93 protein-coding genes and 3 pseudogenes (1 of these 96 running past the window's edge) are annotated in these 115343 nt (G+C 53.9%); 35 read left to right on the top strand and 61 right to left on the bottom strand.

The window, feature by feature from the left end; translation table 11 throughout:
* Positions 1-434, top strand: partial view of a Pls/PosA family non-ribosomal peptide synthetase gene (locus KW808_RS13945; protein ID WP_462574087.1) — the final stretch only. 3454 nt of this gene lie to the left of the window's left edge; 434 of the gene's 3888 nt are visible here — the last part of the coding sequence; the start codon falls outside the window, past its left edge; it ends in the stop codon at positions 432-434.
* 46 nt (positions 435-480) lie between these two features.
* Here the strand turns inward: KW808_RS13945 and KW808_RS13950 are convergent, their stop codons facing one another.
* From KW808_RS13950 to KW808_RS14015, 14 genes are all read right to left on the bottom strand, one after another.
* Entirely contained in the window at positions 481-2046 is a 1566-nt protein-coding gene (locus tag KW808_RS13950) for a succinic semialdehyde dehydrogenase (RefSeq protein ID WP_003862928.1), read from the bottom strand.
* A gap of 415 nt (positions 2047-2461) precedes the next feature.
* Positions 2462-3361: a polyphosphate kinase 2 gene (ppk2, locus tag KW808_RS13955; protein ID WP_003862924.1), complete on the bottom strand. Its 900-nt coding sequence runs from the start codon at positions 3359-3361 to the stop codon at positions 2462-2464.
* Between the two features lie 128 nt (positions 3362-3489).
* Positions 3490-3627, bottom strand: coding sequence for a PorA family porin (locus tag KW808_RS13960; RefSeq protein ID WP_003862922.1), 138 nt, complete (start codon positions 3625-3627; stop codon positions 3490-3492).
* 85 nt (positions 3628-3712) lie between these two features.
* Positions 3713-3886: a PorH family porin gene (locus KW808_RS13965; protein WP_003862919.1), complete on the bottom strand. Its 174-nt coding sequence runs from the start codon at positions 3884-3886 to the stop codon at positions 3713-3715.
* A gap of 558 nt (positions 3887-4444) precedes the next feature.
* The gene (gene groL / locus KW808_RS13970) at positions 4445-6091 is read right to left on the bottom strand and encodes a chaperonin GroEL (RefSeq protein WP_003862917.1); all 1647 of its coding nucleotides are present in this window, start codon (positions 6089-6091) and stop codon (positions 4445-4447) included.
* Positions 6092-6298: 207 nt separating this feature from the next.
* Positions 6299-6481 (bottom strand): hypothetical protein, encoded by a 183-nt coding sequence (locus KW808_RS13975; RefSeq protein ID WP_003862916.1) that lies wholly within the window; start codon positions 6479-6481, stop codon positions 6299-6301.
* A complete protein-coding gene (locus tag KW808_RS13980; protein WP_003862915.1) occupies positions 6478-7689 on the bottom strand; it encodes a TRAFAC clade GTPase domain-containing protein in 1212 nt (403 codons plus the stop codon). Before KW808_RS13980 ends, KW808_RS13975 begins: the two co-directional genes overlap by 4 nt.
* Complete coding sequence (locus KW808_RS13985; protein WP_003853745.1) at positions 7686-8651, bottom strand: hypothetical protein; 966 nt, start codon at positions 8649-8651, stop codon at positions 7686-7688. The genes KW808_RS13980 and KW808_RS13985 overlap by 4 nt, the downstream gene beginning before the upstream one ends.
* A complete protein-coding gene (locus KW808_RS13990; RefSeq protein ID WP_034983199.1) occupies positions 8648-10633 on the bottom strand; it encodes a GAP1-N2 domain-containing protein in 1986 nt (661 codons plus the stop codon). The genes KW808_RS13985 and KW808_RS13990 overlap by 4 nt, the downstream gene beginning before the upstream one ends.
* Positions 10620-12977 (bottom strand): SaeA-related protein, encoded by a 2358-nt coding sequence (locus tag KW808_RS13995; protein ID WP_003862913.1) that lies wholly within the window; start codon positions 12975-12977, stop codon positions 10620-10622. The genes KW808_RS13990 and KW808_RS13995 overlap by 14 nt, the downstream gene beginning before the upstream one ends.
* Complete coding sequence (locus KW808_RS14000) at positions 12977-15778, bottom strand: hypothetical protein (protein ID WP_003862912.1); 2802 nt, start codon at positions 15776-15778, stop codon at positions 12977-12979. Before KW808_RS14000 ends, KW808_RS13995 begins: the two co-directional genes overlap by 1 nt.
* Positions 15779-19372: a tubulin-like doman-containing protein gene (locus tag KW808_RS14005; RefSeq protein WP_011015333.1), complete on the bottom strand. Its 3594-nt coding sequence runs from the start codon at positions 19370-19372 to the stop codon at positions 15779-15781.
* 40 nt (positions 19373-19412) lie between these two features.
* Positions 19413-22094: a vWA domain-containing protein gene (locus KW808_RS14010; RefSeq protein ID WP_003862910.1), complete on the bottom strand. Its 2682-nt coding sequence runs from the start codon at positions 22092-22094 to the stop codon at positions 19413-19415.
* On the bottom strand, positions 22088-22702 hold the full coding sequence (locus tag KW808_RS14015; protein WP_003862909.1) for a hypothetical protein: 615 nt from the start codon (positions 22700-22702) through the stop codon (positions 22088-22090). The genes KW808_RS14010 and KW808_RS14015 overlap by 7 nt, the downstream gene beginning before the upstream one ends.
* 264 nt (positions 22703-22966) lie before the next feature.
* Between KW808_RS14015 and KW808_RS14020 the strand changes: the two genes are divergently transcribed.
* The 8 genes from KW808_RS14020 to mnhG all read left to right on the top strand — a co-directional run bounded on the left by KW808_RS14020 (position 22967) and on the right by mnhG (position 32037).
* Positions 22967-24340, top strand: a complete 1374-nt coding sequence (locus KW808_RS14020) for a dipeptidase (protein WP_003862908.1) — start codon at positions 22967-22969, stop codon at positions 24338-24340.
* A 342-nt stretch (positions 24341-24682) separates the two neighbouring features.
* Positions 24683-25243: a hypothetical protein gene (locus KW808_RS14025; RefSeq protein WP_003862907.1), complete on the top strand. Its 561-nt coding sequence runs from the start codon at positions 24683-24685 to the stop codon at positions 25241-25243.
* 380 nt (positions 25244-25623) lie between these two features.
* Entirely contained in the window at positions 25624-28683 is a 3060-nt protein-coding gene (locus tag KW808_RS14030; RefSeq protein ID WP_003862904.1) for a Na+/H+ antiporter subunit A, read from the top strand.
* Between the two features lie 3 nt (positions 28684-28686).
* Positions 28687-29178 carry a Na(+)/H(+) antiporter subunit C gene (locus KW808_RS14035; protein WP_003853720.1) on the top strand — a complete coding sequence of 164 codons (492 nt, stop codon included), beginning with the start codon at positions 28687-28689 and terminating at the stop codon, positions 29176-29178.
* Positions 29171-30871 (top strand): Na+/H+ antiporter subunit D, encoded by a 1701-nt coding sequence (locus KW808_RS14040; RefSeq protein ID WP_003862902.1) that lies wholly within the window; start codon positions 29171-29173, stop codon positions 30869-30871. The genes KW808_RS14035 and KW808_RS14040 overlap by 8 nt, the downstream gene beginning before the upstream one ends.
* Positions 30868-31377, top strand: a complete 510-nt coding sequence (locus tag KW808_RS14045) for a Na+/H+ antiporter subunit E (protein WP_003862901.1) — start codon at positions 30868-30870, stop codon at positions 31375-31377. Before KW808_RS14040 ends, KW808_RS14045 begins: the two co-directional genes overlap by 4 nt.
* A gap of 3 nt (positions 31378-31380) precedes the next feature.
* Positions 31381-31656: a monovalent cation/H+ antiporter complex subunit F gene (locus tag KW808_RS14050; protein ID WP_003862899.1), complete on the top strand. Its 276-nt coding sequence runs from the start codon at positions 31381-31383 to the stop codon at positions 31654-31656.
* Positions 31657-32037 (top strand): monovalent cation/H(+) antiporter subunit G, encoded by a 381-nt coding sequence (gene mnhG / locus KW808_RS14055; RefSeq protein ID WP_003853711.1) that lies wholly within the window; start codon positions 31657-31659, stop codon positions 32035-32037. It abuts the gene before it with no gap.
* Positions 32038-32472: 435 nt separating this feature from the next.
* Here the strand turns inward: mnhG and KW808_RS14060 are convergent, their stop codons facing one another.
* The 4 genes from KW808_RS14060 to KW808_RS14075 all read right to left on the bottom strand — a co-directional run bounded on the left by KW808_RS14060 (position 32473) and on the right by KW808_RS14075 (position 35161).
* Positions 32473-33072 (bottom strand): alpha/beta fold hydrolase, encoded by a 600-nt coding sequence (locus KW808_RS14060; RefSeq protein ID WP_003853708.1) that lies wholly within the window; start codon positions 33070-33072, stop codon positions 32473-32475.
* Between the two features lie 6 nt (positions 33073-33078).
* Complete coding sequence (locus KW808_RS14065; protein WP_003853704.1) at positions 33079-34209, bottom strand: glutamate--cysteine ligase; 1131 nt, start codon at positions 34207-34209, stop codon at positions 33079-33081.
* Between the two features lie 68 nt (positions 34210-34277).
* Positions 34278-34943, bottom strand: a complete 666-nt coding sequence (locus KW808_RS14070; RefSeq protein WP_003862897.1) for a LytR C-terminal domain-containing protein — start codon at positions 34941-34943, stop codon at positions 34278-34280.
* Positions 34944-34948: 5 nt separating this feature from the next.
* The gene (locus KW808_RS14075; protein ID WP_003853699.1) at positions 34949-35161 is read right to left on the bottom strand and encodes a DUF3263 domain-containing protein; all 213 of its coding nucleotides are present in this window, start codon (positions 35159-35161) and stop codon (positions 34949-34951) included.
* Positions 35162-35176: 15 nt separating this feature from the next.
* On the opposite strand from KW808_RS14075, the gene KW808_RS14080 reads away from it, so the two are divergent.
* From KW808_RS14080 to KW808_RS14095, 4 genes are read left to right on the top strand one after another with little or no spacing between them, the layout of a single operon-like run.
* Positions 35177-35758, top strand: a complete 582-nt coding sequence (locus tag KW808_RS14080; RefSeq protein WP_003862894.1) for a peptide deformylase — start codon at positions 35177-35179, stop codon at positions 35756-35758.
* Positions 35748-36755 carry an N-acetylglutamate synthase, CG3035 family gene (locus KW808_RS14085; RefSeq protein ID WP_003862892.1) on the top strand — a complete coding sequence of 336 codons (1008 nt, stop codon included), beginning with the start codon at positions 35748-35750 and terminating at the stop codon, positions 36753-36755. Before KW808_RS14080 ends, KW808_RS14085 begins: the two co-directional genes overlap by 11 nt.
* A gap of 26 nt (positions 36756-36781) precedes the next feature.
* Entirely contained in the window at positions 36782-37573 is a 792-nt protein-coding gene (locus tag KW808_RS14090) for an exodeoxyribonuclease III (RefSeq protein WP_003853692.1), read from the top strand.
* 6 nt (positions 37574-37579) lie between these two features.
* The gene (locus KW808_RS14095; RefSeq protein WP_003862891.1) at positions 37580-39082 is read left to right on the top strand and encodes a phospholipase D-like domain-containing protein; all 1503 of its coding nucleotides are present in this window, start codon (positions 37580-37582) and stop codon (positions 39080-39082) included.
* Between the two features lie 331 nt (positions 39083-39413).
* Here KW808_RS14095 and KW808_RS14100 read toward each other — a convergent pair whose 3' ends face one another.
* A complete protein-coding gene (locus tag KW808_RS14100) occupies positions 39414-40610 on the bottom strand; it encodes a multidrug effflux MFS transporter (protein ID WP_003862889.1) in 1197 nt (398 codons plus the stop codon).
* A gap of 420 nt (positions 40611-41030) precedes the next feature.
* Between KW808_RS14100 and KW808_RS14105 the strand changes: the two genes are divergently transcribed.
* Positions 41031-42170 carry a Na/Pi cotransporter family protein gene (locus KW808_RS14105; RefSeq protein ID WP_170844397.1) on the top strand — a complete coding sequence of 380 codons (1140 nt, stop codon included), beginning with the start codon at positions 41031-41033 and terminating at the stop codon, positions 42168-42170.
* On the opposite strand, the gene KW808_RS14110 is transcribed toward KW808_RS14105, so the two are convergent.
* Genes KW808_RS14110 through KW808_RS14125 form a run of 4 tightly spaced genes read right to left on the bottom strand, consistent with a single transcriptional unit; the run spans position 42167 to position 45210 of the window.
* Positions 42167-43009, bottom strand: a complete 843-nt coding sequence (locus KW808_RS14110) for a PhzF family phenazine biosynthesis protein (protein WP_034983209.1) — start codon at positions 43007-43009, stop codon at positions 42167-42169. The two genes, KW808_RS14105 and KW808_RS14110, sit on opposite strands and share 4 nt — an antisense overlap.
* A 1-nt stretch (position 43010) precedes the next feature.
* Positions 43011-43769, bottom strand: coding sequence for a multidrug ABC transporter permease (locus tag KW808_RS14115; RefSeq protein WP_003853677.1), 759 nt, complete (start codon positions 43767-43769; stop codon positions 43011-43013).
* The gene (locus KW808_RS14120) at positions 43762-44694 is read right to left on the bottom strand and encodes an ABC transporter ATP-binding protein (RefSeq protein WP_499652247.1); all 933 of its coding nucleotides are present in this window, start codon (positions 44692-44694) and stop codon (positions 43762-43764) included. The genes KW808_RS14115 and KW808_RS14120 overlap by 8 nt, the downstream gene beginning before the upstream one ends.
* Before the next feature lie 21 nt (positions 44695-44715).
* Positions 44716-45210 carry an NUDIX domain-containing protein gene (locus tag KW808_RS14125; protein WP_003862881.1) on the bottom strand — a complete coding sequence of 165 codons (495 nt, stop codon included), beginning with the start codon at positions 45208-45210 and terminating at the stop codon, positions 44716-44718.
* 86 nt (positions 45211-45296) lie between these two features.
* Here KW808_RS14125 and KW808_RS14130 point away from each other — a divergent pair, with 86 nt between their 5' ends.
* Genes KW808_RS14130 through KW808_RS14140 form a run of 3 tightly spaced genes read left to right on the top strand, consistent with a single transcriptional unit; the run spans position 45297 to position 50295 of the window.
* Positions 45297-46802 carry a GlnX family signal transduction membrane protein gene (locus KW808_RS14130; protein ID WP_170844379.1) on the top strand — a complete coding sequence of 502 codons (1506 nt, stop codon included), beginning with the start codon at positions 45297-45299 and terminating at the stop codon, positions 46800-46802.
* Positions 46803-47837: a glutamate ABC transporter substrate-binding protein gene (locus tag KW808_RS14135; RefSeq protein WP_003862879.1), complete on the top strand. Its 1035-nt coding sequence runs from the start codon at positions 46803-46805 to the stop codon at positions 47835-47837.
* Positions 47827-50295 carry a serine/threonine protein kinase gene (locus KW808_RS14140; protein WP_003862877.1) on the top strand — a complete coding sequence of 823 codons (2469 nt, stop codon included), beginning with the start codon at positions 47827-47829 and terminating at the stop codon, positions 50293-50295. Before KW808_RS14135 ends, KW808_RS14140 begins: the two co-directional genes overlap by 11 nt.
* A gap of 479 nt (positions 50296-50774) precedes the next feature.
* On the opposite strand, the gene KW808_RS14145 is transcribed toward KW808_RS14140, so the two are convergent.
* Positions 50775-51968, bottom strand: coding sequence for an acetate kinase (locus KW808_RS14145; protein WP_003862874.1), 1194 nt, complete (start codon positions 51966-51968; stop codon positions 50775-50777).
* Complete coding sequence (pta, locus tag KW808_RS14150) at positions 51968-53353, bottom strand: phosphate acetyltransferase (RefSeq protein WP_003862872.1); 1386 nt, start codon at positions 53351-53353, stop codon at positions 51968-51970. The genes KW808_RS14145 and pta overlap by 1 nt, the downstream gene beginning before the upstream one ends.
* 512 nt (positions 53354-53865) lie before the next feature.
* Between pta and KW808_RS14155 the strand changes: the two genes are divergently transcribed.
* Both KW808_RS14155 and KW808_RS14160 read left to right on the top strand, forming a co-directional pair.
* Positions 53866-55233, top strand: coding sequence for an FAD-dependent oxidoreductase (locus tag KW808_RS14155; protein WP_003853658.1), 1368 nt, complete (start codon positions 53866-53868; stop codon positions 55231-55233).
* Between the two features lie 136 nt (positions 55234-55369).
* Positions 55370-55918: a GNAT family N-acetyltransferase gene (locus KW808_RS14160; RefSeq protein WP_003862869.1), complete on the top strand. Its 549-nt coding sequence runs from the start codon at positions 55370-55372 to the stop codon at positions 55916-55918.
* Here the strand turns inward: KW808_RS14160 and KW808_RS14165 are convergent.
* The 5 genes from KW808_RS14165 to KW808_RS14185 all read right to left on the bottom strand — a co-directional run bounded on the left by KW808_RS14165 (position 55907) and on the right by KW808_RS14185 (position 61138).
* Positions 55907-56917, bottom strand: coding sequence for a hypothetical protein (locus tag KW808_RS14165; RefSeq protein ID WP_003862867.1), 1011 nt, complete (start codon positions 56915-56917; stop codon positions 55907-55909). The genes KW808_RS14160 and KW808_RS14165 overlap by 12 nt on opposite strands.
* 14 nt (positions 56918-56931) lie before the next feature.
* A complete protein-coding gene (locus tag KW808_RS14170; protein WP_034983301.1) occupies positions 56932-57750 on the bottom strand; it encodes a hypothetical protein in 819 nt (272 codons plus the stop codon).
* A gap of 294 nt (positions 57751-58044) precedes the next feature.
* Complete coding sequence (locus KW808_RS14175; protein WP_003862861.1) at positions 58045-58446, bottom strand: hypothetical protein; 402 nt, start codon at positions 58444-58446, stop codon at positions 58045-58047.
* Position 58447: 1 nt separating this feature from the next.
* Positions 58448-59674: a formate-dependent phosphoribosylglycinamide formyltransferase gene (gene purT / locus KW808_RS14180; RefSeq protein WP_003853648.1), complete on the bottom strand. Its 1227-nt coding sequence runs from the start codon at positions 59672-59674 to the stop codon at positions 58448-58450.
* Positions 59675-59848: 174 nt separating this feature from the next.
* The gene (locus KW808_RS14185) at positions 59849-61138 is read right to left on the bottom strand and encodes an adenylosuccinate synthase (protein ID WP_003853639.1); all 1290 of its coding nucleotides are present in this window, start codon (positions 61136-61138) and stop codon (positions 59849-59851) included.
* Between the two features lie 119 nt (positions 61139-61257).
* On the opposite strand from KW808_RS14185, the gene KW808_RS14190 reads away from it, so the two are divergent.
* The gene (locus tag KW808_RS14190; protein ID WP_003862859.1) at positions 61258-62109 is read left to right on the top strand and encodes a hypothetical protein; all 852 of its coding nucleotides are present in this window, start codon (positions 61258-61260) and stop codon (positions 62107-62109) included.
* 14 nt (positions 62110-62123) lie between these two features.
* Positions 62124-62231, top strand: a pseudogene (locus KW808_RS14195) (PLDc N-terminal domain-containing protein); the annotation flags it as partial.
* Between the two features lie 155 nt (positions 62232-62386).
* On the opposite strand, the gene KW808_RS14200 reads toward KW808_RS14195, so the two are convergent.
* The 8 genes from KW808_RS14200 to KW808_RS14235 form a co-directional block, all read right to left on the bottom strand.
* Positions 62387-63556, bottom strand: coding sequence for an FUSC family protein (locus tag KW808_RS14200; RefSeq protein ID WP_003862856.1), 1170 nt, complete (start codon positions 63554-63556; stop codon positions 62387-62389).
* Positions 63557-63652: 96 nt separating this feature from the next.
* Positions 63653-64687: a class II fructose-bisphosphate aldolase gene (fbaA, locus tag KW808_RS14205; protein WP_003862854.1), complete on the bottom strand. Its 1035-nt coding sequence runs from the start codon at positions 64685-64687 to the stop codon at positions 63653-63655.
* Positions 64688-64934: 247 nt separating this feature from the next.
* Positions 64935-66152, bottom strand: a complete 1218-nt coding sequence (locus tag KW808_RS14210) for a glycoside hydrolase family 76 protein (protein WP_003862852.1) — start codon at positions 66150-66152, stop codon at positions 64935-64937.
* An 89-nt stretch (positions 66153-66241) separates the two neighbouring features.
* Positions 66242-66910: a TrmH family RNA methyltransferase gene (locus KW808_RS14215; protein ID WP_011266007.1), complete on the bottom strand. Its 669-nt coding sequence runs from the start codon at positions 66908-66910 to the stop codon at positions 66242-66244.
* The gene (pyrE, locus tag KW808_RS14220; RefSeq protein WP_003862850.1) at positions 66897-67451 is read right to left on the bottom strand and encodes an orotate phosphoribosyltransferase; all 555 of its coding nucleotides are present in this window, start codon (positions 67449-67451) and stop codon (positions 66897-66899) included. The genes KW808_RS14215 and pyrE overlap by 14 nt, the downstream gene beginning before the upstream one ends.
* Before the next feature lie 99 nt (positions 67452-67550).
* A complete protein-coding gene (locus KW808_RS14225; RefSeq protein WP_003862844.1) occupies positions 67551-68891 on the bottom strand; it encodes a TtfA family protein in 1341 nt (446 codons plus the stop codon).
* Positions 68892-68934: 43 nt separating this feature from the next.
* Positions 68935-69759, bottom strand: a complete 825-nt coding sequence (locus tag KW808_RS14230) for a sulfurtransferase (RefSeq protein WP_003862841.1) — start codon at positions 69757-69759, stop codon at positions 68935-68937.
* A 123-nt stretch (positions 69760-69882) separates the two neighbouring features.
* Positions 69883-70605, bottom strand: a complete 723-nt coding sequence (locus KW808_RS14235) for a helix-turn-helix domain-containing protein (RefSeq protein WP_003862839.1) — start codon at positions 70603-70605, stop codon at positions 69883-69885.
* A gap of 154 nt (positions 70606-70759) precedes the next feature.
* Here KW808_RS14235 and cmr point away from each other — a divergent pair, with 154 nt between their 5' ends.
* Entirely contained in the window at positions 70760-72139 is a 1380-nt protein-coding gene (gene cmr / locus KW808_RS14240) for a multidrug efflux MFS transporter Cmr (RefSeq protein WP_003862838.1), read from the top strand.
* Positions 72140-72146: 7 nt separating this feature from the next.
* Here cmr and KW808_RS14245 read toward each other — a convergent pair whose 3' ends face one another.
* The 3 genes from KW808_RS14245 to KW808_RS14255 all read right to left on the bottom strand — a co-directional run bounded on the left by KW808_RS14245 (position 72147) and on the right by KW808_RS14255 (position 76756).
* Complete coding sequence (locus KW808_RS14245) at positions 72147-72548, bottom strand: DUF4265 domain-containing protein (RefSeq protein ID WP_003862836.1); 402 nt, start codon at positions 72546-72548, stop codon at positions 72147-72149.
* A 6-nt stretch (positions 72549-72554) separates the two neighbouring features.
* Complete coding sequence (gene clpB / locus KW808_RS14250) at positions 72555-75113, bottom strand: ATP-dependent chaperone ClpB (RefSeq protein ID WP_003862833.1); 2559 nt, start codon at positions 75111-75113, stop codon at positions 72555-72557.
* A 293-nt stretch (positions 75114-75406) separates the two neighbouring features.
* On the bottom strand, positions 75407-76756 hold the full coding sequence (locus KW808_RS14255) for a sodium/glutamate symporter (RefSeq protein WP_003862831.1): 1350 nt from the start codon (positions 76754-76756) through the stop codon (positions 75407-75409).
* A gap of 689 nt (positions 76757-77445) precedes the next feature.
* Between KW808_RS14255 and KW808_RS14260 the strand changes: the two genes are divergently transcribed.
* Genes KW808_RS14260 through KW808_RS14275 form a run of 4 tightly spaced genes read left to right on the top strand, consistent with a single transcriptional unit; the run spans position 77446 to position 81028 of the window.
* The gene (locus KW808_RS14260) at positions 77446-77817 is read left to right on the top strand and encodes an ArsR/SmtB family transcription factor (RefSeq protein WP_020948644.1); all 372 of its coding nucleotides are present in this window, start codon (positions 77446-77448) and stop codon (positions 77815-77817) included.
* Entirely contained in the window at positions 77814-78779 is a 966-nt protein-coding gene (locus KW808_RS14265; RefSeq protein ID WP_003862828.1) for a cation diffusion facilitator family transporter, read from the top strand. Before KW808_RS14260 ends, KW808_RS14265 begins: the two co-directional genes overlap by 4 nt.
* Positions 78780-78801: 22 nt before the next feature.
* Positions 78802-79974: an NAD(P)-binding domain-containing protein gene (locus tag KW808_RS14270; RefSeq protein WP_003862826.1), complete on the top strand. Its 1173-nt coding sequence runs from the start codon at positions 78802-78804 to the stop codon at positions 79972-79974.
* A 10-nt stretch (positions 79975-79984) separates the two neighbouring features.
* A complete protein-coding gene (locus KW808_RS14275; protein WP_499652255.1) occupies positions 79985-81028 on the top strand; it encodes an LLM class flavin-dependent oxidoreductase in 1044 nt (347 codons plus the stop codon).
* On the opposite strand, the pseudogene KW808_RS14280 reads toward KW808_RS14275, so the two are convergent.
* Both KW808_RS14280 and KW808_RS14285 read right to left on the bottom strand, forming a co-directional pair.
* Positions 81025-82173 (bottom strand): annotated as a pseudogene (locus KW808_RS14280) (aminotransferase class I/II-fold pyridoxal phosphate-dependent enzyme). The gene KW808_RS14275 and the pseudogene KW808_RS14280 overlap by 4 nt on opposite strands.
* Positions 82174-82194: 21 nt before the next feature.
* Positions 82195-82764: a helix-turn-helix domain-containing protein gene (locus tag KW808_RS14285; RefSeq protein WP_003862822.1), complete on the bottom strand. Its 570-nt coding sequence runs from the start codon at positions 82762-82764 to the stop codon at positions 82195-82197.
* Positions 82765-82928: 164 nt separating this feature from the next.
* On the opposite strand from KW808_RS14285, the pseudogene KW808_RS14290 reads away from it, so the two are divergent.
* The 4 genes and pseudogenes from KW808_RS14290 (at position 82929) to KW808_RS14305 (ending at position 86743) form a co-directional block, all read left to right on the top strand.
* A pseudogene (locus tag KW808_RS14290) lies at positions 82929-83373 on the top strand (NAD(+)--rifampin ADP-ribosyltransferase).
* 59 nt (positions 83374-83432) lie between these two features.
* Entirely contained in the window at positions 83433-84560 is a 1128-nt protein-coding gene (locus tag KW808_RS14295) for a type IV toxin-antitoxin system AbiEi family antitoxin (protein WP_003862818.1), read from the top strand.
* A complete protein-coding gene (locus tag KW808_RS14300; RefSeq protein ID WP_003862816.1) occupies positions 84520-85329 on the top strand; it encodes a nucleotidyl transferase AbiEii/AbiGii toxin family protein in 810 nt (269 codons plus the stop codon). The genes KW808_RS14295 and KW808_RS14300 overlap by 41 nt, the downstream gene beginning before the upstream one ends.
* A gap of 256 nt (positions 85330-85585) precedes the next feature.
* Positions 85586-86743, top strand: a complete 1158-nt coding sequence (locus tag KW808_RS14305; protein WP_003862813.1) for a hypothetical protein — start codon at positions 85586-85588, stop codon at positions 86741-86743.
* 66 nt (positions 86744-86809) lie between these two features.
* Here the strand turns inward: KW808_RS14305 and KW808_RS14310 are convergent, their stop codons facing one another.
* Positions 86810-87610 carry a carbon-nitrogen hydrolase family protein gene (locus KW808_RS14310; protein ID WP_003862811.1) on the bottom strand — a complete coding sequence of 267 codons (801 nt, stop codon included), beginning with the start codon at positions 87608-87610 and terminating at the stop codon, positions 86810-86812.
* A 92-nt stretch (positions 87611-87702) separates the two neighbouring features.
* On the opposite strand from KW808_RS14310, the gene KW808_RS14315 reads away from it, so the two are divergent.
* Together KW808_RS14315 and KW808_RS14320 are read left to right on the top strand one after the other, a co-directional pair.
* Positions 87703-87948: a hypothetical protein gene (locus KW808_RS14315; protein WP_011015384.1), complete on the top strand. Its 246-nt coding sequence runs from the start codon at positions 87703-87705 to the stop codon at positions 87946-87948.
* Positions 87948-89084 carry an alpha/beta hydrolase gene (locus KW808_RS14320; protein WP_003862805.1) on the top strand — a complete coding sequence of 379 codons (1137 nt, stop codon included), beginning with the start codon at positions 87948-87950 and terminating at the stop codon, positions 89082-89084. The genes KW808_RS14315 and KW808_RS14320 overlap by 1 nt, the downstream gene beginning before the upstream one ends.
* Positions 89085-89143: 59 nt before the next feature.
* On the opposite strand, the gene exaC is transcribed toward KW808_RS14320, so the two are convergent.
* The 5 genes from exaC to dnaK form a co-directional block, all read right to left on the bottom strand.
* Positions 89144-90664 (bottom strand): acetaldehyde dehydrogenase ExaC, encoded by a 1521-nt coding sequence (gene exaC / locus KW808_RS14325; protein ID WP_003862803.1) that lies wholly within the window; start codon positions 90662-90664, stop codon positions 89144-89146.
* A 323-nt stretch (positions 90665-90987) separates the two neighbouring features.
* Positions 90988-91428, bottom strand: coding sequence for a heat shock protein transcriptional repressor HspR (locus KW808_RS14330; protein ID WP_003862802.1), 441 nt, complete (start codon positions 91426-91428; stop codon positions 90988-90990).
* A gap of 31 nt (positions 91429-91459) precedes the next feature.
* On the bottom strand, positions 91460-92647 hold the full coding sequence (dnaJ, locus tag KW808_RS14335; protein ID WP_003862800.1) for a molecular chaperone DnaJ: 1188 nt from the start codon (positions 92645-92647) through the stop codon (positions 91460-91462).
* Positions 92648-92851: 204 nt separating this feature from the next.
* Positions 92852-93508 (bottom strand): nucleotide exchange factor GrpE, encoded by a 657-nt coding sequence (grpE, locus tag KW808_RS14340; protein WP_003862799.1) that lies wholly within the window; start codon positions 93506-93508, stop codon positions 92852-92854.
* A complete protein-coding gene (gene dnaK, locus KW808_RS14345; RefSeq protein WP_003862798.1) occupies positions 93509-95365 on the bottom strand; it encodes a molecular chaperone DnaK in 1857 nt (618 codons plus the stop codon). It lies immediately after the preceding gene.
* Between the two features lie 339 nt (positions 95366-95704).
* Here dnaK and KW808_RS14350 point away from each other — a divergent pair, with 339 nt between their 5' ends.
* Positions 95705-97135 (top strand): AI-2E family transporter, encoded by a 1431-nt coding sequence (locus tag KW808_RS14350; RefSeq protein ID WP_003862797.1) that lies wholly within the window; start codon positions 95705-95707, stop codon positions 97133-97135.
* Positions 97136-97178: 43 nt separating this feature from the next.
* On the opposite strand, the gene KW808_RS14355 is transcribed toward KW808_RS14350, so the two are convergent.
* From KW808_RS14355 to adhP, 6 genes are all read right to left on the bottom strand, one after another.
* Entirely contained in the window at positions 97179-97739 is a 561-nt protein-coding gene (locus KW808_RS14355) for a nucleosidase (RefSeq protein WP_011015392.1), read from the bottom strand.
* A gap of 71 nt (positions 97740-97810) precedes the next feature.
* Positions 97811-98917: a Wadjet anti-phage system protein JetD domain-containing protein gene (locus tag KW808_RS14360; protein WP_003862793.1), complete on the bottom strand. Its 1107-nt coding sequence runs from the start codon at positions 98915-98917 to the stop codon at positions 97811-97813.
* Position 98918: 1 nt separating this feature from the next.
* Positions 98919-102254 (bottom strand): ATP-binding protein, encoded by a 3336-nt coding sequence (locus KW808_RS14365; RefSeq protein WP_003862790.1) that lies wholly within the window; start codon positions 102252-102254, stop codon positions 98919-98921.
* Positions 102251-102889, bottom strand: a complete 639-nt coding sequence (locus KW808_RS14370) for a DUF4194 domain-containing protein (protein WP_003862788.1) — start codon at positions 102887-102889, stop codon at positions 102251-102253. The genes KW808_RS14365 and KW808_RS14370 overlap by 4 nt, the downstream gene beginning before the upstream one ends.
* Positions 102886-104373 carry a DUF3375 domain-containing protein gene (locus KW808_RS14375; RefSeq protein WP_003862786.1) on the bottom strand — a complete coding sequence of 496 codons (1488 nt, stop codon included), beginning with the start codon at positions 104371-104373 and terminating at the stop codon, positions 102886-102888. The genes KW808_RS14370 and KW808_RS14375 overlap by 4 nt, the downstream gene beginning before the upstream one ends.
* Positions 104374-104685: 312 nt before the next feature.
* Complete coding sequence (gene adhP / locus KW808_RS14380; RefSeq protein ID WP_499652261.1) at positions 104686-105723, bottom strand: alcohol dehydrogenase AdhP; 1038 nt, start codon at positions 105721-105723, stop codon at positions 104686-104688.
* A 584-nt stretch (positions 105724-106307) separates the two neighbouring features.
* On the opposite strand from adhP, the gene KW808_RS14385 reads away from it, so the two are divergent.
* Both KW808_RS14385 and KW808_RS14390 read left to right on the top strand, forming a co-directional pair.
* Complete coding sequence (locus tag KW808_RS14385) at positions 106308-106454, top strand: restriction endonuclease subunit R (protein ID WP_331428991.1); 147 nt, start codon at positions 106308-106310, stop codon at positions 106452-106454.
* Between the two features lie 116 nt (positions 106455-106570).
* Complete coding sequence (locus KW808_RS14390; RefSeq protein ID WP_003853549.1) at positions 106571-106873, top strand: monooxygenase; 303 nt, start codon at positions 106571-106573, stop codon at positions 106871-106873.
* 69 nt (positions 106874-106942) lie between these two features.
* On the opposite strand, the gene KW808_RS14395 is transcribed toward KW808_RS14390, so the two are convergent.
* The 6 genes from KW808_RS14395 to KW808_RS14420 form a co-directional block, all read right to left on the bottom strand.
* Complete coding sequence (locus KW808_RS14395) at positions 106943-109912, bottom strand: choice-of-anchor G family protein (protein WP_003862781.1); 2970 nt, start codon at positions 109910-109912, stop codon at positions 106943-106945.
* A gap of 718 nt (positions 109913-110630) precedes the next feature.
* Positions 110631-111560, bottom strand: coding sequence for a sulfite exporter TauE/SafE family protein (locus KW808_RS14400; protein WP_003862780.1), 930 nt, complete (start codon positions 111558-111560; stop codon positions 110631-110633).
* Between the two features lie 20 nt (positions 111561-111580).
* Positions 111581-112306: a sirohydrochlorin chelatase gene (locus tag KW808_RS14405; protein ID WP_003862777.1), complete on the bottom strand. Its 726-nt coding sequence runs from the start codon at positions 112304-112306 to the stop codon at positions 111581-111583.
* A gap of 38 nt (positions 112307-112344) precedes the next feature.
* A complete protein-coding gene (locus KW808_RS14410; protein WP_003862775.1) occupies positions 112345-113646 on the bottom strand; it encodes a GTP-binding protein in 1302 nt (433 codons plus the stop codon).
* Positions 113646-114560: a sulfate adenylyltransferase subunit CysD gene (gene cysD / locus KW808_RS14415; protein WP_003862773.1), complete on the bottom strand. Its 915-nt coding sequence runs from the start codon at positions 114558-114560 to the stop codon at positions 113646-113648. The genes KW808_RS14410 and cysD overlap by 1 nt, the downstream gene beginning before the upstream one ends.
* Entirely contained in the window at positions 114557-115342 is a 786-nt protein-coding gene (locus KW808_RS14420) for a phosphoadenylyl-sulfate reductase (RefSeq protein WP_003862772.1), read from the bottom strand. Before KW808_RS14420 ends, cysD begins: the two co-directional genes overlap by 4 nt.
* Position 115343: the final 1 nt, after the last annotated feature.

Here is a 115343-nt window from a genome sequence, read left to right on the forward strand (position 1 = left end):
GCCGCTTTGTGTGGCTGAATGAGCTGCAAGATGCGTTCGTGGAATCCGTGGCTGGCCCATGGTTCCTCGTGCCCAACCTGGGCACCGGCGCGCTGAACGCCGGCATGAGCGCGCTTGGCGCACACATCGGCCGTGGCGCATGGATCGAATCCTACTGGCTGCCGGAAACCGACCTCTGCTACATCGGCAAGGGCGCAACCGTGGGCCCTGGCGTGGTCGTGCAGACCCACCTCTTCCAGGACCGCGTGATGAGCCTAGATACGGTGACCGTCGCTGACGGCGCCACCCTAGCGGACCACTCCGTTGCCCTTCCTGCTTCGCTTATCGACGCCTCCGCCACCATCGGCCCAGGCTCGCTGGTGATGCGCGGCGACAAGGTACCAGCGCATACCCGCTGGCAAGGCAACCCAATTGAGCCGTGGAGCAACTCTTAAATAACAACAATCAGCCGGATCCTTAAAGCAAGGGTCCGGCTTTTTGCTACGGCAAAACTTTAAAGATTTTGCCCAGCTTTAGCGCTGTGGCCACGGTGTCTGAGTACACCTTTCGCGGCATTTTGGCCGGCCCACGCATAGACATCCAGCGCTGCTCCGCGATGTTTCGGATCTCCGCATATTTTGTAATTCCCTCCGCACCATGGCGGTGCCCCAGCCCCGACTGCTTCATGCCACCCAGAGGCGTGGACACGCTCGCCCACGTCGCGGCGTAGCCATCATTAATACCGATACCGCCAGCTTCCAGCTGGCCTGCAACAAGATTGCCGGTTTCCGACGACGCAAAGACGGACGCATTCAGGCCGTAGGGCGTGCCATTTGCCTTATCGACGGCTTCTTCCAGTGTGGCTACCTTTTCGATGAACACCACCGGCCCGAAGACTTCCTCCGTGAGCAGTGGGGTGCCCTCTGGGACATCCGCCAACACCGTGGGCTCATAGAAGAAGGGACCAATATCAGGGCGTGACTTGCCACCGCACAGCACCGTGGCGCCCGCAGCTTTAGCCTGATCAACAAAGATGCTCACCCGATCCAGCTGCGCCTGATTGATCAACGAACCCATCTCATATTTCCACTCAAATCCGGCACCAATGGACATGGCTTTCACCGCCTTGCTAAACCGTGCAACCACCTCCTCGTACACGTCTTCCTCGACATAAATACGTTCAATGGAGACACACAATTGCCCCGAGTTGGAAAAACACGCCTGCGAAAGCTCAGCTTCCACTTTGACCAGATCTGCATCCTTGGCCACAATAAGAGGGTTCTTTCCGCCTAATTCCGCAGAGAAACCCACCAAACGCTCGCCCATTGTCCGACCCAAGATCCGGCCCGTGGCCGTGGATCCAGTGAACATGAGGAAATCACACTGAGCTGCAATCGCACCGCCGACAACATCACCGGGACCGGTGACAACCTGCATCAAATCACGCGGCAGACCGGCTTCAATGAGCAGGTGCACCATGATCAAGCAGGAGAAAGGTGTCGCGAGGTCAGGTTTAGCCACCACTGCGTTTCCTGCCAGCAGCGCCGGAACAGCATCAGATACTCCCAAAGTTAAAGGGTAATTCCACGGCGTGATCTGCCCGACCACTCCCTTGGGCACATACTGTTGTGTGTTTTTCGTGATGATCGGAAGCGCGCCGGGGCGTTTCTTGTCATTTAAGAATTTACCCGCATTGTTGGCGTAGAAACGAGTCGTGATCGCAACATCCAACACCTCATCGGCAGCTGATGCGCGGTTCTTACCTGTTTCCAACTGCACGATGTCCATGAGCAGCTCACGGTTTTTTAACACCAGATCATGAAACCTCAGGAAGATCTTCTTCCGTTCCGCTGTTGTTGTGTGCACCCACTTCTTCTGGGCTGCCCTTGAAAGTGCAAAAGCATGCTCGACGTCTTGCTCATCACCATTGAACACGTATCCAATGACCTCGCCAGTAAAAGGCGCTTGTACCTCTACTTTCGCCGCTTGTTGGGTGTTTGCGGTCAAATCAAGCAGAGTCTGATGAAGTTCTTTAGGCAGCGGACCTAAAGGAAGACGTTTGATCATGGGCTTTTACCTTTGTTTCGCGTTCTGATGCTCGTGTGGTTCCCAGCTTATGCAGAATCCTTCACAGCTGATTTGAGACCCGCCAAAAAGTTGTCTACTGCCCATTTGGAGAATCCTGGTTCAATGACTTCCACCTGAGCTGGCAGTGGACGTGATGCGGCAACTAACCCAAAGTGAAAACGAATTGGACTTAGACCAGGAGCCACAAGACCATGCATTGGCTCGTCGTCGGATTAATGTGCCTTTGCCATGATGAAAAAATATGAGTTTTATCGCGATCCTCAGATCTGCCAGGAGATCGCAGCAGCATAGAACACCGAACTAGATCACAACCGATTGGGCTTACTTAAATAAAAAAACTCCCCAGCACCTTCTACTGAAAGGTACTGGGGAGTTTTTCACGCCCATCTAGCGACTAGTCACCAATCTGATCGCGCCCACGAAGCACAACCTTAGGGTCAGGCTCACCAACGAGCTCGTAATCCTTGTCGGTGTAATCAAACTTGGACAATACATAACGCATCGCGTTGATACGCGCACGCTTCTTGTCATTCGACTTGATGGTGATCCACGGGGACTCATCAGTGTCGGTGTAACGGAACTGCTCTTCCTTTGCGCGGGTGTAATCATCCCAGCGATCAAGTGAAGCCAAGTCCATTGGGGAAAGCTTCCACTGACGCACAGGATCAACCTGGCGGATAGCAAAACGGGTGCGCTGCTCTTTACGGGTCACCGAGAACCAGAACTTGGTCAAGCTGATACCAGAGCCCAGGATCATGTTTTCCAGCATTGGAACCTCACGCAGGAACTCTGCATGCTGCGATTCGGTGCAGAAACCCATAACGCGCTCCACGCCGGAACGGTTATACCAAGAGCGGTCAAAGAAAACGATCTCGCCAGCAGCTGGGAAGTGCTGAATATAGCGCTGGAAGTACCATGAGGTGGATTCACGTGGTGATGGCTTCTCCAAAGCGACGGTACGGGCACCACGAGGGTTCAGGTGTTCGTTGAAGCGCTTAATGGTGCCACCCTTACCAGCGGCGTCACGCCCTTCGAACAAAATGATGTGGCGCTGGCCAGTTTCCTTGGTCCAGTTCTGCCACTTCAGCAGCTCGATCTGGAGGGAGCGCTTGACCTTCTCATAGTCTTCGCGGGTGACGCGCTCTTCATAAGGGAAGTCTTCGCGCCAGGTTTCAATGGGGGTTCCATCTGGACGCAGAAGTACCGGATCATCTTCATCCGAGTCATCGACAACGTAGCCTTCGATTTGGGCAAGGTCGATAACTGGAAGATCATTTTCGTTGGTTTCAGCCATGATGGGAAGTTTACTCACCATTGACTAATTCGGCGTGCCAAAGGGGCGTCTTTCTGGTGGCAGATACGAAAAAACTCTGATCCATATGGATCAGAGTTTTTGAAAACTTTGCCCGTGGGCGAAGTTAATTAGCCAAGCAGACCGATGAGGTCAGCAACTGCGCCAGCCCAGTCAGCGGAGTCGCCGAGGAAGCTGAAGACGGAGCCGATGAGTCCGGTGCTGGAAAGGACGGACAGGTCGCCGAGGAACTCGAAAACGTTTTCCATTTTAAATTCTCCTATTAAGAGTTTAGATGAGGGGGAAAGGTGAGTGGCCGTGGATTTTTAACCAATCAGCCAAATCGGATTTCTCTTAGGAAGAGAAGCTATCCAGGTTATCGCCGGTGGTGTCAGCGAGAACTTCGAAGTTTTTGAAGAAGTTAAGGATGGAAGTCAGCAGGGTTGGGATGTCCTGCAGAGCGGTTCCGATGTTGCCACCGAAGGTCTCGTAGTTGCCGAGGGTTTCCTTGAGAAGGGAAAGATCCATGAGAAATCTCCTTGAGAGGACCAGCAAAGAAAGCTGGTGATGGTTGCCAGTTTGCTGACGCCCTCAGGACGTCACTCAATTATTCAATCACATTTTGACAACACGTCAAGGCGAATCAGGAAAGTTTCCCAGCGTGCTTTTCAACCAAACTCAGCAAAGAATTATTTGACGATTTTCCCGTAAATATATCTTGACCTGCAGAAATGTTAGATATTTAAGTGAACAGGGAGAAAACTTTCCAGCTAAACCCCATGAAGGTGTAACACTACTTAACAACGGCTCGATTAAAGCGAAACTTTAAAAAAGCGATTGTCATATACACCCTAATGTGGGGGTAATTTACACCATTGACTAAGTGGGGTGGTCGAAAAAATGGTGTGCAATTAGTCGTTTTTAACAAGATTTGAGATGTCTTACAGGTTAACGGAAGGTTGCCGTGCATGTCACCTTACGCCCCTCCGAAGGGGTGGGGAGACGTCGAAAAGCAATATCTTTTGACACGCAAAAGCCCTCCCGCAAAGCGTGCGGAAGGGCAATTGAGGTGCGCGAATGAGGGGCTTAGAAGCCGCCCATGCCGCCCATTTCGTCTGCGCCTGGCATGCCAGCTGCGCCTGCAGGCTGTGGCTTGTCAGCAACGACAGCCTCAGTGGTCAGGAACAGAGCTGCAATGGATGCAGCGTTCTGGAGGGCGGAGCGGGTGACCTTAACTGGGTCGTTGATGCCCGCAGCCATGAGGTCGACGTACTCGCCGTTTGCAGCGTTGAGGCCCTCGCCCTGTGGGAGCTGGGAAACCTTGTCAGCAACAACGCCTGGCTCGAGGCCAGCGTTAGCAGCGATCTGCTTCAGTGGAGCGGTCAGAGCCTCGCGGACGATGCGAACGCCGGTTGCCTCGTCGCCGGAAAGCTCAAGATCGTTGTCCAGGACGTGAGCAGCCTGCAGCAGCGCTACGCCACCGCCTGCAACGATGCCCTCTTCAACAGCTGCCTTAGCGTTGCGGACTGCGTCCTCAATGCGGTGCTTGCGCTCCTTGAGCTCAACCTCAGTTGCAGCACCAACCTTAAGAACTGCAACGCCGCCGGCAAGCTTAGCCAGACGCTCGTTGAGCTTCTCACGGTCGTAGTCGGAATCGGAGTTCTCGATCTCAACGCGGATCTGGTTAACGCGACCCTCGATCTGAGCCTCAGAACCTGCGCCGTCAACGATGGTGGTGTCATCCTTGGTGACAACAACCTTGCGTGCCTGGCCTAGAAGTGGCAGATCAGCGGTCTCGAGGGAGAGGCCAACCTCTTCAGAGATGACCTGGCCACCGGTGAGAACAGCAATGTCCTGCAGCTGAGCCTTACGGCGGTCGCCGAAGCCTGGAGCCTTAACAGCAACAGACTTGAAGGTGCCACGGATCTTGTTGACAACCAGGGTGGACAGAGCCTCGCCCTCGACGTCCTCAGAGATGATCAGCAAAGGCTTGCCGGACTGCATGACCTTCTCCAGCAGTGGGAGCAGGTCCTTGATGTTGGAGATCTTGCCGGAAACCAGCAGGATGTAAGGATCTTCCAGAACAGCCTCGAGGCGCTCCATGTCGGTTGCGAAGTAACCGGAGATGTAGCCCTTATCAAAGCGCATACCCTCAGTAACCTCGAGCTCAACACCGAAAGTGTTCGACTCTTCAACAGTGATGACGGAATCCTTGTTCAGCTTGCCACCGCCAACTGCGTACATTGCCTTAGCAATCTGTGCGCCGATAGCTGGGTCAGCTGCGGAGATACCAGCGGTAGCAGCGATCTGCTCCTCGGTCTCAACTTCCTTCGCAGCCTCGAGCAGCTTCTCAGTTACCTGAGCAACAGCCTTCTCGATGCCACGCTTGATGCCCATTGGGTTAGAGCCAGCAGCAACGTTGCGCAGGCCTTCCCGAACCAGAGCCTGTGCCAATACGGTAGCGGTGGTGGTGCCATCGCCCGCGACGTCATCAGTCTTCTTAGCGACTTCCTTGACCAGCTCTGCGCCGATCTTCTCGTAAGGATCCTCAAGCTCGATCTCACGTGCGATGGTGACACCATCGTTGGTAATGGTTGGGGCGCCCCAAGCCTTTTCCAAAACGACGTTACGGCCCTTTGGTCCCAAAGTAACCTTAACAGCGTCAGCCAGGGTGTTCAGTCCCTTTTCTAGGCCACGACGTGCTTCCTCATCAAAGGCGATGATCTTTGCCATGTGTTTGTGCTCCTGAAATATTTGTAGGACGACACTCACGTCTTCTGCCCGGTAGGCGCCCGCGACGGCACGGTTAGTGAGTGTGGACCAACCTCACCCACCAAGCAGTTGATGATCAATATTGGCACTCTGATTAGTTGAGTGCTAACTACTTTTCTAGCACTCAAGGGGTGTGAGTGCAAGATTTTATAGCTTCAAATGCCCTAATCAGATACGTGACCAGATAAAAACCATCACGAGCACAATAATTACGGCTGCCGCAATGCCAGTGCCGATCCACAACATCGCAGAACGATTCCGTGCCTTTCGCCTGGCTTGTCGCTGCGCCTCAAACTCTTCCTCAGCGCGAACCGCATCAAGCCTCACGCCTTCGGCATGCTGAAAACTCATTTAAACCACCTCAGGAATCCACGTTTTTTAGGTTCTTCAACCGGGGCCTCCTCGGCTACCGGCTGGCTGGTCGGGGCAGGTTGGGCAGGCGGGATATTGCTTTTCGACGTCTCCAGCCCCTCTAGAATCCCAATTTCCGAGAACAACTCTCTCAACGGATCCAGGCAACGAAACGGTGCGATACCGCTTCGATTAATCCGATCACCTTCAGGACTTGCACCCAGAGGAGACACCGCGAAGCACTGGAACGGATAAGCCTCTTCACCAGCTAGGGGCTGATTGAACTGGTTCAGCAAATGCGTCGCATCCAAGCACTGCAGCATGCTTCGAATTTCCAGATCCAAAATCTCGCCAGCAACGCGATCATATGCACCATCAAGCGGAGCACTGTCCCTGCGGAAAGTTGCACCAAAGTTGCTCATCACGCGCTGCCAATTCACCATGTTTGCTCCTGCATAGTGCAGGTGATCTTGGTTCACTTCAGCTAGCTGCTGCATGGTGTCGAACTTAGACATGCACAGGGAAATCTTAGGGCGATAATCCGGTCCCAACACTCGGAGCACGTTTCTTAAGACAACCATCGGCCCATCAGTGTCCACCTCATGAGTGGGGACTGAACCTTCCAACATCTGTCGGATTCGTGGAACAGACATGGGATCAAACAGAAAAAGAATACGGTCCGCGTTTTGGAAAAACGCTAGTTCGTCTTCACGAGCCGAAAAATTCTCTTCCTGCAGATCTTCGCCTGCCACATCCCTAAAGACTAAAAAGAGTCGCTGCTCTGGATGATTCGAGGTTGAAATATCAAAGATCAATGGACGCTGCTGATGTGCATCAGGAGCCGATGCTGGCGGAGTAGGCGGAAGCAATCCCATCTGTTCAAACAGTGGCTTCTCGTATTTTTCCTGGTAAATCCGGCGGGTGTGCTCATCGGCGTATAAAAATGATCCACCGTTGGCAACGACCAGTTTGCGCAGCAGCTTCACGATCACCGCAATGTACATACTCTTGCCCGATGACCTGTCACCTGCCATTGCGAAAGTCAGAGTTCCGGAATTTTGCCACCCGTCTGGCAGGGTCGCATCCTGGACCGTCGCATCAACAAAAGGTGATGAGGTCGCTTCTGGATCCGGCAGCACTTGGAAAGTGAAAGGACACCGTGTGGGGAGCAGACCAGTGGAGGGTGGGTAAACATCAGGAGCGGTCATGTCGTTGGATCCTCTCGTCGTGCAACCGAAGTCAACGCGTTAAACATTTGGTGGACAGGTCCAGCGAGAAGACGCTGATCATGATTTTTAATAGCGTTAATCAGCACTGGATCGAAATAGGTGGTGCTGGTTCCATGTTCCACCAAGGGTTTCCGAGAACTCAAAACATGCAGGTTGTTGGAGAGTTTTAAGATCTCGGCAGGAATGTCATCAGAGATCACCACCAGCGCATCGTCTGGGGAAATCTGGTGCAAATCCGAATTCCACCCCACTTCCCTCACCGGCGCGTACTTTTCCGAAAGCTTGCTGATCTCCTCCGGATTAGCGACACGCACTTTTGGATCCGTAGCGCTACTGGTCATCACATGGATGGAGCGTCCCTGGCTCACTACTGATAAAACACCAGTGGCGAAAGAACACATGAGATCAAAGGTCTCGCGGCTGGTGCTTGCTTTCATCGACGCCGTCTTATCGACCAACACGGTGACATTAGCTCGAGCAATATCAGCTGAGCCGTCCTTATCAATGGTGCGTCCCAACGCTGATCGAACTGCCGAAGCCTCAGAGTCCAAAGAACTGTCATTGCTCACATCGCCAGCCTGCATGCGAATGATGCCCTGGCTTGGGAAAACGTTAAGAATCGGGATGGAGCGTAAACCACCGATAGGATACGTTGGAAGCTGCAGCGTAGTTTCTTGGCGCCCAGCCTCCTGAATCACCACAGTTACATACAGCTTGGTTCCCGAAGGGAATTCTCCCCGATCGCCATCAGGAAACACCGTGACCTCGGTATTTCCTTGAGGATTACGAATCCACCACGTATTGCCACGTCGGTTGGTTTCTGTGGAAGGAACCTCTACCCGGAATCCTAAGTCCTCGCTGAGATCAAATTCCAGACGTGCAGAAAATCCCTCGCGTGGTACGTCATAGGTCTGGTTGGAATCCAGTCGAATCACGTTCATGACCGCATGTCCTTTCCAATATTATTCCGGCTAATTGCTCTGATGATAGCGCGCGCCATCTCAGTAAAAATCTGGTTAACATCCCTAGACCGGGACACTTTCTTATTGATGACATCTTGGTCGATATAGCCGAGATATTGCTGTACTGCTCGAGCATTGGTGAGAATCGACGGCAAATCCTCTCGGGCAATCTGCTCACCATATTTCTCGAATCGTCTAATGTCTTCCGTTCTGCCCTCTTGAAGAGTTAACTGCACGAAACTAAGAACAGAATCGACCGTGAGAGTAGTAAAAGCCCTGTAGGTATCTTCGTCGCCGATCAAAGCGACTCCAAAATACGCCCGCAAAAGATCCCACATGAAGTGGCTTCTACCAGTTTGAACAGACGCACCCGCAATGATTCCTGCAAAGATCTGCTGAGCTTCATCGCTTCTCGTCCAGTCTTCGATGTCTGGCAAAGACCGATCTCTGCTGAAGTTCGGAACGATATGGTCCAAGACGATAGCCGCAGGTGCTCTGTTCCTAGCATCGCGTTCTGCGTCCACGAGTAGTTCCCTCAAGCGAGGGTGCGCATCCTCGGTGAACTTAATGTGTCGCCAGTTGTCCATCGCTGGAAAGTCTGAAAAACTACTCCGAAAAAAGGGATCCGAAGCATTAATGCTTGTCGCAAGCTCAGTTTTCAAAAGGAAATCCAAATAGGCAACAAGATCCTGTGCCGGCGAATCATGAAGCTTCTCAATGCTGTTGATCGCCTGCTCTGACATATTGATGATCCTGCGCCGACTATCCGGCAATCGCCTCAGACTTGGCCAATCTTGTGATTCTGATGCTCTCCGAGGATTGTGAACTACCTCAGATGCACGCGCCCAAATTGCATTGGGGTTTGGTGCCGGAGCGACAGGCCCCACCTTAGGTGCTGGCTTGTCTGGCACCTTTCCAAACATATGCTGATCAGCAAGTACGCGAAGCGGGTGCGTGCCGGAAAAACGGCCATTCCGGATAAATCGCGCTAAACCGTCTCCAAATTGAGCAAGTTCCTTTTGGCTATTATCCAGGTTCTCGTTGGCACGAATCAGCCCTGCGACAAGTTCATCAGCATCAAAACCGTCGGAGAAGAGCCCTTCTGTCATTCGGGACCAGGATCCCTGCGGGCCAAAAGGTTGGCTCTGTGGAATCTCCGGATCGATAATCACAATCCCTGAATGCTCCGCCAACAATTCACGATCAATTCCTGGGACCACAAACAGAGAACGAGCCTCCATTGATTTATCTGGAGCTGGCAAGGTAGCAGCACGCTCAAAGGTTGAGAAGTGCAACAGACGCCGGGCTTCATTCGGAGTCAATGTAGAAGACAACGCTTGAAGCCAATATGCTGCCTCGTTAGTGCTGTTCAGAACCAAAACAGCAGCTTTATCTCCAGCTTGGAGAGCATCTTGAAGCTGGTAGAACTGCTGTCTGCGATCGCCAAACATGCTGTCGATCATCATCCACGACAAGGACAGATCAGTGATGGGGCCAATTCTCGGCTCGCCTGCATCCAAAGGGAGCTCGGCAGCGTTGACCGCGGCTGCACGAAAAGGGGTCAGCAAATCAGGTGAACGGTACAGGGAAATGGGATAAACAGACTCCAGTGGGCTTTCCAGATCCCCATCAAATACTGCATGGGTGAACACATTTCCTGGACGTCCAGTGGCATCTTTACCTGCAGGAACAGACTGCATGATCAACGATCGGCCTGCCAAAGGACGGTACTCAAACCTCCTCGGCAACGCATCGATATCTTCTGATGAGATGAAATCATCAAAAGGCGTCACCGTTTCAATATGAGTGGGCGCGACCTCCGCGATAAATTGGAGGTCTTCTTTAGTGGCCTGAGCAGACCAAGTTCCCACCTTCCACCCACCCCTACCTGCAGTTCCTCTAAAGGACGCGTAGGTGACATGAGTCCATCTCAAGGCCACGGGCAACTCACCTGCTTCCACCAATCCACGTTCCCAGATTCAGCAAGGAGGGAGCGGGATCGATTAGAGCTTTCACATGAACGTCATCGGACTCTTCTTGGTGGATGAATAGGCGAAGATAGCTAGTTGGTGGAAGGCTAGCAATCTTAGGATCGATCTCCCAGTATTCAACTTCCGGTTCTTGCTCAGATCGTAAAGATGAGGAACTAATGCCAGCTAGAAGATCAGCATACTGCTGCCCTCCCCCATCATTGATGATCTTTCGAGTCATCACTTCTTGACCATCTTCTGGTTCAAGCGGGAGACGGGACGGGTGAATCCTCAAAGAGAACTGGTTGAACTGATTGTTTGGTCGCTCGCTGTAAATAGAAAGGAACAAACGGTTATTCATCAAATGCAGTTTGTAACTGAATTTGTCTAGACCTCGGTACTTGAGGATCTCAGGCTGTCCCCAAATCTGGCGTCCTTCATAAACTCGGGAGGCAAACAGCGCAACATCGCCGGCACCAGGCAGTTTCACCCGCATGCCGCCTTCCTCCTCGTAGGCTTCCCTATGGATGGAGACAAGACTAGAACCTGGGGTGTCGGCAGTTGGTCCTACTGAATGACCTGAACCGGGCTCGCCAAAAACAGCAGTGACTTCGTGTGCTTCTTCAGGCCAACCAAAAGTGAGCAATTGGTTATTCACCCGCTCGTACAGCTTCGGACGGCTAATCTCTCCCACCCGAACTCGTGAATAGGTTTGTCCAACTTGAGCTTGGTTGCCCACAACATTGACTGGGGTGAGGAAGATCGAATACCAATCTTCAGGCCACACCACATTGCAGGAGGTCTTGGTGTCCTCCAGGTCATTGGCCCAATCTCTTCGCGCCAGGCCAAAGCTTTCCAGTTGGTCTGTTTCAATCGCGTTGAACTGCAGGTCGCTTTCTGGTGCTTCCTGAGTTCGGTAAATCCAGACTTCACCAGAGTGAGGAGCATCCCACGTCACGTCAAAACTCGTGCTGAATCCGTCGAAACGCTCTTCGATCGAAATTGGCACCTCGACGACCTCAGCTGGGACGTCGATGACGAACTCCTCTGACGGCGCCGAGCCGACCAGCTTTCCGTGGATTTCCGCAAAACGGCGCGCGACAAACTTGTACTCCCGGCCGCGGTGCTGCGGATGGAAACGGAATCCCTGGAAGTTGCTTTTATCAGCGGCGATCTCATTTCGAGACGCCGTGACCAGGCGTTCATTGCTCGGAGCTGCGTAGACAGCAACTCGGTGGGTGTGTTCAGCAGGAGCCCACTGCCCCTTCACCTCAGAACCTGCCACCGACAACTCAATGTTGGAAACTGGGTTGATAAACACTGATTCCCCCACCAATTGCGGTTGGGAATTCACTGCCGAGGACTCCGTAACACCCTCGTACATCCACACCTGATACATGCGATAAGCAGTGGTCAAAGGCTCCTGATCCACCCAATGGGTGCCCACGGTACTCACTCGGTGCTCCGCTAAATCAGGATCCTGCTCAAACGCCATCTCATCACTAACAATGCGGAAAACCCGAGATGCATTGATATAAGACTCCGGCGCATCCCACTCCAGATCCAACCCACCCGTGAGGTTTGCTGTAATCCGGAGGAAACCACCGTGAGCCTGCTTGACCTCTGCAAAGCCATCAAGTCGTGCGAACTCATAGTCCTGCCAATTGCGGATATCACGATCAATTGATTGAGCTTCAGCACTTGCCGAACGATGTGATCCGGTGTTTTGGCGTCGTCGACGTGGTGCAGGGGTTGGATCAGCCATAGGCTCAGGAGTCGGCTCTGGTTCCGGCGTAAATTCCGGAGTAAATTCCTGCTCAGGCACTAGCTCAGGCTCTGGATCCAGCACTGGTTCTGGCGCTACTACCTGCTCAAATACCTGCTCAGGCACCTGTGCTGGCTCTGGAACAGCATGCACAGGCTCCGATTCCAGTTCCGGTTCATACTCAGGCTCATCAATCACTTCCGCGTAGTGATAATCAGCTGGCTCATCGTCGTAGAACTCTGCGTCAACGGGTGTGTCTTCGAGCGCGTCCACGGAAGCATCTTCAGGTTCAAAGTGCTTATCAAAATCAAGGTCAGGGGTGAACATCGCTGCGTCGGTGCCCTGCTCAATGACGTGAAGGGTGCCTACTTGGACGTATCCCAGGACTCGTCGAAGGGCTGTCGCCCACACGAGAAGAGCTGGGTAGTCGCCGCCAGGTTTGAGCTGGTCAGGGTCCTTAGCGGTGGCGAGTAGTTCCTCGTCGGTGGGGAGCTGATCTTCGTTGAATTTTGTGCGGGCAATGTCACGCCAGGTTTTAAACGCACTGAGAATTTGGTATTCGCTAGCCATTAAAACTCTCCCGTACCTGGTAGTTCTGGCCGCTTGTGAGATTGGTTTCCGCGGTCAAGGAACGGCGATTCAGCGGGATTCTCTGAGCGGAAGTCTTCATTGGTGGGCATTCTGTCGAACAAGGTTGGATCAAAGGTTGTTTGTTGAGGTCGGACAAATGAGATGTCAGCGTCTTCGGCGGGTTCACTGATTTGGAGCAGCACTTCGCTGATTCCGATGGCATCTGATTCGTTTTCTTGTGGCTGGTACATGCACAGGGAAGGATCCAGGCTGAGGATGCCTTTCACGCGACCTTTTTCGCTGGCGATTTCGCCGTTGAAGAAACCAACAGTTACCAGGTCTTTTAGTGGTTGTTGGTATGGTGCGTCGACCTTTTCGCCACCGCGATAGATCTGGAGTGAATTCAAAATACCGGATCGAACTTCATGGCTTTCCTGCGAGAGTTGCAGGGTGATGTCATCCCAGATCTGCACGCTGCGATCTGTTTGGCGGAATTTTTCGCCGGTCACGAAATCCGACAATCTGGCTAGATCACCGTAGGAGCCTTCGCCGGTGCTGCCAAAAAGGGTGCGTTCATTGACGCTGTTTCCAGACTCCGCTGCCAAGGCATCTGATGCGGAGTTCAGCGCAGCCATTACCCGTTCGCTCACCCATCCCTGCTGGTATAGGTCTCGGCGGAATTGTCTGGTCAGTTTCTCCACGGCATCTGAATCAGGAATAGCCTCGGCGAAAATGACTGAATCTGGCATCGAGTTAATGGGGATCGGTGATTCCCTGCGGGCTCGTTCAATGTTGCCGAAAGGTCGTTCCAGCAGTGCACCCATAATCTTGGATACAGATAGGAACTGTTGGTAGCCCACTTGAATGCGGAGCTGTGCCTGCTGCGAAATCTTCAAGTTCTTTTTCGCAGCATCAAGCTCGGTGACTAGGTCTTTACGCAGGTGAGTAAATCGAATTTCATCGCGAGTCTCAAAAATACATTGCGCAATCCAACAAATCAGCCAGATACCAAACCAAATTCCGAAGAATTTCCACTTGAAAGCGGTGTCTGTCGCAGCGAAACTTACAGCCCAGCGACTGATGTCCATTGGAGTTTCAGCCAAGTAGTATTCTGCAGCCCACCACACGCCAAAGATGGCCGCGGACCAGAACGATACCCAACCCAACCAGCGGAAAACTCGGGATCCTAAACCTGTTCCATCGAAGGATTTTCCTTGTTGGGACAGGCGATTAATTTCTTGATTCCACCACTTTTCCTGAGATTCCATCTCCAGTTGGAGATTTTGCAGCCCAGATCCCACGAAGTAGGCAAAACTCTTCGAGTTTTGGTCTTGCCAGCGCTTGAATTCGCCAATAACCTGGCCCATTCCGCGCTGCCCGCGGTCGCTTTCTTTTGCTAATCGACGCTCAAACTCAGCGACGCCTTCCAGGTCGTACGGGGGCACTTCTTCGACATCGACAGCCACTTTGACCTCAACGGGCAGCCCATCACCATAGTTAGTTTCCGGGCCTGGGATAACGTCAGCGCTTCGTCGTGCAACAACCACTCGTTGGGATTGTCCAGTGTGAACGACCGACGGGGTTCTCATCCCGTTTTCACCGTAAGCAATTGCGCGAGGCTGAGCATCAAGAAGGCTCATTGCGGTGTTGGCATATGCTTGCCACAGTTCTTGAAGATCAGCGGCATATCTGATTTTGAGGTCCTCAGACTGCACTGCCCTCTGGTTTTTGTTTCCACTCAAAGCAGACGCAGTGACACGATCACCCACGCGAGTACCCGAACCGGAATTGCCGTAGATACTTGCTTGAAGTGCATCTTCTGCGAAGGTCTTTGATTCAGCAGAAAACTCAGCAAAGAAGCGGTTCGGTGTAGTCACCATCTTCTTGATCCAGACGCTGAAGAACTGCTTAACTACCGCACTTCCAGAAATCGTCTTCGTTTTCTCAACATGAGCTGCAGCTTCTCCACCGATCAGTGGAGTTCTGAACTCATCAAGAATTTCCTGAGCTGCTTTTTGGGCGAAGGTATCCGGATTTTCTGCGTACTGCGCAGTGCGCTCCTTACCTGGAATGTCCAAGCGAGGAAGCGGGTTTTCCGCGGTGCTGAGAATCTTCTCCTTGAGACGAGCCTGAACTGCTTGGCCGTCAATTCGCCTGTAAAAAGACCTCACCAAACGAAAGCTGGAACCTTTCGCAGGCACGAGCTGTTCGATTGGTGTGGATGTGCTGCCTTCCCACAGTCCGTACAAGCTGGCGATATTAGCCACGCAGTGCAGGGTGAAACGGTGATCGCTGAAACCATGACGGTAGGTCACTGTTGCCGTGCCTGGGCTGTGGCTATCTTCAGGTGCCAGCATCAGGTTCACATAACCACGAAGAATTGGAAGTTCCTCATCAAGTGGGGCAGCCACCGCACCGATCATCACGTTGGATCGGTGAATTTGGTGGTGTGAACAGACACTGTCGATGATCCCAACCAATGGGTTAAGTTCTTCTGCATGAAGCATGCCTTCGCTGCCATCAATGACGTTGATGACACCGATGTGAAGCTTGGTGGTTCGTGACCGGGACACCAACTCATTGAAAGGTCGTCGCTGAAGCTCCGGAAGACCGTCTTGGTTGGTTGCCAAGTGGGTGACTTCAGATGAAGACTCGTGGAAACTATCGGCATCAATCCACACCAGGTTGCGGACTAGGCCGGTTTCTGCGAAGTCTTCTAGGGTCTGTCGGATCCCTTCAGCGGTCAGACCCCTCCCCAGAAACACCGTCAAAATGGTGTCCTGCGAATAGGCGGCGGACATTTAGAACTCACCCTCACCAGGTAGAGAAGGTCCTGAAGAAACGTCGCGGCGAGCTACGTTCATGTCAAAGACCTGTGCTGATGGTGGACCTGCAGCCAAGCACTTTTCCAGGATGTCGATGATTTCTTGGGTGCCATCAAAAACATCGGCTGCAAGGTCAGCAAACACTGGAATCTGTGCTGCTAGTTCACGATCCTTGACGTCGCCAAATGGACGATCAGCGGTGGTGAACAGACGGCCTTGGCGAAGCTTGTCGCTTGGGACGTAATTTTGCGAGATCTCGTTTTGGCGCTGCAGGAAGTTCTTCGCAGCCTCAAAACGTGCAGCTGGGGTGACACCAGCTTCGGTTCCTGGGATCTGGAGGACGTTTCCAGCCATGCGGTTGCCGTCGAAAAGCCAATCGTGCAGCAGCTTCTCACCGCGGGTGGTGCGTCCTGGCAAGGATGGGCTCGCAGCATCATCCCACAGTTGGCGGAGCTGAATGTAAGGCTCGACGGATTCAAAGACAGGACGCTCGCCTGCCCGTGCCCATGCCAATGATGCTGATTCCAGAAGGTTTGGCAGCCAATCGAGGCTTCCACGGAAACGGGACACTGGGGTGAGCATTGGGGTGGAGAAGTTGATCCACGAATCAGACTTCTCATCGTAGATCTGCACTGGAGTGGTATCCGCAGTGTCCAGAGTTGCGGGGAAGAATACTCGTCCGACCAGACGACCGATGTACCAACCCTTGACCATGGCGTTGCGCTCTAGGTCTGTCATTGGAAGTGCAGCAGTCAAAGGACGAGTACGGCGGCCATGCCAGAATTCCGTGCGATCGCCGGTGATCTGACGCCACTGCTTCTCGATTGGAGGCAGCAGGGAGTCAAACACGATCGGCGCGTAGTTGGGGTAAGAGCCGAAGATATCAATAGAACGCTCTTCACCTTGGGAGACCAAAGCCTTGCCCAGTGGCTTGGAAATATCTGCTGGTCGGTGGTTCGGGTAATCACGAACTGCCTGTTCCAGGCTGGATCCAAGCTCATCGCCGGCAAATGGGATGCGAGAGAAGTTGAAGTTGTAGCGGACTTCATCGCCGTAAAGCGCACGAACCAGTTGAGGGTTGATCTGCGCCAATGGAAGCGCGTAGGTCATTGCCTCACTGAACTTGCTCAGCACCTGCTGACGGCGCGCGCGACGCTCGTGGTCTGCCAAGCCCGGCGCGGTGATGAATTCACGCAGTGAGCTGGCGATGAACTGCTGGAAGGAGAAACCGGGGCGGCGGATGTACTGGCGGGAGCGCTCGAGTACTTCGCCGGTATCAATCTTCAGCTCAAAGCGTGCTTGCTTAGGGTCGCGGAGGCTTCCCGAACCGGACGGATCCCTGGTCAGGTCACGGGCAACCCATACGTCGATGAGGCGGATGAGATCGCGTGGTGCTTTTTCAGAGCCGGACTTGGATTCCCACACACCGCTGACTACTCGAGTTGAGGCCTCTTGCAGGGCGCTCGAGTAATCGTTTTGTTCGTTGATGTCATCGGTGGACGAGCGGACGTGTGCTTGGAACTGCTCCGGGAAGGAGGCGACATCGGTCAGGAAGACTTCGTTGGCTGCCTGACTGAAACGTGACGGGACGGTGGTTTGAGATTCATCTGGCCACAGTGCTGGAACGTTGGTTTTCAGCTGGGAGATGCCCAGGTTCACATCGTTGGTGAGCTGGTAGTCCTTTTCTAGGGAGTGGTGCTCACGTTGGATGGTGCGCTGAAGTGGGTAGATGAAGTTTTTGAGGAAATCGTCCAGAACCGAAGCCATGTGGTCCGCAATGTATTGCACTGCGCGGGTGTGTAGTTGACCAGTGGATCGTGACACGATTTCCTGGATGTAGCTGTCAGAATCGTCGATCCTGCCCTTGCTGTTGTCCAGTTCACTGCGGCTGACATCGTCTAGTTGAACAGCCTCAGGTGCACGGTTGTTTGCCAGATCAGAAAGCTGTCCGATGAGTTGGTTTTGGATTGTGGCGCTGAGAGATTCGATCACGCTGACGCCGTAAGGAACGCCCAGTTTTGCGATCTCATCACGAAGCAATTCGACTACTCGGCGCTGCAACACATCAGCACTGGCCCAGTCGGCGACACCCATGTAGAGCTCATGGCGGGAGTCGTTATCAATCATCTGGCTGGATGATTGGAAAGCACGCTGGACATCCCCGAGCCATTCACTTCCGCGCTGGCCGTTAGCTGCAGGAATTTGGCTCTTGATGATTGCTTTCATACGCTGGGTCCAGTTTTCAATCATCTGGTTGAAACTGTGGAAAATCCAGTCCCCTGCCGGCGCGTTGACGGGCAAAACGTCGCTGAGGTTGCCCATCAGCGATGGACGGTTGTTCTCGAGTCGCTTTTGAAGCTGCTGGTCAGAGGCCGCATCATTGCTTGGATCAAAGTGTCCCTTGAGCAGACGATCCACGGCAGAGCGTGCCAGTCGCTGGGCGGCGTATTCTGCGTAGCGATCACGACCCATGGATAGTTGTGAGTAGCCGTAGCTGCCCCACGGAATGTTCTTAGCTTCCTGTGCACCCCATGCGTACTTGCTCTGATCGGCACTTCCGCCACCACGGTTGCCGAGGGTGAATTGCTCGAAGTTGTCCATGGACACTTCATCAGCCATCAGAGCTGCAAGGCCACGGCCGAGTGCGCGGTAGACGGTATCTGGCTTGCCATCACCAAGCAGAGCACCGTTTTCACCGGAGCGAATACCCACTGGGAAGATACGTCCAACTGGGATGGAGTCATCGCCAACAGAAACACCCAAAGCGTTAAACAGTCGGGCATCTTCTTCGGAAGCTGCACCCATCTGTGCTGCTGCGAGCTCGGCAAACATGGCCAGCGCGTTTGGGTTAGTTCCGGCAACCTGGTCTGGGGAAAGCTGGGAGAAGATATCCGGGGTCACCATAAACAGTGAGCTCAGACCCACTGCGTTGCCTTCAAGACCGGTGAGCAGGCGGCAGATATCTAGAGCCATCGAAGCACCGGCGCCACCAGCCATGGAGGAGACAACGAAGATAATTGGCTGCTCTTTAGAGGTTTCACCACTGGAAACAGACGTGCCATACAGTGCAGAACGAAGGTCAGCGAGCTCACGCTCAGTCTCACCGCTGAACAACACATCCCATGATTTACGTAATTCAGCCTGAATTTCCTGAAGTCGGCTCAGGATCAACATACGGCCAATGGAGCGGTACTGGCCCGCACCTTTACTAATTGGGGTGGTTTCAGAATCAGGGTTTCGAAGCGCCCATGAAGAAACGCCACCCAACGCGCCCCTGGAGGAGAGCTGGTTGGACACCGCAGTATCAACGGTGGCATAGCGATCCGAGGAACCACAGGAAATATAACGTCCACCGGCTTCTGGAACATTCGGAAGGTTCGGGCCGGGGCTTTCTGGGGAGGTCGGAACATCCACCGACACGAACTGCCACGCACCAGGAAGTTTTGCTTCCTTTGGATTTGGGTAACGCTCGGGAAGACTATCCGCCAGGGTGGTCTTGAGCTGGTCCATCATATAAGCGAGCGTTTTGGCACCTGAACCACCACAGCCGACAACGAGAACTTTCTTCATGTGTAAATCCTTAAGTTAGTTTTTAATCGCAAGTTACAGGTTATCGCGCGCCGAAGCCGCCGCTGGAACCAAATCCACCATTTGTGTCGTTGGATCCGCTACCGGAGCCAAAGCCTCCACCATTGCTGGAGCCGAAACCACCACCGGAACCACTGCCAAAACTAGGAGCTTGCTTTTCGACGTGGCCCTGCGCGGCTGGGGCGCGCGGTGGAACCTTTGCGGGCTGGGAGGTCGCGGCGTCGTCAAGCAATTTTTGTAGTTCGCGTGCCCTATCAGGGGCTTTGCTGGTGATATCTGCGATCATGCGGTCGATTTGGCCCTGCTCGAGCGGCAGGTTTGTCAGTGCGATGAGTTCCATCTTGGAAGGGTCAGCGCCGCTTGCAGTGAGGAACCAATTGCCTTGGACCGCCAGCGGGAGTTTAGCTTGTGTGCCCTTTTGTTTGCCGTCGAAGCTGATCGACGGGTCGGTCTGCACGATCACTGCAGGAGACGCAATCGGGTTCAGCTGGAAGCGCTGGACTTTAAGTTTGTGGCCTTCCACATTGAAGGTGTCTCCATGAACAACGACCTGCTTGGTGGCGGTGGTTTGCGATGCGAGATCAGGCATAGTGCTGCCCGCATAGCGCAGAGCTTCACCGGAGAATTCCACTGGAATGCGCACGCCACTCATCGCAGAGGACGGAACCTTTGCGGAGAGGAAACGCACAATATACAAAATGAGCAGCGGAATCAGGAGGGAAAGCAAAAGGGCCAAAATGAATGCCAATGCGAAAGTGGAGGCGTTAATGGGAACGCTCAACGTGCCTTCTGTCGGCAGATCCACGCTGGTTTCATTGGCGCCCTCAGCGTTGGAGATCTGGAGTGGAATCGAGCCGTTGACCAGTCCGTCACGAAGATCGCTCACGGTTAGTTCAACAGGAATCGTGCCCTGCTCATCCAGTCCGAGCACCAAAGCATTATCTGGGCTGTCGAAAGTACTTGATGCTGCAATGCCGTCCACGCCGTCTGGAAGCACTCCGCTGAGCTGGGTTCCCGGTGCAATCCATACCTTGCCGGGGCCGGTGATGGGGATGTCTACGGTAACAACGTCCTCATCCGCTGTGAAGCGAACCGACGCTGGCAGCTGAGGCATATCGCGCTGAGTGATGGTGATGCGCGTGGTGTTGAGAATTGGGCTCAACGTGGTGCCGGGGAGATCATCGACGCCTGCGGTGGTGATCGTGGTGCGGGCTTCCACCGTGCCGATGGCTGGGAGCTGCGAAATCGTATCCAGCGGGAAGCTTAATTCGCCACCAGAAATATCAATTCCTTGAGCCAAAGGGGTGAACTCGCCGGTGTCTGCGCGGGTGAAACCAAGATCGACCAGCGCGGACCCCTCAAGGATGCGTGGCTGACCATCACGGCCCACCAGCTGCATATTCAGCTGCTGATCATCGCGAAGGTTAAGTGCACCTGACGTCGAATCACCGCCACTGAACACAAGCTGGAGGTCAGGCTGGATTTCCACTGAGTTGAATACGCGTCCATCAACCGCTGCAGGATCAATTCCTTGGAACTGAATCTGCCAGACACCCTTCCAATCCCCACCTTGCTGCAGGTTGAGGGAACCATCAGCCATTTTTACTGGACTGCTTTCGGCTTCCCAACTCACGTCAGTGCTGTTGGCGACGCTGCTTCCAGAATCTTTGAGCTCAACCGTTTCGCCGTTGGGCGCGGTGAGCACCAAGTGGGCGTTCGGGCCGAGATCATCCTTGGCGATCGCAGTGAAACGCACAGAGTTCACCGAGTTGTCCAGGGTGAAGCTGAAAGGATCACCAGCTCGGGTTTCACCAATTGTTTCACCACCAATCGCAAGGGCTTCACGGAATGCTGCGAAAAGTCCGCCCACGTTATCTGCTGGGAAGAATGCACCGTTAGCTGGTTCGACACCACATGTTCCGCCACCTGCGGTGGTTCCGCGCAGCAGGCTGAAATCAGATGGGTTGGTAGGTGCCGATAAACCGATGCCGATGTGGGTGATGCCAGCACTGCGCAGTCGATCGGTGACGCCACCTGGCGCGCACAGTGCTGCTTCTGCAACATCGGCGCCTTCTTGAGCGGTCAGTGCTCCGTCGGTGAAGGTCACCAGCATGCGGCAGGCGTCCTCAGAGCCGGACCTAGTGAAGTCCTGGTAAGCGCCCTCAATCGCGGAGGCGTAGTTGGTGTACTGCTCCTGGGTGCGGTCAGCGAAGCGGGAGATTTCATCTTGTACTCCGCCAACGGTGGAGGCATTTAGTTGCGTCCATGCTCCGTAATTGTCTGGATCAGTGGCACCAGATTTGTACGTCTGGCCGAAACCAGCAACACGGATGCGGGTGTTCAGATCGCCATCGCTTTGCTTGGCTAGAAGCTCATCCACAAAGCTCTGTGCTGCAGGAACACGGTGGTGCTGTGCATCCGCGCCTGGTTCATTGGCATTGACCACGCCGTCACGAGCTTCATGGATCAAGGATTCTGTCTCATCGATCATGATGATGACATCAAGAGCGCCTTTATCAGCGATGCAGGCACCCAGGTTGCTCAAAGAACCTGACGCTCCGGCCTCAACTGCAGGTGGTTCCTGCGCCAACGCACTAGGCGCGAGGCTTACCAAAGCGCCAAAAAATAGCGCTGTGGCTGCAGCAACAACGCCTCTGGCAAAACGGGGTACATTCACGGTTTTAGAGTTCAACGTGTTCACCATGACTGCTTTCCTACCCACAGGGCAATATCCAAGGCCGACCACACAACAGCAAACACCAATAGGACGGCTGTCGCAGTAAAGAGCGCTTTCTTCCACGGCACTTCTGTATAAAAGCCTGTCGACTTTCGCTCATTTACTGCTGACATGTACTTGCCGATGGACAGCACGCTCAAAATTCCTGCCAACACCCACGCAATTCCAGCAACGATGAGAAAAAGATTATCGGTGGCCACTGGCGCACCGAAGGTAATCCACGCATTGAGTCCCAGGCTAATCAGTCCTAAAACTAGGCCCGGAAGAATCCATTCAGTGGGTGCCGATTGAAGGCGCCCACCAGCTCTTTTTCGCCCCGATGAGCGCCCCGGCGCTGGGCTTTCTGCAGCCTTTGGCGTCGAAAAGCCCGATGGGTTTGACGTTGATCCGGCCGGGGTAAACCCGCCAGTTGAACCGCCGAACGAGCCATTCGATGAACCCCCAGAGAAACCGCCTGAAGAGCCACCAAAACCACTGTTTTGGGAGCCTCCACCGAAACCTGATTGCCCGCCTGAAAATCCGCCAGAGGAAGAACCAAACGTTCCCCCGGGTGGTTGGGTAAATCCTTGTGACATCAGCTACTCCGCACGTGAATAATTGATCGAAACTCTAAAGCTGCCAAGTTTCCATGAGATATGCCTTCTTCTCTGACATTTTCCTGTTTGATTAATATAACGCACGGGGTGGACACCGCTCTCGTCCTAATCCATAAACGAAGTAGAGTTTTCGAACACTTCAACGCTGCCCCTCTATGCTGCTCCTAGTTACACCTGCACAAATAGCGGTTTTTCTCACGCATTCTGCATCGAGTCGGGTCGACGTATATAAGGTGGAAAGGCATGACCCAATTCGAAAACGCGCAAGTACTTAAAGAGAACATCGAAAACCAACGCGAGCAGATCTTTACCCAGTTGAAAGAAATTGTGTCTTTCAACTCCGTGCACAGCGATCCAAACCTACTGGAGGACTACGCCGGCGCGAAAGAATGGGTAAAAGAAACATTGACCAACGCAGGGCTTACCGTCAGCGAATTCGCTGCCGAAGATGGAACCACCAACTTCATCGGCACACGCAAGGGCTCCGAAGGTGCACCAAAGGTACTGCTGTACAGCCACTTCGACGTTGTCCCATCCGGCCCTTTGGATCTCTGGGACACCAATCCTTTTGAACTCACCGAGCGCGACGCTGGCCACGGCACCCGCTGGTACGGCCGCGGCGCCGCTGACTGCAAGGGCAACCTGGTCATGCACCTCGCAGCACTGCGCGCCGTCGAAGCCAGCGGCGACACCACACTCAACCTCACCTACGTGGTCGAGGGCTCCGAGGAAATGGGAGGCGGAGCGCTCAGCGCGCTCATCAAGGACAAGCCTGAGCTTTTCGACGCAGATGTCATCTTGATTGCAGACAGCGGAAACGCTTCCGTGGGCACCCCAACCTTGACCACTACCCTGCGCGGTGGCGGACAGGTCACCGTCACCGTGGACACCCTTGAAGGCGCTGTTCACTCCGGCCAGTACGGTGGCGCTGCCCCAGATGCTGTTGCTGCTCTCGTGCGCGTTCTGGATACTTTGCGCGATGAACACGGACGCACCGTCATCGACGGGGTCAACACCACCGCAAACTGGGAGGGCGAGCCTTATGATCCAGAGACTTTCCGCAGCGATGCCGGCATCCTCGACGGTGTAGACATCATGGGCGACGGCGACAACCCAGCAAGCATGCTGTGGTCCAGGCCTGCAATCTCCATCACCGGATTCACTTCCACCCCAGTGACAGAAGCACTCAACGCAGTGCCCGCAACGGCGTCCGCCAAGCTAAACCTTCGCGTGCCAGCAGGCCTGGAAGCAAACGATGTGGCCGAGAAGCTGAAGCAGCACCTGATCAACCACACCCCTTGGGGCGCAAAGATCACGGTGGTGATCGATGACATCAACCAGCCGTTCTCCACTGATATCACCGGCCCTGCAATGTCCACCCTGGCGTCCTGCCTGAGCGCTGCGTACGAGGGCAAGGATCTTGTCACCGAAGGCAGCGGCGGATCCATTCCACTGTGCACCGAACTGATTGAGGTCAACCCAGAAGCAGAATTGGCACTCTACGGTGTGGAAGAACCCCTCACCGTTATCCACTCCGCTAATGAATCTGTTGACCCCAATGAGATTCGCGATATCGCCACCGCAGAAGCATTGTTCCTGCTCAACTACACCAAGTAGACCCAAAAGCAGGCATTAACACTGCCACCTTTGCAAAATTAACCACCCCCTGATGGGGTGGTTTTTTCATGAGCTGATAAAAGTGTCTTGATTCACTTTGTGATAACGGTTACCATAGCCATCGTGACTAAAAACATTGACCTTAAGCGAGTAGCCAAGGCTACGTACCCTACTGCGGGATAGATGGACTGGCTCCCCGCACTAGGGAAGTAGTCGTTAATCAACACCAAGAAGCTTAAGAGTCGGTCCTCCACCTAACAGGATCCTTCACACCCCTCTTTTCAATATCTAGAAAAGACCGATCCGCCCAACATCTTTTTCATGACCCAAAGGACCGTGTCAATGTCTCTCTACACCCGTACTCAAAACACCCGTCACTCCACCATCATCGAGTTCCGCCGCGAGCAGACTCGTAATCACACGATGGAGCCAATCCAGTCCGAGCCACGGATCTACGCTGACGATCCTTTCCGTGCACGCTTCGGACACCAACTCCCCCGCGGACTTCGCGAAGAAGCACGCGGCATGGAATGGCGCACCTTCACCAACACCTACGCACCAACCGGCAACCTGCGCATCAGCAACCTCGAGTCCGAGGCACGCCGCGGAGGAATGTTCCACTTCAACGCAACCCTGATCAACAACTGCCAGGGCGAGCGCACCACCACCGACGCTCACATCATGGCAACCGGCCCAGTTTCCGCATGCACCAACTTGCTTGCCGACGCCGGCCGTCGCGTTGAAATCCTCGAATTCCACCAATTCGACATCTTTGAAGCAACCGTCACCTTCATCTACACCTGCAACAACGTTTCCCGCACCTGGGCAATGGGCTTCGGCGGTACCCCTGAGCAGTCCGCTGCTTCCGCAATGAGCTCCGCAGCTCACTTGCTCTACGGATAGGTTGCAATAACATTCATTCCCCGGGAGCCTTGAGGGCATCCGGGGAATTTACTATTTTCCATAAATCTTTCACCTACCTGCTACAACCTGTTGAGCTGCAGCAACACTTGGCAAGCGTGCGCAATAGCCCCCAATATATACAGTGCAATTCGGATTTCCGTTGGGATCTCAGTCAAGACACAGGTAGACTGCCCCTGTATTGGTCGCGCCCTGTGCGACGCCGACTGAGCTTTAAAAGTGTTTCTCAGTTGACAGACTTGGTTTCTTAATTACTAAAAAATCGATGTGTGTTGCTAACTGGGGGTGGCACGCACGTTGGCGTTGTTGTTTGGTGTGGCTCCAGAGTAATCCACAACGCGCAAAGGGGAACTGGAGAACACGTGCTCATTCTTTTTCTCGCGCTCACTGCAGCCGCAGTAGTCGCCCCCATCCTGATCCGAACTCTCGGTCGACCAGCTTTTGGTCTACTGGCGCTTGTACCTGGCATTGGTTTTTTCTGGGTGCTTTCGGAGTTCATCAAAGGCACTTTCAAGGATGGAGGTGAACTTCTCCTCCATTATGCCTGGATGCCTTCGGCTCACCTCAATATCGATTTCCGCATGGATTCCCTCGCGGCACTGTTCTCACTCATCATCTTAGGAGTGGGCGCCCTAGTGCTGCTGTACTGCTGGGGATATTTTGATTCCAACGCGGGTCGCCTCAGTGCCTTTGGTGCTGAACTGGTGGCCTTCGCCATGGCGATGTTTGGTCTTGTCATTTCAGACAACATCCTACTGATGTACGTCTTCTGGGAAATCACCTCCGTTTTATCCTTCCTCCTGGTTGGTTATTACGGCGAACGCGCATCTTCACGTCGCTCTGCAGGTCAAGCCTTGATGGTGACCACCCTGGGTGGATTGGCCATGCTGGTGGGCATCATTTTGATGGGTACCCAAACTGGCGTGTGGCGATTCTCTGAGATCCCTGCCTACTCAAGCTCCTGGGCAGATGTGCCGTATATTTCCGCTGCTGCTGCCCTTATCTTGGCTGGCGCACTATCCAAATCAGCTATCGCGCCAACCCACTTCTGGCTTCCCGGCGCGATGGCCGCACCAACGCCGGTGTCTGCTTACCTGCACTCTGCAGCGATGGTGAAGGCGGGTATTTACCTTGTGGCTCGCCTCTCTCCAGACCTCAACGTAGTTGGTTCGTGGTACCTGATCATCATCCCGTTGGGCATGTTGACCATGCTCATGGGTGGTTGGATGGCGCTGCGCCAAAAGGATCTCAAGCTGATCCTGGCGTACGGCACGGTATCCCAGTTGGGCTTCATTATTTCCGTGGTAGGCATTGGTACCCGCGAAGCTTTGCTGGCAGGTCTTGCACTGACCGTTGCGCACTCCCTGTTTAAGGCAACACTGTTCATGACAGTTGGCGCCATTGACCACACCACCGGAACTCGTGATATTCGTAAACTCTCCGGTCTGTGGCGTAAACAACCGATCCTGTTCGCCGTTGCTGCTGTTTCGGCGGCGTCCATGGCTGGTATTCCGCCACTGTTTGGTTTTATCGCCAAGGAAACAGCGCTGGATACCGTGTTGAATGAGCAGATGTTGCATGGCATGCCAGGTCGATTGATGCTGGCTGGCATCGTTTTGGGTTCCATCTTCACCATGGCATATTCCTGCTACTTCCTGTACGAAGCCTTTGCCACGAAGCACTCCAAATTCCCAGAGGCCAACGGTGTCTCACCTGCAGTGGAGGCAATGCATCCGGTGAAGTTTAAGCTGTGGATCGCACCTGTCATCCTGGCTATTTTGACGATTGCGTTTGGCGTTTTCCCCAAGCCAGTATCAGAAGCAATTGTCACGCACCTTGATAACGTCACGCCATCGCTTGATGATGCCCACACCAAACTGGCCTTGTGGCATGGTCTGAATCTACCGCTGCTGCTGTCTGTGGTGATCATCATTTCCGGATTCATCATCTTCTGGGAGCGAGACACCGTCGAACGTTTGCGCCCTAACACCGCAGCGTTTGGCAGTGCCGATACCGCCTACGACGCCATTCTTGATGCACTGCGTGTGCTCTCCCACCGCCTGACTGCATCCACCCAGCGTGGTTCTTTGACCCTGAACGTCGGTGTGATCTTCTTCGTCCTCACGATTGTTCCGCTGATCGCTTTGATCACTGGCGAACAAAGCGATGTCCGCATGGAGCTGTGGGATAGCCCTGTTCAGGGCTTCATCGCGGCCATCATTATCGTCGTTGCGATTGTGGCAACCACCATGGATAACCGTTTGTCTGCGCTGATTTTGGTGGGTGTGACAGGTTATGGCATTGCCGTTATCTTCGCGCTACATGGCGCACCGGACTTGGCGCTAACCCAGGTGCTGGTGGAGACCATCGTCATGGTGGTGTTCATGCTGGTCCTACGTAAAATGCCGACAGAAGTTGCCTGGAAGGCAGAACCTAAACAGTCTCGCGTGCGAGCGTGGCTTGCTGGTGCCACCGGATTGTCCGTTGTTATTGTCACCATTTTTGCCATGAATGCTCGCACCACTGAACCGATCTCTGTATACATGCAGGATCTGGCCTATGAGATCGGACATGGCGCAAACACCGTCAACGTACTGCTCGTAGACCTGCGTGGTTTTGATACCTTCGGTGAAATTTCCGTCCTTGTGATCGCGGCAACCGGTATCGCCTCCCTGGTCTACCGAAACCGCAGCTTCCGCAAGGATTCTCGCAGACCAACCCTGGCCACCACTGGTCGCCGTTGGTTGGCTGCTGCTGTTGATACCGAAAGGGCGCAGAACCGCTCGCTGATGGTTGATGTGGCAACACGTATCCTCTTCCCCGCCATGATCATGTTGTCTGTGTACTTCTTCTTCGTTGGACACAATGCCCCTGGTGGCGGATTCGCTGGTGGACTTGTTGCCTCCTTGGCGTTCGCCTTGCGCTACCTTGCCGGTGGACGTGAAGAACTTGAAGAAGCGTTGCCTATCGACGCCGGCCGTATCTTGGGAACTGGACTATTTGTTTCTGCAACTGCAGTGCTGTGGCCAATGGTTCTTCTTGGTGAACCACCGCTGACCTCCCATATTTGGGATCTCACACTGCCACTTATCGGTGAGATTCACATTGCATCCGCGCTGCTCTTTGACCTTGGTGTCTACCTGATCGTCATCGGTTTGACCATGCACATTCTCAACAGTTTGGGCGGCCAGCTCGACCGCGATGAGGAAATGCGTAAGCAGCGTGCGCGCGACCGAGCTCGACGCTTGGCGCGCAACCAGCGTCGAGAAGCAGCAACCGTCGGCGCACGCAGGTCGAACGAGAAATCGACACGCCAAATGCCGACGATTCGGCCTCCAGGGGCAGACACAGAATCGGTGGAGCAGAACGGTGAGAACCAGACGTCGATAAGCACAAAGCGTTTAAAGCAGGAAGGAAAATAACACATGGTAGCCAACCTTTTTCTGCTCCTAGCTGCTGGAACTCTCATTTCTGCGGGTGTGTATCTGCTGCTTGATCGCGCGATGACCAAAATGATCATGGGTCTCATGCTGATCGGCAACGGAGCCAACCTGCTGATTTTGGTCGCTGGAGGTTCCGCTGGATCGCCACCGATTCTGGGTCGTGAAAGCGAAATCTACGGCGACAAAACCGCTGATCCGCTTGCCCAAGCCATGATCCTGACCGCCATCGTGATCTCGATGGCGCTGACCGCGTTCATGCTGTCGCTTGCCTACCGTCAATACCGTTACCGCACCGAGGACTTCATTGAAGATGACACCGAGGACGTTGCAATCACCGTCCGCCCCAGTTTTGCGTCTGCTGCACCTGACCACGATGCATCTGACGACCCAGAAACTGGTCGCATGACCTCAGACGGCGATGATTTTGGACCCGAGTCCTTCGAGGCACCACTGAAGGGAGATAAGGATGACTAGTTTGTACGAAACTCTCGTCCCGTTGATCCCTTATATGGTCCCGCTGCCCATCATTTTGCCTGCGGTTGCGGCGGCGCTGGCATTGATTTTGTCGAAATATCTGACAGCGCAGCGCACCATTACTTTGTCTGTTTTGGCGTTCCTCATTGGTCTTAACGCCACCATGCTGTACGTGGTGGATCGCGAAGGCATTCAGACTTTGCAGTTGGGTGGCTGGGATGCCCCGATCGGAATCACCCTGGTGGCCGACCGACTGTCTGTTTCCATGCTGACGGTTAGTTCCATCGTGCTGTTTTCTGTCATGTGGTACGCGATCAGCCAGGGTATTCGCGACGGCGGCAAGGACGAACCTGTTGCGGTGTTCCTGCCTACTTACCTGCTGCTCTCGATGGGCGTGAACCTGGCGTTCCTCGCTGGCGACCTGTTTAACCTCTACGTTGGTTTCGAAGTGCTGCTGGTGGCGTCATACGTGCTGCTCACCTTGGGTGCTTCGCCGGCACGTGTACGTTCCGGCGTGGGTTATGTGATGGTGTCCATGGCGTCGTCGATGGTGTTCCTGTTTGGACTCGCCATGGTTTACGCCTCAGTGGGCACGTTGAACATGGCTCACGTTGGCCTACGCATGGAAGATGTTCCGTCTGGAACTCGCTCCGCGATCTTCGCAGTGTTGCTCGTGGCATTCGGTATTAAAGCTGCCGTGTTCCCCCTAGATTCCTGGCTGCCGGACTCCTACCCCACCGCGCCATCGCTGGTCACCGCGGTGTTCGCAGGTCTGTTGACCAAGGTGGGTGTGTATTCCATCATTCGAGCACGCTCGATTATTTTCACCGATGGATCGCTAGACACCATGCTGATGTGGGTGGCACTCGCAACCATGCTCATTGGTATTTTGGGCGCGATGGCGCAGAACGATATCAAACGTTTGTTGTCATTTACTCTGGTCAGCCACATCGGCTACATGATTTTCGGCGTGGCCCTTGGATCTGCACAGGGTTTGTCTGGTGCGATCTTCTACGCAATCCACCACATTCTGGTTCAAACTTCCCTGTTCCTGGTGGTCGGTCTGGTGGAACGCCAAGCCGGATCCTCCTCGCTGCGACGCCTTGGATCCCTGGCATATATCTCCCCACTTCTTGCGATTTTGTACTTCATCCCCGCTATCAACCTGGGTGGTATCCCGCCGTTCTCCGGCTTCCTGGGCAAGATCATGCTCATCGAAGCCGGCGCCGAAGATGGCAGTTGGCTGTCATGGGTCCTTATCGCAGGCGCCGTTGTCACCTCACTGCTCACCTTGTACACCATGGTTCTGGTCTGGTCCAAGGCCTTCTGGCGCGACCGTAAAGACGCCCCCGATGGAGCAACCGCACTTGCGCGACCCGCACCTTTGGTAGATGTCCAAGACGAAGTCGCCGTTAAAGACCGCAACGATGTCGGACGGATGCCTTGGGGCATGGTCTTCTCCACTGCTCTCCTGGTTTCAGCATCTCTTGCTGTATCCGTGCTCGCAGGACCACTGTCATCTATTACTGGACGCGCCGCCGAATCCGCACAAGATGTCAACATCTACCGCACCGCAGTACTCGGCCCCAACTACCTCGACCCATCACGCACACTCGAGATGGAGCGTTACGACGCCAACCGCGATGACATCAACCACCGCGTCGACACCAACGGAACGGAGGAACAATCATGATCAGTGGATTCAAACGACGCTTCCGCCCCGTCTTCATCATCGGCCTCACCCTCATGTGGGTCATGCTCATGGCAGAATTCACCTGGGCAAACTTCGTCGGCGGTTTCCTCGTAGCTAGCGCAATCGTGCTGTTCCTCCCACTTCCAGCCATGCCGATTGAGAACATCTCCATCCGCTGGGGATCATTCATCCTTCTGATCCTCAACTGGTTCAAAGGCCTCGCTGGGGCATCAGTCAAAGTTGCATGGCTCGCACTACGCCCAGCCGACCCACCGCGCACCGCCATTCTGCAAGTACCTATGCGCGTTCAAAACGACCTAGTTTTGTCATTCGCCACAATGCTCTACAACTTGCAGCCCGGCGGAACCGTCACAGACATCGACATCGCCAACAGAATGTGGACCATCCACGTACTCGACGCCGACGACGAAGAAGACCTCCGCCGCGAAATCCAAAACGTCGCAGACCTAGAAGCCACCCTGATCCACACCTTTGAAAGGAGCTAAGCGATGGACAACACCCTCTACACAGCAGGCCTCACAATCGCAGCTGCCTTTTTCATGCTGTCGTTCATCTTCACCATCTACCGCATCATCGTCGGACCCAACTCCATCGATCGCCTACTCGGCCTCGACGGAACCGTCTCCATGATTCAATGCTCCATGGCGACCTACATCTGCTGGACACTCGACACCACCGTCACCAACTTCATGATGGTCATCGCACTCCTGGGATTCATCAGCTCCGTATCAGTAGCCCGCTTCCGCAAGAGGGATGGTGCCTAAATGACCCTGCAACTATTCACCGACATCGTGTCTCTGGTGTTCATTCTCAGCGGCGCATTCTTGTCATTCTCCGCATCCATCGGCCTCATACGATTCAAAGACACCATGTCCAGAGTCCACGCCATGACCAAACCCCAAACAACCGGCCTTATCCTCACCGTTGTAGGCGCAATCATCCGCATCTTAGGCCACGAACACTTCGATCAATCACAACGCAGTGACCTCGGAGTCCTTGTTCTCCTCGTACTGTTTGCACTGCTCACCAGCCCAGTGACCGCGCAGCGTGTCGGCCGTGTGTCCAGGCGTGAAGGACTCTACGGTGCAAAGGACGATATGTCGGATAACCAGGCTCCTGCGGAGTTGAAGCCGAAGAAGTCTTGAGTTTTCTGAAGGCTTTCTGGAGGTTTTAGAAAGAATCAGCGCCCGGGAGCTGTTTGGGACTCTCCTGGGCGCTGATTTTTGTTATTTCAGGGTGGTTTTCGGGTTTATTGTGGTCTGGGTATGCCCCGAGTAGGCCGATGTGCAAGGGCGACTCCGCAGAACCGGACAGGCGTGCCAAAATGTCGAGTTTTCAGCACATCTTGGCACATGTGTCTGGTTTCAAGCTCTCATAACCGGACACACGTGCCAAAACCTACGGATTTCCAGGATTTTTGGCACGCCTGTCTGGTTTTCCAAAAGTTAGCCAGAATTCCAGCTTAAAGCCCAAAAATTACACCATCCCAGAATGCGATTTGAAGGACTTTTACACCCGCATCCATACAAACACCCATTCGAGAATATCAGGGCCTTAAATTGGCGTTTAGGCGTGCCCTTCTATTGGGCGAGGAATTCCGCAATCGCAGCACCAGTTTGGCGTCCATGCGTTGTGTAAGTCAGCCAATTGGCACCAATAATGGTGGTAGCCCGAGCGCTCGGGATTTGTTTTTCCAAGTCAGAATCAATTCCAGCCTTCGCAGCGGAGCCTCGGATGATTAACGTCGGCATGGTAATCTCGGAAAATCCCATCGGAACTGCAGTACGGGCTTCTTCTACCTGCTGCAGGAGGTCTTTCTTGTTCTTCTTTCGGAAGAAGAATCCTGGCATCATTTTCAGTGCGGTGCTCATGCCTTTGAGTTGTTTCTCATCAAAGGTCACCAACGGTGAATCCAGCACGAGGCGTTCCACGCGGCGGGGTTGGTTCTTGGCGATTTCCAACGCCACTCCAGCTCCGGTTCCAGCGCCGACCAGGATGACGCGTCGGATTTCTTCACGATCGAGGATGGATTCCACAGCCTGCACACCTGCGGAAACACTACCGCTCCACGGTACGATCCGTGGTTTGATTCCGGCGGGAATCTCGTTGACTACCTCGGTAAACTCGTCGGGTGTTTGTTGGGATTCCGGGATGAAAATGATGTGTTGGGATTCCACCATAGCTGTTTAGTCCAATGCTTTGAGGTCGTTGAGTTCGTCGCAGGCTAAATCAACTGCAGCTTTCCAACTGCCAGTTTCCTTAAACACTCTGCGTTGGCGTTCGTATCCACCACCACGTTCCAGGATTTCCAACACAAGTTCAAGCTCACGAGCGCAGCCGAGTTCGTTGGCTAGAGGCATCAATTGCGCAACTAGTCGGCGGAGTTCGTCTTGAACCATCGCTTCATCGGTGTCTCTGGAAATGATGATTTCGGCATCCAGACCATACCTAGCCGCGCGCCATTTATTTTCCGAAACGTGCCATTGTTGCAGGGAGGGAAGCTCTTCGCCAGCGTCGATCATGCGGTCGTAGTGCACCACGAGACAGTGGGTCAACGCCACGATGGCAGACAGTTCCCGCAGGTTGGAGGTAGAATCGGCCACGCGGACTTCGATGGTTCCCCATTTGGATGCGGGGCGGATATCAAAGTGCATGGATCCTGTGTGGTTGATGACACCGGATTTATCTTGATCCGCCATGTAACTGCACCATTCATCCCAGCTTTGGAATTGGTATGGCAGTCCGGCTGTAGGCAGCTGTTGGTAGAGCATCGTCCGGTTGGAGGCATAACCGGTATCAAGTCCGTCCCATGCTGGAGAGCTTGCAGAAAGTGCCAACAGATGTGGGTAATTTGTCAGCAGCGCATTGATGATCGGCCACACGCGATCTTCATGGCTGATGCCCACGTGGACGTGAATGCCCCAAATCAACATCTGGTTTCCCCAGTATTGGGTGCGCGCGATGATCTCGTCGTAGGAGCCTTTTTCAGATACTGGGTTTTCGCGGAAATCCGAAAATGGGTGGGATCCAGAGGTCCACAACCGAAGCCCGAGAGAATCCGCTGCTTCTTTCAGCGCATCTAGATCGTGGGAAAGCTCTGCCACTGCTTCGGGGACGGTGTCGCACACTCCGGTGACAAGCTCCACGGTGTTTTGGAGGAATTCGCGCTCGAGGTGCACCTCAGGGTGGTTCTTGGCCACAATCTCTAGTATTTCTGCAGCGCGCGGGGCTAGATCACGTGTTTCTGGATCAACAAGTGCAATTTCCCACTCAACGCCCAGGGTGGGTCGCGGTGAACGCTTAAACTCAATGCCCATGGCGTGAGCCTCCTTAAAATCCGACTAAGTCCGACTAATTACGACTAGCTCCAACAAATCCGAGAAAACTACAGCGCTACGTCTTGGACCAGCACCAAAACGAGGGCATCTTTGCCTTCAGTTTCGGTTGGCAGTGCATCGCTGCGTTCCATTGCTACGCCACTGACGCGGTCAGCGAGTTCACGTGCAGCCTTTTCAGCTTCGGTGTTTCCAGCGGTGAAGTACACAGTGTTCTGCGGAATGATGGTGTCTGGAAGGTTTCCGGACTCTACCTTTTGGTAGTCACCGCTTAGGCTGTCTGCCACTCGTGCTGCAAGTTGTGGGACGGTGGAGTTGTTGAGCACGTACAGGGTGTTCACTGGGGTGGAGTTGCCGTTAGCCGAACTAGCGCCACCAGAAGCAGCGGTCCCAGCAGCATTAGCGGCTTCGCCATCTGCAGCTGGCTGCTCAGCAGAGGTTTCTTCGGAGGTTCCAGGTTCTGCTGATGCCTGCTCGGAATCCGAAGAGCCAGAAGATTCAGCAATCGTTCCCGCGTTGGTTTCCGTGGACTGGGTTTGTCCGGCGCTGGTGGTGGAGGTGTCGTCTTTGCCCTGCATTGACCACAGTGCCCACGCTGCGAGCAATACGGCCACGGCGATCAAAATCATGGCCAAACCGCGCATGGGCAGTCCGCCTTGTTTTTCTTCTGAAGGCGTGGCCGAGTGCTGTGGAGAATTCTGCATGTCCGAAGTCATGTGGCTTAGTCTATCTTTCCGGCGCGACGTCGTAACCTGGACACCAAAGTTGGATTCACTTTCATGGCTTCGGGGGTATCGATGATCACGTTGAGGCGTTGGTAATAACGCACCGGTGAGATACCAAAAGTGGCGCGAATGGCTTCCTCTTTAGCCCCGATTGCGTGGGGTGCGTGGGCCTCAAACTCGAGGAGGGTTAAATCATCTGCGGAAAGCATGCTTAGAATGTTGCCATGACTGTCCGACCAATCGTTATTCACGGAGATCCTGTTCTCCACAACCCTACCCAGCTTGTTACTGAGGATGTCTCTGAACTGCAGGAACTAATTGCAGATATGTACGAGACGATGGATGTCGCCAATGGTGTGGGTCTTGCGGCCAACCAGATTGGTGTGTCCAAGCGCATTTTTGTTTATGACTGTCCTGATGATGAGGGCGTGATGCACAAGGGTTGTTTCATCAATCCTGTGTTGGAAACCTCTGAAATCCCAGAGACCATGCCTGCCGATGATGGCTCCGACGAGGAAGGCTGCCTGTCTGTTCCTGGCGAGGGCTTCCCCACTGGCCGTGCTCATTGGGCGAAGGTTACTGGACTGAATGAAAAGGGCGAGGAAGTTTCTGTTGAGGCTGAGGGTTTCTTGGCTCGTTGCTTCCAGCATGAGGTTGGCCACCTTGATGGTTTCTTGTACACCGATGTGTTGATTGGTCGGTGGAAGCGAATGGCTAAGAAAGCTATTAAGGCCAATGGGTGGACTGAGCCTGGTTTGACCTGGATGCCGGGTGAAGATGAGGATCCTTTCGGGCATGACGCCTAGTCTTCCCCGTTTCCGCAGCCAGAAACCTGCCGTCGGCGATCGTGTTGTTGCACGTCGTCGGATTCCTGGTGCCAATGTGCATTGGACAGATGTCATTGGCCATGTGATTGGGGTGGATCCGTTGGTGGTTCGCCCGCAGTCGGTTGGTGGGATGCCGTCGGATGCGGAAGAAATTGTCATTCCTGATGATCAGCTTGAGGTGATTAAGATTTTGTCGCCGCGCACCATTAGGAATTCGGATATTCGTGCGGTGGAGGTTGCCACGGCGAAGGCCTTTCCGGGGCTGGTCAATGAGTGGCATGATGGTTGGCTGCTGCGTGCCGGTGATGGCATTGCGGAGCGTTCTAATTCTGCGTCGCCACTCGGCCCAAGTGTTGGTTTTGAGCCGGTACCGATGGAGGATATTTCGCGGTTTTATGCACGTCACGATCTCCCCGTGAAGCTGCACATTCCGGAGCGGATTGGTCGGCCTGCGCAAAAAATGGTGGGCGCCGATCCGAAGCAGTGGGTGCTGGGCCCGGAGATTTTGGTGATGACGAAATCTTTGGACCATGTGGAGTCGCACGAATTGCCCGGTGGCCTAGAATTTAGCGTCGATAAGCAGCCTGACCAGGAGTGGCTGGGCATGTATCATTTCCGCGGACAGGCGTTGCCCGCTCACGCCCTTGAGCTTTTGCGCACGCAAATCGAGGGCCGCATGGGGTTCGGGCGCCTGACCACGCCGGCGGGGCAAACCGTCGCGATCACGCGCGCCACCATCACAGCTGCGGAGGAGCGCATATTTTTGGGCTATTCAGCGGTCGAGGTGGATCCTGCTTTTCGACGTCAGGGGCTGGGCACCGCGCTCGGCTCGCGCATCCAGGAGTGGGGCGCCGAGCAACACGCACAAGAGGCATATCTCCAGGTTGTCGCCCATAATGAAGCAGGTATCGGCCTGTATCAAAAGCTCGGGTTCAGTGAACACCACCGACACCGGTACGCCGAACGGAAATTCTAAAACCCAAAACAGCTAGGGTATAAGTCATGCGCATCGTTAATTGGAACGTCAACTCTGCTCGCACTCGTGTGGACCGGATGGTCGATTTTTTGCTTCGCCATGATGTTGATGTATTAGCGGTGCAGGAAACCAAGTGTAAAGATGAGCAATTTCCCACCGAGCGTTTCACCGAAATCGGCTATGAGGTAGCCCATTTCGGCCTTAACCAGTGGAATGGTGTCGCCATTATTTCCCGCGTTGGCATTGAAAATGTGGAAACCCACTTCCCTGCTCAACCGGGATTCAACAAAGACATCACCAAGGAACAATCCATCGAAGCCCGTGCCATCGGCGCCCGCTGCGGTGGCGTCCAGGTGTGGAGCCTCTATGTTCCCAACGGCCGCGAAATCGCCGACCCTCACTACGACTACAAACTGCGCTGGCTATTCTCCCTGCGCAACTACGTGATCGACACCTTGGAATACCGCCCCGAGGAAAAACTGGTGTTGCTCGGCGACTTCAACATCGCGCCCACAGACATCGACGTCTGGGACATCGCAGCCTTCGAAGGAAAAACCCACGTCACCGAACCAGAACGTGCAGCTTTCGACGGCCTCATCGAAGCCGGACTCAAAGAAACCACCCCCGGACCTGGTACCTACACCTACTGGGATTACAAAGGCGCACGCTTCCTCAAAGGCGAAGGCATGCGCATCGATTTCCAGCTCGCATCCCCGGCCCTTGCTGCAACCGCGGGTGAAACCTTTGTGGACGTTGAAGAACGCAGCGGAACCGGCGCCTCTGACCACGCACCAGTCATCGTTGATTACAAGGTGTAACTGCGTATGATCTTTCAGATCAACCTCGAATCTTGGCAAACCGTTGGTTTGATCATCGACTACACCATCAAAATCATCGCCATTGGCTACGTACCCGAAGGACGCCGACCCAGCTCCTCCACCGCGTGGCTCCTGGCAATTTTGCTGCTCCCCTACGTCGGACTCCCACTGTTCCTGCTTATGGGATCGCCATACATCAACCGGCGACGCCACCGCATCCAACAAGAAATCAACGACCTCATCGAAGACGTCCACGACGACGTCCCCGACATCCCCACCGGAATGGATGTCTCCACGGAAGTTGAATCTGTCATCAAACTCAACCGCCGCCTCACCCGCATGCCAGCAGTGACCGGCGGAAACAACGGCTTCTACTCCGACTACCGTGAATCCCTCAAACGGATGACCGCCGCAATCGACGAAGCCGAAGAATACATCTACGTCGAGATCTACATCATGGCCTGGGATTCCTGCACCCAACCATTCTTCGCAGCACTCGAACGAGCCCACAACCGCGGCGTCCAAGTCCGACTCCTTTTCGACCACGTCGGCAGCTGGAAATACCCCGGCTACCATCGCCTCAAAAAAGAACTCAACCGCATGGGCTTCGCCTGGTACCTCATGCTCCCCCTCCAACCCTGGCGACGCCGCTTCCGCCGACCCGACCTGCGCAACCACCGCAAAATGCTCATCATCGACGGCCACACCGCATTCATGGGCTCCCAAAATCTCATCGCCCCGAGTTACCTACAAAAGAAAAACATCAAACTCGGCCGCGAATGGAAAGACCTCATGGTCGAACTCACCGGCCCCATCGTCTCCTCCATGGAAATGATCTTCGCCGGCGACTGGTACGTCGAATCCAACGAAGCCCTCGACATCCGCGACCACGCAGAAGCCCACGGCTACATCGGCAACACTCAAAAAGACTCCGCCACCAACCTCGTGCAGCTCATCCCCTCCGGCCCTGGTTACACCACAGAACCCAACCTGCGCATGTTCAACTCCATCGTTCACCACGCCAAAGAACGACTCATCTTGTGCAGCCCCTACTTCATCCCCGACGAATCCCTCCTCGAAGCCGTCACCTCAGCCTGCTACCGCGGAGTAACCGTCGAACTATTCGTCTCTGAACAAGCCGACCAATTCGCCATCGACCACGCCCAATCCTCCTACTACCAGGCACTCCTTGAAGCCGGCGTGAAAATCTACCAATTCCCCAAACCCGACGTCCTCCACACCAAGTACATGATCGCCGACCCCGACGACACCACCGGCAACGAAGCCCTCGGAGTCCTCGGATCCTCCAACCTCGACATCCGCAGCTTTGGCCTCAACTACGAAATCTCCCTGATGATCGCCAAAGGCAACCTCATCCACGAACTCAACGCCCTCACCGATCGTTACCGCACAGTAAGTCTCAAGCTCACCTTGGATAAGTGGAACCAGCGCAGTTGGCGGCGCCGCTACGTGGACAATGTCATGCGTTTGACCTCGGCGCTGCAGTAGTTTGACGCGTTTGGAGTGCGTTTGAGGTGGCTTTTAGAGGGCCCGACTGTACCCATCGCCATTATGCAAATATCCGTTCGAAACTTTGGTCGGGCCACGCGTTTGTGGTGGATTTTTGCACCTTGCAGCCAGTTTGATGCGAAAATTCGTTCGATTTAATGGTCGGGCCACAGGATTGTGGTGGAAATTTGATCAGGGAACTGACAGGATCCCCAATGGTCCCATCAGCCCCAAAAGTCACACCCCTAGATTGCCGTTTAAGGGCCTCGAATCACCATTTCCACCCATGTATCCATCTGGCACCTCAAAGCCCTTAAAACGCCACCTAGAGCTACTTCATTTCTGGAATACCTTTTCGACCTGCCAGGTACGCACACCCACACGCCAGCAGTGCACAAGCAGTCATTGCGATTCCCATAGTCAAAGCCTTATCAGAGCCTAATCCGACCAGTGAACTCACCAAAGCACCCATCGTGAATTGCACGAAACCCAAAATTGCAGAACCCGATCCCGCCCTGCTTCGCACCACTTCAGTTCCCAGAGCTGTCGCGTTAGCCATAACCATCGGAATATGGGAAACGATAAGAAACAGCAGCAACAGGAACAGCGGTATCCAATTAATAAACAGCACTTCAATCAGCAAAAGCGCACACAGCACAGTAAAACTGGCCAGCACAGTTTGCATGATGCGGTGTGGATGAATCCGCTGCAGAAGTCGCCTATTGACCATTCCGCCCACAATCAAACCAAAAGCATTCACTCCGAAAATAATGGAATACAGCAGTACCGGAATGCCCATTTGATTCTGCAGCACGAACGGCGACGCCGAAATGTAGGAGAACATCGCCCCAAAAGACAGCCCCAATGTGAATACATATGCCAAAAATTGAGGATTCTTCAGCACAAAGACATAGTTGGACAGCATTCCGCCAAGTCCTGCTGCGGTACGCTCTTCAACTGGCTTCGACTCCTTAATCTGCAGCAAAGCAACAAGCAGCTGCGCAAAATTCACCAGTGCAAGTGCCCAGAAAATTCCCCGCCAGCCGAAAGGCCCGACCAGCACACCACCAATGAGCGGAGCTACCACGGGAGCAATTCCCTGAATAATCATCAGCAGTGCAAAGGCGTGCGCAGCCTTTTGTCCGCGTTCAAGGTCTGGCACGATCGCGCGCGCAATCACCACGCACGCACCGCCGCCAAGCCCCTGCACCAGGCGTGCGATCACTAATACGCTTATCGACGGCGCCAGCGCGCACACCACACTAGCGACCAGCGCGGCCACCGCACCTGCAACGAGCAGGCCTTTCCTTCCCAATTGATCCGACAAAGGACCAATGATCAATTGGCCAATCGCCATTCCAGCCATAAAGGAAGAAAGAGTTAACTGCACCATCGGTGCAGTTGTCCCCAAATCTTCCGCAATACCAGGCATTGCCGGCAAATACATATCGGTCGCTAGCGCGGAGCTGGCTGACAATAATGCCAATCCCATAATCAGGGCGGTGCTCAGCTGTTGTTTTTTCTGCATCACTGTCTCGTGTATCTATATCGAAGATTTGGGGGTATTTTTAATTAGAAATTTTCATTCAGGTACCATCAGCACCGGAAGATAGCACCAATACTTAAAACTTTTAAGACTAACGGATTTAAATCGGGCACGTGAACAAATCGGGAATTTTGTTATTGGTTTGTTCACTCCCATGCAATGTACGATCGGTTCTAACGTCTACGGCAATTGACACGTCAATTTAATTCAGGAAAGGGGTGGGGAGAATTTATGTCTAGTGGTTTTGAATATGTTCAACATCCTCGACGAGCCCTCCCTCCGCCTATACCTGAACGGAAAGGTCCTGCCGCAGCATTCCTGCCGGGAACTTTCCATCCCATTAATCCAAAGAATATTGCAGCGAGCCACGATCAGGTGCTTCTATCTGGTTGGGGCAAATTTGTGCGTTGGCTCTTGGTGTTGTTGTCCATTTTGGTCATCATCATTGGCATCAACCTCATCTTGGACGGTGTCTACGGATTTGGTACTTTTTCAACCACCCAGATGTACCAAGTTGCGAAAGATCCACTCATTGGTGTGCTGATCGGTATCTTGGCTACGGCCTTGGTGCAATCATCAACCACCACCACAACGTTGACGGTGACTGCAGTTGGTACGGGCATTGTGTCGGTGCCTGTGGCGATTCCGATCATTCTTGGCGCAAATATCGGTACGACGATCACCGCGATGCTCGTTGCGTTTTCTTATGTGGGTGAACGCAGGGAGTTTAAGCGAGCGTTTACGGTTGCCGCCATGCATGTGTGGTTTAACGTGCTCGTCATTCTTGTTCTATTTGTTGTGGAATTGCTCTTTCATCCATTCCGCACAATTAGTGGTGCGATCGCAACGGAGATCACACTGACAACTGGTGGCTCTTTGCCTACCAGTGATGTGATGACCAAGATTTTTGATCCCCCAACCCAACTTCTGGGTATGAATGGTCTTATCGGTTCGATCGGCAATCCAAGTATTTCGGCGATTGTATGTCTTGTGGTGGGCACCATTCTTATTCTGATTTCGGTGCGTGCCATGAGTTCTCAGATCCGAACCATTACGGCAGCGACCGTAACCTCAATTATGGACAAGGTGATCAATCCAGAGAACAGCCCCAAGGCGACGATTCTTTCCAATTTCTGGAGCTTCATTCTTGGAGTTTTGTTCACGCTCATGGTCACTGCCTCGTCAGTGACCGTGGCTTCCATGCAGCCAGTGGCTGCCTCTGGTGTCGTTAAGCAAAAGCCATTGCTGGGCGTCATTTTGGGTGCCAACGTGGGCACCACGGTGACCGCAATGTTTGCTACTTTCGCGATTGTCAGCGATCAGGGTGAGTTCGCTATTCAGGCTGCGTTGATCCACCTCATTGTGAACTTCACCGGCGCATTACTAGTGCTGTGTATTCCGCAGCTTGCCAATGTGATTATTCACTTGGCCGAGAAAACTGCGAACCTCACTGCCCGCAGTTACTCCATCACCCTGGCCACAATTGCAACGGCCTATGTCTTGGTTCCTTCAGCTGTGTTGATGATTTACTTCTTCATTTAAAACTCTGCTGTTCCTTGAAAGATCGTGGTCACAGAGCCGCCCACCCAAATCACATGAGATTCAATACTGATGTGGATTTCCCCGGCGCGACCGATGGCGGTTCCTTGGGATGCCAAGTAACCTTCGCCGGCGCGACCATCTCGGTGTAGCCACTGCGCAATGGATGCATTGAGGCTTCCTGTTACTGGGTCTTCACCGATTCCTGGAGCGAATGCCCGTACTTCAAAAGCGTGGGGAGCCCCTTCGGGATAGGCCCCAATCACTCCGAGTTTCAATGTTGGATGTGCACTGAAATCGGGTTCCAGATCCAATACGTGTTGGGCGCTCGGTAGCTCCACTACTGCCCAGCCGGGGCCGTTGTCTACCCATTGGTGGGCTCGAATGAAGTCGGGGCTGATTCCTAAAGCCTCACAAGCTGCGTCTAGGTCGGAAGCATCCAATGGCCCGTCTTTGAGTGTGGGTGGAGCCTGAAAAGCCAATCCACTTGCTGGCCCGTCAATAGCGCGCACAGCAACTAAACCGGCGACACATTCCTGAACCAACTGGGTTCCCTGTTCACCGTGCAGTTCCCTAAACACGTGGGCGGTTCCGAGTGTTGGGTGTCCAGCGAAGGGGAGCTCACCGGTTGGGGTGAAAATGCGCACTCGGTAGTCAGCACCTTCTTGGGTTGGCTTTAAAAGAAATGTGGTTTCTGAGAGGTTTGTCCACCTAGCGATTCGGGCCATTTGTTCGGCACTTAAGTCATCAGCATCGGCGATGACAGCAAGCGGGTTTCCCATGAACGGCTCGGAGCTGAATACATCTACTTGGTAATAGGGCCGCGATATTTTAGAGGGCATTTTAGGCGTCTTTCTTTTCTAGGACGACGATTCCGAGTGCGAACAGCACGAATGCCCACGCTCCGAAGTACACCGCTCCCATGGTGGTGGACCATCCTGGATCAATTGATTGATAGTCGGTGATAAATGCGTAGAGGTTGGTGAAGGGACCATACTTGCCGACGTATTCGCCGATGCGTGGCAGGAAAGACAGGAGGTTTTCGATAGCAAAGTGCCACATAAGCACCAGTGCCACTGCTCCTGCAGTTTGACGCAGCAGGAGCGCAATTCCGGAACAGAAAGTTACCAATAGTGCTGCTGCCAGTGGGTATTGCCACATGATTCGTCGTGCTTGCGTATCTTCCCACACCACCAGGGTGGAGCTTGCAGTGTCTGATGCCAGGGCTTTGGCTAGATAGAAGCACAGAATCACGGTGATGAAGGTCAACACTACGGCGAACACGAGGTACAGCAACCATTTGGAAACGGCGACAACCCAGCGTTTTGGTGTGGCGAGGAAGGTTTGGGTTTGGTAGCCGAATCGAAACTCGGTGGTGAACATCATGATGGATTGGATCATGATCACCACGAAACCAAGGAGGTAAAGGCCGGTGACTGTGCTGCCTGCGAGAAGGAACAGTGATGCAAAGCTTTCGCCGGTGGCGAGTGATCCGGTGAGCGCTGCGTATCCCAGGCTGAAGACCAGAATTAGTGCGGTTGTCCACCAGAAGGATTTGGTGGTGACAAGTTTGGTCCATTCGGAGCGGATGGTATTAATCATTGTTGTCCACACTTCCAGCCTGGTACTGCACTGCTTCGCCGGTGGTTTCGAGGAATGCTTCTTCCAGGGATGCTCGGGTTTCGGACAGTTCTAACAAGGCAATTCCTCGTTCGAATGCCAAACGGCCGATGTCATCGGTGGTGGAGCCATCGATGCGATAGGTCATGCGTCCGCTTTCATCTGGTGCTGTGTTGAATGCGACTCTGGCTTCTTTCAACGCGTTTTCCAAAGCGCCGGGTACTGCTGCGCGCACCACAACTGTGGAAGCGGAATGGGAGCGCACAAACTCATGCATGGGCATATCGGCGACCAGCTTGCCACGCCCAATCACGATCAAATGTTCCGCAGTTTGCGCCATCTCGGACAGCAGGTGGGAACTCACGAGCACGGTTCTGCCCTGCTTGGCGATGTTTTGCAACAAGGTGCGCACCCAGTGAATGCCTTCTGGGTCAAGGCCGTTGACGGGTTCGTCGAGAATTAAGTATTCCGGATCGCCGAGCAATGCTGCAGCAAGTCCTAGACGTTGGCCCATGCCTAGTGAAAACCCACCGGTCTTCTTTGACGCAACACCAGTCAGTCCCACGAGGGTGAGAACTTCATCGACTCTTTTGGTGGACAGCCCATTAGCGCGGGCGATCCACTTGAGATGGTTTTCTGCTGTTCTATTTGGGTGTGTTGCTTTGGCATCAAGCAGTGCTCCCACTTTGGTCAGGGGATTTTTGAGCGATCGGTAGGGTTGTCCTTCGATCGTGGCATGCCCTGCAGTTGGATTATCTAAGCCAAGGATCAGCCGCATGGTGGTGGATTTTCCGGCGCCGTTGGGGCCGAGAAATCCGGTGACTATTCTGGGTTTTACTTCGAAGCTCAGATCATCGACTGCACGGACCTGACCATATTGTTTGGTGAGGCCTTCAACGTTGATCATGCGCACCAGTGTCGCATAAACCTACTCTGTTGTGTTCAGTAGCTTTCTTAAAGAGGGCCACGCTTTGGCGAATGCTGGCATCAAAGCCAAAGAGTCAACCGCTGCGATATCTACCCACCGTAGTTCGAGGGATTCTTCATTAGCGGTGGTCTCTAGGGTTTCGCCGGTTTTAGTTCGTGCGATGACCGTGGTGTAGGTCCAGTTGCCGGCAAGTTCTGGGCGTTCTGGATCGGCGGGAAAAGGGCCTGCGGTGACTATTGAATCTAAAACTTCCACGTCGTCGGGCAGGATTCCAGTTTCTTCAAATGCTTCACGCAGGGCTGATTCCGCTGCGGTTTCATGTGAGTCTCGTGCGCCTCCAGGGAGTGCCCAGGTGTCGCCGTTGTTGGTCCATGCGGCTCGGTGCTGCATGAGCATTTGTTTATCTGCTACCAACAACAATCCTGCTGCTCCGTTTTTGCCCCATACTGCCCCGCCATTGGGTGCTGCTGCCCATCCATCGCCGTCGCCTTTCATGGTGTCCACATTAGGCTAAACGCTGGGGGTATTCATCAAGGTAGCCAATACTTTCAACATGTCATGAGTCACGCTATTCTGAAACAATGATCCGGGATGGAAATGGGGAGCATCCAGAGGCGCCTGATCCTCTGGATGATTCTGCGGTGCAAAATTCAGCCCCACATTCAGCCCCACATTCAGCTCAGACCCGGTTGGAGTCTTTGGATACCGATGACTCGCCTGATCATTGGCTTGATCCGTTAACGGAGAAGGATACTTCTAAGCGCACTCTCGTTAATTCGATTGTTCAGGAAACTTTCGGCCAGCCTATTTTTGTTGCCCGCAAGATTTGGGCTTTCGTCAATACGTCGCCGGGCCGGATGACGTTGATGACGATTATCATTTCGATCGCCATTTTTGCTGCTGGTTACGCCATGTCGGTGTCTTCGGATACTAGGCAGTCCAATTTGGATGATTTGATCACTAATGCGGAGCCTGTTTCCTATAACGCGCATGTGCTTTATACATCATTGTCGGTTGCTGATACCACTGCTACCACTGGTTTTGTTCAGGCTGGTGTGGAAGGCCCGGTGAATCGGGTGAAGTATCACACTGCCATTGATCGTGCGGCGGTTGCGGCTACTCATACTGCGGCATCTGCGGATAGTAGTAATGAGCATTTGATGGAGTTGGTGCTGGAGATTCAGCGTCAGTTGCCGGTGTATACGGGGTTGGTGGAAACTGCTCGGACTAATAACCGTGCGGGTAATCCCGTGGGTGTGGCCTATATGTCTGAGGCCAGCGCGATGATGCGTAATGAAATTTTGCCGATGGCGTCTGAGCTTTACAACCTGACGAGTCGTGCGGTGTCTGATCAGCAGCGTTCGGTGACGGGTCCGCAGTGGTTTCCGCTGTCTGGATTGCTTGCGGCTCTTGCCATGTTGATTGTTGCGCAGTGGTGGTTGATGCGGATTACGCGCAGGCGCATCAACAAGGGGTTTGCCCTGGCCACGGTGATGATGATGACGGCAACGTTATGGGTGTCAGCTGCAAACTGGGCGACGTGGCAGGCTGGCACGAAGGGTTTTGAGGAAGCGTCGGGGCCGTTGAATTCCATGACTACGGCTCGTATTTATGCGCAGCAGACCCGCACGACAGAGACGTTGTCGTTGGTGCGTAGGCAGTCGATTCAGGGCAGTGGCACTGGTTTTACCGCAACGATTAATCAGATTAAGCGTGCGCTGGATGAGTATGAAACCACTGCGCAGTCACAGACTCCGGAGCATCAGCAGTTGATTACGGCGATTCGTAATGCGATTGCTGCATGGACTGCTGATCACGATGAGTTCACGGTGTTGTTGGCGTCTGGTGAGTACAACGGCGCGGTCAGTGCGGTGCTCAACAAAGATGAGGAAGGCCAGACCAGCTTTGATGAGCTCGATACTGCGCTGGCTGAGTTGATCGCGGATTCTCGCAGCTCCATGCGTTCCTACATCCAGTCGGGCCTGCAGGCCACGGAGTTGGTGTCCGTCATGGTGATGCTGCTGTCTGTCGTTTCTGTGTTGGCTTTGTGGGTCGGCATCCGCCCCCGTTTGCAGGAGTACTTATAAATGCACGCTTTTCGACGCCCCCCTCCACTCACCACGCGAGTCGGCGCTGCATTGCTGGCCGCAACGCTGCTTGCTTCCTGCACTCCAACACCTGTGGAACCGGCAGAAACCTTGACTGCTTTGGATCCCGATGCCGGTCCACCACTGCCACCGGATTCTTCGATTGAAGCTCCCGGTGAAAAAGAGCCCATAGTGGAAGCAATAGAGAATTGGCCAGGTTCTTTACGCCCGGATGATCTGACCCCTGAGGAGCGGGTACCTGGCATCGTCAACCGGGGTCGCATCATTGTGGGTGTGGATCAATCGCAAAACTTGCTCAGTTTCCGTGATCCGGTGACTGGTGAGCTGCGCGGTTTTGAAGTGGAATTAGCGAGGGAAATTTCCCGTGACATTTTCGGTGACCCCAATAAGGTGGATTTCCGATTCGTCGGCTCGTCCGACCGTCTGCGTTCCCTTGACCAAGGTGATGTAGATATTGTGATTCGTTCCGTCACGATCACCGACGAACGCGCCAAATTGGTGGAATTTTCCACACCGTACCTGCGCACCCAAACCCGCATGTTGACCATGGAATCTTCAGGAATCACGTCCATCGCAGATCTACCCGGCCACACCATTTGTGTCACCGATGGCTCCACTTCATTGCAGCGAGCCCGCACCATTGCGCCGGAGGCCTCAATCTTAAAAACTCGCAATTGGTCCGATTGTCTCATGGCGTTGCAGCAGCATCAGGCTCAGGTCATTTTGGGCGATGATGTCATTTTATCCGGCATCGCAGCACAGGATCCCTACACCAAGATTCTTGATACCTCCCTCGATTCCCATTCCTATGGAGTGGCAGCGGCATCGACCACTGCTGAAACAGACTCTTCGGGGTTGATTCGGCAGGTAAACTACACAATTGAACGGATCCGCACAGACCGCATGTGGTGGACAATGTTCGACGATTGGTTCGGACCTTATCTCTGGTCCTACGGTCCACCACAGCTGCAGTACATGCCAGAGGAAGAAGGGACAGAAAACGATGAAGGATAATGAAGATTTCGATCCAGATTCACCAGCAACCGAAGCTGTTGCCTTCAACCCTTTCGACGATGACGATGAGGATGATTCCCCCGCTACCTCAGCCGTTGCCTTTAACCCTTTTGAAGATGACGATGACGACGATGAGTTCCAAGGCGAAGGCCTAGAATTCCTGCTGCGCGACCTCGACAATCTGCGAGCCACCCAAGGTCAAATGGTGGTGGAACAACCAGCAGTTGAAGACAGCCTTGGGTCGGCATCCGCGCACACTGAAACAACTGCGGCCTCGCTGCGTCCCCGCCCAGAGGTGGATCCAAGTGAGAGGAGTCGTCGACAAGCAATTTCGCTGTTCCGCGAACGGCGCCGCGTAAGGCGCCAATCCCGCCCAGTTGCTGATGGCATGGTGGAATTGCCGTTCATCACCCCCAAACCGGAAGATGAGCTGCTCATCGACCCGGAAAAGAAGCGCAAACCTGGTGTGGCAGCGCCGCAACTTGTCGCGGGCGATATCGTCGCAGAGCAATATGAAGTCCTCGGCGTCATCGCGCACGGCGGCATGGGTTGGATTTACCTCGCCAACGACCGCAATGTGTCCGGCCGCATCGTGGTGCTCAAAGGCATGATGGCGCAATCTTCCGTTCAAGACCAAGGCACCGCTGAAGCCGAACGCGAATTCCTCGCCGACATCACCCACCCCGGCATCGTGAAGGCCTACAACTTCATCGACGACCCCCGCGTCCCCGGCGGATTCATCGTCATGGAATACGTCAACGGCCCCTCCCTGAAAGACCGCTGCAAAGCCCAACCCGACGGCGTCCTCCGCGTCGACCTCGCCATCGGCTACATCCTCGAACTCCTCCCCGCCATGGACTACCTGCACCAACGCGGCGTAGTGTACAACGACCTCAAACCCGAAAACGTCATCGCCACCGAAGACCAAGTTAAACTCATCGACCTCGGCGCGGTTACCGGCATCGGCGCATTCGGCTACATTTACGGCACCAAAGGATTCCAAGCACCCGAAGTAGCCACCGATGGCCCCTCAATCTCCTCCGATATTTTCACCATCGGACGCACCCTCGCAGCACTCACCATGCCCCTCCCCGTTGAAGACGGTGTCCTCGCGCCGGGCATCCCCTCGCCCAAAAATTCACCTCTTCTGCGCAGGCATTTGTCGTTCTACCGCCTCCTGCAACGCGCCACCGCCGACGACCCCCAACACCGATTCCACAACGTCAGCGAACTACGCACCCAACTCTACGGCGTACTGCGTGAAATTTTGGCAGTCCGCGACGGCAAACAATACCCGCCACAGCACTCACTATTCTCCCCACAGCGAAGCACCTTTGGCACCAAACACCTCGTGTTCCGCACCGACCGCATCATCGACGGCATCGAACGACAAGCACGCATCACAGCACCAGAAATTGTCTCCGCGCTGCCTGTCCCACTCATCGACCGCACCGACCCCGGCGCCCGTATGCTCTCCGGATCCTCCTATGCAGAACCCTCCGAAACCCTGGAAACTCTGCGCAACTCCATGGAAGACGAGCAATACCGCCAATCAATCGAGATCCCCCTCGGTGTCGTCCGAGCCCTCCTTGACCTAGGCTTTACCACCGAAGCACGCCAATGGCTCGAAACCCTAGAGGGACGCATCGGCGACGACTGGCGACACAAATGGTTCTCCGGAATCACCTACCTACTCCTCGACGACTACGCCACCGCCCAAGTATTCTTCAACCACGTCCTGACCATCCTGCCCGGCGAAGCCGCACCAAAACTAGCCCTCGCAGCTGTTGACGAACTCATCCTCCAACAAATCGGCGCCGAATCCACCGCCTATCTCACCCCAGACATCGTCTCTGCAACCGCGACCCTCAGCAAAGATTTCGAAGACCTCGACGCCTCCGCCTTCGAATCACTCAGCGACACCTGGTCCCACATCTCCAGCGACCCACACGTAGTCCGCTTCCATTCACTGCGCCTCTACGCACTTGTCTGGGCAACCAACCCCACCACCGTGTCCTCCGCGTTCGGGCTCGCCCGCCAACTCATGGCCGAAAACCAAATCGAACTCGCAGTCCAAGCCCTAGACAAACTCCCCCAATCATCCACCCACTACCGAATGGCCACCCTCACCACCATCTTGTTGCTGGTCAGCTCCAATTTGAGTGAATCCCGCATCCGACGGGCTGCCCGCCGACTCACCGAAATCCCCACAAACGAGCCCCGCTTCAACCAGATCAAAATTGCCATCATGTCGGCAGGCCTCAGCTGGCTTCGAGAACGAAAGCTCAAAGCCTCCGCCTCCGCGAACCCACTATTTGAATACCCGTTCTCCCAAAAAGGCCTGCGCACCGGTATCTCCGAAGCACTCCGCATTCAGGCGCGTTCTGCACCGTTCCCACACCACCGTTACGCACTTGTGGATATGGCGAATGCCGTGCGGCCACTGAGTTGGTTCTAGCTGTTTTGACTTGGGGCTATTTGGTAGGTGGCGATTTAAGGGCCTTTAGGGGTGCGATGTCCCCTAGTTTGGCTTTGGGCGAGTTAGGCCCTTAGAAGCGATTCTGGGGGCGTTACTTTTGGGACAATTGGGACTGTTGGGATTTCTGGAGGGTTGCTGCAGGTTTACTGTTCAACTTCTCGTTACAGATTGCCGGGATTTGCTTAAATCGAACGAAGATTTGCATAATAGCAAGGTGTTAGAGCAAATTTTCGACCAAAACCGGCCTTTTAATGTTCGGTGGGGACGAAAATTCGCAACCCCAAGAGGTCTAGGGGCCAACAAGCGATTCCTGTGAAGTTCCAGGGCAAGGATCCACCACGTTCCAAAGGAAAACTGGGATCTGTGGTGGATCCGTGCAGTTTCACCCCTTAAAAACGCAAAAATCCACCACAAAACCGCTGATCAGAGCGATTTGTGGTGGATCCTAACCAGGAGAGCTAAGCGAACTTCACCGCGTACCTAGCGATAGCTAATTCTTCATTAGTTGGGATGACAAACACCTTCACCTTGGAGGCATCAGTGGAAATCAATCGAGGACCATCGTTTGGCAGTGCGTTGCGCTCCGGATCGATTTCGATGCCGTACATTTCCAAACCTGCCAAGGCATCCTCACGGACAAACTGGGCATTTTCACCGACACCGGCGGTGAACACGATGGTGTCTACCCGTCCCAGTGCCACCATGTAGGAACCGAGGTAGCGGCGGAGTTGGTGTATGTAAATGTTGTACGCGGACCAGGCATCTTGATCATTGTTGTCGATCATTTCCCGCAGTTCACGGAAATCATTGACTCCGGAAAGACCTTTAACGCCCGACTTCTTGTTCAGTAGGTTATCGATCTCATCGATGCTCATGCCAGCGGTGCGTGAGAGATGGAAAACGATACCTGGATCAATGTCACCGCTTCGGGTACCCATGACAAGTCCCGCGAGAGGTGTCATACCCATGGAAGTATCTACCGCACGGCCGCCTTGAACAGCAGCCATGGATGCGCCGTTGCCCAGGTGGAAGGTGATGGTGTTGATGTCTTCGGTGGGCTTTTCCAGAATTTCCACCACGCGCTTGGACACAAATTCATGAGAGGTGCCGTGGAAACCATAGCGCCTGATTCCGTGTTCAGCGGCAACATCTTTATTGATGGCATACAGCGCAGCTGCTGGTGGAAGTGAGTGGAAGAAACCGGTGTCAAAGACAGCTACGTGTGGGACATCGGGGAGAATTTTTCGAGCAACATCAATGCCGTCAACGTTTGCAGGGTTGTGCAGTGGTGCGAGTGGAATGAGATCGCGGATCATTTCAACGATTTCATCAGTGATAAGTTCCGGTGCAGAGAACAAGATTCCACCGTGGACCACGCGGTGTCCAACTGCGGTGATTTCCAGTTGGGAAGGACCACAGTTGTGCTGGTCCATGAGATCGAACGCCAGGTTTAGGCCTTCGGAGTGATCTGCGATGGGTGTCTCTAGGGTGTATTTTTCACCCTCTATTTTGAGTACGATGCGGCCGTTTGGCTCACCAATCTGCTCCACAAGACCAGAAACATATGGCTCGTCGATGGCAGAGTTTTCGGGGTTGACCAGCTGGAATTTGATGGAAGATGAACCGGAGTTCAAAACAAGTGCCAATGCCATTAGCTGCGTCCTCCTGCCTGAATTGCGGTGATGGCTACTGTGTTGACGATGTCAGGGACTGTTGCGCCACGGGAAAGGTCGTTGACTGGTTTGTTCAGGCCCTGCAGAATCGGACCAACTGCCAGGGCGTGACCGGTGCGTTGTGCAGTTTTGTAGCCGATGTTTCCGGCTTCCAGGTCAGGGAAGATAAACACATTTGCCTGGCCAGCGACGTCAGAGTCTGGCATCTTCTTGCGCGCCACACCCGGGTCGACGGCGGCGTCGAACTGAAGTGGTCCATCGACGCATAGTTCTGGGTTGAGTCGGCGTGCTTCTGCAAGAGCGTCGATGGCGCGATCCACATCTGAGCCTCCGCCGGAGTTGCCAGTGGAGTAGGACAAGATGGCTACGCGAGGATCAATGCCAAATTGTGCTGCAGTTTTTGCTGACACAACGGCGATTTCACCAAGCTGTTCAGCAGTTGGGTTCGGGTTAACAGCACAGTCGCCGAATGCCCACAGTCGCCCGCGCAGCACCATGAGGAAGATGGAAGAAACGACGGATGCTTCTGGAACAGTTTTGATGATCTGGAAGCTTGGCTTAATGGTGTGTGCGGTGGTGTTTGCTGCACCGGATACCATTCCGTCGGCGTCGCCGTTGTGGACCATCATGGTGCCGAAGTAGGAAATATCCTTCATGATTTCGCGGGCTTCATCGATAGTGACGCTCTTTGACTTGCGCAGCTCCGCGAATTGTTCGGCGAATTCCTCCAGGCGAGGATCTGTCAGCGGATTGACCAGGTATGCAGTGTTAAGGTGCAGGCCAAGTTCGGTAGCGCGCTCCTTGATCTTTACTGGATCGCCAAGGATCGTGATGTCACAGATGTCTTGGTCAAGCAGCTGGTGGGCAGCCATCAAGATGCGGTCGTCGTCACCTTCTGGCAGCACAATGTGGGAGTGCTCTGCGCGTGCGCGCTTGAGCAGCCAGTTTTCAAAGAGTTCGGCGCTCATGACTGGTTCGAGGTTGCTGTGGTTGCGCACAGCCTTGCGCAGCTTATCCGGCATTGGCTCTTGTTCAGCGGTAAATGCTGCTGCAACAACTGCGCCGGCATTGTTTACCTGGGTGCGAGCAAGAGCAACGTGCTTGCCTTGCTTGTCTACCAGCAGTAGCACTGGGACGCCGAGGGCAGCGGCGACCTGGGCGTCGAAAAACGTGTTTCCTACACCGATGATGAGAGCTGGCCCCTCAGCGAGGAGGTCCGCCGCGAGAACTTTGGATACTTCTAGTTCTTCGTCGGGCAGGTTGGTGAGCCGAACTCCAAGGTCTGCTGCTACTTCTTCCAAATCGAATCCATCGAAGCTGCGGTTGACCGTGGTGATCAGAGCTGAGGTCGGTGTGTCAGACATACATCGCCTTTCTAGTTTCAGCCTGAACCTTCTCATTGATGACACTTCAGGCTTGTGCCTCCTGGCACTACTGAGGGGAAGTTGTGATTTCTTACATAGTTTAGCGTTCGTCCGCCTTGCGTACAGCCCGGTTTGCAAAGTTTTATTTTGTAATTTTCAAACCGATCTCAATTCCACGCTTTGAGCAGCACAAATGCTTATTGCCGTAGAAAACAATACGGAGCGGTTACAAGTTGCGAAGCACCCTTTGCAAAGTTTTTAGCGGTACTTTACAGCTCTTCACCCCACATTAATGGGGTCTATGAAAGCGCACAGCGTGACAAATCTGCCCCCAGCAAAGCCCCCAATACTCCCCGACTGGCCTTTATTAGTCTGCACTTACCACGTATCATGGAGGGTTGATAGCAGGGCACCATTAGCAGTCGCACCCCGATAGGAGTCGAATCTACAAGTGGAACCCCCGCTCACATACTCCACATTTTTTAAAACCCCTTTAAGGAATCGAACTTTATATGTCTCGCCCTTTGCGTGTTGCCGTTGTCGGTGCAGGTCCAGCAGGAATCTACGCGTCTGATTTGTTGATGAAATCCGACACGGACGTGCAGATTGATCTTTTTGAACGCATGCCAGCGCCTTTCGGTTTGATCCGTTATGGTGTTGCGCCTGATCACCCTCGCATCAAGGGCATCGTGAAGTCCCTGCACAATGTGATGGACAAGGAGCAGCTGCGTTTCTTGGGCAACATTGAGGTCGGCAAGGACATCACTGTTGAGGAGTTGCGTGAGTTTTATGACGCGATCGTGTTCTCCACTGGCGCTACTGGTGACCAGGATCTTCGGGTTCCAGGTTCTGATTTGGAAGGTTCTTGGGGCGCTGGCGAGTTCGTTGGTTTCTATGATGGCAACCCGAACTTTGAACGCAACTGGGATCTTTCTGCTGAGAAGGTAGCGGTTGTTGGTGTCGGTAACGTGGCGTTGGACGTTGCTCGTATTTTGGCGAAGACTGGCGATGAGCTGCTAGTTACTGAAATCCCTGACAATGTCTATGAGAGCTTGGCTAAGAATCAGGCTAAGGAAGTGCACGTTTTTGGTCGTCGTGGACCTGCTCAGGCGAAGTTCACTCCGTTGGAGCTGAAGGAACTTGATCATTCCGACACCATCGAGGTGATCGTGAACCCTGAGGACATTGATTACGATGCAGCTTCGGAGCAGGCTCGTCGTGATTCCAAGTCTCAGGACCTCGTGTGCCAGACTTTGGAAAGCTACGCGATGCGCGATCCTAAGGGCGCTCCTCACAAGCTGTTCATTCACTTCTTTGAGTCCCCAGTGGAGATCCTCGGTGAAGACGGCAAGGTTGTTGGCCTCAAGACTGAGCGCACTCAGCTGGATGGTAACGGTGGCGTGACTGGTACCGGCGAGTTCAAGACCTGGGATGTGCAGTCAGTTTACCGCGCGGTGGGTTACCGTTCTGATGCGATCGAGGGTGTTCCTTTTGATGATGAGCGCGCGGTTGTCCCCAACGACGGCGGCCACATCATCGATCCTGAGGTCGGCTCCCCCATCACTGGCCTGTACGCCACTGGCTGGATCAAGCGTGGCCCAATTGGACTGATCGGCAACACCAAGTCCGACGCCAAGGAAACCACTGAGATGCTGCTTGCTGATCACGCTGCTGGTTCTTTGCCTGCGCCTGCAAAGCCTGAGTTGGAGTCCATCATTGAGTTCCTCGATGAGCGCAAGGTTGCGTTCACCACGTGGGATGGCTGGCACCTGCTGGATGCTGCGGAGCGCGCGCTGGGTGAGCCTGAGGGCCGCGAGCGCAAGAAGATCGTTGAGTGGAATGACATGGTGCGCCATGCTCGTCCAGAATACGACATCTAAAGTCGCTTAAAGCCTCAAAAAAGGGCGCTGTTGGAGGTTAATCCACAGCGCCCTGTGTGCACTCTACTAGTGAATATCCGGTGAATGCTCGTCCCTCGACTGTCTACTTAGTAGGTTTGCAGGCTAGTCTTTTGTCATGACCCGATACTTTGCAGTTTCCAATCTTCAGGAGCTTGGCTCCCTCGAAGTACACAAATTGTACAAACTTCGTGTAGATATTTTCGTCCACGAGCAGCAGACTCCGTACGCGGAGATCGATGACACCGATGCTGCCCCAACCACCAATCACATCCTGGCTTGGGAGCGCACCGACGCCACCCCAACCAACCTCATCGGCTGCGCACGCCTCGCGCCCATCACCGCCGCCGAGCTTAAGGCGTACACCGGCAAGGGCATTTCGCTTGACGACGCCACCCCGCTCTCACAACTCGGCCGCGTAGCGGTGGCACCGGAAGAGCGGGGCTCGGGGCTCTCAGGTGAGCTCATGCACAACGCGCTGCGTCTTGCATATGAGCAGTACCCCGACCGCGATGTTGTCCTGACCGCGCAGAAGCCTTTGGCAGATTTCTACGCAGAATACGGCTTTGAGGTCTTGGGCGAGGAGTACCTTGACTCTGGTGTTCCTCACTTGCCGATGTTGCTCAAGGCTGATGAGCTTGAAAGGTTCTCAGACCTAGACGCCTAATCCGTAGTCACTGGAACTCACCCACATCTCCTCGCCGGTCGCGGTGCGGAAACGCACCCGATCGCCGTCGAGTGTTACGGAGAGGGAGGCGTCGAGAAGCGAATTTGGCGCCTCAATGAGCTGGCGGCCGCGGAAATAGTCGAGGCCGGGGTTGCCCACTTGGGTGCCCATCAGGCTGAGTTTTCCGCCGGTGACCGTCAAATGAATAAGGTTGTTGCCGTCGTCCCAGCCGGGGGTGCTGAGTGTTTGGCACCAGAAATCTTGCGATCCCGGCGCGTCAAAGAAACATGACATGGCGTTGCCGTCACTGAACCGTAATTCCGCGATGTTGGAAAATGCCTGGTACAAGCCACCTTGTGTGGTTAGTTCCGCGTCGTGCTGGGCATTTGAGAGCATCTCAAAACCCTGCGCGCTGATGCGGAATGTTTCATTGGTCGCGTACTTAATGCAGGAAATTTCATCGGCAGACTCGGTGAAACAAGCCATGGTGTGTAAATCGATGTAGGTTCCCGGCGGCAACGTGGTGTAATTTTCCGGCATGACATGAGAAATCGCCGTGGCGTACTCAGCAAAACCTGGTCTGTTTTCCACATTTGTATCCGCCACTACGTAACCATCGTCGAATTGGCACGCACCCTGTGCGAAACTCAGCCGCCAATCGGTGGAGGGCTCCCGGTTGATAGGTGCGTCCTGTTCCATGGGGCGAAACTCACATTTAATGGTTCCATCAGCTGAGGAAAAACTCACCTGTCCAGGCTGATAACCACTAGAAAAATGCCCCACATTTTGGCGAGTGTAGCGAGGCATCAAGTTGATACCTTCTGCCTGCTGCGTGGTCGTTTCCGCAGGTGTCGTGGGTTGTGGTGGCTGCGCTGCCGTTTCAGAAGTAGGTTGCGGGGCGGTTTCTGTCACTGTTTCTGTAACCGGCGGCTGCGTATCAGAGCATGCAACCACCGCAAGCGCCACGAATGGAATGATCGCTAACCACTTGGTTTTCATCAGTGCTCCTAAAATTAGTGTGTGCCGGCTCCAAAATCGTGTGTGTTTGCCCAATACTGATTCCCCTGAGGCGTGGTCAGCGTGAGGGTGGTTCCATCAAATTCTGCACTCACACCGTTCGCGAGGAGATACGATCCCGGACCGAATATTTGTTGAGATTTATAAACGCTTTGCGTTGGATTCGTGGGGCGAGCACCCTCAAACTCGGAGTCGGCCTGGTTCAGATTCCACCACAGGGTGTTGGCAGGGCCAGCTGAAGTTGACCAGCCTCCAGGACCACTGTTGTGGCACAAGAACTCTTCCGCCTGCAACTCACTGACACAGGTGATGCTGGTGCCATCGGTGAACTGGAAATTCGTCATTTTCGATAACGTTTGAACCTGGCCACTCGAATTAGTTAGCTGCTCAGTGGCTTTTGCAGGATCAAGCTCATGGAAGCCCTGTTCATTGATTGTAAATGCCTGGTTGGAGGCGAAATCGAGACAACTAAACTCCGATACACTCGGCGCCCAACAACCCATGTGACCAAGATGCACCATCTCACCAACATCGAGAGTCGCTTGCGCTTCTGGTAATTCTTCTTCGGTTTCACTCAATTCGGCAAAGCGTTCCCGGACATTTTCATCCGTGGTGACGCTGATGTGTTGATCACCAAAAGCGCACGTTCCCGCAGTTTCGTCGAAATCAAATTCCTTGATCTGATAGCTGGTCTCTCCCGGTGTCGCTTCAAAGAAACAGTGTGCGGTGATCCCATCGCCAGTGGTAAATACGGCAGTTTCTTGGTCTTGGACACCGATGTCATACGTTGCTGGATCGATGTGGAGATAATCCAACTCGGTGGCTGCTATGGGAGTAGATGCGGAGCTTGCTGTGGAGGTTGTTGAGGCTTGAGGGGTCTCGGGAGCCTGCGAAGTTAAGGTGGGCGCTGGGGTTTGTTCCTGTTCGGAGCAGGCCTGGAGCACTAAAAGCCCGACTGAACTAAGCGCCATGAGAACTGCGTGCGCTGTTGTCGTTCTAGCCATGATGAACCTGCCATCTCACGAGGTGTGCTGGAGTCCACTTGTTTCTAAAACGTTAGTCTCCCGAAACCTTGATTAATACCCTCACGGCTAATTGTTATAACCTCGTTAAATTTTTATGTCTACTCTGCTGTCTCTCCTGAAAGCGCAAAAAATCGTGATCCCCAACCACAACACTGCACACCCAAAGTTAATGAGCGCAGGGTGGAAGATCACCGGGTCACTCACTGGTGTAGTCCACACGAGGTAACTGATGAAAAACAGGGCAGCAATTGCCACTGAAGCCAGCACCTCAGAGGTGGTGGTGTGCCTGAGAGAAATCCCGATGATGTACAAATAAGGCGATACCACGGCAAACACTGCCCCAATACCTAAAGCCCACCAGCCGGAAGCTCCGCCGGAGTCAAGCTGCGGGCCAACAGCTACCGCCGCGTATCCGATCAAGATGACACCGATGGCAAGCAGGATCGTAGAAACCCACGAAATGCTGCCCCGATGCGTTCCCAGCATGTTAAGCCTCTGCGGAATTTCCTGGATGAACCTTGATCGCCGCGGCAGCCAAAGTGGCGCGGTCCCGGGCTGCAGCCACATCCTCAGCGGTGGACACTGCAACACCCATGCGACGCTTGGTGAAGGCCTCTGGCTTGGCAAAGATACGAAGATCAGTTTCAGCCACTGCCAGCGCTTCAGCCAACCCGGTGTAGCTCACGCCTTCAGATTCGATGCCACCGTAGATGACAGCGGAGGCACCTGGAGAAATCAGAGTGACATCAACAGGCAATCCCAGAATTGCCTTGGCGTGGAGTTCAAATTCAGAGAAACGCTGGGTGGCAAGGGTGACAAGGCCGGTGTCGTGTGGGCGTGGGGAGACTTCAGAGAAGTACACGTCATCGCCGGAGACAAAGAGCTCCACACCAAATACGCCGCGTCCGCCCAATGCGTTGGTGATGCGTGCGGCTACTGAGCGTGCGTTTTCCAGCGCGCGAGGAGTCATCTCCATTGGCTGCCAGGATTCCACGTAGTCGCCGTCTTCTTGGCGGTGTCCAATGGGCTCACAGAACCAGGTCGCAGGCTTAGAGGTGGTGGGATCGATGGACCTTACTGTCAACAGGGTGATCTCGTAATCGAATTCCACGAAAGCTTCCACAATGACGCGGGAGTTGGCCACGCGTGCACCGCTCATCGCATAATCCCATGCTGCCTGCAGATCGTCTGAACTACGCAAAACAGATTGGCCCTTGCCGGAAGAACTCATCACTGGTTTCACCACGTTCGGGTAACCAAGCTTTTCAGCAGCTGCGGAGAATTCCTCGAAAGTGGAGCAGAACTCATAGTTGGAGGTCGGGAGACCCAGTTCCTCTGCTGCCAGCTTGCGGATGCCTTCGCGGTTCATGGTCAGCTTGGCTGCACGTGCAGTGGGCACGATGGTGGCCAGGCCTTCTTCTTCGATCTTTACCAGTTCATCGGTTGCCAGTGCTTCGATTTCAGGAATGACAAAATCTGGGCGCACACGCTCCACCAATTCCCGCACCTGGGCTGCATCTGTCATGTCGATGACATAGGAGAAGTGAGCGACCTGGTGGGCTGGGGCATGTTCGTAGCGATCAACAGCATGGACTTCCAGGCCGAGACGCTGGAAAGCAATGGCTACTTCTTTGCCTAATTCTCCTGATCCCAGCAGCATCACTTTCGTGGCATTGGGGGTCAAAGGGGTGCCGATCGACTCTGGGATGTACATGCCTTTTAGCCTCCGTTGGAAGATGTCAGAAATATTGGTGTTCACTCTATCTGACATGCCGAAGGCTTAAACCCTAATGCCTTAAATTAGGGGCATCCCACTGACAGAAAAAATCCCCGCAACATCAATCTGTTGCAGGGATTTTTCTCATTAACTGGCTTAAACGGAGGTGTTTTAGCCTTCCAAAACGTCATGCAGGACGATGGTCTGATCGCGACCAGGTCCAACACCGATGTAGGAGAAGCGAGCACCAGAGAGTTCTTCCAGGCGTCGGACGTAGTCCTGGGCCTTTTGTGGAAGATCCTCGAAGGTCTTGCAGTCGGTGATGTCTTCGTCCCATGCAGGCATGGTTTCAAAGATTGGGGTTGCGTGGTGGAACTCTGACTGGGTCAGTGGCATTTCATCGTGGCGAACACCATCAACGTCGTAAGCTACGCAGATTGGGATTTCACCGATGCCGGTGAGCACGTCTAGCTTGGTCAGGAAGTAGTCTGTGAATCCGTTGACGCGGGATGCGTAACGAGCAATCACGGAGTCGTACCAGCCACAGCGACGCTTACGGCCGGTGTTCACGCCGACCTCGCCACCGACGGTCTGCAGGTACTCGCCCCACTTATCAAACAGCTCAGTTGGGAATGGGCCGGCACCAACACGAGTGGTGTAGGCCTTGATGATGCCCAAGGAGCTGGTGATCTTGGTTGGGCCGATACCTGAACCAACGCTTGCGCCACCGGCGGTTGGGTTGGAGGAGGTGACGAATGGGTAGGTGCCGTGGTCCACGTCGAGCATGGTTGCCTGGCCACCTTCCATAAGAACGTGCTTGCCCTGATCAAGTGCCTCGTTGAGCACCAAGGTGGCATCGATGACCATGGGGCGCAGGCGATCAGCGTAGGAGAGGAAGTACTGCACGATTTCCTCAGCGACGATGGCCTTGCGGTTGTACATCTTCACCAGCACCTGGTTTTTGTAATCCAGGGCGGATTCGACTTTTTGACGCAGAATGGATTCGTCGAAAATGTCTTGAACACGGATTCCCACGCGGGACACCTTGTCCGCGTAGGTAGGGCCGATGCCACGGCCGGTGGTGCCGATTGCGCGCTTGCCCAGGAAGCGTTCCTGAACCCGGTCCATCACCTGGTGGTATGGAGCAACCAGGTGAGCGTTTGCAGAGATGCGCAGGCGGGATGCATCCGCACCGCGAGCCTCAAGGCCGTCGATTTCTTCGAACAGTGCCTCAAGGTTGATCACAACGCCGTTGCCCAAAATTGGGGTGGCCGTTTCGGAGAGGACGCCGGCAGGAAGGAGCTTTAGCTCGTACTTCTCGCCGCCGACCACAACAGTGTGTCCAGCGTTGTTACCGCCATTGGGCTTAACCACGTAATCGACGAGTCCGCCGAGAATATCCGTGGCCTTACCTTTGCCTTCATCGCCCCATTGAGCGCCGACAATAACGATTGCAGCCATTGGTTTACGTCACATCCGATCCATGAAGTTGGAGTATGCACGCGTGTGCGCACACAGACGTTATTTCATCTTACTATCCCATGTGAGGTTTTTAATCATCGCGATACTAAGCTTGCGGTATGCGTCTTCTGGTTTTGCGGTGCGATGCCCCACACATCAACGAATTCCCTGCCCTTTCCACCTCTGCGGAGATCCACGATTTGCCTGCGGTGCCCACCCGAAAAGACCTCAAAATTCTTGATGATGCGGCCTTTGATGTGCTCCCTCAGGATCCCACTCCGTCTCTCGATGAGATCGCCAAGCAGCCTGATGTCGAGCATTTGAACAGCCCTAAGTTTGCGCCACAACAGCCTGAAACCCGTTTGCGCATCGTGGTGATCGGTTCGGATGCAGCACTGTCTGCGGTGCTGACTCGTCTCATGCGCGCGGATAATTTGTGGGCGGAGATTGGGTTTGTGCCCGTCGGCCCTTCAACGGCTGCGAAGAACTGGGGTCTGCCCACCGATGAGGCTGCCGCGCTTGAGCTCGCACTGACCGGATTGGTCAATCCTGCCCCGCTCATCCGCGATGACGCCGCGGTCGCCGTCGCAGGTTCAGCCACTATCACCAACTGGGAGCCGGGTGAGATCACCGGCGAAGTCATCGTCGATGATCATGTTCTCATCCGCCACGAGGCTGCGTCGAAGGCCCCACGCCGTGGCGTCTACGGTGCCCGCTTGGTGCCGATGCTTGACGCCCCAGGCATCGCTGCGGTCGTCATGGACACTCCCCTGCCCGGCGAAGTGCCCTCCCGCAGCCTGTTCCCTCGCCCCTCGGGCTCGGTTATTCCAGAGAGCTTTTCGACGGGTCGTGCCATGCAAGCCGGCGGCCCCTCGCTACAAATCCGGGTTGACGGAATTTCCCGCAAACGTAAAGTGGAGCGCGTTACCTTCTATCGACATTTGCGCGATCTCCAAATCGTGCGGCCGTAAAACAAGGAGCCCGCATGGCACCAGCGACATCTCTCCCGCTTGAATCAGGAAATAATATTCTCTTCCCGCCAATGTATGACCTTGTCTGGTCTGTGATTCCCTTCGTCATTCTCTTGGTTGTGGCCATCACCGTCGCAACTGTGGAATACACGAGAAAACGGGATGTAGTGGCTTCATTGGGATGGGGAGCTCTCGTGTTGTTCCTCCCCATCATCGGATTTGTCATTTGGGCAGTAGCAGCGCTTATTCGCCGTGAAAACCGAACCGCGATAAAAGGCTAGTCTTCGTCATCCCACAGCTCCGGAGGGTAAGCCGGACTCTCTGAGGTCGGAACCAACACTGCCACTGCAGATTCCCTGGACATGCCGCAGATCTGCAACAGGTCCACAATGATGGATCGCGATTGCGCCAAAATTACTTGTGCGGATAGCACTCGATCTTCGGCGATGTCCTCGCCCACTTCACTGCCCAGTTGACGTAGACGGTTTACCAATTCAGGAATTTCCAGTGCTTCACTGATTTCTTTGTGGTGCTCATAAAGGTCTGACAGTCGCAGTGCAATGTCTGCGATTTCCTCAATCACGTGGATTTGTTGATCGCTGACGGTGTCATTGTCTTCGGTCAGCACCACTGCCCGTCGCGCAAGGACTCGAGCATTTCGGATGACGTTGTCCACTGGCGCCAGAATGCGATACAGCGATCTCACGCGGGACCTATCTCCCCACAAAAATGGCGATACGGTGGTTGCTTCCTTGCCTGAAGATGCCGCAGTTTCCAGCTTGTTCACCGACGCCTGCGACCTTCTCAATGCTTCCAAAGCATTGTTGAGTTTGGCTGCATCCTTGGCTTTTAGGGAAGCTGCCACGTCTTCCAGCACACTAGCTGCGATCCCCAAAACGTTGGCCACTTGATGCCGGCCGGCGTCAAGAGGAGATGAGGGAAGAAGTGCGATGACCAAAATTCCCACGCCACCACCAATGAAGGCGTCGATCATACGGTCAATGCTTCCACCATCACCTGGCGGGAACATCGTGGCAATCAAAATGCCACCAATGGCCATCTGATTACTCACCAACGGTGCCGGTGAAACAAACGAGGCCACCAGCAGCGCTAATCCAACCACCACAAATATCTGCCAATAGCCCGTGCCGATTTGCATGATCAGTAAATCACCCAAACCAACGCCTAAAGCACAGCCCAGGGTGAGTTCCGTGGCTCTTTTGATGCGGTCTCCTCCGGAGAGACCCAAAATAATCACCGCGGACATCGGTGCGAAAAACGGTTGTCCGTGTTTGATCACTTCCACGGCAATCCAATACGCCACACCCGCACCAATTGCGGAATGAACAATAAACAGCAGTCGGGAACGAACCCGCAGCAATCTATTGCGCAGGGACTTATCCAGTTCAGACAGTCTGGCGACAGTCCCCAGTTTCTTCTTTGCCATGGCCTCAAGATTAGCTATGCATATTCACAAGAGCATGAGAAGACACGAAAAAGGGCAGTCCCCTTGATGCGGAACTGCCCTTTTTAACTGCTGAGATTACTTAGCGGTGGTCTTTCCAACAGACTTGAGGTCCTGGCAAGACTCGATGATGCGCTCAGACATGCTCTGCTCAGCCTTCTTCATGTAAGAGCGTGGGTCGTAAGCCTTCTTGTTTCCGACCTCGCCGTCGATCTTGAGAACGCCGTTGTAGTTCTCAAACATGTGGGAGACGATTGGGCGGGTGAATGCGTACTGGGTGTCAGTATCAACGTTCATCTTGATGACGCCGTAGGTCAGCGCCTCTTCGATCTTTGCCTTCTCGGAGCCTGAGCCACCGTGGAAGACGAAGTCGAATGGAAGTGCGTCGTCTGCAAGTCCAAGCTTCTTGCGTGCAACCTGCTGGCCCTCAAGGAGGACCTCTGGGCGCAGCTTGACGTTGCCTGGCTTGTAAACGCCGTGGACGTTACCGAAGGTAGCTGCTAGTAGGTAGCGGCCCTTCTCACCGGTGCCGATTGCATCGATGGTCTTCTCGAAGTCTTCTGGGGAGGTGTAGAGGTTTGCGCCAGCCTTAGCCTCAACGCCGTCTTCTTCGCCACCGACAACACCGATCTCAACTTCCAAGATGATGTTCGCTGCCTTAGCCTTAGCCAGCAGCTCCTGTGCGATTTCGAGGTTCTCGTCGATTGGGACAGCGGAACCATCCCACATGTGGGACTGGAACAGTGGAAGCTCGCCGCGGTCGACGCGCTCCTGGGAGATAGCCAGCAGTGGGCGGACGTACTCGTCCAGGACTTCCTTCTGGCAGTGGTCAGTGTGCAGAGCAACGTTGATGCCGTAGCTCTTTGCTGCCTCGTGGGCGAAGGCTGCAAGCGCAACTGCGCCCTTGACCTTGTTCTTTACTGCCAGGCCGGAACCGAACTCTGCACCACCGGTGGAGAACTGGATGATTCCGTCAGATTCAGCCTCTGCGAAGCCCTTGAGAGCTGCGTTGATGGTTTCCGAGGAGGTGCAGTTGATGGCTGGGAAGGCGAATCCGCCTTCCTTAGCACGATCGAGCATCTCGTTATAGACCTCGGGAGTTGCGATAGGCATAAGGTGTCTCCTCCAAAAGGTGACTGTCACTGAACTATGTATGTAATTTCATCATGCAGAAACATGGTGAAGCGCGAACCGATAATCCCACATTCACAATGTCTGATTCTGTTTGATCAAACATTGGTTGTGGCATCTTCAGTTGCCTATAGCCAATTATGCCTGCATCACTCAACTTTTGTCGTGTGATATTCCCTTCAACCTAAGGAAAATGCATAAACGCAGGTCAGCGCATACACTATCGGGGCTATCGGGAGCGACCGGTGTAACTATTGCCGTTGTTTTCCAGTTCTTCGGCCACTTTCGCTGCTGCTTCCATGAGCATCCAACCGGACAATTGCACGGACAGATCACGTTCATCCACGCGCACAACACTCACCAGATCGCTCAAACTAGAGGAACTCAAACCAAAGTTTTGTGGCAGGCGTGCATCCGTTGTCCAGTCTGTGGCGAATACCGGAAGGCCATCAACTTCCAATCGGTGGTTCCATACGCTTTCCGCCGATTCCAGTACCAGGCGTGCTGCAATCTTTTTGGTTTCCCGGTTGGTTGGGGAATCGTCAGGCAGGCGGATGGCCACATCAGCTAAATAGCGGACCAAAATGCCCTTGAACAAACCGCCGTCGCCGTCACCGGTGTCCCAATCAATAACGCCCTGGAAGTTGGTCATCTTCCGCGACACAGCCTGAACCACAGCGTGGATGTGTGCGAAGTATTTGAGGGAGTCTTCTGCCTTATCGGCATCCGACCAGTGATCCACCACAGTAGTGGTCAAGCCTGCGCGCTCACGCAGTTTGAGAGCAATTTCCAAACACGCACCAATGGCGACACCTTGACAATACGGGTGGATGGAACGGACAAGCTCAGGTCCGTGCATGCGCATGCGCAATCCGTCCATCACAAGGCCGTCGTCATCGATCAGGTTGTCAAAAATCCAATCGGTGATTTTCATGGCCTCGTCCAAACGGTCGGTGCGAGCCATCATGATGGCAGCGGGACCGTTGGAGGGAACATTGTAGAAGGTTTCACCGGAACGCCACGGCAGCACACCAGTAAGGGAATCAATGCCATCGACGATGTTTTGTTCCAACGAGGGCAATGATTTTGGTGTGCGCACCTTTCGCACTTTTCCGGCACGCCCAAGAGCAAGGGCCAGCCAAGCTTTGTCGTCGTAATAACGATTCGAGGTCAGCTTGCCCACATTGCGCACCGAAATGCCGCGGATGGTGTCCCTGATGCGGTCACGGCGGGCCTTTGTGGTGCGCCGACGAGCTGCATCCACCAGGCAGTCTAGATAATGCGCTTGCCACCAGTAGTGCCAGTGGATAAACAGTTTTTCTTTGGCGTTGGATGGCCATGCCACAAACCCAAGATTTGTTCGAGGCAGACCCCAAACCCTCGCGGAATGCCTTTCGTTGATGGCGGATTCCGCTAGGTCAGCTCTGTTTACCCATTTGTCTAACACTGAGTGTTTCTTCGCTCCAATGCAGGTGTTGTACAATTAAATACGACACCCAAAAGTATAACGAAAGTCTAACGATCTAGGGTATAAAATTACCAGGCTTGCGATAAGTCGGCATGTTGACGAATCCATGCATGCATTGCAATACCAGCAGCTACACCCGCGTTGATGGATCGAGTGGAACCAAATTGGGCAATCGAACAGGTCATTAACGCACCTGCACGCGCAGCTTCGGTGACACCTGGGCCTTCCTGACCAAACAGCAACAGGCAGTTCTTCGGCAACTCAGCGGTTTCCAAAGGCACGGAACCTGGGGTGTTATCGATCGCGACGATGGTAAGCCGCTCCGCGATTGCCCATGCAAGCAGCGAATCAACGTCTTCGTGGTGCATGAGGTGCTGGTAACGGTCAGTCACCATGGCTCCCCTGCGGTTCCACCGACGTCTACCCACAATGTGGACTGTGTTCACGGCAAAGGCGTTGGCGGTGCGCACGACGGTGCCGATGTTGGCGTCGTTTTCAAAGTTTTCGATCGCTACGTGGAGGCTGTGGCGGCGGGTGTCGATATCTTCAACAATCGCCTCACGGGTCCAATAACGATAGGCGTCAACAACGTTGCGGCGATCGCCCTCGTTGAGGAGGGTGACGTCGAAAAGCGGGCTTGTAGGCCGAGGTACGCCGGGGTTTTCCTCTTCCCATGGACCTTTGCCCACGCGGGACTCGCCCCACTCCGTGGGGCCGGGGGTGTTAGTTGAGTCCAAGATCAGAAAGTCCCAGCAAGCTGCGGTAAGGAAGGCCTTCCGCTGCGATAACCTCATCTGCACCGGTTGCGCGATCGACCACGGTGGCAACGCCCACAACCTCAATGCCAGCTTCACGCAACGCGGCGACAGCTGTCAGAGGGGAGTTTCCGGTGGTGGTGGTATCTTCCACCACGAGCACCTTCTTGCCCGTCAGGTCAGGGCCCTCAATGCGACGCTGCATGCCGTGCTTCTTGGCTTCCTTGCGCACCACAAACGCGTTGATATCGCGGCCGTCGGCGTGCATGATGGCGGTGGCAACCGGGTCAGCGCCCAAGGTCAGGCCGCCAACTGCGTCATAGTCCCAGTCAGCGGTGGCTTCGCGCAGCAGCTGACCGATCAGGCGAGATGCGCGCGCGTGCAACGTAGCACGACGGACATCGATGTAGTAATCAGCCTTCTTGCCCGAAGACAAGGTGACTTCACCGTGGACGACAGCCAACTCTTTGATCAGTTCAGCAAGCTCAGCGCGCGCTTCTGCGTTAATGGAATTAGATGACATGGATTTCCCAGCCCTTCCCTAATTTGATGATTGAGGTTTAAACCCGCGTTTGTTACAGCATAGAACCTGGGGTGGACACGGCCGAAAAACACCAGTTGTCTACCACTGTTTTGGTGGCTCATCCGCGTCGGTGGAATCTTGGAAAATACTGGACTGACCATTGAGATCACGCAGCACACGCGTGCCATAAAGATCGCTCGGACGCTCTGGATCACCCTCTGCAATCGACTCCACATCATCTGCACCCAATGACCGTGGTTCGACCACTCCGCGGCTTTCCTGCACACCGCGAACCGGCATCTGCAACGGCTCCTCGGGGCGGATCACCAACGGCTGCGACAAATCTTCTTCCGAAGCATTAGGAGTAAACGCTGGCTTTTCTGGCTGCTCCGGCTTCAGACGACTTGGCTCCAAATGCTTCAAATCCAAGGTCTGCGCACGCGTGGAACGAGGTGGCAACGTGAAAGACGCGTCCGTGAGCAGCGCCAACGGCCGTAAAATCTCTTCCCAATCGGACGGCGTGGAACCCTTGATGGTTTCCGCCAGCACCCAATCAGATTCCATCCACACAGCAGTCACAGCTTCTGGCATGGAATCCAAACCGACGTGAATGCGCTCGTCGACAAAGCGCTGCGCAACCCCCGCCACGTTACTGAGCAGGCGGAATCCGGAGACCGTATCAATCTCGACTAAATCATCAGATTCTTCACGCTCTGGATCGGCTGGCTGCTCACCGCGGCGCGCATCAATGACCACGTCAGAGGTAATTCCACGGCGCATCGCCATCACGGGCACGCCCGCCAAATCCACCAGATGCGTTTCATATCCTTCAGCCATGCCACTGACCACATCACGTGCAACGGCACCAGTCGATGCCGCACCCCTTGACCATTCATCGGTCAAAAAGGCATCTTCCTTGATGAAATCGAAGTGGTGCTTCGCAGCCCAGTTTCGGCGCTCCCGGCGCTGCGAACCAGGCAAAGAGCTCAAAAACGAATGCTTATCGACGCCCCGTTGCTCCTCGTCCGCAGCTACCTCCGCCGTGGCAGGGGCTTGAGGTTGCTCGGATTGCGCTGGTTGAGCTGGCTCTTCCGGGTAGTCCTCTACCTCAGCAAGCTCTGCCAAGGCATTTTCAACATCAGCATCCAGCTCAGGGGAATCATCAAAATAAATGTCCTCAGCCTGGTCCGGCTCAAGATCTTGCACTGGTTCTGGCGCAAATCTAGGCGCAACTTCCAGCTCTGGCTCCAGCTCTGATTCAGGGTCCAGTTCTGGCTCAAACTCAGGGTCCGGCTCTTCTTCAACCAGCACGGGTGCAGGTGCGACTGAGCCCACAGGTGCTTCAGCCTTTTTAGCTGCCTGTTTAGACGAGTCCGCGCGCCACAGTACGATGCCTGCCACCAAGATCAGTGCGGCGATGATCAAGACACTTATTTCCATCACATCACACACCTTACTGGCAGTGCGTCCTCAAGCCACGATTTTAGGCCTCGATAGGATTCTCGGGGTTAGCGCTCCACTGTGACCAACCAGCAAAATAGTGGCTCGCACCGGTCAGCCCCGCGTGCTCCATGCCAGCCAGCAACTGGGACGAGTGGTTACCGGAACCGGAATAAACGATGACGTTCTCTCCGCTGGTTACCCCCTTGTCCGCAAAAATCTGGCGGATTTCTTCTGGCGATTTGAAGGTGAAATCATCTTCCAGCAAAGTTTTCGCATTGATGTTGATTGCGCCTGGAATGTGTCCGGCTTTCAGATCGAGCTTTTCACTGCGACCTGCAAATCGTTGTTCATCGCGAGCATCAATCAAAATGCCCTGATGTGCCTTGACATCTTCGATGGTCGCTACTGGCAGCTGACCTGGGTTGGGACGCACATTGCAAAAGTGCGGGAAGTTTCCAGGCCCGCCAGCGTGACCCAATTTGTGGTTTTCCCACTTCTGGAAACCACCGTCAAGGATGCGAACGTTGGGCATGCCCGCCCATCGCAGGATCCACCAGGCGCGTGCAGCAAAAAGGCCACGTCCCTGATCGTAAAACACGATTTCACGATCGGTATTCAAACCCCAGGTCCTGAAAGAACGTGCCAACACATTCAGCGGTGGCAGTGGGTTGCGGCCATCTTCAGAGGAAGGAACTCCGGAAAGCTCAAGGGCAGGGTCGCAGAAAATGGAAGTTGGGATGTGCTCAGAGCAGAAAACTGTGCGGCCTGCTCCTTCAATTGGAGCCCAGAAAGCAGCGAGAACAGTTTGTTTCTTACCAGCGTGGATTGATTCAGCAAGGGTGGACGGAGAAATCAACACGGTCATAGCCCCGAGCCTAGGCGTAAATGTGACCAAGCGCAGCGCGGACATAACCTAACCAGCATAAGACATCGAAACTTCCCCTACCATTCACATTGGTAACCCGTTGGGGTGCGTACGCTAAGTATTTTAACGCCAACCGCTCGTGAGGTAATCGGCTTCCTCAAACATGTGGAGGCTGTGTAGATCAATAACTAATTGCACGGGTGCCACAAAATTCAACCTGTCCTGGGTGTAACTTCCCACCAATTCCGTGGCCGTTGCGGGCAGGAGAATGAGATCGGCATCTTCTGCCACATCAACAATGGTGCCCAGCGCTGAGACATCAAGATCGTGGGCAGGTTCGTGCCACACAATCGAATTCCCCAGCACAATTTGCCCCATGATCACCGTGGCAGCCGCAGCGCCCGACAGCGCCCATTTGGTTTTGTGCTGTTGGAAAAGCTCCGGTAGCTCAGCGATGCCGCGTGGATTGAGTTTCACAAACTGCGCATCCTGGCGATGTGTGATGCCCTGAAGCGTTCCGGCTTCAGAGACAAGGGTGAGCGGATCGTTGATATTCCACCGCTCAAAACGGTGCAACCAAGCGAGAATGTCCTGGTTGTGGGGATTTTCGGGGACGGAGGCGTCGATAAGCGTGCGCGCTGCAGCGGCCGCAAAGGGATCGCAGGCGTGGTGCGCGGCGACCTTAATATCAAGCCCGAGCGCCAACGCGACCTCACGCAGCGTCGACAGGGTGGGCTCACTGGTGCCATCGCCGACCCGCTTCAGGGTCGAGCGTGAGACACCGGAACGCCTGGAGATGCGAGTGGGTTGCTCCGCGGCGAGAGCAATCAATTCATCGATCTTCACAACAAACCATGCTAATCATCACGGTTTTTCGCTCAGGCACCGGCCAACGCTTTTCGACGCGCCCCTCCACCTTTTCAGTAGCGTCACGGGCGCCAATCCTGTATTTTTAGCAGCAGTTTGAGGGTTTTTGCTCCCCATCTTTAGGAGACACCCCGTGTCCACGTTTCATAAAGTTCTGATCAACACCATGATCTCCAACGTCACCACTGGATTTCTGTTCTTTGCCGTGGTGTTTTGGATGTATCTTTCCACCGGCAACGTCGCACTGACCGGCATCGTCAGTGGAATTTACATGGGTTTGATCGCCGTTTGTTCCATCTTTTTCGGAACCGTTGTTGATCACAACCGCAAGAAATCCGTCATGCTGTTTTCCAGCGTCACCACACTCGTGTTTTATTGCCTCAGCGCACTGGTGTGGGTGTTTTGGCTGGAGGAAGACGGCCTGAGCATCGGAAATACCGCACTGTGGGTGTTCGTTTCTTTCATCCTCATCGGGTCAATCGTGGAACACATGCGCAACATCGCGCTGTCCACAGTGGTCACTTTGCTGGTTCCTGAAGCTGAACGTGACAAAGCAAACGGCCTGGTAGGAGCCGTGCAAGGTGTTGGATTTTTAGTCACCAGTGTCATTGCTGGTTCCGCGATCGGGTTCTTGGGCATGGAAATCACCCTGTGGATCTGCCTTGGGCTCTCACTTGTCGCGCTGCTGCATCTGCTGCCGATTCGCATCGACGAACCGGAAATCATCACCCAAGAAGACGCACAGCCTACTGTTTCTGACGATTCAGTTCCCACACCTACCTCCGATTTGGCAATCGTGTCCAAAGGCATTGACCTTAAAGGATCAATGAAAATCATCCTGAGTGTTCCGGGACTGCTCGCGCTTGTGTTGTTTGCGTCCTTCAACAACCTCATCGGCGGCGTGTACTCCGCACTCATGGACCCTTACGGCCTGGAACTTTTCAGCCCACAGCTGTGGGGGCTACTGCTTGGACTCACCAGCCTCGGCTTCATCGTTGGTGGTGCTGTGATCTCCAAAACTGGCTTGGGCAAAAACCCTGTGCGCACCTTGTTGCTGGTTAATGTTGGCGTGGCTTTTGTTGGCATGTTATTTGCCATCCGCGAATGGTGGTGGCTCTACATCCTGGGAATTTTCATCTTCATGGCTATCACCCCAGCTGCCGAAGCCGCAGAACAAACCATCCTTCAACGAGTCGTCCCATTCCGCCAACAAGGACGCGTATTTGGATTAGCCATGGCGGTAGAAATGGCAGCCAACCCGCTGTCCACAGTGATCGTGGCGATTTTGGCCGAAGCCTACCTCATCCCGTGGATGGCAGGCCCCGGCGCGGACACCATCTGGGGCGTCATTCTCGGCGATGGTAAAGCTCGCGGCATGGCACTGATGTTCCTCGCATCAGGTGCCATCATGTTGGTTGTCGTGCTGTTGGCATTCATGTCGAGGTCCTACCGGAAACTCAGCCAGTACTACGCCACCACCAGCCAAGACATTGCGGGAGCTGCTGAGAAATAAGTTCCTGTTAGAGCGCCCTGAAAATTACCCCTTGAGCGTGCAGATCATCGAGCAAGATCTCCAAACCATGCGACGGTGAATCGGGGGCAATATTGACAGTTAGCATTTCTGACATGGGGGCTTCCACGTATAGCCCCAGTGTTTCTAGTTGGGCTCGCACCTGATCAGCAGCGATGGCATCAACAAGCACCCGGAGGGTTTTGTTTCCGCCAGCAACTGCTACTTCTTGAAATTCCAGAACCTCATCAACATGGTGTGCCCGCACGACGTCGCCCAGGGCACAATCCTGGGCGACAGCCGGCAAGGAGGATACGAGGTAGTAGCCCTCGGCAAGCAGTTCCACGCCTACCTCTTCTGATTCCACTCCCGGAATATCGAGAGGAATGCGCAGCTTTTCCTGCTTGCCCACGAGCCGTTAGACCGCCCTGGAAACGTCGAGCTTCTGGCCGCCGTCGGCGACGTCGACAAGCACACCATCGCCATCACGGACGTTGCCTGCCAGCAGTTCCTTAGCCAAAGTATCACCGATGGCCTGCTGGATCAGCCTGCGCAACGGACGAGCACCATAAGCAGGGTCGTAGCCACGCTCCGCCAGCCAAGCCTTCGCGCTGTCGCTGACTCGAAGGTTAAGCCTGCGGCCAGCCAAACGGTCAGTCAGCTGCTTGATCTGGATATCAACGATGCTGGTCAGCTGCTCAGGGGACAAACGATCGAAGATCACAACATCATCGAGACGGTTCACGAACTCAGGCTTGAATGCCATCTTCACAGCATCCATCATTTGTTCGCGAGTACCGCCTGCGCCCAGGTTAGAGGTGAGGATCAAGATGGTGTTGCGGAAATCCACGGTCCGGCCTTGGCCGTCGGTGAGGCGACCCTCGTCGAGAACCTGCAGGAGGATATCGAAGACATCAGGGTGAGCCTTCTCCACCTCGTCGAAAAGCACGACGGTGTACGGACGACGGCGCACTGCCTCAGTGAGCTGACCGCCCTGGTCATAGCCGACGTATCCCGGAGGGGCACCGACCAGACGAGCAACCGAGTGCTTCTCACCGTATTCGGACATATCGATGCGGATCATGGCGCGATCATCATCGAAGAGGAACTCCGCGACAGCCTTGGCCAGCTCAGTCTTACCGACGCCGGTAGGTCCAAGGAACAGGAAGGAACCAGTTGGACGGTTTGGATCGGCAACACCCGCGCGTGAACGACGCACCGCGTCAGACACTGCAGTTACTGCTTCCAGCTGACCGACCACACGGTTGCCCAAGACGCTCTCCATGTTGAGCAGCTTCTCGGTCTCACCCTGCATCATCTTGCCTGCAGGAATGCCCGTCCATGCGGAAACCACATCGGCGATCGTGTCTGGCGTGACCTCCTCAGTGAGCATGGCATTTTCATTGACCTCGACCTTGGATTCTGCATCCTCGATCTGCTTTTCCAGCTCAGGGATTCGGCCGTAGCGCAGCTCTGCGACACGACCATAATTGCCGTCACGTTCTGCAATATCCGACTCAGAACGCAGCGCTTCCAGCTCTTCTTTCATCTCACGGACATCGTCAATAGCAGTTTTCTCATTCTGCCAACGAGCCTTCAACTCAGAGAGCTTTTCGCGTTCATCAGCAAGTTCCGAGCGCAGCTTTTCTAGACGTTCCTTGGAAGCTGCATCGGATTCCTTGGACAGCGCCATCTCTTCGATCTCGAGGCGGCGGACGATACGCTCCAGCTCATCGATTTCCTGAGGTGAAGAATCAATCTCCATGCGCAGGCGTGATGCTGCCTCATCAACTAAGTCAATAGCCTTATCAGGAAGGAAACGGCTGGTGATATAGCGGTTTGAGAGTTCAGCTGCGGCGACCAGTGCGGAGTCCTGGATGCGGACACCGTGATGGACCTCGTAGCGTTCCTTCAATCCACGAAGAATACCGATGGCATCTTCTACCGTTGGCTCACCGACATAAACCTGCTGGAACCTACGCTCCAGGGCAGCGTCCTTTTCGATGTACTTGCGGTACTCATTCAGCGTGGTGGCACCAACCAAGCGCAGCTCACCGCGGGCAAGCAGTGGCTTAATCATGTTTCCGGCATCCATGGCGGATTCACCCGAAGCACCAGCGCCGACGATGGTGTGCAGCTCATCGATGAAGGTAACGACTTCGCCGTTAGCTCCCTTGATCTCATCCAGAACAGCCTTCAGGCGCTCCTCGAATTCACCGCGATACTTAGCACCGGCAACCATGGAACCAAGATCAAGACTGATCAGAGTTTTGCCCTTGAGGGATTCTGGAACGTCACCAGCAACGATGCGGCGTGCAAGGCCTTCCACGATGGCGGTTTTACCGACACCTGGCTCACCGATCAGAACAGGATTGTTCTTGGTACGACGGCTAAGCACCTGAACGACGCGACGAATTTCATGGTCACGGCCAATAACAGGATCAATCTTGCCTTCACGAGCAAGCTTGGTCAGGTCAGTGGAGTACTTTTCCAAAGCCTGGAACTGTCCCTCTGGATCCTGAGTGGTGACACGCTGAGATCCACGAACCGAAGGGAAGGCCTCCTTGATGGCGTCATAGGTTGCACCCTTGTTGGTCAACAGATCCGCAGCATCAGACTTTCCGCGAGCGATACCGGCAAGCAGTACTTCGGTTGACACGTACTCATCGCCCAACTCACCGGCAAGCTCCTGAGCTGCAGTGAACGCATTGAGGGCATCCCGGTTGAAGTTTGGATTAGCCATATTGGCGCCAGAAGCCTTGGGGTAAGAAGCAACCAACTTCTTGGCCTCTGCGAGGATCTCCTTAGGATCCACACCAGTAGCCGTGAGGACTGGCGCTGCTACGCCATCAGTTTGCTCCAAGATGGCAGCCAACAGGTGAGCTGGACGAATATCAGGGTTGCCAGCCGAGGATGCCTGCTGAAGAGCAGCCTGCATGGCTTCATTGGTTTTGGTAGTTGGATTGAATGAACTCATCTTTCAACGCCCTTTCTTTGTTGGGCGCCAACCTACACAATCAGTGTTGATCTCAATTTCCTGCAGGTCAAGCGCCATTATTTAACTCTCTAATATCTATAACGCACAAAGAGTTGAGTATGTTCCACTCAAGTTCAAAAAATTTGAAAATAAATTGAGTGGACCGCAGTCAAGTTTAAGCACTGACTACCACTTAAGCATCAGGGAAAACCCGTAACTTTAATGTTACGTGGAGGGAGGCGTCGAAAAGCGTACGAAAAAAGCGCCGGACCTAGACCCGGCGCTTCCAACCTTTATTGCGGCTTACCCTCGCCGCGGACATGTCCGCGCTCCGGCAACCACTTCAGACCCCACGCGAGGCCAAAAATCACGATCGCAACAATCAACGACGCCCAACCCAACCCCATAGTAAAGCCTGCGAGCACCGCGATCGGCGCGATGATGGTCATGCCGATTTCAAACGGAGCGAAACCGATATAAGCCACGCCGTACTCATTAAGCGTTCCCGACTTCAACTTCGGATCCACGATCTTCAACAACGCGATACCGGTAGCAACCGCGGCAGTAGCCCAACCCCAACCGAAGATCGCACGCTCCAGCCACTTCTCGCCAAAGAAACGAGGCGCAACCCAGAAAAAGAAGAAACAACAGTAGATGGTGCCCAAAACAAACAGCACCACAAGAGGAACCCAGTAATCAGCAATCGCAGCAGGAGCAATCGAGGCAATACCAAACGCAATGAGGTAATCCGTCGCCGCGCCCGACACGGAATTCACGGTGTCGCGATCCAAATACTCAGGCTTCTTCAACAAACGCATAATTCCCATGCCCACAATGCCGACCACAAATGACATCGCAAACAACGGAATCTGCACGGTTGGGAACATACCGATCAGCCACTGATTAATGGAATACGCAGCCGCAACAGTCAACAAAATAATGCCAGTATGCAGCGCCAAAGGCTCAATCGCAGACGGATTCGTACTCGCCTTACCAATCGACGGACGATCACTCAGCTTATCGATATAACCCGAACGCAAATCCCACGGCAACTGCGCAGGCATTGCCGCAGTCTTACCCTTCTTAATACCCCACGTTGTGAAAATAATTCCACCAACAATCGCAGCAAAAGTACCCACCGTCGCAGAGGTAAAGCCCAAAGACATCGCAGCCTCCGCACCCGAAGACTCCAATGCAGTACCCACCGCAGCAGCAGTACCAAAACCACCAACAAAACCAACCGGCAACATCATGCCGAACCACTCATCAGTACCCCACACCGGCTGGAACAAAAACAGACCCAGCAAAATGAACAGACCCCACTGCCCCACAAACATCGCAGTCGAATACGCCCACATCGTCTTCATGCCAGTACGCACGCCACGGTCAAACTTCATCGAATACGGCATCGAAGCAAACACAATCGCAATGAGCACCGTGGTGTAAGTGGAAAGATGATCCGACCAACCAATCAGACCCAACACCTTAGGCCCCAAAATCATGCCGATGATGCCAGCAGTAATAGAGGAAGGAATGAGCAAAGTCTGGAAAAACGGAATCTTCCGGCGCATGATATTGCCGATGATCATCAACCCCGAGATCCACCCCACATCGAGAATCAGACTAAATGGTGTGTACTCCATACCTAAAGCACTTCCTTCCACTTCTTCATAGAAATCTTTTTTGAGATTCAGTTACATTCGGCCGGGTTCAGCCTTACTGGTTTTTGTTTTGCGTTCTAGTGCGCGGGTTTTGGGGCGCAATTGTTGAACAAAACACAACAACCCTAATCGAGTGGCGCGGATCTTCCACATTTCCTATACGGATCGACAAAATCTGCAGGGAATAGGCTCGGGTTGGTGGCATTGCCGGGTGCTGTTGGGGCTTTATTGGTGCATTCTCGGAACTTTCTCAGGGTATGAAAGGTGCGCATGCCTCAGTGGTGATTTAAGAGGCCGAGTTTTTGGAATGAACATAGATGTGGTCGCGACACTTTCAGGCCCTTAGAAGCGATTCTGTGAGGTTAACTTTTCTGGGATCTTGGCCGTGAAATCACTCTCTTCGAGCCAGACCAGACAGGCGTGACAAAAGCGGCGGAAAAGTCGAATCTTTGTCACGTGTGTCCGGCTTCCCACGAGTTAAACCAGACAGGCGTGACAAAGCCAAGTGAATTTCCAGATTCCTGTCACCCCAGTCCGGTTTTCCAAAACTCCACCCCTCGATGCCCTAATTAACGCCTCAATTACTGCCAGACCTTGCCGACCGCAGACCAAACTTCACCATTTCAAGCCATCCCTAGCCACAACAACGGCAGTTGTGCGATAATCTGCGCATGAATGCAGATAAGAAAATGTGCGGAATGAACCCGGATAGCCAATACGTCGAACTTGCCGTCGAAGTTTTCGGACTCCTCGCGGACGCCACTCGAGTTCGCATCATCTTGGCACTTCGAAACAGTGGTGAACTTTCCGTAAACCACCTCGCGGACATCGTCGATAAATCCCCCGCAGCAGTTTCCCAACACCTCGCCCGGCTGCGCATGGCCCGAATCGTGTCCACCCGCCAAGAAGGTCAACGAGTTTTCTACAAACTCACCAATGAACACGCATCACAGCTAGTCTCCGACGCTATTTTTCAGGCGGAACACACCATTGCGGACGGCCAGACTCCCCCACACCACCACCGAGAACGAGAACAATCATGACCACCCACAGTCACCAAGAACATAGCCACTCCACGCACAACCACGAGGGTCACGACCACCATCACCCCACCGGATTCAAAGGATTTTTGTACGGGATTTTCGTTCCACACTCCCATGACACCGCCGACTCGATTGATGATGCTATGGAGGCGAACTCGGAGGGCATTCGAGCGCTGAAGTTTAGCCTTGTATTGATGCTGCTCACGACGGTTTTGCAGGCTATCATTGTGTCTTTTTCTGGATCTGTTGCACTGTTGGCGGATACGGTTCACAACCTTTCCGACGCATTGACTGCGATTCCTCTTTGGATTGCTTTCATACTTTCCCGGCGCGCAGCGACTCAAAAATATACGTATGGATTCAATCGCGCGGAGGATTTAGCGGGGTTGTTTATTGTCGCGATGATTGCTCTTTCGGCGATTGTTGCTGCATGGCAGGCGATCGACCGGATGATTGATCCTCGCCCAATGGAGAATATTGAATGGGTGATTGCGGCAGGTGTTATTGGTTTCTTAGGAAATGAGGCTGTGGCAATGTATCGCATTCGTGTTGGTAAGAGGATTGGTTCGGCTGCTTTGGTTGCAGTTGTCGCAGGTGGTGTTGGAGTTTTTCTGGGATTCCCCCTGGCTGACCCAATTATCGGATTGATCATTTCCGCGATGATTGCCACCCTTCTTGTTGGTACGATCCGTTCGGTTGGCAGACGCCTCATGGATGGCATCGAGCCGGAGTTGGTAGATAAGGCAACGCACGCGATCTGGCACGTGAAGGAAATTGAGTCGATTGATCGACTGAGGTTGAGGTGGGTTGGACACCGTCTTCACGGCGATGCCACGGTCAGCACTTCTACATCATCGCTATCGGAAGCCACCGCAATCGCCCTTGAGGCTGAGCTTTCCGTCAAACAACATCTTCCCAATGTGGATGAAATGACTGTAACCATCACCCCTTCCAAACCTTGAATCCCGTGATACAATTGTTGATATGTCAACAAATTATGAAGCAATCATCATTGGAGCAGGTCAGGCTGGACTCGCGGCGGCGCATGAACTTTCCCGCCGCGGTTTCACTCCCGGAAAAGATTTTCTCGTCCTCGATTCCAACGACGGACCCGGTGGCGCCTGGCGGCATAGGTGGGATTCACTCACATTAGGTAAAGCCCACGGAATCGCCGATCTCCCAGGGCTTCCCATGAATCGCCCCGATCCGAAAACTCCGGCTTCCACATTGGTTGCTGATTATTACGGCGCTTACGAGAACGAGTTCTCCTTCGCAGTTGTGCGCCCAGTCAAAGTCTCACGAGTTGAGCCCACTTCCGAGGATCCTTCGAGCCCATTGCGCGTGAGCAGCGACGATGGTCGAGAGTGGATTACCCGCATGGTTCTTAATGCAACAGGTACGTGGACAAACCCTTATGTTCCGTACATTCCTGGCATCGATAAATTCCAGGGCAAGCAGCTCCACACCGTTAATTACCGCAAGGCCGAGGATTTCAAAGGTAAGAAAGTCCTGGTCGTCGGCGGTGGTTTGAGTGCTGTGCAATTTCTGCTGGAGTTGGAAGGCTTGGCGGAAACCACCTGGGCGACGCGTCGTCCGCCGAACTTCACGCAGCGCGAGTTCGACGCCGGCTGGGGCATTGCGGTTGAGCGCGCCGTCCGCGAACGCACGTTCAACGGTAAAGCTCCTGCTAGCGTCGTGCGCACCACGGGAATTCCGCAGATTCCTGATTATCTCGCTGGCGTGGATCGTGGACTCATTGTCAGCCGCGGCATGTTCGAGGAAATCACGCCCACCGGTGTGGTTTTCGGTGAGCCTCCCGCCGAGAGATCTGAAGGTTTAGGCCCTTCAGCAGGCACGACGCTGGCGGTTCCGGAAAGCTGGAAGCCATATCCTGCAGGCACGCACCTGGATGTGGACGTCATTTTCTGGAATACCGGCTTCCGCGCCGCACTGCGTCATCTCGCGCCAATGAAACTCCGCGGGCAAGGTCGCGGTATCGAGCTGATCGACGAGGTCAGCCCCGCCTCCGACGCGCGTGTCCTCCTCGTCGGCTACGGCTCCACCGCATCCACGGTCGGCGCCACCCGCGCGGGCAGGGTCGCCGGCCGGGTTGCTGCTAAAAGATTGCTTGTCGACGTCTCCCCTCACGTAAATTAAGGTAAAGAAAATGAAAGCATTCGGTTTTTTAAGCTTCGGGCACTATCAAATCGGCCACGAACGTTCCATGCTGAAACAAGCACTGGAATTAGCAAAAGAAGCAGATGCCATTGGAGTAAATGGCGCATACTTCCGCGTTCACCACTTCGCTCCCCAAGGTGCATCCCCGATGCCACTTCTTGGAGCCATCATCGGTGCCACCAAACACATTGAAGTGGGCACTGGAGTAGTGGATATGCGTTATGAAAATCCCTTGTATATGGCCGAGGAAGCAGCCGCCCTCAATCTGCTTGCCGACGGCCGACTAGCCCTCGGAGTTTCCAGGGGATCACCCGAACCAGCCGAGAAGGGTTGGGAAGCTTTCGGCTACGACGGCGGTGATGATCCTAAAGCTGCAGGCATGGCACGGGAGAAATTCCTTCGCTTCTTCGATGCCATCGATGGTCGCCCCATGTCCATCGCTTCCGAGAATCAATACCCACGCCTCTACCATCCGGGCACTCCCCTGCCGATCTTCCCGCATGATCCTGACCTGCGTAAATCCATTTGGTGGGGCGCCGGTTCCCACAACACCGCCGAACAAGCAGCACGCGATGGCGTTAACTTGATGAGCTCCACCCTCGTCGCCGAAGCCACCGGCCAATCCTTCGGGGATCTGCAAGCCGATCAAATCGCGTTCTACCGCCAAGCTTGGAAAGAAGCCGGACACGATTGGACCCCACGTGTGTCTGTCTCCAGGTCCATCTTCCCGATCGTCACCGACCGCGACCGTGAGCTTTTCGGACTTCAGGGACAAGGCGGTGACCAAGTAGGAATCCTGGACGATACCCGATCCACGTTCGGTCGCAGCTACGCCGGAAGTCCCGATGAACTCATCGACCAGCTCAAGGAAGACAAAGCTGTGATGGAAGCCGACACCTTGATGCTCACCGTCCCCAATCAAATGGGTGTTGAGATCAACGCGTCGATCCTGAAGAACTTCGCCGAACATGTAGCTCCAGCACTTGAATGGCAACCAAACACAGAAGGCCTGGTCACCGGTTACGAGTTCTAACCCAGAACTTTGTCGATTGAGGCGTTGAGGTCTTCCCATAGATCTTCAACGTCTTCAATTCCTACGGAAACGCGGCAAAGAGTCATCGGTACTCCTGCCACCACTTCAGCATCCCGCCTGGTGCGACGTTCAATGGCTGTTTCCACACCTCCCCAACTGGTCGCGTGGGTTAAAAGTGACAGGCTTTCGAGAATCTCATCAGTTCATTCAGGTGTTGCATCAAGCTCAAATGACAACATGTTTCCACATCCAGAGGGTAGGACTCGCACGGCTTTTTCATGTTGGGGATCATCAGGAAGTCCTGGATAATTGACGCGGGTAACCGAAGGATGCGCGTTAAGTCGCCGCGAAAGTTCTGCTGCGTTGGATTCTGCTCGATCAAGACGCACCGCCAAGGAATGCAATCCACGGAGAGCAAGAAACGCTTCAAGACCTCCCGGCACTGAACCATGATCATGACGGTGAGTGGCAAGAAACTGCGCATGGTGCTCAGACTTGCACACTGCGACTCCAAGAAGAAGATCAGAGTGTCCACCGATAAGTTTGGTTGCCGAGTAAAGCACAATATCAGCACCAAGTTCCAATGGACGTTGACGAAGTGGCGTTGCGAAAGTCGCGTCAACGACAGTCAAAACTCCAAGCCCACGCACACCGTCGACTATTGCAGGGATATCAGCTACCACCATCGTCGGATTAGCGATCGATTCCACCCACACCACATCTGCACCTTGAGCAGCAGCAATCACTTCTTCGGTATTGTCTGCATCAACAGTTCGAACCTTCAGCCTTCCGCGGGCTTCCATCCTGGCGAAAATATTGGTCACGCCATAATAGGCAGCTTTAGGTAAAACAACTGTGCCACCAGTAGGAACCAAATCAGCAATCGACGTTGCCACTGCCAAACCTGAAGAATAAGATACCGCGAACCCACCATCTAGAGTTCCCATGGCAGCCTCAAATGCACCCCATCCATCATTGCCATCGCGCCCATAAGCTTTTTCTGAATCATGAACATAAGTGCTGGACAACGTGATAGGTGGGTTCATCGGCGCACCAGGAGTTCTGGCTGGCCGTCCCGCTTGCACAGTTACTGTGGGTGGACGCCACGCAGGGTTAATAGGTACAGATGGTGGGTAAAAATTCATCAGGCTTCCTTACTTGTTATATCAAGCACGAGGTACACGCTTGTCCAAGGCAACTAAATACCTAGTGGCTACGGTGGTGGGATTAGCAAAGTCGGTGTCTCGCGGAGGCCCAAACCGTAGACAATCCCCCGTTGAAAGTTCGTGGACCTCTTCACCTTCAGTAATACGAACGGCCCCTTCGAGTACCCAGACCACCTGATCCATGAAACGATAAGCATCAGCTGGGTAGCCAACTTCCGCCCCAGGAGGCAGCATTACTTCCACTAGTTCTAGTGGGGATTCTGACGGCTGTGACACTGCACGCCGTGTGTAACCGGTAGCTGGATCTGTCCATACAGACTGCTTTGACCGCCGAGCGCCCCGGTCATAGCCGCCTTCAGCCTGTGCAATGAGCTCCGAAAGCGTCATACCCAATGCACCGGAAAGGCGTCCAAGTAATGCAGCGCTTGGTTGCGCCTCTGCGTTTTCCACGCGGGAAATCATTGCTCGTGACACACCGGAGGATTCAGCTAACGCCGAGATAGAGAGCCTGCGTTGGGTTCGCGCGTCGAAAAGCGCTTTGACGAGAGCAGGACTGAGATCGTCTTCCATGCAGACAATAATGTCGCTTTAAGAACAATTTTATCTACTATGAGAACATTTTTAGAGAAAGTAGCCCGCTCTGTGGGAGTAGCATTGGATTGCACAAAACGGATCGGGTCACGGGGCTCGGAAGACTACGATGATTCACCCACCTACCGAAAGCGCTTACTGCGATGAATAATCAGCTAGATCAGGGCCCCTTTTTCCACGGAACAATAGCGCGGCTTCAACCTGGTGACCTCCTTAAACCTGGTCATAAGTCTAATTACCGTCCTGACATAATCATGAACCATGTTTATTTCACCGCTCTGATTAATGGCGCTGGGCTTGCTGCCGAAATCGCTGCTGAATTAGACGCTGGCCTATCGGACGATGTTTCAGTTCCCCGGAAAACTCCGCGAGTTTATGAAGTGAAACCACTGGGGAGTTTTGACAACGATCCCAACGTGACCGACAAGAAGTTTCCAGGCAATCCAACGAGGTCTTATCGCAGTGACGAACTGCTGCAGATTATTCGAGAGATCACCGATTGGACGCGGTTAACTCCTGAGGCACTAGCGAAGTGGAGGGAAAGGTTACGCAATTACCTCCGATAAGAGCGTAGAAATCATTAACTAGCTGCATCGTTCAATATTAGTGAACGTTCAATATTGATGAACACACGCTACACTTAGATTATGCCAATGGTAACTTTTGAGGACTGGAATGAATCGTTCTTTCAGACGGGACTTCCCTTTGAACTCCTTGGACAGGTTCAAGGCAAGACTTTAGAAGACGAACCCTTCGCCGATATGGGCGAAGCCAAGTTAAGGATTAAAAATTTTGAATCGGTGAATGCGTCAAAAATAGTGCATGCGCTATATTTCCCCAACTTGAAATATCTCCGATTTACACTGCCACAGTCTGTGGACAAGTTCTTTATCTTATCCCCAAGTATTCCCCCTCGAGTTGCTGAACTTTTGCGCGAACAAGGGTTTATGTTCGCCGACCAACGAGGCAATGGTTTCGCATCATGGCCTGGGGTCCATATCGATGTCCGCGGTAAAACAAGCACCGATTCATCGAAGAAAATCAAAAGACGAACACCAGATCGTCGAACTGCATCACTTTTCACTCCTCGCAGAGCTCAAGTATCCGGAGCATTGCTTGCACAACCAGCCATATTAAGGTCACCAATCCGCGAGATTGCAGACTCAGCGTCTGTCTCTGTTGGCACCGCGATCCAAACTCTTGAATTACTCACCGAAGCTGGCTACTTGCGCAAAATAGAAAGCGGATACCGACTCATGAAAGGCGATGCACTGCTTGATTCATGGGCGCATGCCTATCCGACTGGGCTCGGTGTAAGCCAACAAACTTTCAGAGGCAATGGAGACCTTAATCGCTTTAAAAACATTGAACCTCTTGGGTGGATCAGTGGCGAACAAGCTGTCCCAAAACTTATCAGTGGCGGAAATACTGCACATATTTATGTCAACGATGACAGCGACGACAAGGCCACTAACAAAATCATTCAACAAGGACGACTTCGGAGAGATGATACCGAGGGCCAGGTATTAGTTCGACGAGCATTTTGGCGCCAATCAAAAAAGCATAATGAAAGCTACCATAAAAGAAATCTATCGCTAGCTTTTCCAACCCCATTTAACATGTGGCCGATCGCTCCATTACCAGTAATCTATGCAGATTTACTGTCCGTTGGGGATCCGCGCCTATCGGAAGTTGCCTACATTATAAAAACTCAGATTCAGGAATACACAGACCATGATGAATTCACCGAACGCGGACATTATTTTAGTAGTTAACAAGCTGTCCAAGTTTATTGATATCGAAAATATTATGCTCGTTGGAGCACGATGTAGAGACATTCACCAGCAAAAATATCGCGATCAAACAGCGGGTAGAAGAACTAAGGATGTTGACTTCGCTTTAGCTTTAGAAAGCTGGGACGACTTCAATCTATTAAAGCAACAATTCTCACCGACTGGTAACGCATGGCAAGGAATCACCATTGGAAACATTCCAGTAGATCTCGTGCCATTCGGAAATATTGAAAACCCACCCGGTGAAGTCTTGTCCAGAAAAGGTCATCTACTTAATGTCTCTGGGTTCAAGGAAGTATTCGAGCAAGCTGAGCTATATCCCCTAAATGATGCGATAGACATTAAGTTGCCTACAGTTCCCGGACTTACTGCGCTAAAGCTACATGCATGGCTCGACCGTAAAGAAAATAACATCAAAGATGCAAGCGATCTAGCATTAATCTTGTCGTGGTACGAAGAGGATGTAGAAACTTTATGGAATCGCTATTTTGCCCTGGAAAATCAAGGATACATAGGTGAACCAGAGGCAATGGCAGCTGAATTACTAGGACTTGACACTGGAAGAATACTCGGCCACAAGGAAACTCAAGCCCTCCTTGATCGATTTAATGAACAGTCTCCTCCTGAGCTAAACCAATTTGCTGAATCACTTGAAGCCCCTCCTGAACACAGTCACCCATTAGAACGGCGTCGTATCCAGGTCGAGGCACTGTTAGGTGGACTTAGAGATTCCCTCGGTTACGATGAATAGTTTCCAATCCCGCATTGTTCAATATTACTGAACGTTCAACATTAATGAACACGGCTGTTTAATTTTCTTTTATCCATCAGTCATTTTAAGCTTCCGTCCCTCGGCAAGGTGACGAAAATTTTGTTATTCTCGACGGTTTGAGGGCTTCTCGCGGGAAGGATTGGGTGAGGAGGGAGGCGTCGAAAAGCAAGAAACGCCTGACACGCGTAGCCGTGGCTGCGCACCTTTTACCTTGATTAGGTGCACAATAGGGAGTGTGACACCTCGCCCTGTTTCTTCTGTTGCGCGACTCGTTGAGGATAACGCGCAAGATTTTCTTCGCGCCGTTCAGGCGAAACTTTTAACGCTCGCGCCACAGGCTCGTGGGCATTTTCCCACTGCGGATGATGCGACTCATATCAGCATCGCCGAAATGGTGAGTGCGCTGTTGGAAGGCACTGGTGAGGAAGGGAAAGTAGACGACAAAACACTGGAGTTTTTTAAAGAAGCGGCGTTAGATGCGCGTCGATTTGGCCTGACCCCAGAAATGCACAGCGCTTTGGGTGAGGCCGTGCGCAGCGAACTATTGTCATTATGCGAGGATCTTCCCTTTGAAAATGTGCTGTTTGCCGAGCGTGCGATTGCTGCAACCACGGCTGTTTCCGTCGAGGCGGTTCGTGAAGCTGATGAGGCACACATTCCTGCCTCATATCAGGCAGAAATTGTAGAAGTTGAAAAGCGCAGCCGTAGGTTCACCGTCGTGCGCATGCAAGCTGAAACGCAACTGCCCTACCTACCGGGACAATATCTTGCAGCAACTGCGGATTTTCTGCCCAACACATGGCGCTACCTGTGCCCTTCGATCCCCACTAACGAATGGGGGCAGGTGGAGTTTCACATCCAATCAGACGCAGATGATATCGCTGGACTTTTAGCCACCACACGCCCTGGCGATAAATGGCGACTTGGCCCCGGTCGTGGAGATTTCGGACAAAGCAAAATTAGTTCCGGCAATGATTTGTTATTTATTGCACATGGAACGGGCCTAGCTCCTCTTCGCTCTTACATGTTTGAGCTGATGAACCAAGCGGCACCTCCACGTTTGCACTTTTTCGTCGGTGCCGACTACCCCGGTGAGCTGTATGAACTCACCGGCATGTGGAATTTTGCTGCAGCCAGCCCATGGCTTTCTGTCGTACCGGTGTCAACGCATGACAAGGATGCGTGGTGGGTTCAAGCCACCGAAGCATCGCAGCCACCGAGGGGTTTGCATTTGCATCAAACGGGTTCGATGGCGAAGATCGTCACCGAAGCAGGTGCTTGGGCCGACCGCGACGTGTTAATTGCTGGCCCTGAATCGTGGGCTCGGGATGTTCGGCGCGCGATGATTAGGCGTGGAACTCCGGCCCAGCAGATTGAGATTTTAGGGTTCTAGGTTGCCTCACCGGGCTGACCAATCAGAAGCGCCGACGTGCCCAACGAGTGATTCCTTAGAGAGTGGTTAAAGAACAGGCAATGCCTCCCGAATTTTGGCCAAACCGCTGACATCAATATCCGCGATCAACATTTCTGGCTCATAACCCGCGCTAGCAATTACTTCACCGTGTGGGTTTGTCACCATGGAATGACCAATCCCCGTAGGGCCTTTTCGTTCATCGCGTAATTCTTCTGGAAGTCGCGCTTGCCCACACGCTACGAGCCAGCAGGTGGAATCCAGTGCACGCGCGCGAGGGAGGACTTCCCATTGTTCTAATTTTCCAGGACCGTCTTGCCACGACGTGGGAACCACAATTATCTGTGCACCTTTGCGGGCAAGGTCTTTGAATTGTTCGGGGAATCGAATGTCATAGCACGTAGCCACACCAAAACTAATCCCGTCGATCTCGAATACCACCAGTTCATCGCCCGGTTTCACGGTATCCGATTCTCTATAACCAAACGCGTCATAGGTGTGAATTTTGCGGTACCCCTGATGCAATCCAGCACCACTAATAAGCACAGTGTTGTGTACTCGCGAAATGGTTTTGTCATCGCGCTGCACGGTATCAGCTGGGGTAAACATGCCCGCAACGATGACAACGTCCAGCTCATCGGCTAATTTTCGTACCGCGGTGGAGAATTCACCATCTAATTCCTCTGCCTGAGTATCAAGGCGCCCAGTGCCGAAACTTTGCGAAGTCGCCTCCGGAAACACCAGCACTCTAGCCCCTTGTTCCGCGGCTTTTACAGCGGCATCGCGCAGGAGGGCGAAATTGTCCATCTTATCGGAATTCGTTGAGATCTGAAGCAAGGCAATACGCATAATCCACAGCCTAGGCGCTTTGAGGCAAGTTATACACAGGTTCGCGTGATCACTTCTTGCCCAGCATCGCAAAAACCACTTGAATCAGCAGCATGTACCTACAAACCGACCTCCCCAATCACCTCATCCACCGCGACATCACCTATCCCAGCCCCACACTTAACTGCACGCCCAGCCACACGGCCACCGCACTGAGCAGCGCGAATCAACACTGGCGTCTATTGCTTTTCGACGCCAACCTCCATCTCAACAATCATCTTTCCGATATGCGCACTGTCAGCGAGCAGATGCTCAACATAGACGTCGATCTTGGCCACACACTGAATAAGTTGCACTGATGCTCGCCCTCAAAAGTTCAGAATTAGAAGGCATAGCCACATCACTCACCGCCGTCGCAGGTGCGCTCCACGAATCAAACACTGACCGGTTGCAGTCCTGGCAGCAGCTCGAAACGATGACCTCTGCCAGCTCCCTTATCCAGGGCTTTATCAAGCTTGTCGATTACAACCGACCCACAGTGAACATCGTGGAACAAATGCACAAAACCGCATCCACGCTTTTCAACACCGCTGATTTCCTACGCACTTTGGAAGGCTATGTTGATGTACTGGAAAAACAAGCCGATAAATCTATAACGCTCACCGTCATGCTTCGATATATTGCCAGCTTGAGTAGCCTTTTAGACCTCATGTGTGCACGCGAGATCAACGCGTTGTGCACAGCGATTGCTCCAGAACCATTGAAGCATCTGGGCGATTTTGGCACTCTTCCAGCCTCAGCAATCCACGAATTTCATCTGGTGAATGCCCCACCAGAAATCCGTGCCTTAGCCGAAGCCCATCCCGATATGCAGATCTTAGAAGCCGGCGACGGCTCGCTCGTGGCGTCGTTTGGAGACATTGATAAGGCTGCGGCCGTGACCACCATCGTGGCAGGTGTGGGTTCCTCCAACCCAGAAGGGTGGAATACATATGTTGACCGTGCCCGCACAGTATCTGCTTCCACCGGTTCCGCAACGGTGTTGTGGCTGGGATATCAAGCACCCGCTTCGATTCCTGCTGCGGTATCCGGCGCGGCAGCGAATCGCGCTGCCTCGGATCTCCAGAGGTTTCAAGCGGCACTACAGTCCCGCAATCCCCACCAAAGAAAAGTAGTGATGGGCTACAGCTACGGTTCCACAGTGGTGGGAAAAGCTGCGTCTTCCGGCGAGCTCAGTGCCGATGCGTTGGTATTGGTTGGCAGTCCCGGCGCGGGTGTCTCGCACTCTTCCCAGCTTGGTGCACCTGTGTATGCGGTAACAGGGTCTGCTGATCCCATCGGTTTTGCCGGCACCCAATATGACGGCATCCACGGCACTGATCCCACCGCTGCCCTATTCGGTGCAACAGTGTGGGATTCGCCCTCAACGCATTCCGGTTATTGGAATGACCAGGAGTTCCTGGGCAATGTGGCGGAGGTGGTTCGCGGCAAATAGAAAAGCCGCCGCACACTGGAGGATGTGTGAGGCAGCTTTTCTAGGACTTAACGCTTAGATCAGAACAGTCCGGTTGGGTTTGGATCGTAGGAGACCAACAGGTTCTTGGTCTGCTGGTAGTGGTTCAGCATCATGAGGTGGTTCTCACGGCCGATACCGGACTCCTTGTACCCACCGAAAGCGGAGTGAGCTGGGTAGTTGTGGTACTGGTTGACCCAAACTCGACCAGCCTGGATTGCGCGACCTGCACGATAAATGGTGTTTTGGTCACGGCTCCAGACACCAGCGCCGAGGCCGAAGTTGGTGTCGTTTGCAATACGGATGGCCTCATCGAAGTCGCTGAAGGTAGCAACAGAGAGGACCGGTCCGAAGATTTCCTCGCGGAAGATCCTCATGTCATTGGTGCCGCGGAAAACGGTGGGCTCAATGTAGTAACCGTTCTCCATGCCATCAACCTTGTTGACCTTGCCACCAGTGAGGGTTTCAGCGCCTTCTTCTGGGCCGATCTTCAGGTAGGAGGAGATCTTGTTCATCTGCTCCTGGGACGCCTGAGCACCCATCATGGTTTCAGTATCAAGTGGGTTACCCAGCTTGATGTTCTGAACTCGCTTCACGCCAAGCTCGAGGAATTCATCAGCGATGGACTCATGAACAAGTGCACGGGAAGGACAGGTACAAACTTCACCCTGGTTGAGGGCGAACATCGCGAAGCCTTCGACTGCCTTCTCTGCGAAGGCGTCATCCTGTGACAGAACATCGGAGAAGAAGATGGATGGGGACTTACCGCCGAGCTCCAGGGTGACAGGAATGATCTTGTCGGATGCAGCGCGGTTGATCAGCTTGCCGACCTCGGTGGAACCGGTGAAAGCAATCTTGCCAATCCGATTAGAGCCGGACAGTGCAGCTCCTGCTTCACCGCCGAGTCCGTTGACGATGTTGAGGACGCCCTCTGGGATGAGATCGCCGATGATGTTAATCAGGTACAAAATGGATGCTGGGGTCTGCTCAGCTGGCTTCATGACGATCGCGTTACCTGCAGCAAGTGCCGGTGCGAGCTTCCAGGTAGCCATGAGGATTGGGAAGTTCCAAGGAATGATCTGACCAACAACACCGATTGGCTCGTTGAAGTGGTAAGCAACAGTGTTGTGGTCGATCTGTGAGGAACGATCTTCCTGAGCACGGATCGCGCCAGCAAAGTAGCGGAAGTGGTCGATTGCCAGTGGGATATCTGCAGCAAGAGTCTCACGGACTGCCTTGCCGTTCTCCCAGGTTTCTGCAACTGCGATTTCTTCCAGGTGCTCTTCCATGCGGTCCGCAATGCGGTGCAGGATCAGAGCACGTTCAGCGACAGAAGTCTTGCCCCACGCATCAGCGGCTGCATGTGCAGCATCCAGTGCAAGCTCCACGTCCGCTGCGGTGCCACGTGCGACCTCACAGAAAACTTCACCAGTGACAGGTGAAATGTTCTCAAGGTACTGGCCCTCTACCGGTGGAACCCACTTGCCACCAATGTAGTTCTCGTAGCGCTTTTCATAGTTAACGATCGAGCCTTCGGTTCCTGGATTTGCGTAGACAGTCATTGGGTCTCCTTTGGGCCACCTCCACCTGAGCACTACCTGTGCGTCAGGTGACACTTGGTCAACGATTGTGATAACGCGCACATTCGCACGCTTAGCAGCCACCATATTCACGAAAATCAATCCGCGCTAGAACCCCTGTTAAATTCACCCCCTTTTTCTCAAAATTCTCGCAGCTCAACGCCGAAAGCCTTTCAAAAGTTATTACCCCCTGTTCGGGTGGTTATCCATGTATCTAATTGGCGAAAGCACGAAACGGGCACCTCCAAAAGATAAATGGAGGTGCCCGCTTAATTTGCTAGAAAGTGGCGTCGACAAGCATGTTTTTACTTGGAACGCCCCTTGCGGCGTTCCCACATGACCACCGCGGTGGAGCGGGGCACGTGCACCAGCTCGCCACGCGGACGCCCGCTGCGTAATTGATCTTTGAGCTGCTCATTCTCAGCTGTGACCTTACGCAGGGATTCTTTGAGGTTTCGGTTTTCTTCGCCGAGTTCGATGATCGCCTTGATTCCGGCGAGGTTTACGCCTTCCTCCTGGCTGAGATGCTGAATTTCTCGGAGTAATTCCACGTCAGCGCGGGAGTAACGGCGACCGCCTCCGCGAGTGCGTATCGGGGTGACCAAACCCATGCGATCGTAGGTTCGCAAAGTTTGGGCATGCATGCCGGCAAGCTCGGCTGCGACAGAGATAACGAAGACTTCCCCTTGAAAATCGACACGGTCAAACTGACCTTCATCGTTGGATTCTTTCGGTGTGGATGCCATGTTTCGTCACCTCCTTTCTCAAAGAGAACGTCTAGCGGTTCTGGCCCGCCCAGTTAGCGCGGGGATCAAAACCTGAATTAGTTTCTGCTTCAGCATATGCGCGGAGAGCTTCCGCAGCGTTGTCATCCAGATTCTTCGGGACAGAAACCTGGACTGTAACAAGCAGATCACCAGTGGAATCACGTGCTTCGATACCGCGACCGCGTACACGCAAAGTACGACCATCTGGCGTTCCCGCAGGTAGCTTGAGTTTTACAGGCTTGTTGAGCGTTGGCACAGAAATAGCACCACCCAAAGCCAGCTCGCTGAAGCTCACGGGAATGGTGATCAAAATGTTGCTGCCGTCGCGTGTGAACACATCGTCCTTTTTCACGTGGACTTTCACAAAGAGATCGCCCGCTGGTTTGCCATTTGGTCCTGCTTCGCCTTGGCCTGCAAGACGAACTTTCTGTCCATCTTCCACACCAGTTGGGATACGCACGGTGATGGAACGAGACTTCCGGACGGTGCCTCGGCCGTGGCAGTTATCGCAAGGATCAATGATTACTTCACCAGCGCCACCACAGGTTGCACATGGAGCGGAGAATCCGAAAGCACCCTTGTTCTCAGAGGTGAATCCGGTTCCATCACAGGCTCCACATTTTGCGGGGTGGCCTGATTTGGAGCCCGATCCGTGGCAGGTGTTGCAGGGCGCATCGCCGGTAAGTTCCACTGGGATGGTCGTGCCTTTCGCTGCCTCAACAAACGAGAGAGTTATTTCGGTTTCTACATCCGCCCCCCGCGTCGGCCTAGCTGACTGGTGAGAACCAGCGCCGCGGTTGAAAAGGCCACCGAAGATATCGCCCAAACCGCCGTCCGTAGAAAACCCTCCACCTTGTCCTCCTCCGAAGAGGTCTGAGGTGTCGAATCCTCCCGTCGACGTGCGAAACCCGCCGGGGAATCCCGCACCTCCGCTTCCGAATCCTCCGCGGATTCCACCAGAAGCTAGAAGTGCTTTGAGCTCGTCGTATTCTTTTCGTTTCTTGTCATCACCAAGTACGTCATATGCCTCGGCCGCTTTTTTGAATCGATCTTCAGCGGCCTTGTCACCTGGATTTTTATCTGGGTGATTTTCCCTGGCGAGCTTGCGGTAAGCCTTTTTGATCTCATCTTCTGAAGCGGACGAGGAGACCCCCAGGTCTGCGTAATAGTTCTTATTTGCCCATTCGCTGTTGTTCACTGGGCATCCCCTCCTTCCATGAGTCTTATATGCGGTGAATTGTATGTAATTTCTTAAGTTATCTTGTGTTGCAAGTTTTGTTGTCCGGACACCGGCGGATACCTTTGAGTATTTATTACTTCAAGGATATCCGCCGGTGTTGTTCAAGGAGTTCCATCTGTGGACCGTGGACAACGGCGGAAACCACTAAGAGACTTAGTCTCTCTAGCTCTCCTCTGGATCCCCAATGAGGACCATTGCGGTGCGGATGACGCGGTCGCCGAGGCGGTATCCCTTGCGGAGTACCGTTCCCAGAACCTTGACATCACCCTGTGAGAGATCCTGTACTGCTTCGTGGATCTCTGGATCGAATGCTTCGCCGATCTCGCCGAAGGATTCCACCTTCAATCCACCCAGGATGTTGATCAGCTTGTCAGACAGTGACTTCAGTGGACCTTCGTTGAGGTCACCGTGCTGTTCGGCAAGATCCAGATCATCGAGCAGTGGCAGCAGCTGAGTAACAACGCTGGCACGTGCGGTGTCGATGATGCCCTGGCGTTCACGCTCGGTACGTCGACGGTAGTTGGCGTACTCTGCGGTGACTCGCTGCAGATCCTCAGTGCGTTCGGCAAGCTGTGTTTCTACAGCGGACACTTCACCATCGCCATCCAAATCTGGATCAACATCTGATAGAAGATCATTGATCTCTGCTTCGAGCTCTGGAGAAATTTCTTCCTCTGAGGCCTGTCCAAATGGAGATTCCTCCGCTTGGCGGGCAGCTGCTTCTTCAGCTGCCTGCTCAGCACGATCAGCAGAGGTTGCCTCTGGATCGGTATTTTCAGGATCCCCAGGATTGTCGGGCATTCCGTTAGGGGTAGTCATTTACTTCTTGTCCTCACCATTGTCAGCTGCGTCGTCTTCGACAACTTCAGCGTCAACAACATCGTCATCTGCAGCGCCTTCTGCACCTGCGTCAGCCTGGGTTGCACCAGCAGCAGCGTCAGCCTCGTAGATAGCCTTACCCATTTCCTGGGACTCGGTGTTCAGCTTCTCAACTGCAGCCTTGATTGCCTCGAGGTCCTCGCCCTTGAGTGCTTCTTCAACGCCCTTGGCTGCCTCTTCGACCTTTGCCTTGAGGTCTTCGGAGACCTTCTCGGAGTTCTCTTCAACGAACTTGCGGGTCTGGTAAACCAGGGACTCAGCGTTGTTGCGGACTTCCTGCTCCTCGCGGCGCTTCTTGTCCTCATCAGCGTGAGCTTCAGCATCCTTGATCATGCGATCAATTTCATCCTGGGAGAGACCGGAGCCGTCCTGAATGGTGATGGTGTTTTCCTTGCCAGTACCCTTGTCCTTTGCGGTGACGTGGACGATGCCGTTGGCGTCGATGTCGAAAGTGACCTCGATCTGTGGGACGCCACGTGGTGCAGGTGCGATGCCGCCGAGCTCGAAGGATCCGAGCAGCTTGTTGGCGGTTGCGATTTCACGCTCGCCCTGGAAGACCTGGATCTGAACAGAAGGCTGGTTGTCCTCTGCGGTGGTGAAGGTCTCGGAACGCTTGGTAGGGATGGTGGTGTTGCGCTCGATGAGCTTGGTCATCACGCCACCCTTGGTCTCAATGCCGAGGGACAGTGGGGTGACGTCAAGAAGAAGAACATCCTTGACCTCGCCGCGGAGAACACCGGCCTGAAGTGCTGCACCAACTGCAACAACCTCATCTGGGTTAACACCCTTGTTTGGCTCACGTCCACCGGTCAGTTCCTTTACCAGTTCGGTAACAGCAGGCATACGGGTGGAACCACCGACGAGAACAACGTGGTCGATCTCCGAGACGGACACGCCAGCGTCCTTAACAACCTGGTTGAAAGGAGTCTTGGTGCGGGCCAGGAGGTCCTGAGTGATGCGCTGGAACTCTGCACGGGAAAGGGTCTCATCCAAGAACAGTGGGTTCTTGTCTGCATCAACGGTGATGTAAGGAAGGTTGATGTTTGCACTCTGGGAAGAGGACAGCTCGATCTTTGCCTTCTCAGCTGCCTCACGCAGACGCTGCAGGGCCATCTTGTCCTTGGTCAGGTCGATGCCGTTGGAGGACTGGAACTTCTCTACCAGCCAGTCAACGATACGCTGATCCCAGTCGTCGCCACCGAGCTCGTTATCGCCGGAGGTTGCGCGAACCTCAACAACACCGTCGCCGATCTCTAGGAGGGAGACGTCGAAGGTGCCGCCACCGAGGTCGAATACCAGAATGGTCTGCTCCTGCTCGCCCTTCTCAAGGCCGTATGCAAGTGCAGCCGCGGTTGGCTCGTTAACAATACGCAGAACGTTAAGGCCTGCGATCTGGCCAGCTTCCTTGGTTGCCTGGCGCTGTGAGTCCTCGAAGTATGCAGGAACGGTAATAACAGCATCAGTGACGTCCTCGCCCAAGTATGCTTCAGCGTCGCGCTTCAGCTTCATCAGGGTACGAGCCGAGATTTCCTGTGAGGTGTAGTTCTTGTCATCGATAGCAACGGACCAGTCGGTGCCGATGTGGCGCTTGACGGAGCGAATGGTGCGGTCAACGTTAGTGACTGCCTGGTTCTTAGCGGACTGGCCGACTAGAACTTCACCGTTCTTTGCGAATGCAACGACGGAAGGGGTGGTGCGTGAGCCTTCTGCGTTTGCGATAACTACTGGCTCGCCGCCTTCAAGTACGGAAACCACAGAGTTGGTGGTTCCAAGGTCAATTCCTACTGCACGTCCCATAATGGTGCCTCCTGTTTTAGGTGATTTTAGTATTGTCCACGGCTTGAGCTTTGACTTGCTTCCCACCGACTTTCGCCGGTAAGAAAAACTCCTCATTGAGCCTGCCTGACTCAAGCTTACATATATAGCAACGGTAAATGCCACAAAGTTGTTCCCACTAGACTCAACTTTCTTAATTTACACAGGTCAAAGTGCTTCACTTGAGAAAAAATCCGGGTTTACCCCTAATTTTCAACCACCCAATCAGGGAAGATAAGAGCTGTTTTCAACAGGTCCCACTCAACTTTGACACCAAGTCTCACGCAAAATTAACAGCCATAAACTTTAGAGGGACACCCCGTGTCCCACACCTGTGGCATAGTGATTTTTGTGAGCACAGAATCAGGAAACACCCCAAAAAGGGATGATGCAAAAAGCACCATCCCTCCGAAAGATTTGCCTGACACCGTCCTAGACGCGATTGAAGGCAATTTTGAGCCACCGCTAAATACCCAGAAGTCGGCGGTTCCCCCTAATGCCGAAGCAACTGTCGAGGCTGATTCTGAAGGAACTACCGACCGCTCTGTCATTTTGGGCAGGGACGGCCGCTGGCTGTCCGGATGGGCATTGCGCTTCATCGTGCTGGTTATCGCCGGCGTCATTGCACTTCGTATGCTGGGCTTCATCTGGGTTGGCATCCTCCCAGTCGTCCTCGCACTTCTAGTCTGCACCGTGCTATGGCCACCAGTGAAATGGCTGCGCGAGCATAAGATTCCCGCGGCGCTCGCCGTTGTCATCACAATTTTGGGTTTCTTCGCCCTCATCGGCGGAGTTTTTGCAGCCATCGCGCCAAGCGTGTCTTCCCAGACAAAGCAAGTGGTAGACCAAGCAACTGTTGGTATCGAAGATCTAATGGATTGGGTTCAGGGCCCACCTTTTAACTTTGATATCTCACAGTTTGAAGGCGCGCTCAATGACCTAACATCCATGCTGCAATCACAGTCTTCCACCATTGCTTCTGGTGTGTTCTCTGGACTGTCAACTGCATCATCCATCGTTGTCACGCTAGCAGTGATGCTGGTGTTGACCTTCTTCTTCCTCAAAGACGGTCCTCGTTTCCTGCCATGGATGCGCGGCTTCACTGGTGAAAACGCAGGTTGGCACCTCACAGAAGTCCTGACCCGTACCTGGAATACCTTGGCCGGATTCATCCGTGCTCAGGCATTGGTGTCCATGGTTGACGCAATATTCATTGGTATCGGATTGCTGCTTCTTGGCGTCCCAATGGCCCTCGCGCTCGCGGTCATCACATTCTTCGCGGGCTTCATCCCCATCGTCGGTGCGGTGTCTGCAGGCGCCCTGGCTGTCATCATCGCGCTAGTTACCAACGGCGTGACCAATGCGCTTTTGGTACTTGTATTGATCCTGGCGGTTCAGCAGATCGAGGGCAATATCTTGTCCCCATTCCTGCAGTCCAAGGCCATGAACCTGCACGCAGCGGTTGTTTTGCTATCCGTCACCGTCGGCTCCACCATGTTCGGCATCATCGGCGCATTCTTGGCTGTTCCAGTAGCCGCGACGTTGGCTGTCTGGGTGCGCTACCACTCTGAAATGGTTGCTTTGCGCGCCGGTGAGATCACCAGTGATGACATTGAGATCGCCACGGCGAAAGGTTCCCCAACCAGCCTCAATGGCCAAGAAACCCTTGCTGCCATTCGAAGCAGATTCGCCATCCTTGGCCGCAAGAAGCCGACATCTGCCACTGCAGAAAAAGCAGACTCAGAAAGCTAGCCAATAATGCTCACTCCCGATGCCGCCAGGCATCGGGTTTTTGTTATTTAAACTCCTTCACAGCCTCCGCCAACTGTCGTGCGCCCGCATCGACCGCATCAAACCACGACCCCGAAGCCTCCTCATCCGCGCTGTCGCTAACCTGCTTCAGCAGCGTAATCGGAACACCAAAATGCTTTGCGACGCCCACCAGCGCCGCGCCCTCCATATCGCAGAGGGAGGCCCGGGTGGCCAGGTGGTTGCGGGTTTCTGAATCTGCAATAAATGAGTTTCCTGTTGCCAAACTCGCTACTGGGAAGTGCCCACTCGTGGCCAAAGTTGAACCATTTGAGCATGGCTTTCCTGTCATTTCAGCGATTAACTCGCTACTGAAATCATGCTGCAGAACGTATTCGATCTCGTATACGCCAGCCAATCCATCCACCAAAGCTCCCGCCGTACCAATATTGACAATTCGGGCAGGAAGCACCTCCCGAGTAGCCAACTCCTTAGTCAAAATCATCGTTGCTGCGGTCGTTCCGATGCCAGTCACCAGCAAGTCGATTCCATCTGGAAGATACACCGCTTCCTCAGTTGTGGCGGATACAAAAAGAGTCTCAGTCATGGTGACCAAGCATAGAACGACCAAGAGGTTACAGGCTGAGTTGTTTAATAAAAAACAACTCTGAAACAACTTCACCCACGAATTACTTTCTCGATTTCTTCAACAGCAACATCGAGGCGGATGCGTTCTTGTTCAATGCGGAGCTCACCGTCTGTAATGAGTAGGTCAAGTGCGTCAGATTCAAAATCGTGAAGGTTGTCAAAGCTTTCTGCCTTGAATTCTCGGTCGGCAACGCCAAGGTATCGCCACCGGGAGACGGTTTCAGGGTTCATCAGCACGGATTCGGTGTGGGGAACGTGGCTGCGGACGCCGTCGAGAATTTTGAAACCGTCCAGGTCAAGGTCACCCCAGTACAGCAACCGACCATTAGAAAAGTAGGGTCCTCGAACAATGTCTACTGCACGGTAGCCCGCACCCCAAGCAATTGTTACGCCCGGCCAAGTGAGTAAAGCGAGAAATGAATCGAGGTTTTCCACCATCAGAATTACTTGCGGTTCTTGTAATTCGCACAGGTTGGAAAGCGGTACTTCAATGTCTGTGAGCCCAGCGGGAGCATCTACGGAATGGAAGCGGAGCCGGACGCGAGCTTCGGCGTCACCAAGTCCAAGATCGGCACGACCAGGTTCACCACGTTTGTCGGCCACTAACGTTTCAATGAGTACGCGGTGGTTTTCAAGCCATTTAGTGTGCACGCCTTCAACCGCGACTGCGCGTTTCAGCAGGCCAGAGTTGGGGTTCTCCAAAAACCATTCCACAACTAACACCGCCTTGGAGAGATCCTCGTTAGACAGCGAACGCCACAGCGACACATGTTTCGCCACCACCTCCGCTGTAAAACCAGACAGCTGTGAAAACCTCTCGTGAAGTGAAGACCATTCATCCTCTACCTGCGCAAACACAACTAATTCCTCAATCGTGTTCAACGTCAGCCTAACGGGTACTTCAGTTTTACCTAAGCCCACAGGAGACCAGTTTCGCACGGCATATTCCACGTCATCGCGTCCCTCCCATTGGCGGATAAATTCCCTCGTGGCATCAATATCGGCGGCGGCTTTAGCTGCCGTCGGTGGGTGCAGGGGCAGGCTGAGGCCTGCAAATTCGCCGAGGAGCAGCTCGCTTAAGTGCGCGTGGAAGTATTTTTTGCTGCGGTGGAGGGCGTCGTCGATAAGCAATGGCATGTTATTTCTCGATCCTAGAGAAACTGGAATTGCCCTGGATTGCGCCCTGGGCGTTTGGTTTTTCGGTGTAGCTGACCACGATGGTGGAGCCGACATAATCGCCGAGGGTTTGGATGAGTTTCAGCGGGGTGGCGAGCACCATGTGGAAGCCGAAGCTGTGGAAAACGTTCATGGTTTGGCGGGTGAAGGCGGGGTCGGCGCGGTCGAAGGCTTCGTCCAGAATGACGGTGGCATAGGTGGGATAGTGGGCGCCGGGTTCGGCTAGCTGGTAGCGCAAGGCAGCGGCGAGGCAGAAAAACACCAGCTTCTGGGCTTGTCCGCCTGAAAGTGAAGCGGAGTCGACGTAAGTGTTGACGGTTGCGCCGTCGGAATCGCGCTCGAGGCCGATGAAGCGAACGTGGCGGCGGGTGTCTAGAACGGTGTTGCGCCAGCGGGCGTCAGCGGAGTCGTGGGAGGCGAGTTTGGAAATGATTTCAGCGATCAGCGCATAACGGGCGAAGGCTTGTTTCTCGGTACTGGTTCCCAGGTCACCGCTGGTAGCGGCATCAAGTTTCTGCTGGAATTCCCTCACAATCGGACCACTTTGATCACGGATGTCGATGTGCAGGAAGCGACCTTCGTTGAATTCCGACTGCGCCAAGGAGGCGTTGATCGGCTCGATGCGCTCCTCGATTTCCCGGCGCGCATCACGTAGACGCCGCGAGATTTGGCCGAGGTTTCGGGTAGACATCTCGTTCATGAGCCCTAGGAATTTAGCCGTGAATTCTGCCAAACGATCGCTGCGAAGCTCGCCGAGGCGGTTGATGGCCTCACCAACAAACTCAGGTTCGGCTTGTAAGTCAGCGCGGTTCGCAGGCCACGTTTCAATATAGCTGCGCAAAATGCCAACAATTTGGTTTTCACAACGTCGAAGTTCTGCCTCATTGGCATCGATTTGTTTGTCCAGATCCTCGCGCAGCGCAATGGTCTGCTCATCCACGTTGGCGGCGTGAACCCGGCGGGTGTTGGCAAGAAATAGTTTCTCCACTTCCCGCGCGATTTCTTCAGAAACCTCCGTAACCGGCAGGCTTTCGAGCCGTTTCAATTCAGTTTCGGCGCGTTTCAGGTTCATCGACGCCACGGTTTCCTCACTCTGAGCTGCGACAAGCAAGTCAGAAACCCTCGCAAGCGTCTGCTTTGCTGCCTCATGGCGCGCGGAAAGCTCAGTGGCCTCTGGAGTGTTGTTCAGCTCTTCCAGCAATCGGTCCAGCTCAGCAATCGCCGCGTCGGCTGATTCCACATCAATCTGAGCCCACGACACCTTCAAGATTTCTTGCGAAGCCTGATACTGCCGTTCAAGTTCCCGCAGCTCAGCGCGGTTTGCAGCAATGCGATTATCAGCTGCCTGCACAACTGCTTTGCCAGCTTTCACGGTTTCCCGAAGCGTTTCCACCTTGGCATCATTGGTGGAACCCAAACGGTATGTGGACCGATCCCCCAGCTTTCGGCGATCATCTTTTTCCCAACGCGTCGTCGGATCGCCTGTCTGCTGCGCTAATTTTCGCACACCCAAAATAGTCACGCCCTGATCGCGTGGCCCCAGCGCCGACAATTCCTCAGGAGTGCGCACGCACCGAATATTAAAACGCTTGCCTAATTCTTGATTTACCCAATCTCGAAACGGCGACTCCACAACATCAACTTTTCGGATCAGGGAATCCGCCGGAAAACGCGAGGTTTTGTACTCCCCCGTTGTCACCACGCCGTTGAATTTCAGCAGCGCTGCCAAATGTTTGGCATTTACCCAATCCCGAACCCGTGGCAACAACCCATGAGGAACCAACATTTCCGCAGCAAAACCACCCAAAATGCGCTGCACAACGGGTTCCCATTCCGCATTATTCGGATCAATCAGCTCACCGGCAAAGGGCATATCCCGCGGGCTCACGCCCAAATCCTGACACAAATTTTCCCGCACCTGCAGCAAACGGTACTCAATATTACTGCTGCCTTTACTCAAAGAAGACAGCTCTTGATCCGCCGCTTTGAACTCATCAACCGCACGGGTTCGGTCCTCTACATTCCTCTGACCTGCAGATTCAAGCGCTTCCCTCGCCGCCGGATACTCATCCACGGTCAGCCGCGCAGCGTTGTTGAGCTCCAAAAGCTCCTCCGCCGATTCCGGCGCCGTACCGCCCAGCCCCTTAACCAATGCGTCCAGGCCAGCACGCGCAGCGCTAATTGTTCTTAGCTTATCGACGGCTCCCTCCCTCTTCGCACTCAAAATTCCATGCTGCGCCCCCACAATTTGTTTGACGTTGTCGTGCGCGAGGGTTTCCATTTCGCGGGCACGATCTGTCTCAATTTTGGCGGACTCCACCTTCGACTTCGCCTGCGTTTGCTCGACAGTAAATTGTCGAACCAGCGTTTCTTGCTCTTCCTTCTTAATGCGATTCCCGACGGTCGGCAGCGCCTTCTTCAGTGCATTGGCATGATCTTTGGACTGTTGCGCTTTCTCTCGCCGATTCTTCAGCTGCACCAAAGGATCCAGGGTGTGGATCTGCCGTTTAATATCTTCGACCTGCTCATAAGCACCTTCAAGGTCTTGGAATTGTTCCACGGCAGTTTTGGCAATGCTGAACGTATCCGGTTCCACCAGCATGTAATCCCGAAATAGATCATCCAAGCTTTGAAGATCTTTCGCCGACTGCGCGCGGTGCAACAACAGCAAAGCTTCCTCACTGGAGATCCCCAAACGGCTTCTAAACCTGCCGGAGAATACAGAATGCTGCTCACTAAAGGTGGCGTCCTTGAAAGCGGCTCTGATCTGGCGTTTATCGATGCCCTCTTTCAAGAAATCCAGCAGCGCATTGATGTCTTGATCAACGGGAAACACACCATAATATGAAGAGATATCGGAGGTTAAATTGTGTCCCGATTTCAGATAGAAAATAGCCACCAAGGTGTGCTCGACGCCTTCACCGTTGGAATAAGTCAATCCAACCAGTGAATAAGTAGCACGAGGGCGAAGGTAGGTAGAAACAATCTGATCCTGCAGCGGATCCTCCTGCGCACGCCAAGCGCCACGGATATAGGTAACCAAACTGCGTCCCTTATTCCGCGGAGTATTAGCTTGTGCGGCAGAGTTAAACCTCAGCTTTCCTTGCGGAAGCAATACCGCCGTGATCGCATCAATCAGCGTGGATTTTCCTGATCCCGAACCACCGGTAACTAAGATTCCTTCCCTGGTCACAGGAATGTCCACCGTTCCGTGGAAGGTTCCCCAGTTGATCAACTGAATCCGAGAAAGACGGAACTGACCTGGGTGGATAGGATCTAAAGCTTGTTCGCTGGTCACTTCTTTTCCTCTTCATTTCCGTCATGGGCTGCTTCGTTAAATTTTTCGTACTCAGCGCGCACACCTGCCACGGTGTCGGCATCAAAAATCTGGCGCAGTGCTGGTGAGACCTCAAAACGTTCAGGTGTCTCTGTCTTTTTAGCCAATGAATAATCCACGATGCGCCTAAACGCAGCGTCGAATCGTTTGGCTAATTTGGCTTCATCTCGTTCTTCATCAACGCGGTAGAGCAACACTTGTTCGCGGATTTCTTCACGATCCACAATGACTCGTTCCCCCGGAGGTGCCATGGTGAGTTCTTGGCGCAGAATCAAAATGATCAACGTATCAAAATGCGACAGCGTCTCCGTGCGCAGCACTTTGGGCATCGCTTCAGTTTTGTTATTTCCAACCAATACGTCTTGTCCACCATTGGCAGGCCGAGTAAATGCAACACCCGCATCCTCATCAAGAACCAACTCGAGGAACAGATTGTTAAGGACAGCATTGAGCGCATCTTGATCTGTGGTGATGGCCCGCCACACTTCAACGTGCTGCAAAGCATTAACCATGGGACCTTTAAGTAATTGCACCAGCGCTTTCCTGGACCCAAAAGTCAGCGTTCCCGTGTCGCCTTCCCACAGCTGATCATTCATTTATTCATCTCGCTTTCTGCCAAATCTTCACTGTTTAAACCCCTGATAAATTGCCATCCCGTAATCCGTCGCCGATGCAGGACAGATTCACTTTCCCACTCCACTACTTGCGCGTGACCTGTGGAAACACCATCACGCATCGCTAGGTACAACAAGCCAACAATGCTGGCGAGGCCTTGAGTTGCTGGGAAATGTTCCAGTACCTCGGTGATCGTGGCATGCGATTGCTCAGCAAGAACTAAACCAACTGCTTCTTCCAATTCTTCAAAGTCAATCTCGCTTGCTCGAATCTGTTCCAGCAAGACTTCCGTGTCTAGTTCTTGCTCTTCAACTGGCTCCGGCAGATCCTCGACGCGTTCTTCACCTGGATTTTTCAACTTCAATCCAGCAATGGAGCGCACATCCATACCGATGCGCACGAGTGGAGTGTCCATATGATTGAGCGAGGTCACTTCACCAGCCTCGGCAGCCTTAGCTGCGGCACTGCGGGTATCGCGAAGCAACTGAATCATGCGTCGGCTCTCTGCGAACTCCTCGGTAGTGACATAGTGACGCAAACTTCGAGCCAGTCCTGTCATTTCCCCGTTGACCTCGAAGCTGGCATCCTCCATATCCCGGAAAATTCGGTACAGCCCTGTCCGTAATTTTGCATCCAGATCAATAGCCTCATCGCGTCCTAGAACTTCTCTGATCCATCGATCAATCAGACTTGAACGCTCGCGATCCAACAAAACATCAAAGAAACTATTGAAGCTGCGCCCCGCATCGGAATCCCCAATCAGATCAACTCCCCTGAAGATCTCTTCTAGAACATCACCACGGGAGTCTTCAGGATCAAGCAACTGCCTGCGCAGCTTCCGATTCAAATCGCTCAGCTCATGCCGAACCCTGGCAAAATCTGCGGGAATAGAAGCCGCCAGATCCAAGATATCCGCTACCCGATCACCTATCTGCACAGTGGTAAGGACCTCAAATTCACCAGCGTGAACCGCTTCAATCTGGCGTTCGATCCTGTCGCGTTCACGCTCTAACTCAGCCAAACGTTTCGCCGTGCTGGGATCTGATTCCAACGCCAAAGTCTGAAGCGCTTGCGTCAACGATTCAATTCGAGACGCCGAAATGCTTCGATGCGGGTTATCCCACCGCTGTACCGAATCCAGCACTGCCAACAGCTCTTCACTCGGCTCTACGGTTTCACCAGTCTGCGAACTACCAGGACGACGCACAAACCACCGGGACTTCACCCAATCGCTGACATAATCCGACGGGCTTTTCGGCAGCTCAAATCCTTCTTCCCGCAGCACTCGAAAATCATCGCTGAGCAGCTGATACAGCTCTGAGGCTGGCTTAGCGATAGCCCCCTGCGGAAAATACTGCGCCACCACGGCAAGCACCACCGGAAAGTTGTCACTGCGCAACAAAGACAGCTCTAGGGATTCCTGCCTAAATCGCTTAAACCCAAGCGCGTGCGATACAACGGTCATGCCAATTGACTATTCCAGAAGGGGTGGACACGTGTCGTACATTCCTGTTCGAATCCGGTCACACTCCCCCATCACCGCACCAACTTCAAACAAAGGTTCATGCCTTAAGCAGCAAAAAGCCACGCCCCTCCTTTAACTGGCTATGAACCAGCTATATATAAGGAGAAGCGTGACTTTTCAATGATGAGAACGATGAGAATGTCGAGAACTACAAAAGCGACGAAAGCTCAGCCAAAGTTCATCACATTTTCAGCCAAACCGCTCTGAAGCAACCGCCTCAAAGTAGCTTCAGAGCAGTTTCAACACAATCCGTTAGAAACGAATCGCCACACGACCATCGATCTTGCCGTTTCGCATGCGGTCAAGCACACCATTGACCTCATCGAGGGAGCACTCACTCACGGTTGGCTTGATTAGTCCGCGCGCAAAGAAATCGAGCGCTTCGGCCAAGTCTTGGCGGGTTCCCACGAGGGATCCACGGATGGTCAGGCCCTTGAATACGATGTTGAACACGGATGCTGGGAACTCTCCCGGTGGCAGACCGTTGAACACAATTGTTCCTGCACGTCGAGCCATATCCAGTGCCTGGCCGAATGCTGCCTCGTGAACTGCAGTCACAAGCACGCCGTGTGCGCCACCGTTGGTGTACTTCTGTACAGCTTCGCCTGGATCTTCATTACACGCATTCACGGTAAATTCCGCACCGTGCTTACGGGCAAGTTCCAGCTTGTCATCGGCAATATCTACCGCAATGACACGCATGCCCATCGCCGCTGCGTATTGGATTGCGATGTGGCCAAGTCCGCCGACACCGGAGATCACCATGAATTGGCCCGGGCGGGTTTCAGAGACTTTGAGTGCCTTGTAGACAGTCACGCCTGCACACAGAATTGGCGCTGCTTCGAGGTAGTCCACGCCGTCTGGGATGCGAGCGGCGTATCGGGTATCCACCAGCATGTACTGGCCGAAGGATCCATTTTGGGTGTAGCCACCATACTCAGCTTCGTTGCACTGAGTTTCCCTGCCGGTGATGCAGTATTCGCAGGTGCCACACGCTGACCAGAGCCATGCATTGCCGACAATATCGCCGACCTTCACATCGTGTTCACCTGGTCCGAGCTCAACAACTTCACCTACACCTTCGTGTCCTGGTACGAATGGTGGTTCCGGCTTTACTGGCCAATCGCCCTCCAAGGCGTGGAGGTCGGTGTGGCAGATGCCGGAGGTGAGTACCTTCACCAATGCCTGGTGTGGCCCTGGCTTTGGAAGGTCAATATCCTTCACGGTCACGTCATGACCGAATTTTTCAACAACAGCAGCGGTAAATTCTTGGGGTGCAGCAGTGGTCATAAAACTCACTCCTTCTCGCTTGGATTACTTGGCAAATTGCTCTTCTGGCACATGTAATTTCACACCGACATAGATGTGCCTTAAATTACAATCCTTGCAATTGTGTGATTTACAACATTCAATTGCTGCCATCGTCCACCCTAGCAAAATCCCAATAAGGTGAAAATAGAAAGTTGAGTTATTACCCCCGAACATTTCAACAACCGTGAATGAACTGGCAATTGTAAAAAAACAAACCACCCCCGCACGCTGAAATTTCGAAAAATAGATTCACAAAACTCCAGCAAATCACCCACTAATGGGAATGTTTTTCAATTAGCTTTCCAAGATTCACACAATTCCCTTTAAAAGCATCAAAGATGCTTTTCGACGCCCCCAGCCACCCATTCCCCACCACCCCAGCGGGCAATTAAGGCACGCGCGCCGCACCTACTAGATAGGCTCAACGGGCATGCAGCACGCAATGACATTCCCAGGGTTGCTCTAATGCTGTTTTAGAAAGCAGCAACCCACACCCAAATCCTTTGCGTGGCGATCGCATTCTAGCCTTCATCCGTCATCTAGTTGGTTTAGATGAAAGTGCCGTGCGCGAAGAGTTCGCAGATCTAATTAGGGGATCAACTCTTAGCACCAACCAGAACAGTTTTATCAAGAAAATCGAAAAGGGTCTGATCAAAGGAGGTTATCTCGAGTTCTCTGATCTTTTCCAAGAGTCATTTACTACATATTGAAATGTAATCACCTCATCAAACAGCAACCAATCAGTAGTTTACGACCTGAAAACACGCATCGATCGGATTAACAGCACCACCGGGGCTTCTGGATAAAATTACTGTACCCTGGGACAATGTCAGAACTACTCGTATTTGAATTCCCTTCCACCGGCCCGTTCGGTGCCGATGCTGAAACCGCCTACGCCGACCTTGCTGCCGATATCGCCGAGCAGCCAGGATTGATTTGGAAAGTGTGGACCGAAGACCCTGAACGCCAAATTGCCGGTGGCGTTTACCTTTTCACCGATGTCGCCAGCGCTGAAGCTTATGTAACTAAGCACACCGCACGTCTCAACAGTTTCGGAATTACCGAAATCACCGCAACCTCCTACGAGGTTAACGAGGGACTCTCCCGTATCGACCACGCAAAACTCTAACCCACTTCTAAAAACACAAAATCCCCGGTTCAACCAAGAAAGCTGAACCGGGGATTTTTGGGTTAAGAACTAGCTGGAGCTAGAGCTTGAGTTGTCCATTCCACAAAGAACTGGAGTGGAGATCAAAGCCAGAGCTGCGGTTGCGAACAGCGCTTGGGAAACCATGCGGTGATCGACTGCGTTTGCAGCATCGTTCAGACCACGGTTGATGTTGCGAACCCACTCAGGCTGGTTTGCGCCACTTGAAGCGTTGGTCAGGTTACGAAGCGCGCGGTCAAGCTCAGCACCGATGGACTTCATCAGTGGCTCAAGAGCTGGGCCAGCGATAGCACCGACGGTTCCGAGTGCAACCAGGAGACCTGCGACGCCAGCAGCTGGGGAGTCGAGGCACTGCTGCAAGAAGTCAGAAGAACCGTTGGAGGTTCCATCGGAGCTTCCGGAAGATCCATTGTCAGAGCTGCCGTTATCGCCGTTACCATTGTCGCCGCCACCGTTGTTATCCTTCTTAACAACAAAGATGAAGGTTTCAGTTGCGTCTCCGCCGTCGTTGGTAGCGGTCACGGTGACAGGGTAGCTACCCTCGGTACCCTTTTCTGGGGTACCAGAGATCTCGCCGTTCTCTGGATCGTATTTAACACCCTTTGGAAGACCATCGACCTTAACTTCAACATCTTCACCAGTGACTTCAACCTCAATTGGGTCGATTTTCTTTTCCTCAGTGCCTTCGGCATCAGCGATAGGCGCGATGGTAGGTGCATCAACATCGCTGTCAGGATCAGTAACTGTGATCTTGAAGCTGGTGCTAGCGGTTAGACCCTCATTTGTAGCAGTGACCGTGACATTGAAGTTTCCAGGCCTAGTTGGGGTTCCGGAGATAACGCCATCAACGATGGTCACACCGGCAGGCTGGCCAGTGATGGATACTTCTGCACCCTCTGGAGTGACCTCTGGAGTTACCTCTGCAATTGAATCGCCAAGGTCAATGGTCTGGCCAGAGATAGGTGCAATGGTCGGCGCCTCCGCTGGAGTGGACTTATCGGTGACAGTGATGTTGAAGGTGGTCTTAGCGGTGCGGCCTTCGGTGTCAGTTGCGATCACGGTGATCTCGTAATCGCCAGCCTTCTCTGGCTTTCCGGAGATCACACCGTCCTCAAGCTTGAGACCATCAGGAAGCAGCTCACTCGTAGTGATCTTAGCGTCAGCTGGAGTGACCTTTGGAGTAACTGATGTAATTGACTCTCCAAGGTCGATGGACTGATCAGAGATAGGAGCAATGGTCGGACCGTTTGGATCAGGGTTCTGCCAAGTATCAGCCGCAGAAACTGAAGCTGAGGCAAGTGGCAAGTGAACCGCACCATCTAAGACATTGACGTCAAGTGCAGTGACGCTGTAAACATCGCCGACTTTTTCTTGCTCGTTGATGGTGATAGCAGCAACGCCACCCAGGATTCCGTCTTTCCCTCCGAGGGCATCGCCCAATGGATCAACGATTCCGCTAACGAGGTTTGGTAGGCCCGCAGTCAGTGTAGCCAGCACGCCATCTTCGTCGAAGAGGATCTTATCTAGAGCTCCGCCGACGTATCCCAACAGTCCCTTGACGATGCTAAGGACGCTCGCAACAGTGCCACCGACGACCCCCTCTCCGGCAATCAAGACGTACTCATTAGGATTAGCTGCGTAGACTGCAGGATCAGCTGTTGCCTGAATATCGTCGTTAAGCAAGCCACCCACAGTGGTCTTGAGCGTGAATCCGCCGATGAGGACATCAAACAGATTACCCAAGCCAACTACACTGAGGATAGTCCGCAAAACGCCAATCAAACCTGTGTCGCCGAGACTTACTCCCAGATTCACTGTGGTGCCATAGAGTCCACCAGTGTGAGACTCGGAATCACCTGTTACAAGGCTGTTCACCTTTCCAATGAGACCGTTCGAGTTGGTTGGATCAGTTAGCAGATTAGTAATTGTTTCGACGATGCTGTTGATTGCAGCCTCGCTCAACAATGGGGTGCCGGGATCAAGATTGTTGATGCCCTTATCATGCACCTTGTCCAAGTCAACTTCGATGGTTCCATCAGCAAGGTTGATCGAAACCAAGCCGTCATCATCCTTAAGTGGCTCGCGAAGCAGCGTCTGAAGTGCACTGTTCAAATCAACATTGACACCGAGATCAAGGTTCAAGCCCACTGCTCCACTTGCGATGGTCGCAAGGACTCCGCTAAGACCTTTTTCCTTTAGGACCTCTTCAGTTGGAAGCAGCCCGTTAACAGTGTCGCCAACTTTACCGAGAGTGTCGTCGAGACCAGTTACGACGTCACCAAGCACTGGAGCATCGAGAGTCAGTTTTGCATCTGCAAGAACATAGTCACGCGTAACAGTGGTGCCATTTTTCTCAGCAGAAGCGCCAATAGCACCAAGGCTCAAGGAAAGCTCATCAACGAGGTTTGGTGGCAGTTCTACACCCAAAACGTTCGTGAGATCTAGCTCAAGCGCTGCATCCTTGTCTGCGCCTGCGTTATTCAAAGAAAGTGCGCCATCTGCACCGATAGTTCCCGCAGAAGCCTTGGAGTGGGTTGCACTTTCGGCATGTGCATAAGCGCTAAGAAGTCCAGCCTGTCCCTTCAGCAGTGAATCACCGGTTTCGGAAATCAGTGGGACTGTTACGTCACCAAGCTTGACCTTCAGCAAACCAAGCAGCTGAACATTAAGCTGAGCTACGTCTGCGTCCTGACCGTTGTCGCCGGTGTTAGCCCAGTTCTGCTCTGCCTCGATCGCTTCGATAATGCCGTCGACACCACGAGAGTCATCAGTGGAGAGAAGGTTTCCAAGGTTTAGAACCTTCAGATTAATAAGCTGTGCATGTGCAGTAGCAACCGCTTCCTGCTCATTTTCCTGCGCCTGCGCAACCGCAGTGGTTGGCAAGAGTGGGTGGGCTGGAACTGCTACCAGGACGCCGCCAAGCATTGCGGTGCTGGTGATAGTGGCGATACCGATGCGCATGCTGCGGCTGAGCGCAGATGCTGACTTCTTGATTTTCACTAGTCCTCCGTTGGAATTCGTTTAACAGTCGCTACCGTTACCTGGGCGTTTCACCCTGTGGTCCTGGTGCACAATTTTCGGTGCATGTGATCCAAGCATTAGGCTAGCTGAAGCTGGGAGAATTTCTATAGAAACTTTATTCGCATAGTACATTAGGCATGGATAACATCTCGGCAACTATTACAGTTTCATTACAAAACATGCAGCTCAACACATGGATTTTCCTAGGAAAAACTTTGACTAAATCTGAAAATTAGCTTGAGGATTTCCTGAAAAATATTGTCCATTTTACCCCCAAAACCTTACCCCCACCCCCGTGATACACATTCCAAGATGTCGGTTTTCCTATGCAATTCACACGTCTTCCATATGTAAACATTTCCGCATGGCGGGCCGACCTAGATGAAAAGCCCACGTCGCACAATATTTATGCCCACAAATATTCAATACCTGCAAAGCCAACTCTCAGATACCCAATCTGACCCACTTTCTATTCCTCTCAAAACTTCACAGCCTTTTTCTATGTGAACACTTAGCAAGATCTCTAACATTTAAATCCAATTCACTTCAGCCTCATCCGTAACAATAGTTTTTAGAAATGGAAACGTTATCTAGGAGTTTTTGCTAAAATAGACTATATGTTCTATTGGAATTTTCGGTGTTCAGCGCACAAAAACGCCCACCCGCGGTGGTGCGGGTGGGCGTCGAAAAGCGTGTTTTAAGTGCTTTTAATCTTTTGGCCCTTTGGTTCGGAGACAACTTCGCTGGAGATGGTTTCGTTGAGGAGGTTTTTGCGGTAGCGGCGGAAGCCGAGGTACGTCAGCGGCAGGCCGATAAGTAGGACGGTGACCTGGACGAGGCCGGTGGGGATGAAATCAAGGCCAACCACGTTGAGCACCTTTGGCAGGTTCAGTGTGACAATCAGGGTGCCCACGAAGCCACCGAGGACGGTTGCATTAACGCGAGAGATCATCCAGGCGCCGATTGGTGCTGCGATTGCGCCGCCGATGAGCAACGCGAGAACTGCAGAGAGGTTAGCTACTAGGTCATCCCACAGTCCCACGACGAAGCCCAATGTTGCGGCTAGGGAGACTAAGAACTCTGCGGTGTTGACGGTGCCGACTACTTTGCGGGGTTCGGTGCGCCCCAAAGACAGCAGCGTAGAGGTGGTCACTGGACCCCATCCGCCGCCACCGGACGCGTCAACGAAGCCACCGACAATACCGAGTCCACCGAGGAATCCCCTGCTGTGCGGGCGATCGGAATAGTCGCGGCGGATGCGTCCCTTGCTGAATCGCCAGACTAGGTTCATGCCGATCAGGGCAAGAATCAGGGAGGTGATCGGTGCTGCTGCTTCGGTGGAAATATTGGACAAGAAGGTAGCGCCAGCAAATGCGCCGATAGCGCCGGGGATACCGAGCCGGACAACTACTTTCCAATCCACGTTGCCAAATTTCCAGTGGCTTAAACCAGAAACTAAGGTGGTTCCAACCTCTGCGGTGTGCACGACGGCGGATGCCTGCGCAGGGCCCAGACCTGCGAGCATGATGAGGATGGTGGTGGAAGTGACGCCGAACCCCATGCCGAGGCCGCCGTCGACAAGCTGTGCTGCGACGCCTGCAATGGCGATAAAGATTAATGTCTGCATAGCTGATTTCCTTAGCGGTCTTAGATATGTGCCAGCAGTGCGCTCAATGCAGCGTGGTAACGAGCTGCAACAAGTGGTGCGAGGTCAGTGGTTAGGGGTTCGGAATAGGTGAAGTTTGTGCCGGTGGCAGCTGCGATGTTGGCGGATTGATCAATAACCCGATCCAGCAGCAAACCTTCCGTAACAAACAGCGGCAGGATGTGGACGGCCTTGTGTTTCGAGGCCACCTCTATTACTCCGGCGCCGCCGGCACCTGGCCCACCGGTAGCGGGCACCACCTCAACCGAAAAGCCAGTGAGGAGAGCAATGGTGTGGGCAAGATCGATGACTGATTCATTGGCGGACACGTGTGAGCTGCCAACGGAATACAAAATCACATGGGCATCTGTGGGGGCGTCCGCACGCAACCGCTGCGCAAGCACGCTGGCTACATCGGAGCCAGTGCCCAAATGCGGACCCACGAGAAGTTCCACACCATACTTTCCTGAAGCATCTTTTACTGCCTCAGGAACGTCAATCTTTGCGTGATACGCATTGCTAAACAGCAAAGGAACCAACGCTGCCCTGGTTACGCCTTCTGCGCTGAGCTGTGCCACAACCTGATCAAGGGAAGGTTCAGCAAGCTCTAAATGCGCTTCCACGGCTGGTGTTTCCAGCATTCGTCCGGCCTCATGAGTCAGCGCAGTAATGCCTGCAGCTGCGGACTTTTTGCGGGAACCGTGGGAAAGCGTAATCAGGGGAATCATGAGGTGTCCTAAAAGGGGGTCTTGCCTAAGACACTGGTTTAGATCGACCAGTTATTGCGTAGGCGGTGGCCAACCAAGCCAGCAGCGAGGGTATCGCCGGAGGATTGGTCGATGAGGAGGAAGGATCCGATGGCGCCGCGGGCAGCGTAATCTTCAACTTCGAGTTCGCCTGCAACGTCGATGCGCACGTGTGCGATGTCGTTGAGGCCGTAGGTTTCTGGTGCTTCGTTGTCGTTGACGCCGTCGATGTCGAGGACTCGTTCGATGGCTGCGACGCGTCCGCGGACCAGCTCGGTGCCGTAGCGAACCTTGACTGCTGCACCTGGTTTGATGGTGCGATCGGCCAAGCCAACAACAGTGGCGTTGAAGGAGCGAACGGATTCTGGGCGGTCTTCGCCAGCGATGAGTTCGCCGCGGATGAGGTCGATTTCCTGGGCTAGGCGCAAGACAACGGCTTCTCCAACTGATGCGGTCTGGAGGGATCCGTCAGCGGAATCGATGTGGGTGACCTGGGTCGTGCGGCCTTCAGGTAGGTACACGGTATCGCCCACGGAGACGGAACCAGCGTTGATGGTGCCGGCGTAGCCACGGTAATCGGTGGCGTGCTCGCGGATGACGTACTGGATTGGGAAGCGGAAGCCCAGGTCGTGTGCACGGCCGTGGGAAACTTCTACGTTTTCCAGGATTTCCAGCACGGTTGGTCCGGTGTACCAATCCATGTGGGTGGAAGGTTCTGCAACGTTGTCGCCCTTGAGCGCAGAGATTGGAACGACGTGGGTGTCAGTGACATCGAGCGCAGATGCCAATCCGACGAATTCCTTTTCAATGTTGCGGAAGACTTCTTCGCTGTAATCAACAAGGTCAATTTTGTTGACTGCGAGGATCACCGTGCGCACGCCCAGCAGGGCCGATACGGACAGGTGGCGGCGGGTCTGCTCGACGACGCCGTGGCGGGCGTCGACAAGCAAAACTACAACCTGGGAGGTGGAGACGCCGGTGACGGTGTTGCGGGTGTACTGCACGTGGCCTGGGGTATCAGCCAGGATGAAGGTGCGCTTGTCGGTGGCGAAGTAGCGGTAGGCAACGTCGATGGTGATGCCCTGCTCACGCTCGGCGCGCAGGCCGTCGACGAGGAGGGACAGGTCGAGGCCTTCGAAGCCGCGGTCGGCGGAGGTGCGCTCTACGGAAGCCAGCTGATCAGCAAGAACAGACTTGGTGTCGTGCAGGAGGCGGCCGACGAAGGTGGACTTGCCATCATCTACGGAACCTGCGGTGCACAGACGAAGGGTCTCGCGTGATGCAATCTTTTCAGATGCTTTATTCAAGGTTGGAGCAGTCATCAGAAGTAGCCTTCCTTCTTGCGGTCTTCCATTGCGGATTCGCTGAGGCGGTCATCGGCGCGGGTTGCGCCACGTTCGGTAAGGGTGGAGGTGGCGATCTCTTCGATCACATCGTCAATGGTGCGGGCTTCGGAGAGCACAGCACCGGTGCAGGACATATCGCCGACGGTGCGGTAGCGGACAGTCTTGGTGACGATCTCCTCGCCCTTCTTTGGTCCACCCCACTCGCCTGCGGTCAGCCACATGCCGTCGCGCTCGAAAACTTCGCGCTCGTGGGAGAAGTAGATCGGTGGAAGTTCGATGCCACGGGCGCCGATGTACTCCCAGATGTCAGCTTCAGTCCAGTTGGAGATTGGGAAAACACGGATGTTTTCGCCTGGCAGGTGGCCACCGTTGTAGAGGGTCCACAGCTCTGGGCGCTGACGGCGTGGATCCCAACCACCGAAGGAGTCACGCACAGAGAACACACGCTCCTTGGCGCGGGCACGCTCCTCATCGCGGCGAGCGCCACCAAGCACGGCGTCGTAGCCCTGCTCAGCGATGGTCTCCACCAAAGGGACAGTCTGCAGTGGGTTGCGGGTGCCGTCTGGGCGTTCCTGCAGGTCACCGCGATCGATCCAGTCCTGGACTTTAGCTACGCGCAGGCGGGCGCCGGTGCGCTCCACCAGGTTGTCGCGGAATTCCAAAACCTCTGGGAAGTTATGGCCGGTGTCCACGTGCAGCAATTCAAAAGGCACGTTAGCTGGAGCGAAAGCGCGGCGCGCAAGCTCATACACCACGACGGAATCCTTACCGCCGGAAAACAGCAGGCCGACCTTATCAAACTGGCCAGCTACCTCGCGGAGGATGTGGATGGATTCATTTTCAAGATCTTTAAGGTGTGGGGAAAGTTCTGATGCAACGGTTGTGGTCATGAGTGAAGTCCGCATTCTGTCTTGGCGTTTCCAGCCCAACGGCCGGCCCTAGGGTCTTGTCCTTCAGCAACAGGAAGGGTGCAGGTTTCGCATCCAATTGATGGATAACCCTGATGGGTAAGTGGGTGATCGATGAGGTTGTTGTCCGCAATGAACTCGTTGGTTTCCTCCAATGACCAGGTGATAATTGGAGAAATCTTGAGCCTGCCGGTGGCATCCAAGCTCAGCGCAGGGGCTTGAGCACGGGTTGGGCCATCAGCGCGGCGCAGGCCGGTGATCCAGCCAGCGTATGGGCTTAACGACGCCGCCAGCGGTTCAACTTTGCGCATTCGGCAGCACGCCGCTGGGTTGCTGTGGTACAGGTTGAGACCATAAATGGAATCCTGCTCCGTGCGCTTGAGGATCGGCAGCGCGGTGACAAGCTTCTGGGAATAGCGCTCATCTACCTGACGGGCAACTTCAAGAGTTTCCTTGAAGTGGTAACCGGTGTCCAAAAAGAGGAAATCAGCTTCCGGCAGGTGCCGCGCAGCCAGCTCCGCCAGCACGGTGTTTTCCATGCTCAAGGTCACTGCAATAGCGCCCGGCGCGTGCTCGGCTGTCCATTCCAGGATCTCTTGCGCGCTGGCGTCATACAACGCAGCAGCATGCTTTTCGACGAGTTCCTCGTTGTGTTTTGCTACCTCTGGTGACAACGGTGTGGTCGTGCGAGGTCCTTCGGGTGAGATCTCGGGATCTTTTACCGAACCAGTATTTTTCAGGGCGTTAACTAGTTGAAAGCTCATT

The sequence above is a fragment of the [Brevibacterium] flavum genome (assembly GCF_019317305.1).
Lineage (GTDB): Bacteria > Actinomycetota > Actinomycetes > Mycobacteriales > Mycobacteriaceae > Corynebacterium > Corynebacterium glutamicum.

Excerpts from the sequence above, each read along its gene's own strand:
- KW808_RS13950 (WP_003862928.1), bottom strand. The coding sequence starts at position 2,046 with ATGATCAAACGTCTTCCTTTAGGTCCGCTGCCTAAAGAACTTCATCAG.
- ppk2 (WP_003862924.1), bottom strand. The coding sequence starts at position 3,361 with ATGGCTGAAACCAACGAAAATGATCTTCCAGTTATCGACCTTGCCCAA.
- KW808_RS13960 (WP_003862922.1), bottom strand. The coding sequence starts at position 3,627 with ATGGAAAACGTTTTCGAGTTCCTCGGCGACCTGTCCGTCCTTTCCAGC.
- KW808_RS13965 (WP_003862919.1), bottom strand. The coding sequence starts at position 3,886 with ATGGATCTTTCCCTTCTCAAGGAAACCCTCGGCAACTACGAGACCTTC.
- groL (WP_003862917.1), bottom strand. The coding sequence starts at position 6,091 with ATGGCAAAGATCATCGCCTTTGATGAGGAAGCACGTCGTGGCCTAGAA.
- KW808_RS13975 (WP_003862916.1), bottom strand. The coding sequence starts at position 6,481 with ATGAGTTTTCAGCATGCCGAAGGCGTGAGGCTTGATGCGGTTCGCGCT.
- KW808_RS13980 (WP_003862915.1), bottom strand. The coding sequence starts at position 7,689 with ATGACCGCTCCTGATGTTTACCCACCCTCCACTGGTCTGCTCCCCACA.
- KW808_RS13985 (WP_003853745.1), bottom strand. The coding sequence starts at position 8,651 with ATGAACGTGATTCGACTGGATTCCAACCAGACCTATGACGTACCACGC.
- KW808_RS13995 (WP_003862913.1), bottom strand. The coding sequence starts at position 12,977 with ATGGCTAGCGAATACCAAATTCTCAGTGCGTTTAAAACCTGGCGTGAC.
- KW808_RS14000 (WP_003862912.1), bottom strand. The coding sequence starts at position 15,778 with ATGTCCGCCGCCTATTCGCAGGACACCATTTTGACGGTGTTTCTGGGG.
- KW808_RS14005 (WP_011015333.1), bottom strand. The coding sequence starts at position 19,372 with ATGAAGAAAGTTCTCGTTGTCGGCTGTGGTGGTTCAGGTGCCAAAACG.
- KW808_RS14010 (WP_003862910.1), bottom strand. The coding sequence starts at position 22,094 with ATGGTGAACACGTTGAACTCTAAAACCGTGAATGTACCCCGTTTTGCC.
- KW808_RS14015 (WP_003862909.1), bottom strand. The coding sequence starts at position 22,702 with ATGTCACAAGGATTTACCCAACCACCCGGGGGAACGTTTGGTTCTTCC.
- KW808_RS14020 (WP_003862908.1), top strand. The coding sequence starts at position 22,967 with ATGACCCAATTCGAAAACGCGCAAGTACTTAAAGAGAACATCGAAAAC.
- KW808_RS14025 (WP_003862907.1), top strand. The coding sequence starts at position 24,683 with ATGTCTCTCTACACCCGTACTCAAAACACCCGTCACTCCACCATCATC.
- KW808_RS14035 (WP_003853720.1), top strand. The coding sequence starts at position 28,687 with ATGGTAGCCAACCTTTTTCTGCTCCTAGCTGCTGGAACTCTCATTTCT.
- KW808_RS14040 (WP_003862902.1), top strand. The coding sequence starts at position 29,171 with ATGACTAGTTTGTACGAAACTCTCGTCCCGTTGATCCCTTATATGGTC.
- KW808_RS14045 (WP_003862901.1), top strand. The coding sequence starts at position 30,868 with ATGATCAGTGGATTCAAACGACGCTTCCGCCCCGTCTTCATCATCGGC.
- KW808_RS14050 (WP_003862899.1), top strand. The coding sequence starts at position 31,381 with ATGGACAACACCCTCTACACAGCAGGCCTCACAATCGCAGCTGCCTTT.
- mnhG (WP_003853711.1), top strand. The coding sequence starts at position 31,657 with ATGACCCTGCAACTATTCACCGACATCGTGTCTCTGGTGTTCATTCTC.
- KW808_RS14060 (WP_003853708.1), bottom strand. The coding sequence starts at position 33,072 with ATGGTGGAATCCCAACACATCATTTTCATCCCGGAATCCCAACAAACA.
- KW808_RS14065 (WP_003853704.1), bottom strand. The coding sequence starts at position 34,209 with ATGGGCATTGAGTTTAAGCGTTCACCGCGACCCACCCTGGGCGTTGAG.
- KW808_RS14070 (WP_003862897.1), bottom strand. The coding sequence starts at position 34,943 with ATGACTTCGGACATGCAGAATTCTCCACAGCACTCGGCCACGCCTTCA.
- KW808_RS14075 (WP_003853699.1), bottom strand. The coding sequence starts at position 35,161 with ATGCTTTCCGCAGATGATTTAACCCTCCTCGAGTTTGAGGCCCACGCA.
- KW808_RS14080 (WP_003862894.1), top strand. The coding sequence starts at position 35,177 with ATGACTGTCCGACCAATCGTTATTCACGGAGATCCTGTTCTCCACAAC.
- KW808_RS14085 (WP_003862892.1), top strand. The coding sequence starts at position 35,748 with ATGACGCCTAGTCTTCCCCGTTTCCGCAGCCAGAAACCTGCCGTCGGC.
- KW808_RS14090 (WP_003853692.1), top strand. The coding sequence starts at position 36,782 with ATGCGCATCGTTAATTGGAACGTCAACTCTGCTCGCACTCGTGTGGAC.
- KW808_RS14095 (WP_003862891.1), top strand. The coding sequence starts at position 37,580 with ATGATCTTTCAGATCAACCTCGAATCTTGGCAAACCGTTGGTTTGATC.
- KW808_RS14100 (WP_003862889.1), bottom strand. The coding sequence starts at position 40,610 with ATGCAGAAAAAACAACAGCTGAGCACCGCCCTGATTATGGGATTGGCA.
- KW808_RS14110 (WP_034983209.1), bottom strand. The coding sequence starts at position 43,009 with ATGCCCTCTAAAATATCGCGGCCCTATTACCAAGTAGATGTATTCAGC.
- KW808_RS14115 (WP_003853677.1), bottom strand. The coding sequence starts at position 43,769 with ATGATTAATACCATCCGCTCCGAATGGACCAAACTTGTCACCACCAAA.
- KW808_RS14120 (WP_499652247.1), bottom strand. The coding sequence starts at position 44,694 with ATGATCAACGTTGAAGGCCTCACCAAACAATATGGTCAGGTCCGTGCA.
- KW808_RS14125 (WP_003862881.1), bottom strand. The coding sequence starts at position 45,210 with ATGAAAGGCGACGGCGATGGATGGGCAGCAGCACCCAATGGCGGGGCA.
- KW808_RS14130 (WP_170844379.1), top strand. The coding sequence starts at position 45,297 with ATGATCCGGGATGGAAATGGGGAGCATCCAGAGGCGCCTGATCCTCTG.
- KW808_RS14135 (WP_003862879.1), top strand. The coding sequence starts at position 46,803 with ATGCACGCTTTTCGACGCCCCCCTCCACTCACCACGCGAGTCGGCGCT.
- KW808_RS14140 (WP_003862877.1), top strand. The coding sequence starts at position 47,827 with ATGAAGGATAATGAAGATTTCGATCCAGATTCACCAGCAACCGAAGCT.
- KW808_RS14145 (WP_003862874.1), bottom strand. The coding sequence starts at position 51,968 with ATGGCATTGGCACTTGTTTTGAACTCCGGTTCATCTTCCATCAAATTC.
- pta (WP_003862872.1), bottom strand. The coding sequence starts at position 53,353 with ATGTCTGACACACCGACCTCAGCTCTGATCACCACGGTCAACCGCAGC.
- KW808_RS14155 (WP_003853658.1), top strand. The coding sequence starts at position 53,866 with ATGTCTCGCCCTTTGCGTGTTGCCGTTGTCGGTGCAGGTCCAGCAGGA.
- KW808_RS14160 (WP_003862869.1), top strand. The coding sequence starts at position 55,370 with ATGACCCGATACTTTGCAGTTTCCAATCTTCAGGAGCTTGGCTCCCTC.
- KW808_RS14165 (WP_003862867.1), bottom strand. The coding sequence starts at position 56,917 with ATGAAAACCAAGTGGTTAGCGATCATTCCATTCGTGGCGCTTGCGGTG.
- KW808_RS14175 (WP_003862861.1), bottom strand. The coding sequence starts at position 58,446 with ATGCTGGGAACGCATCGGGGCAGCATTTCGTGGGTTTCTACGATCCTG.
- purT (WP_003853648.1), bottom strand. The coding sequence starts at position 59,674 with ATGTACATCCCAGAGTCGATCGGCACCCCTTTGACCCCCAATGCCACG.
- KW808_RS14185 (WP_003853639.1), bottom strand. The coding sequence starts at position 61,138 with ATGGCTGCAATCGTTATTGTCGGCGCTCAATGGGGCGATGAAGGCAAA.
- KW808_RS14190 (WP_003862859.1), top strand. The coding sequence starts at position 61,258 with ATGCGTCTTCTGGTTTTGCGGTGCGATGCCCCACACATCAACGAATTC.
- KW808_RS14200 (WP_003862856.1), bottom strand. The coding sequence starts at position 63,556 with ATGGCAAAGAAGAAACTGGGGACTGTCGCCAGACTGTCTGAACTGGAT.
- fbaA (WP_003862854.1), bottom strand. The coding sequence starts at position 64,687 with ATGCCTATCGCAACTCCCGAGGTCTATAACGAGATGCTCGATCGTGCT.
- pyrE (WP_003862850.1), bottom strand. The coding sequence starts at position 67,451 with ATGTCATCTAATTCCATTAACGCAGAAGCGCGCGCTGAGCTTGCTGAA.
- KW808_RS14225 (WP_003862844.1), bottom strand. The coding sequence starts at position 68,891 with ATGGAAATAAGTGTCTTGATCATCGCCGCACTGATCTTGGTGGCAGGC.
- KW808_RS14230 (WP_003862841.1), bottom strand. The coding sequence starts at position 69,759 with ATGACCGTGTTGATTTCTCCGTCCACCCTTGCTGAATCAATCCACGCT.
- clpB (WP_003862833.1), bottom strand. The coding sequence starts at position 75,113 with ATGAGTTCATTCAATCCAACTACCAAAACCAATGAAGCCATGCAGGCT.
- KW808_RS14255 (WP_003862831.1), bottom strand. The coding sequence starts at position 76,756 with ATGGAGTACACACCATTTAGTCTGATTCTCGATGTGGGGTGGATCTCG.
- KW808_RS14260 (WP_020948644.1), top strand. The coding sequence starts at position 77,446 with ATGAATGCAGATAAGAAAATGTGCGGAATGAACCCGGATAGCCAATAC.
- KW808_RS14265 (WP_003862828.1), top strand. The coding sequence starts at position 77,814 with ATGACCACCCACAGTCACCAAGAACATAGCCACTCCACGCACAACCAC.
- KW808_RS14270 (WP_003862826.1), top strand. The coding sequence starts at position 78,802 with ATGTCAACAAATTATGAAGCAATCATCATTGGAGCAGGTCAGGCTGGA.
- KW808_RS14275 (WP_499652255.1), top strand. The coding sequence starts at position 79,985 with ATGAAAGCATTCGGTTTTTTAAGCTTCGGGCACTATCAAATCGGCCAC.
- KW808_RS14285 (WP_003862822.1), bottom strand. The coding sequence starts at position 82,764 with ATGGAAGACGATCTCAGTCCTGCTCTCGTCAAAGCGCTTTTCGACGCG.
- KW808_RS14295 (WP_003862818.1), top strand. The coding sequence starts at position 83,433 with ATGCCAATGGTAACTTTTGAGGACTGGAATGAATCGTTCTTTCAGACG.
- KW808_RS14300 (WP_003862816.1), top strand. The coding sequence starts at position 84,520 with ATGATGAATTCACCGAACGCGGACATTATTTTAGTAGTTAACAAGCTG.
- KW808_RS14310 (WP_003862811.1), bottom strand. The coding sequence starts at position 87,610 with ATGCGTATTGCCTTGCTTCAGATCTCAACGAATTCCGATAAGATGGAC.
- KW808_RS14315 (WP_011015384.1), top strand. The coding sequence starts at position 87,703 with ATGTACCTACAAACCGACCTCCCCAATCACCTCATCCACCGCGACATC.
- KW808_RS14320 (WP_003862805.1), top strand. The coding sequence starts at position 87,948 with ATGCTCGCCCTCAAAAGTTCAGAATTAGAAGGCATAGCCACATCACTC.
- exaC (WP_003862803.1), bottom strand. The coding sequence starts at position 90,664 with ATGACTGTCTACGCAAATCCAGGAACCGAAGGCTCGATCGTTAACTAT.
- KW808_RS14330 (WP_003862802.1), bottom strand. The coding sequence starts at position 91,428 with ATGGCATCCACACCGAAAGAATCCAACGATGAAGGTCAGTTTGACCGT.
- grpE (WP_003862799.1), bottom strand. The coding sequence starts at position 93,508 with ATGACTACCCCTAACGGAATGCCCGACAATCCTGGGGATCCTGAAAAT.
- dnaK (WP_003862798.1), bottom strand. The coding sequence starts at position 95,365 with ATGGGACGTGCAGTAGGAATTGACCTTGGAACCACCAACTCTGTGGTT.
- KW808_RS14355 (WP_011015392.1), bottom strand. The coding sequence starts at position 97,739 with ATGACTGAGACTCTTTTTGTATCCGCCACAACTGAGGAAGCGGTGTAT.
- KW808_RS14360 (WP_003862793.1), bottom strand. The coding sequence starts at position 98,917 with ATGCCATTGCTTATCGACGACGCCCTCCACCGCAGCAAAAAATACTTC.
- KW808_RS14370 (WP_003862788.1), bottom strand. The coding sequence starts at position 102,889 with ATGAATGATCAGCTGTGGGAAGGCGACACGGGAACGCTGACTTTTGGG.
- KW808_RS14375 (WP_003862786.1), bottom strand. The coding sequence starts at position 104,373 with ATGACCGTTGTATCGCACGCGCTTGGGTTTAAGCGATTTAGGCAGGAA.
- adhP (WP_499652261.1), bottom strand. The coding sequence starts at position 105,723 with ATGACCACTGCTGCACCCCAAGAATTTACCGCTGCTGTTGTTGAAAAA.
- KW808_RS14390 (WP_003853549.1), top strand. The coding sequence starts at position 106,571 with ATGTCAGAACTACTCGTATTTGAATTCCCTTCCACCGGCCCGTTCGGT.
- KW808_RS14400 (WP_003862780.1), bottom strand. The coding sequence starts at position 111,560 with ATGCAGACATTAATCTTTATCGCCATTGCAGGCGTCGCAGCACAGCTT.
- KW808_RS14405 (WP_003862777.1), bottom strand. The coding sequence starts at position 112,306 with ATGATTCCCCTGATTACGCTTTCCCACGGTTCCCGCAAAAAGTCCGCA.
- KW808_RS14410 (WP_003862775.1), bottom strand. The coding sequence starts at position 113,646 with ATGACTGCTCCAACCTTGAATAAAGCATCTGAAAAGATTGCATCACGC.
- cysD (WP_003862773.1), bottom strand. The coding sequence starts at position 114,560 with ATGACCACAACCGTTGCATCAGAACTTTCCCCACACCTTAAAGATCTT.
- KW808_RS14420 (WP_003862772.1), bottom strand. The coding sequence starts at position 115,342 with ATGAGCTTTCAACTAGTTAACGCCCTGAAAAATACTGGTTCGGTAAAA.